Genomic DNA, 90416 nt, shown 5'->3' with positions numbered 1-90416 from the left:
AAAACGCGCCGGACCCTCGCGGGTGCCGGCGCTTTTTCTTGCTGGCAAACGATTACGGCTGGTCCGCCACGCCTCTGGGCACGTGGCAGTCCGGTAGGTCGAATTAGCGCAGCGACGCTGCGCGTAATCCGACGCCGCCACGGTCAACAATGGTGTCGGATTACGCCTGGTAAGCTGTTTCCGGCTGGCCCGCCACGTCCACGCGCACGGACAGTACGTGGCCCGTCAACGGGTAGTCGGCGATCTCGGCGTTTGACCTGTTGTGGCTGGCGCTGGTGATGTACAGGGTGCGCAGGTCGGGGCCGCCAAACGTCACCATGGTGGGGCAGCGCACGGGCACGGTAATTTCGCCCAGCAAATGGCCATCGGGGGCGAAGCGCAAGATCTTGCCGCCTTCAAACATGGCCGACCAGTAATTGCCTTCGCTGTCGACGGCCGCGCCATCGGGGCGCCCGCCGTAATCAAACGCTTTCTTGTCCGTGGAAAAACGCTGGAACGGTTGCGGCGCGGAAATGGCACCCGTGGCCGCATCGAAATCGAAGCGGTCGATGCGGTGCGTGGTGGTGTCCGAGTGGTACATGGTGCGCTTGTCCGGGCTGAAGCCCAGGCCGTTCGACACTGTCATCCCGCCCGACCAGACCTTGCGTACTTGTCCCTTTTCCAGCACGAACATCTCTGCAGCGTCAGCGTTGCGCGGCTCGAAAATCGTGCCGACCCAGAAGCGGCCGGCCGGGTCGACCTTGCCATCGTTGAAGCGCGTGGTGCTCATGTCGAACGGCGCCGGAGCGATTTCCGCCAGGCTGCCCGTCTTCGTGTCGAGGTGGGCAAAGCCGCTGCGCAAGGCCACGATCAGGCCGCCGCCGGCGTTGATCGCCAGCGCCGACGGTTCCGTCGGCATGCTCCATTGCTCATGCTTGCCGCTGGCCGGATGCAAGCGGTGCACGGCGCGGCCATCGATGTCGACCCAGTACAGGGCCGCTTCCTTGCCATGCCATAGCGGGCATTCGCCCACTTGCATGGGCTTGTCGCTCACTACTTTGATTTCGTAAATATTCATCTATTTCTTTTTAATATGCGGCTTTTGCAGCTTTCGCCAAGGCAATCAAGCCATTGGTCGAGCTGTCATGGTGGTCGGGACGGGCTTCGCCCGTCAGTTCGGCCTGGATTTTCTTGGCCAGCACCTTGCCCAGTTCCACGCCCCACTGGTCGAAACTGTTGACGTTCCACAAGACGCCCTGCACGAAGGTCTTGTGTTCGTACAGCGCGATCAGGGCGCCCAGGGTGGTCGGGGTCAGCTGGTCCATCAGGATGGTGTTGCTGGGGCGGTTGCCTGGGAAGGTCTTGTGCGGCACCAGCGCCTCGATCTCGTTTTCCGGCAATCCTTGCGCCTGCAAATCAAGGCGTACCTCATCGCCCGTCTTGCCTGTCATGAAGGCTTCCGACTGGGCAAAGCAGTTCGCCAGCAGGGCGTCGTGGTGGCCAGGTAGATCGTGCGTGGCGCGCAGGGCGGCGATGAAGTCGATGGGCGTGATGTCCGTGCCCTGGTGCAGCAGCTGGAAATATGCGTGTTGCGCATTCGTGCCGCAATCGCCCCAGATGACGGGACCGGTGGGTACGTCGACGGGCACGCCATCCTTGGTGACGCGCTTGCCGTTGCTTTCCATGTCCAGCTGTTGCAAATAGGCGGCAAAGCGGCTCAAGTCTTGGTGATACGGCGCGATGGAAACGGAGCCGCAGTCGAGGAACTGGCGGTTCCAGAAGCCGACCATGGCCAGCACGACGGGCATGTTCTGTTCCAGCGGCGCCTGGCGGAAATGCTGGTCCATCGCATGCGCGCCCGCGAGGAAATCGCTGAAGTATTCAAAGCCGACGGACAGCGCCACGGCCAGGCCGATCGACGACCAGACGGAATAGCGGCCGCCGACCCAGTCCCAGAACGGGAACATATTGTCCGGCGAAATGCCGAAGTCGACGATGGCTTGCGTGTTGGTCGAAACGGCCACAAAATGCTGGGCCAGGTCCTTTTCTTCGCCTTCGAGCAGGAACCAGGCGCGCGCCGTGTTGGCGTTGAGCATGGTTTCCGCGGTAACGAAAGTTTTCGATGCCACGATGAACAGGGTCGTTTCCGGATCGACCTTGGACAGGGTCGCTTCCATGTCGTGGCCGTCGACGTTGGAAACAAAGTGCATTTCCAGGCCCGGGTTGGCGTACGAGCGCAGCGCCAGGCACGCCATTTTCGGGCCCAGGTCCGAGCCGCCGATGCCGATGTTGACGATGTCGCAAATCGGCTTGCCCGTGTAGCCGAGCCAGCTGCCATTGCGCACCTTGTCCGTAAACGCTTTCACGCGTTGCAGCACATCTTGCACGTCGGCATCGATATCCTGGCCATCGACGACCAGCTTCGTGCCGCGTGGCGCGCGCAAAGCCGTATGCAGAACGGCCCGATGTTCGGTAAGATTGATTTTCTCGCCAGTGAACATGGCTTCGCGCTGCGCTTCCACGCCGCGCTCGCGGGCCAGGTCCATCAGCAGGCCCATGGCGGTGGCGTCGACACGGTTTTTCGAGTAATCGAGCAGCAGGCCGGCCGCATCGACGGTCATGCTGGAAAAGCGGGCGGGGTCGGCCGCGAACAGCTGGCGCAGATGCACTTCGCGCAGGCTGGCGCTATGCGCTTGCAGGGACTGGAAACTGGCGGTGGCGGTGATGGCGGGAGTAGGTGCTGGCTGGCGCATGGCGGTCGGCTTGGGTGCTTGTCTCGGTTGAAAGGAGCGCGGCGCGTTCGTCGTGGCGAACAGCGGATCCGGCATTGGTATGAGAATAATACATCAGAAAAACGTAATTTCACTACAGTTTGTGACGCGAAGCGGATTTTGTTGTGCTTTTTTTAGCGATTGCGCGAGTGACATATAAGAGCCATGTTGGCAGGCACCGATACGCGATATTGGCCGGATTTGCCTTGATATGCCGCAATCCGTCGCTTATTTGTGTTGCGGGCCCATGCAAGAGTGCTTCTTCTTCACGGTTTTGTAGTAAAATTTCACGAAATACTCATTTTTAAGGAAATCCATATGGCGCTGCATCCAGTAGTCGAATCCGTAACAGCGCGCATCATCGCGCGCAGCCGGCCATCGCGCGGCGCCTACCTGGCGCATCTGGATGCGGCCCGCATCCAGGGCGTGCAGCGCGGCGCCCTGTCGTGCACCAACCTGGCGCACGGCTTTGCCGCCTTTCCCGCCAACGACAAGCTGTCGCTGAAGGAATACAAGAAGCCGTCCGTGGCCATCGTGTCCTCGTATAACGACATGCTGTCGGCGCACCAGCCGTTTGAAGGCTTCCCGCAGATCATCAAGCAAGCCGTGCGCGAAGTGGGCGCCGTCGCCCAGTTCGCCGGCGGCGTGCCCGCCATGTGCGATGGCGTGACGCAAGGCCAGCCGGGCATGGAACTGTCGCTGTTTTCGCGCGACACCATCGCCATGTCGACGGCCGTGGCGCTGTCGCACAATATGTTCGACTCGGCCCTGTACCTGGGCGTGTGCGACAAGATCGTGCCGGGCCTGTTGATCGGCGCGCTGCACTTCGGCCACCTGCCAGCCGTCTTCGTGCCGGCCGGTCCGATGACGTCGGGCCTGTCGAACCAGGAAAAAGCCAAGGTGCGCCAGCTGTATGCGCAGGGCAAGGCCACGCGTGAAGACTTGCTCGAAGGCGAGTCGAAAGCCTACCACGGCGCCGGCACCTGTACTTTCTACGGTACCGCCAACAGCAACCAGATGCTGATGGAAGTGATGGGCCTGCACCTGCCGGGCGCCGCCTTCATCACGCCGAACACGCCGCTGCGCGATGCCCTGACCGCCGCCGCCGCCCAGCGCGCCGCCGTCATCACGGCGCAAAGCGGCAGCTACTTGCCGGTCGGTCATATCGTCGACGAGAAATGTATCGTCAACGCCGTCGTGGGCTTGCTGGCCACGGGCGGTTCGACCAACCACACCCTGCACCTGGTGGCGATCGCCAAGGCGGCCGGCATCGTCATCGACTGGAACGATTTCAATGAACTGTCGGCCATCGTGCCGATGCTCACGCGCATCTACCCGAACGGCGACGCCGACGTGAACCATTTCCACGCGGCCGGCGGCACCGGTTATCTGATCCGCGAATTGCTCGATGCTGGCTTGCTGCACGAAGACGTCAACACCATCCTGGGCCACGGCTTGCGCGCGCACTGCATGGAACCGTTCCTCGGCGAAGACGGCAAGGTCTTCTGGAGAGAGGCACCGGCCGCCAGCGCCGACGACAGTGTGCTGCGCCCCGCTTCGAACCCGTTCGCGCCGGACGGCGGCATGGTCCTGGTCGCCGGCAACCTGGGCCGCGCCGTGATGAAGGTCTCGGCCGTCAAGCCGCAGCACCGCACGGTGGAAGCGCCGGCCCTGGTGTTCAATTCGCAGGAAGAATTCATGGCCGCCTACAAGGCGGGCACCCTGGACCGCGACTTCGTTGCCGTGCTGCGTTTCCAGGGCCCGCGCGCCAACGGCATGCCGGAACTGCATGCGCTGACGCCGGCGCTGGCCAACCTGCAGGATGCGGGCCGCCACGTGGCGCTCGTTACCGATGGCCGCATGTCGGGCGCGTCGGGCAAGGTGCCGGCCGCCATCCACGTATCGCCTGAAATTCTCGCCGGCGGCCCGCTGGGCCTCGTGCGCGACGGCGACATCATCCGTCTCGACGCCTTCACCGGCGTACTGGAAGCGCTGGTGCCGGCCGACGTCTGGCATGCGCGTTCGCTGGTCACGGCTGACCTGTCGCCGAACCACATCGGCATGGGCCGCGAGCTGTTTTCCATGTTCCGTTCCACCGTCAGCGCGGCGGAAGAGGGTGCCACCACCTTCGGCCTGCCGTCGCCGATTCCCACCACCATCGCCTTGCACGACGCCGACAATGTCGGTGACACCGTACCGGGTTCCGATGAAGACTTTTTGGCTAGGAAATAAGAGATGACCATGACACTACTGGAAATTATGCGCACCTCGAGCGTGATCCCCGTGATTGCGATCGACGATCCTGAACACGCCGTACCGCTGGCGCGCGCGCTGGTGGCGGGCGGCATCCGCGTGCTGGAAGTAACCCTGCGCACCAAGCACGGCCTGGAAGCGATCCGCGCCATGTCGGAAGTACCGGGCGCCATCGTCGGCGTGGGTACCTTGACCCGTCCCGAGGAATTCGCGCAGGCACGCGATGCGGGCGCCGTCTTCGGCGTCTCGCCAGGCTTGACGTCGGCCCTGGTGGCGGCGGCGAAAAGCAGCGGCCTGCCATTGCTGCCAGGCGTGATGACGCCAGGCGAAGTGATGGCGGCGCGTGAAAACGGCTTCCAGCAGCTGAAACTGTTCCCGGCCGTGCCGGCCGGCGGCATCGGCATGCTCAACGCGATCTACGGCCCGCTGCCGGACGTGACGTTCTGCCCGACAGGCGGCATCTCGCAAGAGACGGCGTCGCAGTTCCTGGCGCTGAAAAACGTCGCCTGCGTGGGCGGCTCGTGGCTGACGCCGAAAGACGCGATCGCGGCCGGCAACTGGGACCGCATCACGGAAATCGCGAAAGCGGCCAGCGGTTTACGCTCCGCCTAGTCGTACCTGACATAAGCTACTGCGCGTCGCGCTTTGCGGCCTGCGATGCTCACCGTACTGGAGTACGGTTGCGCTTCTTAGCCACAAATCGCTGCCGCTCGCTACGCTTCTGTCAGGTACTTGCAGTTATAGTACTCGGCAAGCTCTCATGCTTGCCGCTTCTTTCTTCTGACGGAGTGCCATGCGCGTCTTGCGCCGCCCCCTCACCATCGGCGAAACCGCCATGGCCCGCAGCGTCTTCCAGGGCGCCATCGACTACGCGCGCGTGCGCGTCGTGCGCGGCTCCTTTCTACCGTTCGGCTTGCAGGATCAGAACACGGCGATGACGCCGCGCGGCAGCCTGCACTTCATGCCGGCCCAGTACCGCGAGGATTTCTCGCGCGAAGGCAACAGCGGCAAGCTGTTCTTCATCCACGAGATGGTGCACGTGTGGCAATACCAGCTTGGTTACAGCGTGCTGCTGCATGGCGTGCTGCTGGCGCTGCGCGGCGGCTATATCCGGCAGCGCGCCTACCGTTACGATGCGCAGGCGGGCGGCGTCCTGTCCGACTTCAACATGGAGCAGCAAGGCGACATCATCGCCCACTACTTCGGCGCGCGCCAGCTGGGCATTCCCGCCTACGTGGCCAAGCTGCCGCAGCTGCAGGAGATACTGCAAGGCTTCCTGATCAATCCCGCCGACCGGCACCTGCTGCCGCGCTGATTGCACCGTTACTGCGCCAGGTTCGACGCCAGGCGCACGTCCGGCGCGCGCGGGCTGGCCGGCGCATCCTTGCCCAGCAATAAACGCAGATCGGCGCCCGCGCCCACACCGCTGTCGTCCGCCGCCTGCAACTGCGGCATGCCGCCCAAGGCGAGGGCCAGGGCGGCGGCCGCCTGCGCATGACCAGGCCGGTAGACGATGCTGCTGGCCTGGACGCCGTACGGCCGCTGGTTGCCCAGCCGCAGCACGCTGATGCCGATGCCGCCCAGCATGCCGCGCATGCGCGCCGCCATCCCCGTTACGCCATTGCCGTTGATGACTTCCAGTCGTGGCAGGGTTGCCACCGGTGCCACCGGCTTTGCCGGGGCTGGCAAGGCGGCGTGCGCCACTACGGGAGCGTCGCGCCAGCTCAGCGTGAAGATATTCGGCTGCGACTGCGTCAGCTGCAAGCGGCTGGCGGGCGCCGCTGGCGCAGGCGCCAGGTCGGGCGCGATGGCTTCCGCTGCGGTGTCGACCGCATCGACTGTTCCTACGCTGCGCGCCAGCGCCGCGATGGCGAGATCCAGGTTGGCGCGCGCCGGCTGCTGGCTGTTGTCGAGCTGCAGCGACCGGCGCAGCACGCTGGCCGCCTGCGCGTATTCGCCCTGCAGGTACAGCACGTAGCCGAGATTGTTGTAAGTCCTGGCCGTCGGCGTCTCTTGCGCCAGCGCCTGCAGCATGCTGCGCGCCGTTTCCAGCTGGCCCAGTTGCGCGTGCAGCACGGCGGCGCCATTGCGCGCATCGGCCGAACCGGGCGTCAATAGCAGGGCTTCGCTGTACGCCGCCATCGCCGCGCGCGGATCGCCCAGTTCCTGCATGCGCTTGCCCAGCTTGCAGAAAGCGGCCGTGCGGGTGGCGGGGCTGTCATCGATGCGCGCCTGCGGTGGCGCAACATGAGTGCCCTGACTGGCCGGGCCGGGCAGGTGGCCGCAGGCGGGCAGCAGGCCGGCGCAGGCGAGCATGAGCATCAGGGTGGTGTGCTGTGACATGGCGGTTCTCCGGTCAGCTGCCGCTGCCCATGCTGGGCAGGAGCACGCGGTAGATTTGCAGGAAGGCTGGTCCCATCAGGACGACCAGCAGCGAAGGGAAGATGAAAAAGATCAGCGGGAACAGCAGCTTGAGAGCGATCTTCGCCGCTTCTTCCTCGGCCAGCTGGCGGCGTTTGGTGCGCAGCTGGTCCGACTGCACGCGCAGCGAGGACGCGATGCTGGTGCCGAAGCGCTCGGCCTGGATCAGCATGGCCACCAGCGCATCGACATCCTCTACGCCCGTGCGCAGGGCCAGGTTGCGCAGCGCCCGCTCCTTGGTATTGCCGGCGCGCAGTTCCAGCATCACCAGGTGCAATTCCTCGGCCAGCACGGCGCTTTTCAGGGCGATCTCGGCCGCCACCCTGGCCAGCGCCGCATCCATGGCCAAGCCCGCTTCCACGCACACCGTCATCAAGTCCAGCGCATCGGGAAAGCTTTCGAAGATATCGCGCTGGCGCCGCTTGATCATTTGCGCCAGGACGATATTGGGCAGGTAGTAGCCGATGGCGGCCACGATCAGCAGCCAGAACAAGAGAGCTTTACCCGCCATCTGGCTGCCTGACGCGCTCAGTCCCAGGAACAGCAGCAGCGGCAGGCCGATGGCCAGCATGGTCTTGGCGGAAAAGAACAGGATGGGCGCCGATGCCTGGCGCAGGCCGGCATTCATGAAGCGCCGGCGCATCACGGAGCCTTCCCAGCCCTGGTCGGGCAGCGACAGCTTGGCCAGCGGGCCGCTCAGGCGCACCATGCGTGCCAGCCAGGGGCTGGGCGCGGAGGCGCCAGGCGCCGCCGCGCTCTTGCCGGTGGCGTTGTCCATGCGCTGGCGCAAGGGATCGGGGGCAAAGCTGCGCATGGCCACCAGCACGGTGCCGAAGACGGCAATGAAGAGCAGGGCGAGAAAGGCGAAATGGACGGGATTCATGAGGATTCTCCTTGCGGGCTCAGACACGGATGCGGATGATATTGCGCATGACCAGGATGCCGCACACCATCATCACCAGGGCGCCGACGAGCATCTTGCGTCCGCCCGGATCGACGAACAGCATTTCCAGGAATTGCGGATTGGTCAGCTGGATCATGGCCGCCGCGCCGAAGGGCAGCAGCGACAGGATCCAGGCCGACAGCTTGCCTTCGGCCGACAGCACGCGCACCTGTCCCAGCAGCTTGATGCGCTCGCGGATGATGCGGCTGATGCTGTCGAGCAGTTCGGCCAGGTTGCCGCCCGTTTCGCGCTGGATCAGCACGGCGATGACGAAATAGCGCAAGTCCGTGCTGGGCACGCGCGTGGCCAGGTTCATCAGCGCATCCTGCATGGCGATGCCGAAATTGACTTCGTCGAAAGTGGCGCGAAATTCCACGGCCAGCGGCGCGTTCATTTCATCGCCGACCATTTTCAGGGCGGTGGGGAAGGCGTGGCCGGCACGCAGGGCGCGCGCCATCAGGTCGAGCGCATCGGGCAATTGCTGCTCGATGCGCTGCAGGCGCTTGGCCTTGGCGCGCAAGACCACCAGCAGCGGCAGCAGGGCCGCGCCGGCCACCAGTGGCAGGAGCAGCAGCCACGGCACGCTGAAGTAGCTGAGCAGCAAAAACGCGGCGCCGGCCGAAGCCAGCATCACGCCGGCGAAGCTGGCCACGCTCCAGGTCAGGCCCGACTGCTCCAGCAGGCGGTCGAGCGCATGCACGCGGGGCACGCTGAGCAGCACGCGCTGCAGGGACGGGGTATCGCTCAGCAGGCGTTTCTTGATCATCGAGCTGCCCGTGTCGCCATGCGCGCCGGCCGACATGATGCGCAGGCGGCGCGCGACCCTTTCCGCTTCCGGGCCGCGCGAGGTGTTCCACGCCAGGTACACGCCCTCGATCAGCAGTACCACGGCGATGAAGGTAAGGATGGCGAATACGTAATAGAGATAGTCCATGATGCTCCCCTTAATGGTACTGGCGGGCGGGATCGAACAGGGTTTCCGGCAGGCTGATGCCGAAGGCGCGCAGGCGTTCCAGGAAGCGCGGCCGCACGCCGCTGGCATGGAAATGCCCCTGCACCGTGCCGTCCTCGCCGATGCCTGTCTGGCGGAAGGTGAAGATTTCCTGCATGGTGATCATCTCGCCTTCCATGCCCGTGATTTCCTGGATCGACGTGACCTTGCGCTTGCCGTCCGTCAGGCGCGACACCTGCACCACCACGCTGATGGCCGAACTGATCTGCTGGCGCATGGCTTTCACGGGCAGGGCCGCGGAAGCCATGCTGATCATGTTTTCCAGCCGCGTCAGCGCGTCGCGCGGAGTGTTCGCGTGAATGGTGGCCATCGAGCCTTCATGGCCCGTGTTCATGGCGCCGAGCATGTCGAGCGCCTCGGCGCCGCGCACCTCGCCCAGGATGATGCGGTCGGGACGCATGCGCAGCGCATTGCGCACCAGCGCCCGCTGCGTCACTTCGCCCTTGCCCTCGATATTCGGCGGGCGCGTTTCCAGGCGCACCACGTGCGGTTGCTGCATCTGCAGTTCGGCCGCGTCCTCGATGGTGACGATGCGCTCGGCCGTGCTGATGAAGCCGGAAATCGCATTGAGCATCGTGGTCTTGCCGCTGCCCGTGCCGCCCGAGATCAGGATGTTGACCTTGGCCTTGCCCAGCGCCTGCAAGGTGGTGCTCATTTCTTCCGTGAGGCTGTGCTTGAGCAGCAGGTCGGCCAGGCGCAGGGGCTGGGCCGAGAAGCGGCGGATCGACATCACGGGGCCGTCGATGGCCAGCGGCGGGATGATGGCGTTCACGCGCGAACCGTCGGGCAGGCGCGCATCGACCATGGGGCTCGACTCGTCGATGCGCCGGCCCACGCGCGAGACGATCTTGTCGATGATTTTCATCAAATGTGCATCGTCGGTGAAGCAGACGTCGCTCAGCTCCAGGCGGCCATGGCGCTCGACATACACCTGGCGGTAGGTGTTGACGAGGATGTCGGACACGCCGGGATCGGCCAGCAGCGGTTCGAGCGGGCCGAAGCCGAGCACCTCGTCCTGGATGTCGCGGATCAGCGAGCGCCGTTCCAGCTCGTTGATCACCACATTGTCTTCCGTGAGCACGTCGCTGACGAGGATTTTCAGCTCTTCGCGGATCTGTTCGCGCGACAGGCGCTGCATGCCTTCCAGGTCGACCCGGTCGAGCAGCGCCTGGTGGGTGCGGTGCTTGAGCTGCTGGTAGCTGTGACTGGCTACGCCCTGGTGCGCGGCGTCGTCATTCAGGCTGGCGTCATCCTGGGCATAGCCCAGACGGTCCCGCAGGGTGAGTTTTTCGGCAGTCATGGTCGGTCTCCGGTAAGTGTAGGGATCAGGCGCGCTGTAGGGAATCAAGCGCGCGCCAGCAGCCGCGAAACCCAGCCTTGCGCGGCGGGCGGGGTTTCGCCGGCCAGGCTGGCGGCCAGTTCCTGCAGGGCGCGCGAGACGGCGTTGTGCGGCGTCAGCTTGAGGATGGGCACGCCCTGGCTGACGGAGGCCGCCACCGCTTCGTAGTGGTTGGGGATGGATTTGTAGACGTGCTTGCCATACGCCGCTTCCAGGTCGGCCACGCGGATGCTGTCGCTGCTGGCATAGCGGTTCAGGATCAGGCGGATCTTGTCTTCGCGGTAGCCGAGGCCGCGGAACACGTCGAGCAGGCGCTTGCCGTCGCGTACATACGGCAAGGTTGCCTGCAGCACGGGGAAGATCAGGTCGGCCCGGTCCAGCGCGCGCACGCTGACGGGGTCGAGGCCGCGTCCCACGTCGAGCAGGATGTAGTCGTACTGGCTGCGCGCCAGGGTCAGCAGGCGGTCGATATGGTCGGCTTCGACGTCGGCCGCGTGGGCCGGATCGTCGGCGGCGGCCAGCACGCTGTAGGCGGGCGTGATCTGGATCATGCTGGCGCTCAGCAGCGAGGCGTCGAGGCGCACGATCTGCTGCGACAGCTGCGACAGGGTGGTGGCCGGCTTGTGGTCGGAGACGAACAGGGCGGCGTCGCCGAACTGCAGGTTCAGGTCGAACAGCGCCACCTTGCGCTGCTCGCCGGCGGCCAGCGCGTAGCCGAGGTTGGCGGCGATGAAGGTGGCGCCGCTGCCGCCCTTGCACGAGACGAAGGCCAGCACCTGGCCCTTGCGCGTGACCTGCTTCTGCAGTTTTTCCTCGATGCGGCGCAAGGCGGCGCACAGGGCCGCGTCGTCGTCCGGCTGCAGCACTTCGCGCACGCCGGCGCGCATCGAGCGCAGCAGGAATTGCGGACTTTGCTGCGGACATTGCACGATGATGGCCAGGTTCGGATGGCGCCCGCCCAGCAGCTCGAGCTGTTCCAGCTCCGCCTCGCCCGTCAGCTCCTGCTCCAGCAGCAGCAAGTCCGGCGTGACGCCGTTGTCGAATACATCCGGTATGCTTGCCAGCAGGGTGACGCGGTCGGTCGCGCTGCGTTCGCGCAGCAAGCGGGTAAGCCGCTTGAGCTGGACTTCATTCTTCGAGACGATGACGATATTCACTTGGTACTCCCCGGTAAAGGTGTTCGGCAAGGTGTTCAGTTGATCTGGAAGCCCAGGCTTTCGGCGTGCATGACCACCACCGAGGCTGGCACGGCAATATTGAGAAAACCGAACAGGCTGACCATCGGCGTGTAGCTGACGTTGTCGATCGACACGCGCACGCTGTCGATGCAGCTGGCCGTGCGCGTGATGTCGCCGCAGGCCGACAGGTTGTCGCCCGGATCGAGTGGCGGCAAGGTCACTTCGGCGCCGCTCTTGTTCAGGTAGCGGATGGTGATGTTGGCGGCCGTCAGTTCCGGCGCGGCCGGCAGCGCCGTGCCGCCGAACAGGGCCAGGGTCTTGATGGCGTCGGTCTGGTCGATCCAGCGCACCACCGCTTCGCGCGCGGCGCGGCGGCTCACTTCCTGCACCGTGTTGTACAGGTACAGCATGCGGCCGAATTCGAGGATGCCGAACAGCAAGGTGAAAAACAGCAGCGACACCAGGGCGAATTCGACGGCGGCGGCGCCGCGCTGGCGGCCGGCTGGAGGAGACGATGAAAGGCGTTGGCGCATGGCGTTCTCCTTACAGCATGTAGCGCATGGTGGTGCGCGGCGAGAGCGGCGTGGCATAGCTGCTGGCCGCGCCGATCACGAACGGCAGGTACTGGCCTACCGACAGCGTGTAGTTGACGACTTCGACGCGGATGCCGCCCGGCGCCGTGCCATCGGTGCAGTTGCTGTCGTTGAACGCCGCGTCCAGGCAGGTGACCGTTACGTTGGCCGTGACGAAGTCGCTGATGCCGGCGCTGATGGCCGCGTCGACCACCGTCTGTCTGGCGGCCGGCACGCCCTGCGAAGCAATGCCGGCCTTGGCCTTGACGGACATGTTGCGCGCCGCGTCGCGCGTGGCCTTGGTCAGCGCGTCGTAATACCAGAAGGCGCGGCCGAAGCCGAAGATGCCGGCCAGCAAGGTGATCAGCAGGGCCAGCACGATGCCGAATTCGACGGCGGCGCCGCCGCGCTGCCTGAGGGGGGAATGGTGGATGCGCATGGCCGCCTCACTTGTAGAGTTTGATTTCGGAATTCGGCACGGGCTCGATCAGGCCCGCGAATTCGACGTCGAGGCGCTTGGTGCCGCCGCTGAAATCGGCCTTCATCGTCATGAAGAATTTGCCGATGCCCACCGCGTTCATGGTGCCGCACGAAGCCGGCCCCACGGGCGCCGTGCGACAGTCGACCAGCACCACGTTGAGGATGCGGCGGTTGCGCTGGCCCGGATGGGCCGCCGACGGCGCCTGGAACGTGGGGCCGCTGGTCTGGTTGTACGGCGAAGGCGGGGTACTGGCAGGAAATCCCGCGCCGGGGCTGACGGGGTAGCTGGCCGTGTCGAAGTAGTTCGCCTTGGCCGTGCTGTACATGGGGTTGGCGTTGCCGTCCGCGACGCTGTATGCCGTGCCGGCCTTGGCCGGTGTGGCGCCATTGCTTTGGTAGGCAGGGCCGTAGGACCACAGCACGCCATAGTCGGCGAATTGGGCGAACGTGGCCGAGGGCGCGGGGACGCTGCCGGCGGACGGCAACTGGTAATTCGGCTTGTTGCCGGCCAGGCTGACCGGCTGCTGGCTGGGCAGGGTGCTGGCGCCCGGCTGCATCCAGCCCGTGGGCGGCGAGTTGGCGGCAGCGGCGACGCAGGGCGACGCGGCGCCCACGCAAGGATACTCCTTGATGTTGGTGTCGGGCGGCGCCGTTGCGGGGTCGCACACGGACGGTCCGCCGTAATCGTCGAAGCGCGAATTGAGCGAGGCGGCCAGCGAGGCCGTCAGCCCCGTGTTCGTGTACACCTGGCCCGTGCCGCTGGTGATGACGGCGCTGCTGCCCGTACACATGAATGGCGCAGTCGAGGCGGCGCTCGAATGCGAGGCGCTGCAGCTGCCGGGTGGCGCGTCGACGGGGTTGATCAGATAGGGATCAGACGGGCCGCCCAGCGGATTGAGGCCGAACAGGTTGTAGGTTACGCCGCGGCGGAAACCGAATTCCAGCAGTTCCGTCAGGCCCGTGCCGGCCGGCGCGGCCGGATACGTGTATTGCGCCGTCTTGTTGGCCGGATCGACGGCGCACACGCCGATCGGCGTGACGTCGTTGACGAAGCGGCCCGCCACGGCCACGCCCGAGGTGCTGGTGCTGGCGATGCCGGCGATGCCCATCAGGTAGGTGGCGAAGGTCTTGCTGCCCGTGTCGACGCGGATGAAAGTTTGCCCCTGGGGGCTGGTGCGGGCGCTGGCGCCGGACGACCAGGGGCCGTCGGGGCTGGGGCCGAACTCGATGTTGGCGGCAGTGATGGTCAGCGCGGTGGAAAAATCGTAGCGGTTCTTTTGCGCGATGGCGATGGCCTTGGCCTGCGCATTGTCGATGCCCGTGGCGCTTTGATTGAGTTCCACGGCGCCGGCCAGGGCGGCGCTGTCGGCGCCGTTCTGCAGCTCCGTCTTGGCGATGTACAGGTGGCCCAGGTCCAGCACCAGGCCGCCCATGGCAAACAGCACCACCAGGGTCAGCCCCAGCACGATGGCGATCGCGCCCTGCTGCTTGTCGTGCCTGCGAAATGCGGTGTTCATGGCTGTCTCCTGGGTGGCCTGGGGTGGGGGCATCGCGGGACTGGCGCCTACTGGCGTCCGCCCACGCCGATGGTGAAGACATTCGGTTGCGGTTCCGGCGCGGCAAACGATTTCTGGTAGCGCTGGTAGGCGCTGACGCCGGCCTTGCCGTCGATGCCGCTGACCGGGTTGGCATTGCGGTAGGCGTCCGGATACATGATCTGCTGCGCCTTGAGCAGGGCCACCGATTCGCCGAAGTGCGAATCGAGCACGGGTGTGGTGGTGGCGGCGCAACCGGCCAGCAGGACCAACAGAGACAGCAGGGTGGCGCAAGGCAGGCTATGTGCGGTTTTCATGGTGTTCTCCTATTTGAGGTCGAAGCCGGCGGCAGGCTGTGGCGCGGCCGCTTGCGGCTGCATGGGCGCTGGTGCCGCTGCGGGGGCCGCTGCGCTGCCTTCCATTTTTCCCTGCATGAACATGTCGCCGCGCGTCGGCTGGATGTAGCCGTCGGTGGGCAGCTTGTAGTCGGGCGGCAGCGGCTTGACCAGGTGCGGCGTGATAATGAAGACCAGTTCCGAGCGGTCCGTCTGGAAGTCCGTGCTGCGGAACAGGGCGCCCAGCACGGGCACTTCGCCCAGGCCTGGCAGGGCCTTGATATTGCTGGTCACGTTGTTCTTGATCAGGCCGCCGATGGCGAAGCTCTGGCCGTCGAACAGCTGCACCGTGGTGGTGGCGCGCCGCGTCGTAAACGAAGGCAGGATGGCCGTGGCCGAGATGCCGGTGGCGGTGATGCCGATGCCGTCCTTGTTCAGGTCCGACACTTCCGGCGCCACCTTCAGGTTGATGCGTCCCCCTTCGAGCACGGTGGGCGTGAATTTCACGGCCACGCCGAACTCCTTCTCTTCCAGCGTGATGGTGGGCACGCCGTTATTGTTGGTCTGGCTGACGGGGATGAAGATTTTGCCGCCGGCCAGGAAGCTGGCCTCCTGGCCGCTGATGGCCATGATGTTCGGTTCGGCCAGCACCTTGATCAGGCCATCGCGTTTTTGCGCGTCGAGGTTGAAGAAGTTGTTCTTGCTGGCGCCGCTCAAGCCGCTGGGATTGTTGCTGAGCAGGCTGGACAGCAGCGAGTACGACCAGCTGCCGATGGTCTTGTTGATGCCCAGGCTGGCGCCCAGCTGGTCGACCAGCACCTTCGACACTTCGGCCACCTTCACTTCCAGCATCACCTGTTGCGGCGCGGCGATCGACAGCAGGTTGATCACGCGCGGCATGTTCGCATCGGGCGCGGCGGCGGGAGCGGCAGCGGCGGCGCCTGCTGCTGGCGCTGCACCGGAGGCGGCGCTGCCGCTGCGGCTGCTGCGCTGGACATAGGCGTTGGCCAGCGACAGGGCCTGGTCGGCCTTGACGACATCGCTGACCATGCCCGACAGGATCAGGGTGTCGCCCGCCACCGTGACATTGATCTTTTCGTTCGGCAGCAGTTCGGCCATGCGCGCCTGCAGGCTGCTGCTGTCGATGCCGACGGCCAGGTCGATGATGGTGGCGTCATTGCTCTTGTTCCACAGGATCAGGTTGGTGGTGCCGACGGAGCGGCCCAGCAGGTAGACCTCGTTGGGATTGAGCAGGATGACGTCGGCGATGCGCGGGTCGCCGACGGACATGCGGCTGGCGGCGAACGGCAGGCGCATCAGGGTCGACTTGCCTTCGGCCAGGCTCATTTGCGGCGCCATTTCGGTGCGCCCGGCGCGCGATTCGCTTTGCGGCGGCGTGGCCTTGGGGCGGGCCGTGGCACGGCTGCTGCGGGTGGCGCCGGTGTCGGCGGCAGCGGTGGCGGCAACGGGTTCGCTGCGTGCCTGGGGCGCCAGGGCGCCGATCATGGCGAGGGCAAGCGCCAGGCTGAGTACCCGGCTTCCGCTTGCTGTGCAATATGTGCTCATGGCGTGACTCCTCTGGTGCAGGTTAGAATTGTTGGGAGCTGCGTTCCAGCCCCTTGATGACATCGACCCGTGGGCCGGCCTGTGGCGCGGGTGCGGCGGCGGGACGGCGGCGTGGCAGCGGCTTGGCTTGCACCATGGCGGCGGGGGCTGCCATGGCGACCTTTTCATCGAGCAGGCTGGACTTGGTGGCGCCTTCCGTGTTGACGGGCTTGTCCTCGATCTGGTTGCGCAGCACCAGCGACAGGGTGCCCACACTGCGTGCCAAGTCGAGTTTTTCCGCCTGGTCGGGCGTCAGCTCCAGGGTCACGGCGTTGACCACCTTGGGCTTGGTGTCGTCGCGGCTCGATTCCTGGGCGATGGCCAGCACGAGGATGCGTTCGAGCACGATCTTGGAAATGTTCGGATCGCGGTCCGGCGTCTTGCGGGCCCCTTCGCCCTGGGTGTTGACGAGGATGTCGACGAAGTTGCCGGGCAGGGCGAAGCCGGCCACGCCCACCACGTCGTTGACGCGCACGGTCATGGCGCGCTTGCCTTCGGCGACGACGGCCGACAGGCCGCCTTGCGTGCCGGGAGGCGCCAGTTTGCCTTCCATGATCGGTTCGCCGTGCTGGATGCTGGTGCGCGTGACGCGCGTTTCCAGCAGTTTCGGATCGTTGATGGCGCCCGGCGGCAGTGCGTTCGATGGCCAGTCCACCATGCGCACCATGTCGGGCGTGAGGCGCGCCCCCAGGCTGATGTCGACCTGGGCCACGGCCACCTTGTTGATGTTGCCCGAGGCTTGGGCATTGATCCAGCGCGCGGCCACGATGACCGCGGCGAACGCCAGGATGACCGCAATGGCCATCATCGTCAGAGCGCGTGCGTTTCTCATTTTGCTTCCCCTTTGTGCTGGACCGCTGCCGGTCCGTTATGTGTGCTTGCAAGGTCGTCATCGCTGCCGAAATAGTTTTTCCATGCCCAGAACAGCACTTCCGGCGACAGCTGTGCCGCGTGGTCTTCATAGCGCGCCTGGTCGCAGATCTGCGCCAGGATGTCGCGCGGATAGCAGGCCAGCAAGGGCCGTCCGTACTGGCTGTGCAGGTGCAGCAGGTAGGTGTAGGAGGCTTCGTCGAAATTGATGCCCAGCTGGGCGCAGGTGCTGCGGAACACGGCCAGGTAGTGGTAGGCGCTCAGGGGGCCGACGTGGATCTTGTAGCCGATGCGGCGCAGGAAGGAGTCGTCGGCCAGGTGCTGCGGCGCCAGGTTCGACGAGAACACGACGATGACGTCGAAGGGCACGGGGAACTTGTAGCCCGTGTGCAGCGACAGGTAATCGATGTGGCGCGCCATCGGCACGATCCAGCGGTTCATCAGTTCGACGGGCGAGCAGCGCTGGCGGCCCAGGTCGTCGATGATGAAGATGCCGTTGTTGGCCTTCAGGTGCGGCGGCGCCTGGTACAAACGCGTGCCCTGGTCGAATTGCAGGTCCAGCATGTCGAGCGTCAGCTCGCCGCCCGTCAGCACGGCGGGGCGCTCGGCGCGCACCCAGCGGGGGTCGGACGGCACCAGGCCGCCGCGCGACACGGTGTGCAGCATGGGGTCGAGGAAGGGCAGCACTTCGCCGTCGACCATCACGGCATGGGGCAGGGCGATGGCGCCGCTGAGCAGGCCGTTCAGGCGCTCGGCCAGGTAGCTCTTGCCGCTGCCGGCGGGACCGTGGAAGAACAGGGCGCGTCCGGAATTCATGGCCGCGCCCAGCTGGTCGAGCACGGCCGAACTGGCCACCACGTCGCGGAACTCGCGCTGCACGTCGTCGCGGGTGACATGCATGTCCGCCACGCTTTGCGCCAGCACCTGGTTGCTGTAGTCGGCCAGGGTGACGGGGGCGGGGCCGCTGTAGGCGTTGCGGCGCATGTACTCGGCGGCGCGCAGGCGGCCCTGGTCGCCCAGCAGGTAAGACAGGTCGGCGTCGGTGCCGCTGCCGCCGTTGCGGCGCGCTTCGCACAGCTTTTCGGCGCGCATGAAGGTGAGCAGCGGTTCGAGCACGCCGGCGCCCAGTTTCACGTGCGTCGACAGGGCGGGCAGGCCGATCTGGCCGCGCAGGAAGAGTATCTTGACCAGCAGTTCGACGAGGAACAGGAATGGCAATCCCGTTTCCTCGACCGTGCGGGGCGCGCGCTTGGCCGCCGGTTCGACGCCGCCGCCGTCGCTGCGTTCTGGATAGGTGTCAGGCATGATGGGTGCTCCTCTTGCTCGGGTGGCCGGATATCAGAAGATGAAGGGCAGCAGGCGGTACTTCACCTGGCGCATGTAGACGCGATAGCGCACGTCGGTGGACAGGAAACGCTCCTCGCGCAGCAGGCGCATCACCATCATCGTCATCGTCGCAACATAGATGACGGTGTTGGCGAACGAGGTGTTGGCCAGCAGGTAGCCGCTCAGGGAAATCAGGTAGCTGGCATACAGCGGATGGCGTATCACGCGATAGACGCCGCCCGTCTTGATGTCGCGCTGCGCCGCCACCAGGCCGAAGCTGCGGTTCAGCGACAGCAGGCCGGCGATCTGCAGCAGGCTGCCGACGGCCAGCAGGTAGCGCGCGCCGGGCCAGATGGCCATGTCGGCAGGCGAGAGGAGGAAGGGCGCGAAGGTTGCGCCGATGGCCAGCAGCCAGTCGCCCGCATCGGTGGAAACGCTGACGGGGGCCGTGCGCACGATGAAGAACAGGGCGGCCAGGGTTTCGGCGGCGCAGAACAGCAGATAGCTCCAGTCGCCGCTGTGCAGATAGCCCACCACGTGCGCGCTGGCGAAGAACGTCCACAGGCAAGCCATGGCGATGCTGGTGAACAGGCTGGCGTGGCGCGAGTGGCAGAGGGTGGCGAGGGTATCCATGGTCAGGTCCTGTCGTGGTTGGTGGTTGGCGCGGCGCGTTTCAGCGCAGGCTCCACAGGTGGGTGTAGTGCAGGAAGACCTGCAGCAGGGTGCCGCTGGCAATGGCGAAGGCGTAGGCCAGCTTGCCGGTGGCAGGCGGCGGTTCGGCGATCGTGGCGGCGCCGCCGGCCAGGCTGTGCAGCAGCGCGCCCAGCATCATGTGGTAGGTGTTTTTCAGCACCTGGCGCAGGCGCTGGCCGGCCAGCGCGGCGGCCAGGGCCAGCACGCCGCCGCACAGGAAGGTCAGCAGGGCCGCTTCGAGCACGGCGTCGGGACCGAGGAAGGCGCCGCACATGGCCATCAGCTTGACGTCGCCGGCGCCCAGGGCGCGCAGCAGATACATGGGCAGCAGCAGGGCCAGTCCGGCGGCGGCGCCGGCCAGCGCCTGCAGCAGTCCCAGGCCGCCGAAGGAGGCGTCGAACAGGCCGGCGCCGGATGGCACGAAGCTGTTGATGATCAGCCCCGCCAAGGTGCCCCACAGCACCAGCCGGTTCGGGATGCGGCGTGTGCGCAGGTCGTGCCACAGGGCGGCAGCGAGCAGGGCGGCCAGCACGGCCAGGCACAGCAGCATGGGCAGGTGGGCGTTCATGACGTCAATCCTTCCTTGCCCATGCAGGGCGCCGTGGCCACGTGCATGGCCGGTGCCGCGGCCTGGCTGCCCAGCAGCCGTCCTACCAGGCGCCATACGAGCGCCGCGCCGGCCGCGCCCACATAGCCGTCGAGCGCGTAGTGCCAGCCCAGGTGGATGGAGCCGAGCAGTATCAGCACGGCGAAGGCGGACAGGGCGATCCCGGCGGCGCGGTTGACGTTCCAGCCCACGATGGCCATCAGCACGGCCGTGGCCACATGCATGCTGGGCATGGCGGAGATGCCCAGTTCGCCGTGCGCGCCCTTGCTTTGATAACCTTGCCACAGCATTTCCTGCACCTGCAGGGCCCAGACGGGAACGTGCCCGTTGGCCTCATGCAGGTAGGCCATCAGCGGCGCATACGGGTCGCTGGCGTGCAGGTGGCCGTAGTAGCAGGGGCCGGCCGAGGCAAACAGCACGGCCAGGATGCTGCCCAGGGCGATCCAGGTCAGCGCAAAGCTGAGCAGGAACTGCATGCGCAGCAGCGGACGGCGCGTGTCGAGGATGAGCCAGTACAGGATGGCGTAGAACAGGAAGAACCAGAAGTGGTAGCTGAAGTTGAGCAAGCCCGTGACGAGCGGGTGGCCCAGCAGCGGCTGCAGCCTTTCCCACGGGGCCTTGCCGCCATGCAGCGCGATGTCCCAGGCGGACAGGGTGGCATCCCAGGTGTAGGGATGCAGGCGCGGGATGGCGCCCTTGATGACGGTGAAGCTGGACGCGAAGACGGGGATCAGCAGCATGGCCGGCAGCGCGTGCAGCAGGCGCTCGTTGCTCAGGTAGCGGCGCAGATCGTGGTACAGATAATGGCACAGGCGGTGCGGGCGTTTCATCACCATGACGTGGATGGTGTAGCCGCACAGGATGAAGACGGGACCGGTGAGGATGGCCACGAGGAAGCCGGCCAGCACGTTGAGGGTGTCCGATGCGCTGGGCAGGCCGCCGGCCAGCAAGGTCGCCACGGCGGCGTACGCCAGCACGATCAGCAGCAGGGCGCGGTGGGTGCGCAGCGAGGCGAGCAGGGTGTTCATGACAGGGCCAGGACCACTTGGTCCTTGACGTAGACAAACAGCAGCTTGACCTGGTCGCCAAGCAAGGTGATCGTGACCACCAGCACTGCCGCGATCAGGCCCGCCAGCAGCGCGTATTCGATCGCTGTGACGGCGGACTCGTCGGATAAACGGCTGAAGAGAGATTTCACGATGGGCCTCGCTATGCGTTCGTCAAGGTGGGCGTGCCGGGAATGGGGGGAAGCGTAGTCCGGGCTGGCGCTGGGCCGGCCCGGACAGCACCGCGTCAGGCATTGGCGGTGGTCAGCTTGGTGCCGATGGTGCTGAAGGTTTTTTTCAGCTGCGTGCCGACGATGGTGATGGCGGCGATGATCACGACGGCAATCAGGGCAGCGATCAGGCCGTACTCGATTGCGGTGACGCCATCTTCTTCGCGGATAAAGTTCTTGATGAGGTTCATGACAACTCCTGGTGTGGTTAAGGTACGGCGGTGGGTAAAACGGCATGACAGTGTTGCTTTCTGCTGCTACGACCTGGCGTGCTCATGGGCTTTCGCCCAGTGCCAGCAGTCCGATGATGCACACCACCGCCATGAGGGCCGCCACCAGGGCATAGCGGTAGAACGCAGCCTTTTCCTTGCCCTGCAAATAGGTGATCAGGGCGGTCGGAAGAAACTTGTCAAGGCGCATGCTGTGCTCCGTGTCGTGGTGGGCCGTGCGGTGATTTGCACTCCGGTAAATCCACTATAGAAGTTGGCACCTTGATCTACATCAGAAGAACATCCTTTTATTGCAAGGAGGAACTGCTTGTTTTTTTCGTGACAATTGTCATGGTCGAGTCTGGCGCGCAGGCGGGCGCAGGGGCGCAGGCCGTTTCGAAGGCCGGCGCAGGGGAGGCGGGAAGAGTGTGCGCGGCCGTGGCCGCGCGGGGGACGGCGGACTCAGGCGCCGGGCGGCAACTGGCCCAGCTGGTGCTTGGTGGCGTAGGCGTACAGTTCCAGGCGGTTGTACACGCCCAGCTTGCGGTAGATCGACGTCAGGTGATTGCGCAAGGTGTGCTCGGAGATGAACAGCTGGTCCGCCAGCAGCTTGGCCGGCGTGCCGCTGCCGTGTACCAGCGCGGCGATGATCTTTCGTTCCTTGAGGGTCAGGCTGGCGACGGCGATCGCTTGCGCCGAGCCGCCGCCGGGCTGGGTCAGCTGCGTCAGCATGCGTCCCAGCATCGCGTGTTCCAGCCACAGCTCGCCCTGGTACACCTTTTCGATGGCCTTCAGGACCATCTCCGCCGGCGCATCCTTGCTGACGATGCCGCGCGCGCCCTTGAGTACCGTCTGGTCCAGGACGGCCTGGTCGTGGCTGGCCGTCAGCACCAGCACGCGTGTGCCGCCGCACTGCGCCAGCGCGGGCAGGATGGCCAGCGAACTGATGCCGCCCAGGTCCAGGTCCAGCACGATCACATCCGGCTGCAGCGCCTTCGCCTGCTCCAGCGCCTCGCTGCTGTCGGACGCCGTGGCGACCACGCGCATGCCCGAGTGCTCGCCGCCGATCAGCCGCTCCAGGCCCCACAGCATGGTCTTGTGGTCATCCACCAGCATGACGCTGATGACATGGCTGGCCGGCGGCATGTGGCGTAAGTCATTCATATCGGGATCTCGATCTGCACGGAGGTGTTGCCCAGCATGCCATGCGTGACGCGGGCCGTGCCGCCGAGGGCGGCGGCGCGCTCGGCCAGCGAGTCGGGCAGGAAATCGGGGACGTGCGCGGCGGCGCATTCGTTGTCGATGCTGATGTGCAGGGCGCCCTGCACGCAGGTCAGCTTGACGGCGCCGTGGCGCGCCGACGTATGCTTGCGGATATTGCTCATGCCCTCGTTGACGATCTGGAACACCTCGGCCGCCAGGCGGTCATTGATGTGCAGGTCGCCTTCGATCTGCAGGGCGATGTCGATGCCATAGAATTCGCGGATTTGCGTGGCCTGGCGGCGCAGCGCGACCAGCAGTTCCGGCTCGCTTTGCACCTGCCCGTTCTTGAACGTGCGCGCGTAGCTGCGCAGGTCGGCGATCACCTGGCCCGACATGATGATCAGTTTTTCCAGTTCCGGCAGCAGCGGGTTGCCCGGCGTGGCTTCGTTGCGCAGGGCGGCCAGGCCGTGGCGCAAGCCGATATACGGCTGCACGGCCGTGTCATGCAGGTCGCGCGCGATCTTTTCGCGCTCGCGCGAGGCCGCCTGCGACGCCAGGCGGTCGAGCAGGTTGATGTTTTCAATGACGGGAAACGCCTGCGCGCCGATATGGCTGAGGAACAGGGCGTCCGTCTTGCTCATGCTGGTGGCGGAGACGATAAAGATGCGGCCTTTGCCATTGCGCAAGGGCAGCGGCGCGCTGATGAAGGCGTGCGCTTCGAGCAGCTCGGCCAGGCGGGCGCCCGCCGCGTCGTCATGCCGCAGCCAGCGTCCGCTGTCGGGCTCGAGCATGCGCGCGCCGCCTATCCACGGCAGCCACGGGCCGACGGGCTGGTTGTACAGGGCGATTTTATCGTGCGGGAAAGCGAGCAGGGGACTGGCCGCGTCGTCGCTGAGGAGCGAACTGGTGTGCACGACGCCCGTTGCCGTTTGCAGCACGCTGCGCAGCGACCAGACGCGCGTGCCCTTGTCCTGCATGATCAGCAGGCAACTGCGGCCGTTGAAATAACTGCGGGTTTTTTCCAGCACCGAGGTAATGGTCTGGTCGACGCCGAAGCGCGGATTGGACAGCTGGCTGACATCGCGCAGCAGCGCCAGGTGGCTGCGCTGCGTGATGGCCGAACCGCCCCAGTAGGCGATCATGTAGCCGAGCGCCAGCAGGAAGGTGGTGCGCAACAGCAGGCGCGACAGTTCCGCATCCGTTTCGCCGAACAGGGCCGTGGCGGCGAACAGGCCGGCCGAGGCCAGGGTGACGCGCGCGCCTTCCTCGAAGCCGCGCTGGAACGACGAGGTCAGGATGGCAAAGAAAAAAAACAGGAAGAATAAATTGTTGTGGCTGCTGGTGGAAAACACGATCAGCGCATACCAGGCCACGTCCAGCCAGTACAGCAAGATGTCCTGGGGCAGGCTGAGGCCCATCACGGCCAGCACGTAGAGCAGCAGGCTGTGCATGGTGTAGGCGGAAAAGATCAGCCAGGTGATCTTGGTGAGCTTGCCGGCGCTTTCGGGATCGACAAACAGGGTCAGCAAGGTGGCGCTCGACAGCAGCAGGCGCATGCCGTTGACCATGGTCGTATCCATGCCGGCACCCGGCAAGCCGGATCTGAGGGGAGGATCGAGATTCACAAGCGCTCCTGGCCATGTCCCGCATGGGGCGGCCATGCGCAGGGATAGATACCACAGATAAATTCTTGTTATTGTTGCTGCAATCAATGACGAGTCTACGCACCCGCCGTAAAGATGTCTACAGGAATCCTTTGTCCGGCGTTGCTTTTTTTACAGCGGCTGCACCATCACGCGGTTGCGCCCGGCGCGCTTGGCCAGGTACAGGGCGCGGTCGGCGGCGCCGATCAGGGCGGAGATGGTCGGCTGCTGCTGCGGATGCGGGGTGGCGATGCCGATGCTGACCGTGATGTGCTTGACGTCATTGCCCGTCTTGGCGTGCGGAATGCGCAGCCCGGCCGCATGCTCGCGGATCGCCTCGGCCATGCGCAGCGCCTGCGCCGCGTCCGTGTCGGGCAGGATGGCGGCAAATTCCTCGCCGCCATAGCGCGCCAGCAAGTCGGTGGGGCGCTGCAGCATGGCGGCCAGTTCGGCCGCCACTCTTATCAGGCAATCATCGCCTTGCTGGTGGCCGTAATGGTCGTTGTAATCCTTGAAATGGTCGATGTCGATCATCAGCAGCGACAGGGGACTGCCCGTGCGCATGGCGCGCCGCATTTCCTTCTCGATCGCCACGTCGAAGTGGCGGCGGTTGGCGATGCCCGTCAAGCCGTCGGCAAAGGTTTGCGAACGCAACACCATGGTCTGTTCGCGCAGCAGCTTTTCGCGGCCCACGGCGATGGTGACATCATTGATCTGGATCAGGCAGTGGCGCGGCGAAGCGGGCAAATTGATCGGCGTGACGGCGATCGCCTGCTGCATGCGCTCCCGGCCTTCGGCCGCGCCATGCGTGTACAGGGGAAACGGCGCCTTGTGCAGGGTTTGCGACAGCAGCGACTGGAAATTGTCGCGCAGGGCCTGGGTGATGGCCGAAGCTATGCGCTTGTGGCGCAGTTCCGGATAGACGGCGAAGAAATCCTGGCCCAGCACGGCATCGGCCCGGCATGCCGAGTGGCGCGCCATCCAGTGGTTCCACAGCACGATGCGGTGCTGCTCGTCGAGCACGATGGCGCCCAGGTTGACGGCACCGAGTATGCTCTCGAGCAGGGCGAGACGGTGCAATGCATCCGGCATGATCGTCACGCCTGTCCCAGGACCTTGGCCAGATAGCGGCTGACCTGCTGCTTCAGGTCGTGCAAGGCGGACAGGTCGAGCACGAATGCCACATAACCGTGGATCTGGTGCTTGGACAGCACGAAGTCGATATGCAGCATCAGCACGACGGCGTCGTCATCGTCGCCGCCGAACGAGGAGAGGATTTCCGCGCTGGTGCCCACGTGGTACAGGGGCAGCGAGCCATGCAGTTCGCTGTCGAACAGGTTGGCCAGGGTCCCGACGCAGGAATTGAGGATGATGTTGCCGATTTCGCTCATCGCCTCCTGTTCCATCTCCGTCAGTTCCTGCAGCGGCATGGCGTCGCCCACCATCAGGCGCACGATTTCCAGGCTCTTGTCTTCAGGGAACATCAAGATGGCTTCGGTGGCGAAGGCGCCATCGTAATGCTGGCTGACGCCGCAGATGCGTTCGCCATCTTTCTTGCTGCCGAGCAAAGCAGCCGCGTCGGCACGGTTCAGGAAGGTGATCGACGGCACCGACATGGTGACTTCTTCATTGACGATCTCGCTCATCGCGGCCGCCGCATGGCCCACCCCGATGTTGAATATCTCCACGAGGGCATCGTTTTCGAGTTCGGAGAGATTGACCATGCTCACAGTCCCAGTGACACGATCAGCTGGTGGATGCGGGTTTCCGTGATCGGTTTTTCCATGAAGCCGACGCCGAGTTCGCTGGCGCGGTTGCGGATGGCGTTTTGCACATTCGCCGTGACGAGAACGATGTGCGTTTGCGGGCACAGCGCGCGCAATTGTTCCGCCGCCGCCACGCCGCCCATGCCGGGCATGTTGACATCCAGTAATATCAGCACCGGGCTGACGGTCTTGACTTTTTCCAGGGCTTCTTCACCCGTCGCCGCCTCAATCACTTGCCAGTCGGCATGTTTGCTGAGGATGAATTGATGCGACATCAAACGTGAAACCCGGCTGTCATCGACAACAAGTACCTGTTTACTGTGATTCATGTGCTATTCCTGGGACGTCATATCGGGCTATCGTGCCATTTTCGCATATTTTAGGGGGCATAGAGAGTAATTGGCTGGGGAATTGCCCTGGGGCAAAGGTTTCCCGCTTGGCTGTTGTATCCCGTCGCATGGCCCGTCATCATGGCAGGCTGGCCAGGCTGGCAATCCGTTAAAATAGCGGTATTCCCCACTTTAGCCTTTTTTTGCCATGACCCAAGACGAATTGAAGCAAGCCGTAGCCCGCGCCGCCATAGACTATGTGGTGGCTGGTGAAATCATCGGTGTCGGCACCGGTTCCACCGCCAACTTTTTCATCGATGAACTGGCCAAGATCAAGGACACCATCAAGGGCACGGTCGCGTCGTCCGAAGCGACGGCCGCGCGCCTGGCAGGCCATGGCATTCCCGTCTTCGACTTGAACGACGTCGAGTCGATCGCCGTCTACATCGACGGCGCCGATGAAATCACGGCCAGCGGCGCCATGATCAAGGGCGGCGGCGCGGCATTGACGCGTGAAAAGATCGTCGCCTCCGTCGCGAAGCAGTTCGTCTGCATTGCCGACGGCTCCAAGCTCGTCGATACCCTGGGCGCCTTCCCGCTGCCCGTGGAAGTGGTGCCGATGGCGCGCGCCGCCGTGTCGCGCCAGCTGGCCGCGCTGGGCGGCACGCCCCGCTTGCGCCTGAAGGCCGGCAGCGATCAAGCGTTCATTACGGACAATGGCGGCGAAATCATCGACGTGCTGGGCTTGAAAATTGCCGACCCGGTGGCGCTGGAACAGCAGATCAACCAGATCGTCGGCGTCATCGCCGTCGGCCTGTTCGCCGTGCGCGGGGCGAATGTCTGCCTGCTGGGCATGCCGGAAGGCGTGCGTACTTTGGCATACTGATACGCAGCAGCAATCCGGGGTCAGTCACTGCGTGATCGGAATGCGCCTCACTGGGGCGCATTCCCCCGCCGGGTCTGACCCCAGCCTTCACTTTGCACAGCCCGGTACACGGCCATGGTGCGCAGCAAGCCGCCGAGGAAGATGCCGCTGAAGCAGCCATAGGCGAGGCAGACAGGCACAATGAAGCCGGGCGCATGGGCGTAGGCCGGGGCGATGGCCAGGGTCACGGCCACCGCATATTTCATGCAGAAAATACTCATCATCAGGATCAGCGGCACCCAGCTGCCGGGACGCTGCACGCTGGCCCGCCCGGGAATGGCGACGATCTTGCGCGCATCGGTCAGCGTCCACGCCAGCGCCGCACCGGCCAGGGCGCCGATGGTCCAGGCGAACGGCGCCACGCCATCGAAGCCGAAACTGCCACGCACGCCGCTCAGCGACAGGGCCAGCATCACCAGGGGAATGATGCACAGCTTGCGCAAGGTCACTTCGCGCGCCCGGCTGGCCAGTACGCCCCGGTACACGAGAAAGCCCAGGATGGCCCAGACGTAGAGGGGAGTGTGGCTGAAGATTTGCTGCAACATGGTGTCCGCCTTGGATTGAGGTTGTCGATGGACGTACTGTGCCAGCCGGCGGCGTGGGCGGCGAGCGGTGTGCGACGAAACGGGGAGGGATGGCCGCGAAACGGCGGGGGAGGGCGTGAAACGCAGGTGAAACTGCCCGTGACGTGGTCACGGGCATGCTTGAAATTTACTCGGTAGGGGGCACGTAACCCATGGCCGCATCGGCGCCGTCGCCGAAGAAATGCTTTTCCATCTGCGTGGCCAGGTATTTGCGGGCGCGCGCGTCGGCCAGGTTCAGCCGGTTTTCATTGACCAGCATGGTCTGGTGCTTGAGCCAGGCAGCCCATGCTTCCTTCGACACGGATTCGTAAATCTTCTTGCCCAGTTCGCCCGGGTACGGCGGGAAATCCAGTCCTTCGGCTTCCTTGTTGAGTTTGATGCAGTGGATCGTGCGGGCCATCTGTGCTCCTGAATCAGTGTAGAGATAAAGCGTGATTATAAGGCACTTTGCGCCTGCCCTCGCGGGGCCGTCGCGGCCTGGCGACACGCCGTTTGCCGCGCCCTTGCGCTGGATCAAATTTGATCTGCGCCGCCCCAGCTAGTAAGATGCCTTATCGCGCCAGCCGCTGGCAGCGCCTCTTCCAAGCAAGTAGTAACAATTAACCAATATGGAATCCCTATGACCTCAGTGAAAGTCCATGGTATCGACGTCAGCAATACCGGCAGCTTCGCGCTGTTTGGCGGCATCAACGTGCTCGAATCGCGCGATCTCGCCATGCGCGCCTGCGAAGAATATGTGCGCGTGACGCAAAAACTGGGTATTCCCTATGTGTTCAAGGCCAGCTTCGACAAGGCCAACCGTTCATCGATCCATTCCTATCGCGGCCCGGGCCTGGAAGAAGGCATGCGCATCTTCCAGGACGTCAAGGCGGCGTTCGGCGTGCCCGTGATTACCGACGTGCATGAGCCATGGCAGGCGCAGCAGGTGGCCGAAGTGGTCGATGTGCTGCAATTGCCAGCCTTCCTCGCGCGCCAGACGGACCTCGTCGTGGCCCTGGCGAAAACGGGCAAAGTCATCAACATCAAGAAGCCGCAATTCTTGAGCCCTGGCCAGATGGCCAATATCGTCGAGAAATTCAAGGAAGCGGGCAACGATCAATTGATCCTGTGCGACCGCGGCACTTGCCTCGGCTACGACAACCTGGTGGTCGACATGCTGGGCTTTGGCGTCATGAAAAAGACGTGCGACGACTTGCCCATCATCTTCGACGTCACGCATGCGCTGCAGCAGCGCGACCCCGGTGGCGCCGCATCGGGCGGCCGCCGCCAGCAAGTGGCGGATCTGGCCCGCGCCGGCCTGGCCGTCGGCATCGCCGGCCTGTTCCTGGAAGCCCATCCTGACCCCGACAACGCCCGTTGCGACGGCCCCAGCGCCTTGCCGCTGGACCAGCTGGAACCATTCCTGGCGCAACTGAAGGCGCTCGACGACCTGGTCAAATCGTTTGCGCCGTTGAATATCAAATAACGGTTCGAATGTAAAAAAAGCCCGGCATGCCGGGCTTTTTCTTTTTACAAGGTTTTGATGAGAACCTGCGATTTGCGCTGCCAGTTATACATGTGCTGGCGGTCCTTCGGCAAATCGTCGACGGTGGCCGGCACGAAACCGCGTTTCTTGAACCAGTGCGAGGTGCGCGTGGTCAGCACGAACAGTTTGTTCAGGCCGGCGGCGCGCGCGCGGTTTTCCATGTGCTTCAGGATGCGCTCGCCATCGCCCTGGGCTTGCACTTCCGGATTGACGGTCAGGCATGCCATTTCCGCCATCTTTTGCGCGGGGAACGGGTACAGGGCGGCGCAGCCGAAGATCACGCCGTCATGCTCGATGACGGAGAAATAATCGATTTCGCGTTCGATCAGCTCGCGGCCACGTTTCACCAAAGTGCCGTCCGCTTCCAGCGGTTCGATCAGTTTGATGATGCCGCCCACGTCTTCGATGGTGGCCTGGCGCAGGCTTTCCAGGTTTTCATGGCTGATCATGGTGCCCACGCCATCATGGGTAAACAATTCCAGCAGGGCCGAACCATCCATCGAGAACGGCACGATGTGCGAGCGCTCGACGCCGTTGTGGCAAGCCTTGACGCAATGTTTCAGGTAAAACGCCGTGGCGTCGGGCAGGAAGCCGGCCATCAGCACGGCTTCGGCCTGGTGCGACGACAGTTCGCGGATTTCCACGCCCGTCGCGTCTTCCATCATCGGCGTTTCGGTAATGAAAATCAGCTTGTCCGCGTGCAGGGCGATGGCGGCGCTGCAAGCCACGTCTTCCATGGTGAGGTTGAACGCTTCACCGGTAGGCGAGAAGCCCAGCGGCGAGAGCAGCACCAGGCCGTCCGAACCGAGGATGGAGTGGATGGTTTCGGCGTCGACCTTGCGCGTGATGCCCGTCAGTTCCAGGTCCACGCCATCGATCACGCCCAGCGGGCGCGCCGTGATGAAGTTGCCGGAAATGATACGGATGGCCGCATGCGACATGGGCGTGTTCGGCAAGCCTTGGCTGAACGCGGCCTCGATATCGAGGCGCAGCTCGCCAGCGGCTTCCTTCGCGCATTCCAGCGCGGCAATGTCCGTGATGCGCACGCCATTGTGGAAGCGGCCTTCGACGTTACGCAAGGCCAGCTGTTCCGCCACCTGCGGTCGCGAGCCGTAGACGACGGTGACATTGATGTCCAGCGCATGCAGCAGGGACAAATCATGGGCCAGCACCTGCAGCGCCCCGGCGCTGACGAGTTCACCGGGGAAGGCGACCACGAAGGTCTTGCCGCGAAAGGCGTGGATGTAGGGCGCGACGGAGCGCAGCCATTGGACGAATTGGGTAGGGTTTTCCATTAAGCGCATTATAATTCGCTGCGCGATGTGCGCGCTTAAAATACCTGTAAAAAAACAATGTCTTCAGCCAGCAATAAGTCTTCCCCTCCTTCCAACGTTGCAAATGTGCCCGCCAGCGGGGATGTTTCCGCGCCTGCCGCCACGCCAGCGCAGGGCCGCCAGCGCCCGCCCGTGAGCCAGCAAAGGCAGCAGCCGCCGCGCGCGGAACAACAGAAACAGCAACAGCAGCAGCGCGCGCCGCGCCCGCCGCGCGAGGGGCAGCAGCCGCGCAATGACCAGGCTAGCCGCGAAGAGCGCGAGAGCCGTGACGCAGCCCGCGCCGCGCGCGAAGCGGAAAAGGCTTTCCGCAATCCGCTGCCACCGATCACGTATCCGGAAGACTTGCCCGTCTCGGGCCGGCGCGCGGAAATCGCCAAGGCCTTGATGGAAAACCAGGTCATCATCGTCTCGGGCGAGACGGGTTCCGGCAAGACGACCCAATTGCCGAAGATTTGCCTGGAACTGGGACGGGGACAGAAGGGCATGATCGGCCACACGCAGCCGCGCCGCATCGCCGCCTCGTCGACGGCCAAGCGCATCGCGCAGGAGCTGGGCACGCCGCTGGGCGAAACGGTGGGTTTCAAGGTGCGCTTTACCGACACCCTGAGCCGTGGCGCGTCCGTCAAGCTGATGACGGATGGTATCTTGCTGGCCGAGACGCAGACCGACCCGTTGTTGAAAAACTACGACACCATCATCATCGATGAAGCGCACGAACGCAGCCTGAATATCGATTTCCTGCTCGGCTATCTGAAGCAATTGCTGCCGCGCCGGCCCGATCTGAAAATCATCATCACGTCGGCCACCATCGATGCGGAACGCTTCTCGCGCCATTTCGGCACGCCGGAAAAGCCGGCGCCCGTGATCGAAGTGTCGGGCCGTTTGTACCAGGTGGAAGTGCGCTACCGTCCCGTGGAACGCGAACAGGTGGCCATGCCCGGTGCCGCCAACCCCGACAAACCTGGCCAGCGGACGGCGAATGTACGTGTAGCTGCGCGCGAAAAGCGCGACCTGATGGATGCCGTCGTCGATGGCGTGGAAGAACTGTGCCGCATCGGTTCGGGCGATGTGCTGGTGTTCTTGCCGGGCGAGCGCGAAATCCGCGATTGCGCCGAAGCGCTGCGCAAGCACCACCCGCCGCATGTGGAAATCCTGCCCCTGTTCGCCCGCCTGTCGGCCGAGGAGCAGGAGCGCGTGTTTAAAACCAGCAATGCGCGCCGCATCGTGCTGGCCACCAACGTGGCGGAAACGTCGCTGACCGTGCCCGGCATCCGCTACGTGGTCGACGCGGGCCTGGCGCGCGTGAAACGCTACAGCTACCGCAATAAAGTGGAGCAATTGCAGGTCGAGCCGATCGCCCAGTCGGCCGCGAACCAGCGCGCCGGGCGTTGCGGCCGCGTGGCCGATGGCGTGTGTATTCGCCTATATGAAGAGCAGGATTATTTGCTGCGCCCGAAATTCACGGAGCCGGAAATCCTGCGCTCCTCGCTGGCGGCCGTCATCCTGCGCATGAAATCCCTGCACCTGACGGACGTGGAAACCTTCCCCTTTATCGAGCCGCCGCTGGCGCGCGCGATCGCCGACGGTTACCAGTTGCTGCAGGAACTGGGCGCCGTCGATGAAGTCAATAAACTCACGCCGCTGGGCAACAAGCTGGCCAAGCTGCCGCTGGACCCGCGCGTGGGCCGCATGATACTGGCCGCGCTCGATAACGCGTGTCTGAGCGAAGTGCTGATCGTCGCCTCGGCCCTGTCCGTGCAAGACCCGCGCGACCGCCCGATGGAACACCAGCAGGCGGCCGACGAGGCGCACAAGAAGTTTGCCGATGAAAAATCGGAATTCTTGAGCTACCTGAAAATCTGGCGCTGGTTCGAATCGGCCATCGAGCACAAGAAAACCAACCGCCAGCTGCAAGACAATTGCCGCACGAATTTCCTGTCGCAGATGCGCTTGCGCGAATGGCGCGACGTGCATTCGCAGCTGCTGACCATCGTCAAGGAGCAAGGCTGGCGCCTGAACGAAGCGCCGGCCACCTACGACAACCTGCACATGGCCTTACTGACCGGTTTGCTGGGCAATATCGGCTTCAAGGGGGAGGACGAGCCGGGCGCCGGGTATCTGGGCGCGCGCGGCATCAAGTTCCATATCTGGCCCGGTTCCTCGCTGCTGAAAAAGCCGGGCAAGTGGATCATGGCGGCCGAACTGGTCGACACGACGCGTTTGTATGCGCGCTGCGTGGCGCAGATCCAGCCCGAGTGGCTGGAAAAAGTCGGCGAGCATCTGCTGAAAAAATCGTGGGGCGAGCCGCGCTGGGAAAAACGCTCGGCGCAAGTGACGGCGTCCGAACGGGCGACCTTATATGGCCTGGTGGTGTACAGCCAGCGCCGCATCAATTACGGCAACTTCAACTTGCCGGAAGCGCGCGAAATCTTCATTCGCGACGCGCTCGTCGGCGGCGACTTCGACACGCGCGCACCGTTCTTTGCGTACAACCATAAACTGATCAAGGACATCGAAAACCTCGAGCACAAGTCGCGCCGCCTGGACGTGCTGGTCGACGATGAACTGATCGCCGCCTTCTACGACAAGCTGCTGCCGGCCGACGTGTGCAATGGCGCCGGTTTCGAGAAGTGGCACAAGGAAGCCACGCGCGACAACCCGAAGCTGCTGTATTTGAACCGCGAAGAGCTGATGCGCCACGAGGCGGCCGGCGTGACGACGGACCTGTTCCCGAAAACCATGTCCGTGACGGGGCTGGAAATGGGCCTGACGTACCACTTCGAGCCGGGCAGCGTGCGCGATGGCGTGACCTTGAGCGTGCCGCTGTATGCCTTGAACCAGTTGCCGCGCGAGCGTTGCGAATGGCTGGTGCCGGGCATGCTGAAGGAAAAAGTGCATCTGCTGCTCAAATCCCTGCCGCAAAAGCTGCGCCGCCACTGCGTGCCGCTGCCCGACTATGCGGCGAAATTCTGCGAGCGCGTGCATGCAGCGGGCGTGTTTGGCCGCGGTGACTTGATTGACGCCATCATTCTCGACATCCGCACGCAGATCACGATCAATGTGCTGACGACGGACTTCAAGCCGGAAACCCTGCCTGCCCATCACTTCATGAATTTCAAGGTGATCGACGAGCATGGCCGCCAGCTGGACATGGGCCGCAACCTGGCCACCCTGCAGGCGGAATTCGGCGGCCAGGCGCGCCAGAGTTTCCAGAAACTGGCCGAAGTGTCGGGCGTCTCCGGTACGGGCACGCCCGGTGCCAAGGTGGCGGGCGCGCAAGTGGCGTCGCGTCTGCAGGCGCAAGCGCAGGGTGTAGCCGCCAACGCGGCGGCAGGCAAGGGCGGCGCGCCCGTTAAGGGTGCAGCCGCTGCCGCGGCGCCGGCGTCAAGCAACGCCACCGTCTCGCAGCACATGGGCTTGACGGCCTGGACCTTCGGCGAATTGCCGGAGTTGCTCGAAATCGTGCAGGGCAAGCTGACCCTGATCGGCTTCCCTGCACTGGTCGACAAGGGCACGCATTGCGACCTGGAAGTGTTCGATGATCCGACCGTGGCCGCCCGCACGCACAAGATCGGTTTGCGCCGCCTGTTCGCGCTGCAAATGAAGGAGCAGATCAAGTACGTCGAGAAAAGCATTCCCGGTTTGCAGCAGATGGGTATGCAATTCATGGCCCTCGGTTCGCAGGAAGAGTTGCGCGAGCAAATCATCAACAAGGCGCTCGACATCGCCTGCCTGCAAGATCCGCTGCCGCTGGACGCCGTCTCGTTTGCCAAGCGCCAGACCGAGGGCAAGTCGCGCCTGGTGTTATTGGTTAATGAAATCGCCCGTTTGCTGTCGCAAGTGCTGACGGAATTCCACGGCTTGCCCAAGCGTCTGCAGAATATCCCCACAGCGGCGGCCACCGATATCCAGTCTCAGCTGCAAGGTCTCGTGCATAAACGCTTCCTGACGGAAAACGAGTACACGCAGCTGGCGCACTTCCCCCGCTATCTGAAGGCGATCAACGTGCGCCTGGAAAAGCTGCGCGCCGACCCCGCGCGCGACACCAAGCTCATGGCCGAATGGCAATCGGCCGCCGCGCCGTACTTGCGCCAGGCCAAGGATCGCCAGGCCGGCAAGAACACGGACCCGAAACTCGTCGACTTCCGCTGGATGCTGGAAGAGCTGCGCGTGTCGCTGTTTGCGCAGGAGTTGCGCACGCCGATGCCGGTGTCGGCCAAGCGCCTGCAAAAGGTATGGGAATCTATGCAGCGGTGATGGCGCCTCTATAAACCTACTGCGCAGCTCACTATCGCGTCGGCGTTGCTCACCGGCTCGGCGCCCCCGTACAGAGTACGGTTGCGCTACTCAACGCGATATTGAACTTGCTCGCTACGGTTTCTAGAGGCGCTTTGACGCTAACGATGGGCAGCAACATGGCCGGATTATGCTCCGCTAATCCATCCTACCCGACCTACGTTCCACCTGATCTCTCAAGTGCGCCTATTGAGATCATCATCATCGCTGAGCGAGGAGCGCGAGCCCAGATCGCCCAGGTCGCCCTGGCTGCTGCCCGTGCCGGCGCGGCTGCCGCTCATGGAGGTGCCGGTCAGGCTGCCTTCACTGCCCGACTGCAGGCTGGCGCCGCTGCGCAGGTCGCTGCCGGATGGCATGTGGCTGCCTGCCATGGCGCCGCCGCCGTAGCGTGTGCTGCTGCCATAGAACGCTTCCATCTGCTGGTTCCAGGCTTCGCTGCCCATGTCGGGCCAGTTGTCCTTGTCGAAGCCGGGAGCGTTTTTCAGCAAGTCTTTGTCGACGTTCAGCAGGAAGCGCTTGTTGACGGTGTCCAGGGTCAGGCGCTCCCAAGGCACAGCAAACAGCTTGTCGCCCATGCCCAGGACGCCGCCGAAGGACAGCACGGCATAGGCGATCTGGCCCGTGCGCATGTCGAGCATGATTTCCTTGATGTCGCCCAGCTCCTCGTCGTCGTGATTGTAGACATCGTCCCCGATCAGGGTATCGGCCCCCATCAGGGCCGGCCCCGGGCCGTCGTGGTTGCGGTACATGCCCAGGATATCGCGGTCCAGATAGCTCATGGTGTTCTCTCCTCGTGTGAAGTGCTGATCGAACATCCAGATTAAGCATACGTACTATGTCGCGTTTGATCTGCCTCAATGGTGCCAGCGGCACTTTTATCCGTGTGCAAACGTACGGTGCTGTCAGCTAATTGCGGTACTCTATGCGTTCCAAGGAGGAGGCCGCACATGCTGATGACGCAACGATGCAGTGGGATGAACTTGCGGTACGCTCCACAACGACACGCGCGCCGCGTGCCATGGTAAAGCCCGCCACCAAATGGCTGCGCGGGCTATTGAGCGCCGGTAAGGCGCAGCAGCGCACGGCGACCAAGCTGGCCAAGGTGCTGTTCGGACCCGTGCCAGCCAAGCCCACGGCCAAACCTCGCAGCAAGCCCGTGGCCAAGACCAAGGCCAAAACAATCGCCAAGCCGCGCGCCAGGCCCGCCAGCGACGCCTTGCCCTCGCTGGCGCCCTTTGCCACGCCCCTGTCGCCACCGCGCGTGCGCAAGCGAACGGCGCCCCCGCCGGGCAAGTGGCTGGCCGCCCACTATGCGCCGTTGCCGGAACTGGGACAGTTGCCGGGCCGGCGCCTGCCGTATTTTTTGTACTTGCCCGAGAAGGCGCCGAGCGCCGCCATGCGCAGCCGGGGCCGGCCGCTGCTGGTGATGCTGCACGGCTGCGAGCAGAGCGCCACACAGTTTGCCGACGGCACGCGCATGAACCGCCTGGCCGAGCGCAAGGGCTACGCCGTGCTGTATCCGCAGCAGTCGCTGCGCTCGCATGCGCGCCGCTGCTGGAAGTGGTACGACAAGCTGACGCAGGAGGGCGGCGGCGACGTGCGCCTGATCGTCGGCGCCATCGAGCAGGTGGCGGCCCGCTATGCGATCGACCGTGCGCGCATCTATATCTGCGGCATTTCCGCCGGCGCCGGCATGGCGCATATCGTGGCCCTGAATCATCCCCATCTGTTCGCGGCGCTGGGCCTGCATTCCGGGCCCGTGTTTGGCGCCGGGCATAACCTGATCGGCGCGCTGGGCGTGATGCAGCATGGCGCCGCCGCCCGCGCCGATGCGGCCATCGATGAAGTGCTGGCGCGCCAGCCTGCGTTTCCCCGCCTGCCCACCATCTTGCTGCAAGGGCTGGCCGACAAGGTGGTGCGGCCCATTAACCAGACGCAGCTGGTACGCCAGAGCGTGCGCGTCAACCGCTTGCCGTTCGATACCGCCGTGACGGCGCAGCGCCTGCCTGGCGGCACGGCGGGCGGGCGCAATCCGGCCCATGCGTATGCCCTGCACGATTATCAGGTGGGCAAGGATGTGCTGTTGCGCGTGGCGCAGGTCGAGCACCTCGAGCACGCATGGAGCGGCGGCGACGCCAGCCTGCCATTCAACGACAAGGCCAAGCCCGACGCCAGCAAGATGCTGCTCGATTTCTTCGCCAGCCACCGTCGCCGTTAAACCAGCGTGCCGCGCGCCGCAACGGTGCGCTGGCACTGGTACGCATCGTCTCCCTTTCCCCGCAGGGCCGCGGCCAGCGCGCCGGCACGCTGGCCGCGCCCTTTTTAGCCTGAATTCTAAATACCGCAGTACCATGGATTTCACTCAAGTGGTATTGCTGCGGTATTTAAAAATCACAAAAATAGGCGCTAAAAATACTAACTGGTATACAATTGGTACACGTTTTCAGTTTGAAACCGTGTCCGCCGTCCCATGCCCCGACGGCTGATACGCACTGACGGCAGCCACCCACGTTACGGAACGCGCCATGTCCATCAAGTCCAAGCAATTGTTATGGTTTTTTGCGTTTTTCCTCGTCTTTGAACTGAACATCTATCTGTCGAACGACATGATCATGCCGGCGATGCTGGGCATCGTCGAGGAGTTCCAGGCGGAGAAAAAGTTCGTTCCCCTGTCCCTGAGCCTGTATCTGCTGGGCGGCAGCTCGCTGCAGATTTTCCTGGGTCCCCTGGCCGACACCATCGGCAAGCGCAAGCTGGTGTTGACTGGCAATACCTTGTTCCTGCTGGCCACCTTGGCCGTGCCATTGACAGCCTCGATCGAGCAATTTCTCGCCGTGCGTTTCATCCAGGGCATGGGTTGCTGTTTCATCTTTGTCGGCTATGCCATGATCCATGAACTGTTCGACGACATGGCGGCCGTCAAGCTGAGCAGCATCCTGTCGAGCACCACCATCCTTGCGCCCCTGGCCGGCCCCATCCTCGGCAGCGCCATCATCAGCCGGCTGGACTGGCGCTACGTCTTTTTCCTCTCGGGCCTGCTGTCGCTGCTGTCCTTGCTGGGCCTGTTCAAGACCATGCCGCGCACTGCGCCGCCGGTCACGCGCCCGGACCTGGCCGCCATCGTGCGCAGCTATGCGGCCATTTTCAGCAATGGGCGCTTCATGTTCGGCATGTTCACGGCAGGGCTGGCCACCGTGCCCCTGACGGCCTGGATCGGTTTTTCGCCCATCTTCGTGCTGCAGGAAATGGGCGCGCCCTACGCCACGTATATCGCCCTGCAATGCGTGATCTTGTCTGGCTTTGTTCTCAGCAGCATTGCCATCCAGCGCCTGCGCCAGGATTTCCCGCTCGTTTCCCTACTGCGCCTGGGCGGGCTGATCGCGGCCGCCGGCATGCTGGGCGCCGGCGCGGGCCGCCATCACGTCGACGTGTTTGCCGCCTGCATGTTTGTCTATTCCATCGGCTTCGGCCTGTTCAACGGCGCCCTGATCCGCAGCGCGATCACGGCCAGCAAGGAATCGATGACGTTGACGACGGCCGCCATGAGCTTGCTGTACTGCATTTATCTGTCCGCCTGGCTGCAGTTGTACAACGTGCTGTGCCAGCGCTTCGGCTATGCGCTGGAAACGTATGCGCTGCTCAATATTCCCGTCATCGTGGTCATCACGGCCTGCCTGCTGCTGTTTACGCGGGGCATGGCGGGGCGCCAGGAAAGCGGGGTGCGGCTGGCCCGGCACTGATGGCGCAACGATGCGCTTGTTCTCGACCTTGTTTTACCCCTTGCGAAGTTTATTGACACTCTCCTGCGGAAAATGGTGCGCCCATGAAAATAGATGACCTGGCCTCGAAACACGATCAAGCAAAGATTTTCAACCTGGAATACGAGTTCCGCATCAACCGGCTGAAACTCGATTACATCACGCTGGCCGATGTCCGTCCGGCCGGCAGCGACCTGGAGCAACTGGCCGTGGAGCATCAGGCGGGCATCGCGGCCCTGCGCAGCTTCGTCGCCCTGAACTTCAACCATTTCAATGCGGCAAGCTGTTCCTCGCTCAGCTGCATCCCCACGCGCGCGCTCGGCGACGACGAGCGCTATCTGCACCGCATCTGGATGGGCGGACCGCTGCCGGCCATCGCCGCCGAAGCGATCCAGCAGTGGGGCGCGGCCTTGGAAGAGGTGCGGCATAACGGCGGCGCGCCGTACGTTTCCATCTTGTGGGTGTGGGATGCGCAGCAGCTGCGCAATGACGAGCGCTTCAGCCCCACGGGCGGCGCCGGGCGCTACACCATAGGCCGCTATGCCATCGGCGGCACGACCCTGCATATCAATTCGCTGCGCGCGCTGGCGCTCGATTTCGCGCCGGCCCGCTTCGGCATCCTCGATACCCTGCATACGCAGCGCTACTTCGCCACCTTGTCCGATTATTTCCGCATCCTCATCATGTGCGAATACGGCGGCATGTATATGGATGTCGATACGATCCCGCATAATCCGGCGACGATTTTCCTGATGAAGCCGGAAGTGCCCGATTATTTCCAGCGCAACGCTAATGACAGCGAAGAGCGCCGGCACGTCAGCTGGATGAATCTGTTTCTCGATGAAACGGGCATGCTGATCGCCAAGAAGAACGATGCGGCGCTGCGCGTGATCCAGCGCAATGTGAACCTTGCCTATGCGGGCATCGATGCGCAGATCCCCCGTTCCTGTCCGCAATTCGAGGCACAGCTGTTTGGCCAGTTCTATGCGGAATGGAAGAAGAACCTGGGCGTGACCGTGCTCAGCCATGCCGAGTTCTACCAGCGTTATTGCGTGCTGTATGACGGCGCGCGGGAAGCGGTGGTGGGCGGCATCCGCGGCATGCGTTTGCTGGACGATATCATTACCGACATGCACATTCCCCTGAGCGACGAGGAACGGCGCGCGTATGCGCGCTGCGTCGCCAGGCTCGACGACATCGACTGGCGGCTCGACGATCCTTTGAGCCTGCCCGATATCGTCGACGTGTTCGACATCGAGGAAGTGCCGCGCATGGCGTATGCGGCCCAGCTGCGGGCCGACATCGATCATTTCCATTATTACTCGGTGCTGTCGGACGACCCGCAGCTCGACCGCGTGAATAGCGTCTTTTGCCGCTACCTGCTGGCCCACCGTTCGCAGCATATTGCCGCCGGCAATTTCTGGCGTCCCACCGTGGGCCGCCACGGCAGCCGCATGCCGGCCGTCAGCGATGCCGCCCCATCCGGTGACGAGGCGCAGGCGGACTTGCTGTCGCATGCGCCGCTCACGCTGGTGCCGGGCGAACTGCTGGATGACGAGACGAAGAACCGCATGGCGAAGCTGCTGTTTGCTACCAGCTACCTCGAATACTGCTCGTTTGGAAATAAATTGAATTTGCAATTCGTCGAATTGCAGCGGCGGCAAAACATCGACCCGTATCTGGCGCACATCCACGGCCTGCATGACGAGGACGAGCGTTTCATCGGCTTTTTCACGGCCGCGACGATGGACGAGTTCCAGGCCTGCGGCGCCGTCTCATATTACCGCGACGACATGAAGGCGCTCGACGATGCCTATGACGCATTCGTGCTCGCGCATGCGCGCGCCGACGACTGTTTCGTCAGCAGCCTGGCCATCGACGAGAAATACCGGGGGCAGGGCCTGTTCCGGCAAATGTTCCATGAAATCCGCGACCTGGCCAGCCGCAAGGGCTGTGCGCGCATTACCCTGACCGTGTGGGAAAAAAGCGAAGCGCTGCAAGTGTATCTGCACAAGGGTTTTCGCAGCGTGGGCACGTTCGACTATGCCTACAGCCTGTTCTATGACCGGCTGCATTTCCTCGTGTATGAAGGCAACTGAGGAGGGAAACTGAAGGGAGCGGGGGCGGCCGGCAGCCGCCCCGTGAAGACTTACAGGGCCAGGAAGGCCACGGCAGACACGGCTGTCGGCAGCAGGGCGCCGGCCAGCAGGCCGACGGCGCCGATCGATTCATCCTTGAAGCCGCGGCGCAGCAGGGCCACCCCGGCCGGATTCGGCGCATTGGCGATGACGGTCAGGCCGCCACCGGCCACGGCGCCGGCCATCAGCATGTATTTCGCCTCGTCCGTCATGCCGACGATCAGCGAGCCGAGGTAAGTCAGGGCCGCATTGTCGGTAATGGCCGTCAAGCCCAGGGCGCCGAAAAACAGGGCCAGCGGTTTCAGGCTCGAGACGATGGGTTGCAGCCACCATTGCTGCATGCCGCCCAGTACCACCAGGCCGCCAAGGAAGAAGCCCACCAGCAAGCCTTCCTTCAGGATCAGCGGGCTTTGATAGCGTTCATACGCCTGCACGAAACCGAGGAAGAACAGGAACAGGCCGATGAACAGCACGGGATGGTGCGCCAGGGTGACCACGCCGGCCAGCACGATCATGTGCACGAGGCTGACGGCCAGCGGCACTTTTGGCGCTTCCACTTCGCCGGCCTTCGGCTTGATGTCGGAGGTGTTGCTGTGCAGGTATTTGCGCAGCAAAATGCTCACGCCCGTGGCGTTGACCAGCACGGCGATGGCGGCCTTCCAGCCGAAATGGCTGGCCATGAAGGCGCTGTCCCAGTTCCACGTGGTAGCCACCATCAGCACGGGCGGCGCCGCGTACGAGGTGAGGGTGCCGCCGATGGAAACGTTGACGAAGAGCACGCCCAGCGCGCCGTATTTCAACCATTCGGGGATGCCCGGGCGGAAGATTTGCGGCGCCAGCATCAGCGCGGCCAGGGTCATGGCGGCCGGTTCCGTGATCAATGAGCCCGTCAGGGGAACGAGCGCCAGTCCCAGCCAGACGAGGGCCAGTTCCGTGCGCAGCGGCATCACGCGCGCCACGCTTTTTAGCAGGCGCTGCACGGCGTCGAGCACGGGGCGCGAGGCGGCCACGACCATGACGACAAAGACGAACAGCGGCTCCGTGTAATGGCGCGACTCGGCATACTCGATGGCTGCATCGCTGCCCGAGACAAAGGCCATGATGATAATCAAAATGAAGGCCCAGAAGCCGAACACGACTTCCACTTCGCCCAGCAAGTGCAGCAGGCCCGCATGGCGGGGATGGCGCCGCGACAAGGTTTCAAACGACTTGGCGGCAAAGGTGTGGATGAGCGCGAGGCCGAAGACGATGGCGCTGATGATTTGGATGGTGGTCAAATGCGTTTCCTTATGGACGGAGGAAGCCGCCCGGTGCATTGCCGAGCGGTAAGGAGAGTGCTTATGGTACAGCAATCGATACTAAAAACGGGGTTTTTCGGACATGGCGGAGCGGCCCCGGCGCTGGCGACAGTCAGATAAACCTTGTCAAAAGCGGGTCCGGATAGTACTGTATATGCATACAGTATCAACCTCTCTATTCAATGATGCAACATTCTCAATTGATGGCCTCGCCGGAAGCCTTGCACCCGTCTTTATGGCGTGCATCGCAGCTGGGACAGGGTGCCACGCGCTGCCTGGACACGGGCTTTGCCGCCTTGTCCGCGCAGCTGCCCGGTGGCGGCTGGCCCAGCGGCAGCCTGATCGACCTGCTGGTGCAGCAGCCGGGCAGCGGCGAATTGCGTTTGCTGGCGCCCGCGCTGGCGCAACTGCAGGGCTTGCCCATCGTGCTGCTGCAGCCACCCCATCCGCCGCAGGCGCTGGCCCTGGTCGCGCAGGGGCTGGCGCCGTCGCAGCTGCTGTGGCTCAAAAGCGCCGGCAGCAAGGATGCCTTGTGGGCGGCGGAAAACATCTTGCGCAGCGGTACGTGCGGCGCCTTGCTGTTCTGGCAGCCGCACGTGCGCGCCGACAGCCTGCGCCGGCTGCACCTGGCCGCGCAAAGCGGCAATACCTTGTTCTGCATGCTGCGCCCGCTGCACGGCGCGCAGGATGCGTCGCCGGCGCCGCTGCGCCTGTCCGTGCGCCCGGCCGCCGGCGGCATCGAGATCGGCTTCATCAAGCGCCGGGGACCGCAGCGCGACGCGCCCCTGTTCCTGCCCCTGCAACCTCCTTCATTATTGCGACGCCATGCGACTCTGGATCGGCCTGTGCCTGCCCCGGCTCCCGCTCGAAGTATTTTGCCCGCGCTGGTCGGCTGACCACCTGGGCGTGGTACTGGAGCAGGAGCAAGTGATGGCCGTGTCGCCGCTGGCGCGGGCAGCCGGTATCCGGCCGGGCATGCGTCGCGCGGGCGCGCTGATGCTGGCGCCGCAGGCGCGCCTGCACGAGCGCTCGCTTGAACTGGAAGCGCAAGCCCTGCAAGCGGTGGCGCTGGCGCTGCTGCAATATTCTCCGCTGGTGGCGCAGGGCGAGGAAGCGACCCTGCTCGTCGATGCGGGTGCCAGCCTGCGGCTGTTCGGCGGCGTGCGCGCCCTGTGCCGGCACATCGCGGCCAGCTTGCGCGCGCTCGGTTACACGGCCCAGCTGTCGTGCGCGCCCACGGCGCGCGGCGCCTGGCTGCTGGCGCGCGCCGGTACGCGCCGGGGCCGCGTGCTGGGCATGGCCAGTCTCATGCGCCGCCTTGACGGCCTGCCGTGCGCCTTGCTGCCGCCTGCGCGCCCCTGGCTCGACTGGTTAGAGGGCATCGGCTGCCGCACCCTGGGGCAGCTGCGCCACTTGCCGCGGCCCGGCTTGCAGCGCCGTTGCGGCGCAGCCTTGATGGACATGCTCGACGATGCGCATGGCCACAGCACGGAATTGTTCGTGTGGCTCGAAGCGCCGCCCACGTTTCGCGCCAGCCTGGAATTGTTCGACCGCGTGGAGCACGCCGACGCGCTGCTGTTCGGCGCGCGCCGCCTGCTGCAGCAAATGACGGGCTGGCTGTGCGCGCGGCAATTCGCCGTCGAGCGCATTCAGCTGCTGCTGGCGCACGAGCGGGGCAGGGTGGCGCGCCCGCCCACCGTCATCGACCTGGCGCTGGGCGAGGCCGTGTGGCGCGACGAGCATCTGGTGCGCCTGCTCAAGGAGCGCCTGGCGCAGCTGGCGCTGGACGCGCCCGTGATCGGCCTGACCCTGGAAGCGCTGCAGGTGCAGCCGATGGCGCCGCCCAGCGACACTCTGTTCCCCGAGCCGGGCGGCACGCCGCAGGAGCGCCAGCGCTTGCTGGAATTGCTGGTGGCGCGCCTGGGCACGGACAATGTCTTGCAGGCCGCGCCGCGCGCCGATTACCGTCCCGAAGCGGCCAACCTGTGGCTGCCGCTGCCGGCCAAGGTCGGCACAAAAAACGCGCAGCCGGACTTGCCGCCCGGCTTGGCCGGCATGCCCCGTCCCGGCTGGCTGCTGGCCCAGCCCATCGCCCTGCTGATGCGCGAGCACCGGCCGTTTTATGGCTCGCCCTTGAAAATGGTGTCTGTTGCCGAACGCATCGAGGCGGGCTGGTGGGGCCAGTCGCAGGCGCGTGATTATTTCATCGCCGAAGGCCTCGACCACGCCCACTACTGGGTCTACCTTGAGCGCATCGCCGGCAGCGCAGAAGACGCCGCGCCGCGCTGGTTTTTGCATGGCTTGTTTGGCTGAATGGGCTGTCCTGCTGAAATTGCCGTGCTTGGCTATACTGGCTTCCCGGCGCCGCATCTTTCATTGAAACAAAGGATATCCATGACACAGCTTTCCGACTTCCCCATTACCCAAAAATGGCCTGCACTGCATCCCGAGCGCCTGCAGTTGTACTCGCTGCCCACGCCGAACGGCATCAAGGTTTCCATCCTGCTGGAAGAGCTGGGCCTGGCGTACGAGCCGCACCTGGTCAGCTTCGAGACAAACGACCAGACATCGCCCGAGTTCCTGTCCCTCAATCCCAACAACAAGATTCCCGCCATCCTCGACCCGAACGGTCCCGATGGCAAGCCGCTGGCCCTGTTCGAGTCGGGCGCCATCCTGCTGTACCTGGCTGAAAAGACGGGCAAGTTCATCCCCCAGGACGCGGGCCTGCGCTATGAAACGCTACAGTGGCTGATGTTCCAGATGGGCGGTATCGGCCCCATGTTTGGCCAGGTGGGCTTCTTCCACAAATTCGCCGGCAAGGAGTACGAGGACAAGCGTCCGCTCGAGCGCTATATCGGTGAAGCGAAGCGCTTGCTGGGCGTACTCGAGCAGCGCCTGCAGGGCCGCGACTGGATCATGGGTAGCCAGTACACGATTGCCGACATCGCCATCTTCCCCTGGGTGCGCTGCCTGGTGGGTTTTTACGGCGCGGGCGATCTCGTCGGTTTTAATAACTTCCCGAATGTGCAGCGCGTGCTGGATGCTTTCCTGGCCCGGCCTGCCGTTATCAAGGGGCTCGACATACCATCGCGTGGCTAAAACAGCCGTGGCCGGGCGGCGCTACAATGCGCCATCGGCCGCGCTGCGCGGCAGCTTTGATCTGAGACAATGAAATCCACCCGGCAAGATTTTCCCGGCGCGCACGGCCATGTGCTGGCGGCGCGCCTCGATGCACCCGACGGCGCCATCCGCGCCTATGCGCTGTTCGCCCACTGCTTTACCTGCGGCAAGGACGTGCTGGCCGCGCGGCGCATCGCGCAGGGCTTGACGGAGCACGGCATCGCCGTGCTGCGCTTCGACTTCACGGGACTGGGCGCCAGCGAGGGCGAGTTCGCCGCCACGAATTTTTCGTCGAACGTGGACGACCTGGTCGCCGCCGCCGATTTTTTGCGCGCCAGACACGCCGCGCCGCAATTGCTGATCGGCCACAGCCTGGGCGGCGCTGCCGTGCTGGCCGCTGCCGCGCAAGTGCCGGAAGCCACCGCCATCGCCACCCTGGCCGCCCCGAGCACGCCCGCCTACGTGACGCGCATGTTCAGCGACCACCTGGAAAAAATCGCAGCCGAAGGCGAGGCGCTGGTGCAGCTGGAAGGGCGGCCCTTCCGCATCCGCCAGCAATTCGTCGACGACGCGGGCCGCCACAGTTTAAAGGCACACATCGCCGGCCTGCGCCGCGCCCTGCTGGTGATGCACGCGCCGAACGACACGACGGTCAGCTTGTCGAATGCGATGGATATCTTTACGGCGGCCAAGCACCCGAAAAGCTTCGTTTCGCTCGACGACGCCGACCATCTGTTGACGGGGCGCGATGACGCGGCCTACGTCGCCAACGTCATCGCCGCGTGGAGCGCGCGCTATATCAGCTAAGTAACTAAATAAACGGTCGCCCATGAAAAACGCCGCGGCAGCAGAAGCTGGCGCGGCGCAGATGGTGTTGATAGATTGAAAGATCAGTCCTCGTCAAACTCGGCCGAAAGATCCTTCCAGCCTTTACTTACGGCAAAGGCCGAAAACTCTTCCGGCGCTTCCAGAACGATCAGTTTCTTGTCTTGCAAGCCCAGGTCGCCATGACCGAAGTCGGGGCCCACGTAGCCGAGGCTGCGCAGGCGGGCCAGGATGTGGCCGACCAGGGTCTTGTCCTTGTAGGCGCCCGCTTCGAGCGGGGCGGCGAAATCGACGTAGACGTCGATGATGCCGTAGCCTTCATCGAAGATGCGGATGGCCTTGATGTCGTGGGCACGGCCGGAGCCGTCGGTGGCCTTGACGGGGCCGCTGAGCTGGATGTCGGTGTCATTATTCATGCCGCCAGCATACACCAAAAGCCGGCGCCGCATAGGGGGCGCCATGCAAAATCCCCAAGGACGGGCTGTGTAAAAATTTCTTACAAATTGAGCGGCGTCTGGGGCGCTTTTCGCCAATTTCAAGGCCTTGAAAGGAGCTGGAGAGGCCGTATATCGGTAACAAGCGGATGCTCATCGTGAGGTCCGCCCCTCTTATCGCTTCATTTGAAAAGGATATTTATCATGCGTACTTTTGACCTTGCTCCCCTGTACCGTTCCGCCATTGGCTTTGACCGCTTGGCACAACTGCTCAACGAACAACGCGCCGATGCGCAACCGAGCTATCCACCGTACAACATCGAACTGGTGTCGGAAGACAAGTACCGCATCGTGATGGCATTGGCCGGTTTCTCGCGTGAAGAGATCGACATCATCACCGAACGCGACTCCCTGCATGTCACGGGCCGCAAGCAGAAAGATGGCGTCGAGCGCACGTTCTTGCACCGCGGCATCGCTGCCCGCGATTTCGAACAGCGTTTCCAGTTGGCCAACCATGTGAAGGTCACGGGCGCCACGTTTGAAAACGGCATGCTGACCATCGACCTGGTGCGTGAAGTGCCGGAAGCGCTGAAACCGCGCAAGATCGAGATCGGCGCCGGTACTGGCGCCACCGTCAGTACCCTGGAACAGCGTCAGGCAGCTTGAGCTGAGTTGATCTGATCCCGGCGCCACGCGCTGGCATTAACGGGAGGCAATATCGCCTCCCCATGCAGTAAAATACTGGCCGGTTGATCCGGCCAGTGTCACGTCCGGAGGCCGTTCGGGCTTCCATTGACCGCCACGCAACACGCCAGATTAAGCCATGCTTAAAGGCGCAAACGCCTGTTTCCAAATAGAAAAATGTTAAGCAGCGCCTAAGACTCGTGGCCCACTATTGCATACATCAAAATCTCATTGAATGAGGAGCAATTCATGGAACAGCAAACGAATACCGCATCCCTGAAAATCAAACGCACCGTAGCCGCGCTGGCCGCGATCGGTGTGCTGGGCGCCGGTGGCGCCATGGTGGTGCATCAAAACAATGCAGGCGCGAATGCCGCCGCTGGCTCGCCCGCCGCCCTCGTGGCCGCTGCCGTGGCGCCCGCCGCCAGCGCGCCGCTGGTGGCCTTGCCGGACTTTAGCCAGATCGCCGCGCGCAACAGCCCGGCCGTCGTCAATATCAGCGTCACGGGCAGCACCAAGGTGGCTTATGACCCATCGGCCCAGGCCGGCAATGACGACTTCGGCAACGACCCCTTCTTCGAATTCTTCCGCCGCTTCCAGGGGCCGCAAGGCGGCCAGCGCGGTGGCCGCGACGTGCCCACGCACGGCCTCGGTTCCGGCTTCATCGTCAGCCCGGACGGCGTCATCATGACAAATGCCCACGTGGTGCGCGATGCGCGCGAAGTGACCGTCAAGCTCAACGACCGCCGCGAATTCCGCGCCAAGGTGCTGGGCACGGATCCGAAGACGGATATCGCCGTGCTGAAGATTGATGCCAACAACCTGCCCGTCGTGCCGCTCGGCCATTCGAGCGACCTGAAAGTGGGCGAGTGGGTGCTGGCCATCGGTTCTCCTTATGGCTTCGACAGCACGGTGACGGCCGGCGTGGTCAGCGCCAAGGGCCGTTCCCTGCCGGACGACAGCAATGTGCCCTTCATCCAGACGGACGTGGCGGTGAACCCGGGCAACTCGGGCGGCCCCCTGTTCAACACGCGCGGCGAAGTGGTCGGTATCAATTCGCAGATCTACAGCCAGACGGGCGGCTTCCAGGGCCTGTCGTTCGCCATCCCGATCGACCTGGCGGGCCGCATCAAGGACCAGATCGTTGCCACCGGCAAGGCCAGCCATGCCAAGCTGGGCGTGACGGTGCAGGAAGTCAACCAGGGCTTTGCCGACTCGTTCAAGTTGGCCACGCCGGAAGGCGCCCTGGTCGCCAATGTGGAGCGGGGCAGCCCGGCCGACAAGGCGGGCCTGAAATCGGGCGACGTGGTGCGCAAGGTGAATGGCCAGCGCATTATCGGCTCGGCCGACTTGCCGGCGCTGGTGGGCACGTCCTTGCCAGGCGACAAGATCAGCATGGATGTCTGGCGTGACGGCAAGATCGTGAGCCTGACGGCAACCCTGGGCAATGCGGCCGACAAGGTGGCCGAAGTGGCGAAGAGCGACAGCGCCGCCGGCAAGGTAAAGCTGGGCCTGGCCCTGCGTCCGTTACAATCGGATGAAAAACGCGAGGCGGGCATCAGCGCCGGCCTGCTGGTGGAAGACGCTGGCGGTGCTGCGGCCAACGCCGGGGTGCAGCCGGGCGACGTGCTATTGTCGGTCAATGGCCGTCCCGTCAACACGGTCGAGCAGGTGCGCGACGTGGTGGAAAAATCCGCCAAGTCGGTCGCCTTGCTGATACAGCGCGGTCCCGACAAGATTTTTATTCCTGTGCGTTTAGGTTAATTAATGAGTACCGGGGTCAGTCACTTCGTGATCGGAATGTGTCACATTGGGACACATTCCCCCGTCGGGGCCGACCCCAGCTTTTCATCTTTTGGGGTGAAAGCAAGCATAACAAGATAGAGAGGCAAGCCATGCGCTTATTGCTGGTAGAAGACGATACGATGATCGGCGAAGTGGTGCTCGATTTGCTGCGCGCCGAGCATTACGCGGTGGACTGGGTCAAGGATGGCGACATGGCCGACACGGCCCTGCAGACGCAGACCTATGACCTGGTGCTGCTGGACCTGGGCTTGCCACGCAAGGATGGCCTCGACGTGCTGCGTTCGATGCGCTTGCGCAAGCTTGACACGCCCGTGCTGGTAGCCACGGCGCGCGACGCCATCGAGCAGCGCATCGCGGGCCTCGACGCGGGCGCCGACGATTACGTCTTGAAACCGTACGACCTCGACGAACTGCTGGCGCGCATCCGCGCCCTGCTGCGGCGCGCCTCGGGGCGGCCGGAGCCAGTCTTCGAACACCAGGGCGTGTCCATCAATCCGCTGACGCGCGAAGTCATCGCCGAAGGGCATCCCGTCAACCTGTCGGCGCGCGAATGGGCCGTGCTGGAAGCCTTGATCGCGCGCCCCGGCATCGTGCTGTCGCGCGCACAGCTGGAAGAAAAACTGTACAGCTGGAAGGATGAAGTCAACAGCAATGCCGTGGAAGTGTATATCCACGGCTTGCGCAAGAAGCTGGGCAGCGACTTGATCCAGAACGTGCGCGGCCTCGGCTACATGGTGCCCAAGGCATGAGGATGAAGGTCACGGTGACGCATTCGCTGCGCGGCCGCCTGCTGTGGTTTTTGCTGGCGGCCATCATCATGGCGGCCCTGGCGCAGGCGTCGATCGCCTACCGCAGCGCCCTGTACGACGCCGACCAGATTTTCGACTATCACATGCAGCAGATGGCCCTGTCGCTGCGCTCCGGTGCGCCGCTGGCCAACCACGCGCAAGCCTTGCCGGCCGACCCCGTCAACAACGATATGGTGGTGCAGGTGTGGACGCCGGACGGCGTGCAGGTCTTCCGCTCGATCACGCGCGCGGAACTGCCGCAGCGCGCCGTGCTGGGCTTTTCCAACGTGAAGGCCAACGGCACCACCTACCGCATCTTCTCCGTGCAAACCAGTTCCCAGACCGTGCAGATCGCCCAGGACATGGCCGTGCGCAAGCGCATGGCCGGCAGCCTGGCGTTGCGCACGGTCGGTCCCATCGCGCTGATGGCGCCGATATTGATGCTCGTCGTCTGGTGGGTCGTCAGCGGTTCGCTGGCGCCCGTCTCGCGCGTGCGCAAGCAGGTAGCGGCGCGCCAGGCGGACGATCTGTCGCCCGTCTCGGAAGCGGGTTTGCCCGACGAGGTGCGCCCGCTGGTGCATGAATTGAACCTGCTCTTCGGGCGCGTGAAAACGGCGTTCGACGCGCAGCAGCATTTTGTTGCCGACGCCGCGCATGAATTGCGCACGCCGCTGGCGGCATTGAAGTTGCAAGTATTGAGCCTGGAACGGGCCGAGTCGGAAGAAAAGCGCAGCCTGGCGATCTCCCGCGTGAGCGCCGGCATCGAGCGGGCCACGCGCCTGGTCGAGCAGTTGCTGGTGCTGGCGCGCCAGGAAGCCAGTGCCGCCAGCGGCGACCAGCTGCAGGCGGTGGACTTGAACGACGTCGTCAAGCGCGCGCTGGGCGACATGGCCGGCATCGCGCAGGCGCGCAAGATCGACCTGGGCCTGCATCACATGGACGCGGCCAAGGTGGCGGGCCAGGCCGATGCGCTCAACATCATGCTGCGCAACCTGGTCGATAACGCCATCAAATACACGCCGCAGGGCGGCACGGTCGACATCGACCTGCGCGCCAGCCCCGTCGGCGTGACGTTATCGGTGGAAGACAGCGGTCCCGGCATCCCGCCCGAAGAGCGCGAGCGCGTCTTCAGCCGCTTCTACCGCGTGCCCGGCACGGACGCCAACGGCAGCGGCCTGGGGCTGGCCATCATCAAGGCCATCGCCGAGCGCCACGGCGCGCGCCTGGTGCTGGACAAATCCGAACGCCTGGGCGGCCTGTGCGTGCGCGTGGAATTCCCGCAAGCCGTGAAAAAGTAACGTTTTGATCATGATCTTTGGCATGTTGCATTGACGCGCGCGCCGCTGGCATATATTGTCTGCGCAATAAGCAATCAAGCAAACGGAGCGCAGCATGCAGAAGATCGGCTTTTCAGGCACCCTCGACCCCATCACCAACGGCCACATGTGGGTGATCGGCGAAGCGCGTTCGCTCGCCGACGAGGTGATCGTGTTCCTGTCGCAAAACCCCGCCAAGCGCCCTCAATTTCCCGCCGAAGACCGCAAGCGCATCATCGAACAGAGCGCGCGCGAGTGCGGCTGGGACAATGTGCAGGTGGTCATCGTCAAGGGCGACTACACGGCGCGCGCGGCGAAAAAGCACGGCTGCGACTACCTGATCCGCGGCATCCGCACGACGGCCGATTTCGACTATGAAAACCTGATTCAGCAAACGAACGTCGATGTGCTGCAGGGCGCCAAGACGATTTTCGTGATGCCGCCGCGCGACCTCGGCTCCGTCAGTTCCAGCTTCGTCAAGGCGCTGGAAGGGCCCGTCGGCTGGAACTGGACCATGAAGAAATTCGTCCCCGGCCCGGCCTACCAGGCGTGGATACTCGACTGCCTGCGCAAGGAGTGGGAAGCGCTGTGGAATTACGCCAGCGCATCGCCAGCGGACATCGCGCTGGCGGACCACTGGTTCGCGCACCTGACGGGACCGCAGGCGTATGGCGGCGCGGACCGCCACTATCACAACCTCGACCATCTGGTGCACGGCCTGTCCGAGATCCGCGTGTGGGCAGACAATACCTTTGCGCCCAAGCGCGACAGCGCGCTGGTCAAGAAGGCGTTCTGGTTCCACGACGCCGTCTACAGCCACGACGATGATGCCCTGTACTCGAGCGAAGAGGCCAGTGCCCAGCTGTGGCTGGCCAGCGGCCTCGATGCGGGCGACAACCAGGATGTGGCGCAATTGATACGCGCCACCGACCATTTCCAGGGGCCCGGCATCAGCCACGCGCTGAAGGACGCCATGCTCAGCGCTGACCTGGCCATCCTGGGGCAGGATGAAGAGGTGTATCAAGCTTACACGCAAGCCATCGGAAGAGAATACGCGCACGTGGACCCCGTGCGCTTCAACGAGCAGCGGGGCCTGGCCCTGCAGCACCTGAGCGCCAAGGCGCAGGCGGGCCAGCTGTTTGGCGATGCGTATTTCGCCGACCAGTACAACGAGCGGGCGATAGCCAACATGCGGAAAGAGATCGCGGCGCTGGCCGATGCCTGATCCGATGCGCGCGTGTTTACCGCTGCCTGCCTCTATTGCATGGCTTGCTTCACCGCATGCTGTACCTGCAGCAGCATCCAGTCGCACTCGAAGCGCAGTTCCGCTGTCTTGCCGTTGATGGGCCCCCATAGGCGGCGCCTGAGCCGCAGCCCCAGGGCCGCCAGTTCGACGGCGAAGGCGGGGCAGGATTTGGATAGTTGCTGGAATGCCAGGCCATTCTTTTCCGAACCATGATTTTCCAGGTCGCCGGGCTTGCAATGCACGCCTTCCTGGAAGACCGATAGCAGTTCCGTGGAAGCGGCATACGAAGCGAATAGCTGCTGCATCATGGCAGAATGCCCGATCAGGTTATAGCTGGATTGGAACAGTCCCGCCTCCGCCGTGTCCGCCGCCGTATTGTCGGCATCCTTGTCGCGGCCTTCGCAATAGCGGCCTGAACTTTCGCGCATACCCAGGCCCGTCAGGAGGACATACAGATGCCGCAGGGTATCGGCGCCATCCTTGTCATTCTGCATGCCCAAGGCCGCGAATTGTCCGGCATACCAGTCCAGCGCATCGTTGTCGTCGTTGCCATGTGCGGCCGCCGCCATTGCCAAGGCAGTGGCATCGTTCTCTCGCCAGTTGTGGTACGCCTTGGCAAATGCCAGGGCCATGCCCTTGATATAGCCTGCCGGCGCGACGCCGCGGCCGGGCCAGTCGTAACGTGCCAGTTCGGAATGGGCCGCAATTTCCAGTATGGTTTCTTGCAGCCCGGCCGGTAATTGGGCCGGCAAATGCGCTGGCAGCGGCAGGGCCGATGCCGTCAGCGGGGTAGTGGCGAGGTCCGGACCGCTGGGACGCAGGAAATACTCGGTGGGCGTTTTGCCTTTGCCTGAGGCATGGCGTGTATGGGTGTGCGCCTGCTGGTTGTCGGCGACGCGCATGACATCGGCGTCGAGGCGTTCCGCCACGAGGTAGATGTGGTCGGCGCCAGGCGGACTCTTCAGGTCATACGTGACGCCGACATCGCCTGCCTGCTGCTCTCCTACGCCGATGCGTTGCCAGCGGCGCGATTGGATGCCGCTGCCGCCCAGGCGTTGCACCAGATGCCCTGCGCCCAAGGTGAGGGGAATCTCCACGCCGACGGAGATCAGCAGTGCGCTCAATGTTGCTGCGCAGCCGTTATGCAACGGCGGCTGCGCGTTTTCCAGTCCCAGCGCCACGGCCGCGCGCTGCTGGGCTGCGTGCAGCCGTGCATCGCTATTGGCCGCTGCGATGATCTGCTCGATCAGTTGCTTGTCCATGGGTATGCTCCGTTTCTCATTGCGATATGGTTTCTCATCGCAATCGGGGGAAAGTTCGCCGCTAGGGATTTATTCCGCCTTGGGTTTACCGATCAGGACGCAGGAGTCGATTTCAGCCAAGGCAAGTTCGCCCAAGGCCGCAATTTGGGCCAATTGAGCGATGCGAACGGCTTCACTCCTCTCGCTGGCCGCCGCCTCCATGGCACGCTGGGCTTCCACGCTCTGCTGTTTTACTCCCCCGGCCGGTATCTGATGCGACAGTTTCTGCTGGAGCAGGGCGGCCGAGAGATTATTTCCCGTAATGTCGAGTAAATTGCTGTTGCTGACATAGCGGTCGCGCAGATCGATAACTTGCTTGATGTTGACTTCTTGCGGCTTGAGCACTTGCAGCGATGCCCGCAGTTCTGCCAGTACCGAAAGCCAGGCGACATTGAGCGCAGAAGTGGTTTGCTGTTCGATGCTGTCGGGCCAGGAGATCACCTTTTCGACAGGGCGCTTGCGTTGTTCGTAGCTCGACAGGACGACGCTCAGGCAGGCCACCTTGTCGGCCGCTTTGGCATACAGCGTCGATTGCTGGTCCAGTGAATAGCGGGAAGCAACCAGGCCGGCGCCACCGCCGATGACGGCGCCGAGTGCCGCTGTCGGCAGCGATTTGAGCAGGCCGCCCGCGGTTCCCACGGCTCCGCCCGTCAAAGCCCAGTCGCTCTGGTTGTAGATGGCGCGCTGGCTATCCTCGGCCAGCTTCAAATACCATAATCTTTGCTTGAGCAATAACATCTTGCTGTCTGCCAGCGTGGCGGGAGCGCCAAACAAGGTGTCTTTCTCCACGCTCTCGGTCAGCGCATTGCCTTCTGCGCTGCTGGGCATGCGAAAGATCGGATAGGCGTTGGGTGGAGCAAAGCCGCATCCGCCCAATAGCAGCGCCAATAATGGCAGCGCAGGAAATGCTTTCATTTCGCTCCTCCTCGCATGGCATAAATGCAATTGTCGAAGGGAAATGTACGTGCAATCCCAAGCGACTACAAGTTAACTATTTTTTTTGCCACTACGTTATTTTTATGCGGGGAAGGTGTAGAAACGCGTGCGCTGGTTTATTGCTGAGGCTGCATCTTGCGCACGTCGTTCCTGAAAGCAGAGGTCAGGTTTCACATTGACAGTGACCGTACGCCCGCCGCATGCGCCAGCGCATCGTCGAGCCGGTCGTTGCCCCAGAATAATTCCCCGTTGCTGATGAAGCTGGGGGCGCCGAACAGGTTCAGCGCTTGTGCCTGCTCGGTCTGGCGGCGCAGCCGCAACTTGTTGTCTTGTGTCAAAGCCAGCGCCAGGACGGCGCGCGCATCGAGGCCCAGCTCCTCCAAGGCTTCGCTGACGGCCTCGACGTTGTCGATATCGCGGTCCGCAGCAAAATTCATCGCCATCATGCGGCGCGCAAAGGGCGCAATCCAGCCTTGGTCCGCACCGATCAAGGCCACACGCATGGGCAACAGGGCCGTGCGGGGGAAGGAACTTGGCTTCTGCCATGGCAACGCGTACTTTTCGCACTGGCGCGCCATGTCGCGCCACGTGTAGTCTCCCTTGAGTTTTTGCAAGATGAAGGGCGACGTCTCCCAGCCCAGCGCCTTGAAGACGACGCCCAGCAGGAAGGGTTTCCAGATCACGTGCACCTTCTTTTCACGCGCCAGCGCTTCGATGCGCATGGCGCTCAGGTAGCTGTAGTTGCTGCCGAAATCAAACCAGAATTCCAGTGTGGCCATGGCATCGCTTCCAGGTGGTGGTGCTAGCGGGCCGCCGCCTTGGCGCGCGCCGCGTGCAGTTTCTTGAAGCTGTCGATCAGGCGCTGGTGCCTGTCGAGGCCTTCCAGCTGCATGCTGGTCGGGGTCAGACCGAAGAAGCGCACGCTGCCGTCCACCGAGCCCAGCACCGCATCCATCCGTTCGTTGCCAAACATGCGGCGGAAATTGACGACGTAATCGTCCAGCTCCAGTTCGCCATCGAGTTCCACTTCCAGCACCACGTTCATGGCCTGGTAAAACAGTTTGCGCTCGAGCGTGTTGTCGTTGTACTGCAGGAAGGTTTCCACCAGCTCTTTCGCCTCTTCGAGCTGCTGCAAGGCGAGATGAATCAGCAGCTTCAATTCCAGGGTCGTCAACTGGCCCCACACCGTGTTTTCGTCAAATTCGATGCCGATCAGGGTGGCGATGTCGCCATACTCGTCGAGCTCGCTATTTTCCAGGCGGTCGAGCAAGTCTTCCAGGCTGGCATCGTCCAGGCTATGCAGGTTCAGAATGTCGGCGCGGAACAGCAGCGCCTTGTTGGTGTTGTCCCAAATCAGATCTTCGACCGGATACACTTCCGAATAACCGGGCACGAGGATCCTGCAGGCCGTGGCGCCCAGCTGGTCATACTCGGCCGTGTACACTTCCTTGCCCATGCTGGCCAGGATGCCGAACAGGGTGGCCGCTTCTTCGGCATTCGAGTTTTCGCCGTGGCCGGAAAAATCCCACTCGACGAAATCGTAATCGGCCTTGGCGCTGAAGAAGCGCCACGAGACGATGCCGCTGGAATCGATGAAGTGTTCGACGAAGTTGTTCGGCTCGGTAACGGCTTCACTGGCAAAGGTCGGCTGCGGCAAGTCGTTGAGGCCTTCAAAGCTGCGGCCCTGCAGCAATTCCGTCAGGCTGCGCTCGAGCGCCACTTCCAGGCTCGGGTGCGCGCCGAACGAGGCGAATACGCCGCCCGTGCGCGGGTTCATCAGGGTGACGCACATCACCGGGTACACGCCGCCCAGCGACGCATCCTTGACCAGCACGGGGAAACCCTGTTCTTCCAGTCCTTGGATGCCGGCCAGAATGCCCGGGTATTTCGCCAGCACTTCCTGCGGCACGTCGGGCAGGGCGATTTCGCCTTCGAGGATTTCGCGCTTGACGGCCCGCTCAAAAATTTCCGACAGACATTGCACCTGCGCCTCGACCAGGGTATTGCCGGCGCTCATGCCATTGCTGACATACAGGTTTTCGATCAGGTTCGACGGGAAATATACGACCTCGCCATCGGAGTGGCGCACATACGGCAGCGAGCAGATGCCGCGCTCGGCATTGCCGGAGTTGGTATCGATCAGGTGCGAGCCGCGCAGCTCGCCATCGGGGTTGTAGATGTCCAGGCAATACTCATCGAGTATCTCTTTCGGCAACGCATCCTTGCGGCCCGGCTTGAACCAGCGCTCGTTCGGGTAGTGGACGAATGGCGCGTTGGCGATGTCCTCGCCCCAGAATGAACCGGCGTAGAAATGGTTGTTGCTGAGGCGCTCGATATATTCGCCCAGGGCCGACGCCAGCGCGCTTTCCTTGGTAGCACCCTTGCCGTTGGTGAAACACATGGGCGAATGCGCGTCGCGGATATGCAGCGACCATACATTCGGAATGATGTTGCGCCACGAGGCGATTTCAATCTTGATGCCCAGACCCGCCAGCAGGCCCGACATATTGGCGATGGTCTGTTCCAGCGGCAAATCCTTGCCCACGATATAGGTATTCGCGCCAGGGGCCGGATTCAAGGCCAGCAAGGCCTGGGCGTCGGCGTCCAGGTTCTCGACCTCTTCAATCACGAACTCGGGGCCTGTTTGCACCACTTTTTTGACTGTGCAACGGTCGATCGAACGCAGGATGCCTTGGCGGTCCTTGGCCGAGATATCTGCCGGCAGCTCGACCTGGATCTTGAAGATTTGCTGATAACGGTTTTCCGGATCAACGATATTGTTTTGCGACAGGCGGATGTTTTCGGTGGAAATATTGCGCGTATCGCAATACAACTTCACGAAGTAGGCCGCGCACAGTGCCGATGATGCCAAAAAATAATCGAACGGGCCAGGCGCCGAACCATCGCCCTTGTAGCGGATGGGCTGGTCAGCGATGACCGTAAAATCGTCGAACTTGGCTTCGAGACGCAGCTTGTCGAGAAAGTTGACCTTAATTTCCATGGGGAATCCAATATATGCATAAGTAAGTTAGGCGCTATTATCCGTGCTTTCCGCCGCAGGGCAAAGATTGTTCACTGCGGCTGTGCTGGCCGGGAGCCGTCGGAGCAATGAGGCAGACTGATAAATGAGCGAGGCGACGTAACTGAACATGCGAATAACATTGATGCGTCACGGCGAGCCGCAACTCGCCAAGGGGCGCTGGATAGCGCCCATGCAAATGGGACAGTGGATTGATCTCTACAATCAATCGCTGATCAAGGAGGGGGGCATCCCTGCGGAGTGCCCCGTGGCAGCACTTGCCGCGTCGACCATCGTGGCCAGCACGGCGCCCAGGGCATGTTCGACGGCCAGGGCGCTGGGTGATTTGCCATTCACGCAAGAGGCGATTTTCACGGAAGCGGAGCTTCCCTTTGCGCTCTGGAAAGCGCCCTGGTTGCCACCTCAAGCGTGGGCGGCGATTTTTCGGATGCTCTGGCTTTGCGGTTATGCGCGCGGGTCGGACTCGCTGACGCTCACCCGGCAGCGTGCCAGGGCCGCCGCCGAGCGGCTTGTTGCGCTTGCCGCCAAGGGGCCTGTGCTGCTGGTCGGACATGGCATCATGAATCGCCTGATCGGCAAGGAACTGCAGGCATTGGGTTGGCTTGCCCGCAACAGGCAAGGCAGCCGCTACTGGAGCATGGGCGTGTATGAGTTGTGAAACTGGTGGGTGTGGATCGATACAATAGATGGTAATGTTATCGAAACGCTCAAGCTTTCCCGTTGCGAAGGTCAGCGTCATCCATAAAAAGGCCGTGCCGATGCAAATTTCCATGAATGATGTGATCACCGAGCAAGAAGTGATAGCCCTCTACAAGGCCAACCACTGGTCGTCCGCGGAAAAACCCAAAGAACTGATGGCCGCGCTGCGCAATTCCCACAGCCTGGTGACGGCCCGCGCCGATGGCAAATTGATTGGCATCGGCAATGCCATTTCCGATGGCTATCTGGTTGTCTACTTTCCCCACATGCTCGTCGATCCGATGGCGCAAGGCCAGGGCGTCGGCAGAAAGATGATGGCGGCCATGCTGGAAAAATATGCGGGGTTTCACCAGCAAATGCTGACGGCGGACGGCAAGGCCATCGCGTTCTACGAATCCGTGGGTTTCGTGCGCGCAGGGAAAACAGAGCCCATGTGGATCTATGCGGGCGATGAGCATTGAGTGGTGATGCCGACATAAAAACAGCGGCTGCCCATGCTGGCACAGCCGCTGTTTTCTTACGCAGGCAAGGTGATCAGAACTTCACCCACAGCCGTCCGAAATACGAGGCGCCGTTCAGGCCGAATTGCACGCTGTCGTATTTGAAGCCGTTATCCGTCTCGTCCGCGTTTTGCGTGGTGGGCTTGACGTTGAAGATGTTGTTGCCGCCAAAGGTCAGCTTGGTATTTTTGTTGATACTGTAGGTGAAGCTCAGGTCGGCGGACGTCTTGGCCTTGTAACGGGCGTTCGGTACGCCTTCAGCCGTGCCGCTGAAGGTACCCAGGGTTTGCGGGCCAAAATAGATGATGCGCAAGTCCGATTCCAGCTTGCCCGTGATGTAGTCGAAGCCCAGCGTGGCTTTCGCACGCGGGCCGCCCTGTTCGATGAACAGGCGTTCACGCTCGGACAGCAAGACATCCTCGAAGCCCGTCAGCGAGGCGGGCGTCTTGACTTTCGTCACTTCCGTTTTGCTCAAGTTCAAGGCCAGGAAGGTGTTCAGGCGGTTGCCGGCCAGCTCGCCCTTGTGCGAGGCGGTCAGGTCCAGCCCGCGCGTGCGCGTGTCGATGGAGTTGACGAAGAATTGCGCCTCGCCCACGCCCAGCAGGGCCAGGCGCGCGGCCAGGTCCGGATAGTTGTCGGCATTGAAGCGGCCCGACAGCACGATGCGGTCCTTGATCTTGATGTTGTACAGGTCGGCCGTGACGGAGATGGCTTGCGTCGGCGTCCAGGTGGTGCCCAGTGTAAAACTGGTGGATTTTTCCTCTTTCAACTTCGGGATCCCGGCCGCGTTGGCGACGGTGCCGCCGTTCGGCGCCAGCACCACGTCGGTGGGCACGCCGCCGATGAAGTCGGTGAAGGTGGACGAGAAATACACTTGCTGCAACGATGGCGCGCGGAAACCCGTGCTGGCCGAACCGCGCAGCAGCACGTTCGGCGCCAGCTTGTAGCTGCCGGCCAGTTTGCCTGTGACGGTGGAGCCGAAATCGCTGAATTTTTCATAGCGCAGGGCGGCCTGGGTTTTCAGGCGTTCCGTCCATTCCAGTTCCACGTCGCCATACGCGGCGATGCTGTGGCGCTTGGCCTTCGTGGCGTCGCCGGGCTGGAAGCCGGGGAAGCCCTGGCTGCCCGCATTGCCGCCCACGCCCACGCCGTCCGCGTCGTTGTAGGAGCCCGGTTCGCCAGCCATGATCTTGTATTCCTCACTGCGGTACTCGGCGCCGAAGGCCACGTTCATGCCGCGCATCACCGTGTCGTAGTAACGGCTGAAATCGGCGTTGCTGGTCAGTTGCTGGAACGAGAAGCCGCCCGCGTCGTAGTTGCTGGCGCTGACGCCCTTGCCGCCGTTCATCAGGTCGAGGTTGGCGATCGATGCGTTCAGCGTATTGCTGATGTCGTAGCGCATCTTGTTGTAGCCATAGGTCTGCGAAAAGTCCGCATGCCATTCGCCGATCTGGCTGCGGTGGCCGATGGTGGCGTACTGGTCGTCGATCTTGCCGTTAATGAAGGGCACGAAACCGTCCGGGTACATGGCGGCCGAATTGCGCGATGGAATATCGTCGCTGCCGATGCCGCCCCGGCCAAACGCGGCGCTCGAGGCGTCGCGCGTCTGTGCGCCGGCCGTGAAGTACAGCTTGCCCGTGCCGCTGGTGGCGTAGTCGCCATTGATGTACAGGGTTTTGTTCTTGGATTTGGTGTCGCCGATGATGCGCATGCTGTCGGAATCGGCGCGGTTCGAGCGGCCCCGGTCCAGGTATTCGCCCGTGATGGCAAGCGTGCCCTTGTCGCCCAGCGCGATGCCGCAGTAGGCGGAGGTCATGTAATTCTTGCCGTCGCCTTCGGAATACTGGCTGTAGCCGGCCACCGCTTCGCAGCCCAGGCTTTTCTTCAGTTCGATGTCGATCACGCCGGCAATGGCATCCGAGCCGTACTGGGCGGCGGCGCCGTCGCGCAGCACCTGCACGTTCTTGATGGCCAGCAAAGGAATCGCATTCATGTCCGTGCCCGTGTTGCCGCGGTTGCGGGCGCCGAAAAGGTTGACCAGGGCCGTCGTGTGGCGCCGCTTGCCGTTGACCAGCACGAGGGTCTGGTCGGAACCGAGGCCGCGCAGGGCGGCCGAGTCGATCAGGTCGGCCCCGTCGGCGCCTGTCTGGCGTGTGGAATTGAACGAGGGCGAGATGTATTGCAGCGATTGCGCCAGGTCGAACTGGCCGCCTTGCTCGGCCACCTTGGAAATCGGAATGATATCGACCGGCACCATGGTATCGGTAGAGGAACTGGCGACCCGGCGCGAGCCGACCACGCTGACCGTTTGCACGGGACCTTCTGTGGCCGCAGGGTCGTTGCTCTGCGCCATGGCGGCGGGACTGAAGGCGGCCATGGCGGCGCTGCCGTACAGGCTGATGAGGACTGCTTTATGCAAGGTGGTGAGGGTCGGCACGCAGTATCTCCAAGTGGTATTGTGACTTGATTCTAGTGCCATCATTTCAGCATTCACCAGCGATACTTTGTTTTGTTATTACAAATTTGCTGTAACTGTTGTTTCCTGGTTGATTATCTTTTCGCCGCTGCCCGGCTTGCCTTGTACTGGTGCGGCATGCCCCGTTCAGGTGCTGCGTTGCACCATGCCGCCCACCCAGATTGCCTGCGCGCTGTATTGCACCTCGATCAAACATGGCTGCTGCGTCACGTGGCCCTGATGCAGGCGCAGCGACTGCTGCAAATGGGCAGACAGCGCGCCCGCCGCCACGCCCGTGGCGCTGTCTTCCAGCGCCGGATCGAGGTGGTTGAAGTTGCGTCCCTCATATGTGTTCTCGCCCGTGCGGCAATATGCATAGCAGCCGTTGACCTGATGCAAGGCGCTCCAGTCGGCGATCAGTTCCAGGTTCGGCCGCAGCGCGCGCAGGGTGGTAAGGTCGGCCACTTCCAGCAGCAACTTCGGACTGCCGACCGAGGCGACCACGGGCGGCGACAGCAAATGCATGTGCTGGCCCATCAGTTCCGATGGCACATAATTTTCCACCATGAGGGCCGGCGCCGGCTGCTGCGCCAAACCAATAAATAAATTTTCTGCACGGCGCACCAGCTGCAAGGCTTGCCCGCGCATGGCCGTGGTGACTGTCAAGGCTGCCGGGGCGCCAGGCGCCGTCAGCAGCACATGTGCGGCTGCCAGGGTAGCGTGCAGGCACAGGGGACTGCGCGTGTGCGGATAAAAATAGTCGAGCACGATGCCGCCGTCCGCTTGTCGGTCGAGGAAGACGCAGGCGCTGACCTGGCGTTCACGGGCAAATTGTTGGTGCGCCGTTTCGCTGCTGTCGTCGTTTTCCACGACCAGCGCCGCATTGCCGCCACCGGGTGCTGCGCCGAAACATTTCAATAAGTGGACGATCATGGTGGACGAGACGTAAGGTAAAACACCAGCATAACCGAGAAGCCGTATTCCAGATGCGTATAATATACTGTGTTTATATACAGTATTGAGGTAGATCATGTGGGGCGCCGTCTTACCCGAGTATGCTGAGTTGTACTGCCTGAGCAATTTCAGCTTCCTGCATGGGGCCTCGCATGCGGAAGAGCTGGTGGCGCGCGCCGTCCAGCTCGGATACAAGGGGCTGGCCATTACGGACGAGTGCTCGCTGGCGGGCGTCGTGCGCGCGCATGCGGCGGCCAAGCGGGCCGGTTTTCCGCTGATCATCGGCGCGCATTTTCATTTGACGCAGGCCGACGGCAGTCCGGCCCTGTCCTTGCTGGCGCTGGTGCGGGACATCGACGGTTACGGCAATTTGTCTGAACTGATTACCATGGCGCGTACGCGGGCGGCCAAGGGGCGCTATTTGCTGACGCCTGACGATTTTGCCGCGCCTTCGGCGGAGTTTGCGCATTTGCGGGGGCTGCCCGGTTGCCTGATGATCTTGCTGCCCAGCTACCCGGCCCAGCCGGAAACCGTGCGCGGGCAGGGAGAGTGGATGGCGGCCACCTTTGGCGGCGAGCGCAGCTGGATCGGCCTGAACCTGCTGCAGCGGGCGCAGGATGACGCGCACCGCGGCGCCGTGCAGGCGGCCGCGCAGGCGCAGGGTTTACCCGTGGTGGCCATCGGCCACGTGTGCATGCACGTGCGTTCGCGCAAGCCCCTGCTCGACACCTTGTGCGCGATCCGCGTGGGCAAGCCCGTGAGCGAGTGCGGTTATGCGCTGGCGCAAAATGCGGAGCAGCATTTGCGCGCGCGCCTGCGCCTGGCCAATGTGTATCCGCCGCAGGCGCTGGCGGAAACCTTGCGCATCGCGGACCTGTGCAAATTCTCGCTCGACAGCCTGTGCTATGACTATCCCGACGAACTGGTGCCGGGCGGCCACACGCCGGCGACGTATCTGCGCGAGGAAACGTATGCGGGCGCGCGCCTTCGCTTTCCGCTGGGTATTCCAGCCAACGTGCAGGAGCAGATCGAGCAGGAGCTGGAGCTGATCGCCGAGCTGTCGTATGAAGCCTACTTTTTGACCGTGTACGATATCGTGCGCTTTGCCCGCTCGCAAAACATCCTGTGCCAGGGCAGGGGCTCGGCCGCCAATTCGGCCGTCTGCTATTGCCTGCACATCACGGAAGTGGACCCGGCACGCGGCAATTCGCTGGTCGGGCGTTTCATGTCGCGCGAGCGCAACGAGCCGCCCGACATCGACGTCGACTTCGAGCACCAGCGGCGCGAAGAGGTGATTCAATATATCTACGGCAAATATGGGCGCGAGCGGGCCGCGCTGGCCGCCGTGGTGATCAGCTACCGGCCGAAAAGTGCCTTGCGCGACAGCGGCCGGGCGCTGGGAATCGACCTGGCCATCGTGGAAAAAGTGGCCAAGGCGCACCGCTGGTTCGACGGCAAGCGCGATCTGCTGGAGCGCCTGGCCGAATGCGGGCTCGACCCGGAGGCGGCATTGTCGCAGCAGTGGGCCGGCCTGGCGCAGCAGCTGCTGGGCTTTCCCCGCCATCTGTCGCAGCATCCGGGTGGCTTCGTCATTGCGCATGGAAAGTTGTCGCGCCTGGTGCCGATTGAAAACGCCACCATGGCTGAGCGCACCGTCATCGAGTGGGACAAGAACGACCTCGAGGAGCTGGGCTTGATGAAGGTCGACGTGCTGGCGCTGGGCATGCTGTCGGCTCTGCGTCGCGCCCTGGAACTGGTCGGTGCGCGGCGCGGCGAGGAGTTCCGCCTGCAGGATATTCCCCGCGAAGACCCTGCCACCTACGACATGATGTGCGAGGCCGACACCATCGGCGTGTTCCAGATCGAGTCGCGCGCGCAGATGAGCATGCTGCCCCGGCTGCGTCCCCGTGAATTCTACGACCTCGTCATCGAGGTGGCGCTCGTGCGACCCGGCCCCATCCAGGGCGGCATGGTGCATCCGTATCTGCAGCGCCGCCAGCAGAAAGAACCGGTCGAGTATCCGAAGGGGCTGGAAAAGGCGCTGGGGCGTACTCTCGGCATTCCCATTTTCCAGGAACAGGTGATGCAGGTGGCCATCATCGCCGCCGATTTCACGCCCGGCGAAGCTGACCAGTTGCGGCGCGCCATGGCGGCCTGGAAACGCAAGGGTGGCATGAACAATTACCATGACCGCATCGTCAATGCCATGGTGGACAATGGCTATGAGAAAAAGTTTGCCGAGGCCATCTTCAGCCAGATCGAGGGCTTTGGCGAATACGGCTTTCCGGAGTCGCACGCGGCCAGTTTCGCGCTGCTGACGTACGCCAGTTCCTGGCTGAAATGCCACGAGCCAGCCGCCTTTCTGTGCGCCTTGCTCAACAGTCAGCCCATGGGCTTTTACAGCCCCTCGCAACTGCTGCAGGATGGTCGCCGGCATGGCGTGCAAGTGTTGCCCGTCGATGTGGCCGTCAGCGGCTGGGAAGCGACGTTGGAAGAGACTGCGGAAGGGGCCGCGCCCGCCGTGCGCCTGGGCTTGAACAGCCTGTTCGGCATGCGCGCCGAGGCGGCTCAGCGCATTGAGGATGCGCGCGCCATCGCCGATTTTATCGACGTGGCCGACCTGGCGCGGCGTGGCGGCCTGGATCGTCATGATTTGCAGGTGCTGGCCGCCGGCAATGCGCTGCACGCGCTGGCGGGCCACCGACGCGCGGCGCTGTGGCAGGCAGCCGGGGCCGTGCCTGACAAGGATTTGCTGCGCGCCACCACGCAAGAGGAAGACTTGCCCGTGCTGGCCGCCCCGACGGAAGGCGAGAGCATCGTCAGCGACTACCGCGCGCAAGGCCTGACCCTGGGCCGCCACCCGCTGGCGCTGCTGCGCAAGCAACTGCTGGAACAGCGTTTCATGCCGGCGTCCGCGCTGGCCAGCTACACGGATGGTCAGCTGGCGCGCGCCTGCGGCATCGTCACCGTGCGCCAGCGCCCGGGCACGGCCAAGGGCGTGATCTTCATGACACTGGAAGACGAGACGGGCACGGTCAACGTCATCGTCTGGCCAGACTTGGTGGAAAGCCAGCGGCGCGAAGTGCTGAGCGCGCCGTTGCTGGGCGTGTACGGCATATGGCAGCGCGAGGGCATCGTGCGCAACTTGGTGGCCAAGCGCCTGGTCGACATGTCGCATTTGTTGGGACGCTTGCGCACCAGCAGCCGGGATTTCTGTTGAGAGTTGCAGGCGGGGAGGAGGGCATGGCATTATTTGAATATGACAACATTACCCGAACCGACACTGCGTCCCGCCCTCGTCGCCGACGCGCCCGCCATCGTTGCCCTGATCGACGACTTGATGCCCTTTTTGACCCTGCATCCCGATGGTGCGGGGGCGGAAAAGTTCATCGAAAACTGCCGCCAGCCGGCCATCGAAAATTACCTGTCGCTGCCGAACTATCATTACCAGCTCGCGCATATCGGCGGCGAACTGGCCGGCGTCGTGGCCATGCGCGACAACACGCACCTGTTCCACATGTTCGTGCCGCGCGCCCTGCACCGGCGCGGCATGGCGCGCCGTTTATGGCAGGCCGCCCGCGATGCATCGCTGGCCCAGGGCGGCGTGACGGCCTTTACCGTCAACTCCTCGGCCTATGCCTTGCCCCTGTACCAAAGCCTGGGCTTTGTCGCAACGGGGCCGAAGGTAGAGACAGGCGGGATTGCCTTCGTGCCGATGCGCATGGAATTGACGGCCTGATTACCAGCGCACGATCTTGCCCGGATTCATGATGTTCTTCGGATCGAGTGCGTGCTTGATGGCGCGCATGGTGTCGATGGCGCCTACACCATGTTCTTCCACGAGGAAAGCCATCTTGTGCATGCCCACGCCATGTTCGCCCGTGCACGTGCCGTCCATGCCGATGGCGCGCGTGACCATGTCGCTGTTGACCTTTTCCGCGCGCGCGATGTCGGCCGGGTCGTCGGGGTCGACCAGCATCTGCACGTGGAAATTGCCGTCGCCCACGTGGCCGATGATGGCGTAGACGAGGCCCTGCGCCTCGCAATCGGCCTTGGTGGCGAGAATGCATTCGGCCAGGCGCGAAATCGGCACGCAGCAATCGGTGGAAATGGCGCGGCTGCCGGGGCGCATCTGCAGCAGGGCGAAATACGCATTGTGGCGCGCGGCCCACAGGCGCGAGCGCTCTTCGGGGCGACTGGCCCACTCGAAATCGCTGGCGCCATGTTCGGCCGTGATGGCTTGCACCAGCTGCGCCTGCTCGGCTACGCTGGCCGGCGTGCCGTGGAATTCAAACAGCAGCAGCGGTTTTTGCGGCAAGGCCATCTTGTCATAGGCATTGATGGCTTTGACGCCATTTTCATCGAGAAACTCGACCCGCGCCACAGGAATACCCATCTGGATGGTCTGGATCACGGCGCTGACGGCTTCGCCCGTGCCGGGAAATGAACAGACGGCCGCCGAGATCGCTTCCGGCAGCGGATACAGTTTGACCGTCACTTCCGTGATGATGCCCAACGTCCCTTCGCTGCCGACGAACAAGCGCGTCAGGTCGTAGCCGGCCGACGATTTTTTCGCCCTGGTTCCCGTCTTGATGATGCGGCCATCGGCCGTCACCACTGTCAGGGCCAGCACGTTTTCGCGCATGGTGCCGTAGCGCACGGCGTTCGTGCCCGAGGCGCGCGTGGCCGCCATGCCACCCAGCGACGCATTGGCGCCCGGGTCGATGGGGAAGAACAGGCCCGTGTCGCGGATTTCTTCATTGAGCTGCTTGCGCGTCACGCCCGCCTGCACGGTGGCCGTCAAGTCTTCACCATGCACGGCCACCATCTGCTTCATTTGCGACAGATCAATCGTCACGCCGCCATGCAGGGCCAGCACATGGCCTTCGAGCGAAGTGCCGCTGCCGTAGGCGATGATGGGCACGTCGTGCGCGCTGCACAGTTTGACGGCGGCCGCCACTTCCTCGGTGGAATGGGCGAAGATGACGGCGTCCGGCAGCATGGGGGGATAGCTCGACTCGTCGCGTCCATGGTGTTCGCGCATGGCTTGCGTCATGGAAAAGCGGTCGGCAAAGATCAGGGAAAGTACGGCAGCAAGGGATTCTGGCAGCGGTTTTTTCAGTACCGTCAACTGGTCAGTTTGATTCACGCAAGTCCTCCGTTTTTTTTATTCTACCCCGCACCTGGAGATTTCACCGAAGCACCATTTTTGCCAGTTGTAAAAAAATCCGCATGGTGTGCCGTGCATTGGTTGTAAATGAGAATCATTTCTATTAAAATGCCCGCCAGTAGTTATTTTGCAATGCGTGCTTCAACCCGAAAGGCCATGCCCATGAGATTTCCCCTGTCCTTCGCCGCCGTCCTGCCCGCCTGCGTACTGGCCCTGAGCGCCTGCAGCAGCGTCGCACCCGTCACCGGTGCCGGCGCCACCGCCGTTGCGCCTGCCGCGGCGCAAGACGTGCGCCAGCTGGGCCAGATCGTCGACCTGCGCAGCGGCCAGCGCGTGACTGCCGAGCAATTGCTGGCCCAGCTGGCCGCCGCACCGCGTGTCATCGTGGGCGAGCAGCATGACCAGCTCAGCCATCACCAGATCGAGCAATGGCTGCTGCAGCAGTTGCAGGGCCAGCGTCCGCAAGGCAGCGTGCTGCTGGAAATGCTGAACCCGGACCAGCAAGCCAAGGTGGACAAGGTCAAGCCGTGGCTGCAGACGGACCCCGTCGTGCGCCCCGAACACGTGGCCGAGCTGCTGGCCTGGCAGCCGAACTGGAAGTGGGCGCAATATGGCGACCTGGTGATGACCGCGATGCGCGCGCCGTATCCCGTCTGGTCCGCCAACCTGGACCGCAGCGAGATCAAGCAAATGTTCATCGACAAGCCGGCCGTGCAGGGCAAGCATTCGAACCTGGCCAACGATGGCAAGGTGCATGACAAATTGAAAGACATCATCCGCGTCATGCATGACAACCAGATCGACGAACCGCGCCTGGCCGCCATGCTGTCGGTGCAGCAGCAGCGCGACCGCCGCATGGCCGAGCGCCTGCTGGCCGCGCCCGCGCCTGCCGTGCTGATCGCCGGCGCCTACCATGCGCACAAGGACCTGGGCGTGCCGCTGCACGTGCAGGACTTGACGGGCGGCCCCGCGCCGCTGGTGCTGGTTCTGGTGCAGCAGGGCGCGACGGTGCTGGCGCCGCAGGCCGATTTCGTCTGGTTCACGCCGGTTGTGGCGCCCGCCGTCGCTAGCGCCAAGTAAACCGTTTTACCTCCGCCGGGCGTTCAGCCCGGCATTCTCTCCCAGCAAGCTTCTTCGCAGCAGCCAGGTAGTCCGTCCGATTTTTTTGCATGCGCGTGCGCGCCGTTGGCGCAGCCATGCCTGTTACCTGTTGAAGCTCCCATGCGTATCTCCTGTCTGAAAAACGCTACCTGCGGCGTATTGCTGTCCCTGTTGCATGCCACGGCGCAAGCGTCCGCCTTGCCGCACGATATGTCGCCGTTGGGCATGTTTTTCGCTGCTGACCAGGTCGTCAAAAGCGTGCTTATCGGCTTGCTGGTCGCCGCGCTGGCCACCTGGGTGGTCTTGCTGGTGAAGGGCGCCAGTTTGCTGCAGGCCCGGCGCGCGGCGGCGCAAGCCGTCGCCGTTCTGAAGACGGCCACCTCCTTGCCGGACGCGGCAGCAAAGAGCGGGGCATCCGTGCTGGCGCAACAGCTGCTCGGCGACGTGCAGCAGGAACTGACTCTGTCGCACTCCAGCGCGCCGGCGGCGGCCCTGAAGGAGCGGGCCGGCTTTCGCCAGGAACAGTTCATTGCGCAGCAGGTACGCGCCATGACGCAAGGCATCGGCCTGCTCGCCAGCATCGGCGCCGTGGCGCCGTTTGTCGGCCTGTTCGGCACCGTGTGGGGCATCATGAACAGCTTTATCGGCATCGCCGCCAGCCAGAGCACGAACCTGGCGACCGTCGCGCCCGGCATCGCGGAAGCTTTGCTGGCCACCGCCCTGGGCCTGGTGGCGGCGATTCCCGCCGTTGTCATCTACAACGTCTTGAGCCGCGGCATCAACCAGTACAAAGCGCAACTGCGCGCCGCTTCCGCGCAAGTGCTGTTGATGCTCAGTCGCGACCTCGACACGCGCAAGCAGGCCTGAGCCATGGCTTCCCTGTTTCCTTCGTCGGACGACGACACTGCCGACATGCCGGAGCTCTGCGAGATCAATGTCACGCCCTTCATCGACGTGATGCTGGTGCTCCTGATCATCTTCATGGTGGTCTCGCCGCTGGCCACCGTCGACCTGAAAATCGACTTGCCGGCCGCCACGGCCAAGCCTGAACCGCGTCCCGAGAAACCCCTGTTCGTTTCCCTGAAAGCGGACCGCAGCCTGTACCTGGGCGAAGCGCCCGTGGCGCGCGAGCAGCTGGGCAGCCTGCTCGACGCGCAGACGGGCGGCGACCGCCAGCGCACCCTGTTTTTCCAGGCCGACAAGCAAGCCGCGTATGAAGACGTGCTGGGCGTGATGGATACCCTGCGCCAGGCCGGTTATCTGAAAGTGGGCCTGGTCGGCCGGGAGGGCGGGTGAATCCGCGTCCGATATTGAGCTGGGGCATTGCCACGTCGCTGGTGGCGGCCGCCGCGCTGGCGCTGCTGCTGTGGGCGGGCTGGCAGCCCGCCACCGTCGTGCGCACGCAGCCGCCCGCCAGCGTGATGGTGGTATTTGCCGCGCAAGCGATGTCGCCGGAAACACGGCAAGCGGCAACGGCAGGGGCGCGCCAGTCGGCAGCGTCCAGTGCCGCCCGGCCGCCAAAGAGTGCAGTCCGGGAAGAGGCGACGCCCGTGCTGGCGCGTGCCGCCGCACCGGAGATTGTCGTTGCGGAAAAAGAGGAAAAAGCGGCGGCCAGTCCATCTGACGAGCCTGGCAAGGATGCCGTCAAGGAAGAATCCATACCCGCGCAGGCCAGCATCAGCGCCACGCCGGCGCCCGCGGCCGTGCGCGGTCTGCAGGCGGCGCCGTTCGATAGCGATACGCCGTCGACCAATGCGGCGCCCGCCAGCTGGCAAAGCCGGGTGCTGGGCCACCTGGCCCACTTCAAGCGCTATCCGGGCGATGCGCGCCAGCGCAAGCGGGCCGGCGCCGCCTGGGTGCGCTTCCAGGTGGACCGCGACGGCAAGCTGCTGGCCAGCGAGCTGGTCACTTCATCGGGCACGGTGCTGCTCGACCGCGAAGCGCTGCAAGTGCTTGAGCGCGCGCAACCGCTGCCGGCGCCGCCCGACAACGTCCTGCGCCAGGGCACGGTGACGGTGACCTTGCCCGTGTCGTTCAAGCTCGACGCCGGGAGCGGTCACGGCGCCAGCTGAATTTTCAATCACATAAGAAATCGAGGGTGTATGCATATCAAGACAATGACGCAGGCCGTGGGCATCTGCATGGCCTTGCTCGCGCAGCAGGGATGGGCGCAACAGGCACAAGAGAGTGGCAAGGTCGAATTTTCGCCGCTGAATGTCTCGGGTGAAACGGTTTCCGTGGAACAGCAGGCGCTGGAAAAACCGGGCGCCGTCAGCGCGCGCGGCGCCGATACGCGCTTGCAGCCGGTAGACCAGATACTGCGCGGCATGCCGGGCACGTTTACCCAGATCGATCCGGCGCAGGGCGCCGTCAGCGTGAACATCCGCGGCCTGTCCGGCTTTGGCCGGGTCAACACCATGGTCGATGGCGTGACGCAGAATTACTATGGCAGCGCACCGTCGGAAGTGGCGCATGGTAGCGTGCCCAGCAGCCAGTTCGGCGCCCTGATCGACCCGAATTTCATCATCGGCGTGGACGTGTCGCGCGGTAATGCCGTTGGCGGCGACGGCGTCAATGCGCTGGGCGGCAGCGCCAACTTCCGCACCATCGGCGTCGATGACGTGGTGTTTGCGGGCGAAAAGGTGGGCGCGCGCACGAAGATGTCTGCTGGCAATAACGGCGTGGGACGCAGCGCCATGCTGGCCGTGGCCATGAAAAATTCCGCCTTCGATGGCGGCAGCGTGGGCTTCATGGCCGCCACGAGCGCGAGTGTGATCGGCAACAACTACAAGAATGGCAAGGGCACGGACAGCGAGCAATTCGGCTTCGGCTACAACCGTTTCTATCAACAAAAGCCGAAGTCGCAATTGCTCAAACTGGACGTCAAACTGAGCGACTTCCATGCGCTGGAACTGTCGGCGCGCGATTATCGCAATACGTTCACGCGCCGCGATATCCGGAGTGATGATTACTATGTGAAATATCACTACACGCCGTTTTCGGAATTGATCGACCTCAACGTGATGGCCAGCAGCAGCCGCGGCAAGCAGAAATACATGCCGGAAGCCTTGATCAATTTCGTCAACACGAGCACGGCCAACCGCGCCGACGCCTTCGACATCAACAACACGAGCAGCTTCAAGCTGGCGGGCGGCGATGCGCTGGTGACCGTGGGCGGCAAGCTGATGCGCAATCAATACAGCAAGCACGTGGAAAGCCTCGTCGACGATCCCGACAATCCGGACGCGAACCGGCAATCGATTGAAAACAATACCTTTGGCCCGGCCGGCAAGCAAAAGATCGACAGCCTGTATGCGGGCCTGCAATACAACCGCGATATCTATCAGATCAATGCCGGGCTGAACGCCACGCGTTTCGAATTGACAGGCTACAAGCCGGCCTGCGACGAGCGCGTGAAATGTTTCCCGCAAGGGGAGGCGTATATCGCGCTGAAGGAACACGGCATCAATCCTTCGCTGCTCGTTTCCGCACAGGTGACGCCATGGTTCCAGCCGTTTGCCAGCGCCGAGCGCACCATGCGCGGGCCGAATCCGCAGGAAGTGTTTTTCTCGAACGATGGCGGGGCGTCGATGAACCCTTTCCTGAAGGGAGAAAAGGCGACGACCTATCAGCTGGGTTTCAATTCCAGCCTGCACGGTTTGCTGAGCGCGAACGATGCGCTGAACTTCAAGGCCCTGTATTTCAAGAGCAAGATCGACGGCTATATCACCAGCCAGTCCTTCCTCGTCTGCGATAACGGGCGCAAGTGCAATATGTCGGAAGTGATCGCCACGGACTGGGAGACGGTCGATGAATATGTGACGAATATGTATATCTACATCAACTCGGCCACGCCCGTGCGCACGCGCGGCTGGGAGCTGGAAGCGCAGTACCAGTTGGGCCCGGCTTTTGCGCGCCTGTCGTACACGCGTGAGAAGACCAGTCAGCCCACCTCGATCGCCAGCGCGTGGTTTGGCGCGTCCGACATCAGCGAGCTGCCCAGCACCTACTACAACCTCGACGTGGGCACGCGCCTGCTGGACAATAAAATGGAAATCGGCGCCATCATCAAGCACACGGGTGCGAACCGCCGCCTGTCGCCGGACAATGAAGCCGATGAGGCGACGGGCGAAGTACTCAAGGCAGACAATCCGAAGATCCCGGCCGTGATCGATTTGTATGCGAGCTGGCAGGTGACGAAAAACCTGTTCCTGCGGCTGTCCGTGCAGAACGCCATGGACAAGAATTATTCGGAAGCGCTGAACCGCTTGAACTCGATGCCGTCGCAGTCGAACGACAATACGCCGATGAGTACGGCGCGGGGGAGGACGTATGTGACAGGGCTGGAGTACCGGTTTTAAGGTAGACCCCAGCCCTGCGCTATGGCTTAATTAGTACTCGCGCGGCGTCGTTCCATAATAGCTGTGGATCGACGTGGCCCAGGCTTGGTCCGCCATGTTCGGCCAGTTATCCGTGTCGAAGCCGGGCGCGTTTTCGATGCGCTCCTTGTCGACGTTGAGGGTGAAGCGCTTGTTGACGGTGTCGAGCAGTAGCGCTTCCCACGGCACGGCGAACAGCTTTTCGCCGATGGTGAAGACACCGCCGTGCGACATGACGGCGTAGGCGATTTTGCCGCTGCGCATGTCGATCATGATTTCCTTGATTTCGCCCAGATGTTCATCCTTGGCGTTGTGCACATGGTCGCCGATCAGGGTGTCGGCACCCATCAGTTCCGGGCCGGGACCTTTGTGGCCGCGGTTGACATACATGCCGTAGGCGTCGCGTTCTTCGTAGCTCATGATGGACCTCCTGTTGAAAATGCCAGTCTGCCGCCAGGGTGCGGCAGGGTCTGTTCGCTCGCCCACACAAAGTATGGAATTGGAAATATTTCAATTATTGCCAGCTTGCAATTTTGTTGTGCGTAGACAGCAGGAGGGCGACGGATAGTCGGTATTTGGCGCAAATTTCCGCGCGCGGGGGGCGACGCAGGCGGGCTTTAGTGTATAATTTCAATTTCCCGCACGTGCCGTTCGGCACCATCTGCAATGACCAAATTTGTCTTCGTCACTGGTGGCGTTGTGTCTTCCCTTGGAAAAGGGATTGCCGCCGCCTCCCTCGCCGCGATCCTCGAATCGCGCGGCCTTAAAGTCACCATGCTCAAGCTCGACCCGTATATCAACGTCGATCCTGGCACGATGAGCCCTATGCAACACGGTGAAGTATTCGTCACCGATGACGGGGCCGAAACCGACCTCGACCTCGGTCACTATGAGCGCTTCATTTCCACCCGCATGAAAAAGGTGAATAACTTCACCACCGGCCAGATCTATGAATCGGTGATCCGCAAGGAACGCCGGGGCGAATATCTGGGCAAGACCGTGCAGGTGATTCCGCATATCACCAATGAAATCCAGGATTACATCCGCCGTGGCGCCGAAGGCTACGACGTGGCCCTGTGCGAAATCGGCGGCACCGTCGGCGATATCGAATCGTTGCCATTCCTGGAAGCGGCACGTCAGCTGAGCCTGCGCGCCGGCCGCAAGAACACGGCTTTCGTCCACCTGACCCTGGTGCCTTATATCGCCTCGGCCGGTGAACTGAAGACCAAGCCAACCCAGCACTCGGTGCAAAAGCTGCGCGAAATCGGCATCTTGCCAAACGCCTTGCTGTGCCGCGCCGACCGCGCCATCCCGGAAGACGAACGCGCGAAAATCTCGCTGTTCTCGAACATCGAGGAAGACGCCGTCATTTCCGTGTGGGACGTCGACACCATCTACAAAGTGCCGCAAATGCTGCACGACCAGGGCCTCGACAAGATCATCTGCGATGCGCTGGACCTCGATCCCGCACCGGCCGACCTGTCGATCTGGAGCAAGCTGATCTACACGATGGAACACCCGAAGGCGGAAGTGACCGTCGGCATGGTCGGCAAGTATGTCGAGCTGACCGAGTCGTACAAGTCGCTGATCGAAGCGCTGCGCCACGCCGGCATCCACACGGAAAGCCGCGTCAACATCGAGTACATCGATTCGGAAGAAATCGAAACGACCGGCTGCGACAACCTGGGCAAGTACGACGCCATCCTGGTACCGGGCGGCTTCGGCAAGCGCGGCGTGGAAGGCAAGATCAAGGCGGCCCAGTTCGCCCGTGAAAACAAGATCCCTTACCTGGGCATCTGCCTGGGCATGCAAGTGGCCCTGATCGAATACGCGCGCAACATGGCAGGCATGCCGAACGCGAATTCGACCGAGTTCGACCTTGATACGGATCAACCTGTCGTTGCACTGATCAATGAGTGGCAAAACCACGATGGTAAAGTCGAGTTGCGCGATGAAAACTCGGACCTGGGCGGTACCATGCGCCTGGGCGCGCAGACCTGCGCCGTCAATCCGGGCACCCTCGCCGCCGAGATCTACGGCAGCGTGGTGACCGAGCGTCACCGTCATCGCTACGAAGCCAATAATCACTACCTGGCCCGTGTCGAAGCGGCTGGCCTGACCGTTTCGGCCCGTACGCCAAGCGAAGATTTGTGCGAAATCATGGAATTGCCACGCACGGGTGAGAATGCCCACCCATGGTATATGGGCGTGCAATACCATCCTGAGTTCAAGTCGACGCCACGCACCGGCCATCCGTTGTTTACCTCGTTCATCAAGGCAGCGCTGGCGCACAAAGAAGCCAACGCCGTCGCTGAATAACGCCGGTCGATAGCACAGTATTACCCGTAAGACAGCTCCCGGCCTGATAGTCTCCGCCGGGAGTTTCTTTGCCCCCTTTGTGCAATTGCGCATCAGAACGCAGTGTGCAGCCCCTGTTACGCTTAACTTTGGAGAATGACATGAGTGCTATTGTTGATATTATCGGTCGCGAAATCCTGGACTCGCGCGGTAACCCGACCGTCGAATGCGATGTGTTGCTGGAATCGGGCGTGATGGGCCGTGCGGCCGTACCGTCGGGTGCCTCGACCGGTTCGCGCGAAGCCGTGGAATTGCGCGATGGCGACGCCAAGCGCTACTTCGGCAAGGGCGTGCTGCAAGCATGCGAAAACATCAATACCGAAATCTCCGAAGCCATCATGGGCCTGGACGCCAATGAACAGGCTTTCCTGGACCGTACCCTGATCGACCTGGACGGCACGGAAAACAAATCGCGCCTGGGCGCCAACGCCATCCTGGCCGTCTCGATGGCTGTCGCCAAGGCTGCCGCTGAAGAAGCGGGCTTGCCGCTGTACCGCTATTTCGGCGGTTCGGGCGCCATGCAGATGCCAGTGCCGATGATGAACGTCATCAACGGCGGCGCGCACGCCGACAACAACCTGGACATCCAGGAATTCATGATCATTCCCGTGGGCGCCCCGTCGTTCAAGGAAGCCGTCCGCTACGGCGCGGAAGTATTCCACACGCTGAAAAAGATCCTGCACAAGAAGGGCCTGAACACCAACGTGGGTGATGAAGGCGGTTTCGCGCCATCCCTGGCCAATCATGAAGAAGCCATCAAGCTGATCATCCAGGCCATCGAAGAAGCCGGCTACGAGCCAGGCACGCAGATCGCCATCGGCCTCGATTGCGCCGCGTCCGAGTTCTACAAGAACGGCAAGTACGAAATGGAAGGCGAAGGCCTGAGCCTGACCGCCACCGAGTTCACCAACCTGCTGGCGACCTGGTGCGACAAGTACCCGATCATCTCGATCGAAGACGCGATGCATGAAGGCGACTGGGACGGCTGGGCGATCCTGACGGCGGAACTGGGCAAGAAAGTGCAGCTGGTCGGCGACGACCTGTATGTCACCAACACCAAGATCCTGAAAGAAGGCATCTCGAAAGGCATCGCCAACTCGATCCTGATCAAGATCAACCAGATCGGTACCCTGACGGAAACGTTCGCCGCCATCGAAATGGCCAAGCGCGCCGGTTACACGGCCGTCATTTCGCACCGCTCGGGCGAAACGGAAGACTCGACCATCGCCGATATCGCCGTTGCCACGAACGCCCTGCAGATCAAGACCGGCTCGATGTCGCGCTCGGACCGCATGGCCAAGTACAATCAGTTGCTGCGTATCGAGGAAGACCTGGGCGACATCGCCAGCTACCCTGGCCGCGATGCGTTCTATAATCTGAAGTAAGCTGATGTAAAACCCACTGGCCGGCCGGAGATATCCGGCCGGTTTGTTAACCGACTACCCCATGCGCCTGATTACGCTCGCCCTGGCAGCCCTGCTGCTGCTGATCCAATTTCCCCTCTGGCTGGGTAAAGGCGGCTGGCTGCGCGTTGCCGACATGGAAGCCCAAGTGGCGGTGGCCAATAAAAAGAATGTGGAATTGAAGGCGCGAAACGCCAAGCTCGAATCCGAAGTGCGCGACCTGAAAGATGGTACGGGCGCCGTCGAGGAGCGTGCCCGCTATGAGCTGGGCATGGTCAAACAGAATGAGATTTTCGTGCAGATCGTGCGCAAGGGACAAACCCCGCCACTGCTGGAAACGCCGGTGGACGCTGCTGCGCCGCACTGAGTATTGACTATCTATTACTTCCCGCTTGCCAGCCTGGACCGATTGCCAGGCTGACATATCACCGCTTGATTACTACCTGGTACTTATTACTTTCTACTGCTATACACGACTGCCTTGCTGCTTGCTGATCAGAAACGGGCCTTGCCGGTCGAGATCAGGTAGAAATGGATGCCGGTAACGACGACGGCTACGGCGATCAGTGCGGTTTCGAGAAACATCATAAAATTTCCTTTTAAATTAGTCGTGATTTTTTAACCGCGCGAGGCCAGAAAGCGCAACTCGGCCGCGAGGTTAGGCATCAGTTTTTCGTAGCGGTTCGCTTCCGAGTTCAGCAGGGCGAAATCGCGCTTGCTTGGGCGCACATAGCGTTCGTCGTCAGCGCTGGTCGTCGCGGTGGCGATGACTTCCTTCTGGGCCAGTTCGCTGTACGGCTTGGAAGCGAGCAGGGCGCCCAGGAAGGCGCGCGTGGCGCGGCCCAGGTTGCTGAAGTAGTTGTCGTTGTCGTTGCTGTAGGTGTTGGTAAAAGTGGACATATGCCCTCCATGAATGGTCTGTTGTTGCATTGCACAATAATGGAGTTCGCGATATATGTCTAATTCCAAATTCCAATTTCAGAAATTCAAGAAACGAATAATAAGGGCGTAGCCACCGGCCACGCCCTGAAAAAGAATTTGTTACGAAATGTTTATCCGGCGGCGATGCGTCCCAGACCCGGATCGTCGCTGAAAAAACCGTCCAATCCCGTTTCTATATAGCGCCGCATTTCCGCCACGGATCCCGCTTCGTTGCGTGCGTTTTCGCCATTGCCATCGCGGAAGTCGGCCGCCAGGAAACGGTTTTCCGGACGGAAGGTCCACGTGTGCAGCAGCAAGCCCGCCTGGTGCGCATCGTCGACGATGGCAGTGGGCTTGGCCAGGCGCTGATCGGTGCCCAGCGGGATAACGCCGCGCGTTGGCGGCGCAACCACGTCCGCGTAGGCGGCGATGTCGCGCAGGCCGGCCGGCGTCGTCATCTGCCCGAACGTCAGCTTGCCGCCCGCCTTGGCCACGTCCATCGGTCGGATATCGCCGCCCACGACCAGCTGCATCAGACGCACGTTGGCGCGCCGTCCCAGCTTCTCGCGCAAGTATTTCAAATTTGCCACTTCGAAGGACTGGATTTCGATCGGTGCGCGGCGCGTGTATTCGTGCGCCAGCATGGTCGACAGGAAACGGTCTTCCAGCGCCAGGCCCGCATCGCGGAAGTAGGTCGAGCTTTTCAGCTCGGGCACGAGGCCGATGATGCGGCCGCTGGCGGCCGATTGCGCTGCAACAAAATCGATGATTTCTTCCCACGTGGGGATCTGGAATTGTCCATCGTACAAGGTATTGCCGGTACGTACTTTCGGCAGCCGTTCGATGGCGCGCAGGGTTTTCAATTCCGCCAGCGTAAAGTCATCGACGAACCAGCCTTCGTGCCATTCGCCGTCGACCATCTTCTTGCCGCGCCGGCTGGAAAATTCAGGACGGCGCGCCACGTCGGTGGTGTCGATCAGATTGCTTTCATGACGCGCCACGAGGATGCCGTCGCGCGTGGCGACCAGGTCCGGCTCCACGTAGTCGGCGCCGTCGAGGATGGCCTTGGCGTACGACGCCAAGGTATGCTCGGGACGCAGGGCGCTGGCGCCCCGGTGGGCGAACACGAGCGGACGGGCAGGTGGCGTGGCCAGCAGGCCGGCCGCAAAACCTGGCGCGGCGGCCAGCGCCAGGCCGCCGGCGGCCGCCCGGACGAAGCTGCGGCGCGAAAAATGCCGTTGCGGCAAGATTGGAGTGCGCATCAGAAGTCCGCCGTCAAGGTCAGGAATCCCTGGCGCGGGGCGATCGGGAAGGTGTTGTACGTCTTGTCGGCCGCACCGACCACCACGTTCAGCGAGCCTTCACGGTTGGCCAGATTGCTGACGTTCACTCTCCAGCGCGGATTTTTCAGCCAGCTGGCCATGGCCGGCAGCTTGCCCGACACGCCCAGGCCCATCAGGAAATAGCTGGGCACGGACAAATCGTTGGTGTATGTCGCGTAGCGCTTGCCCACGTAATCTCCCGTCAGCTGTACTTCGATATCGCCAAACGTTGCCGAGGCAACAAACTTGTTCAGCCACTCGGGCGAACCCGGCACGTTCTTGCCAGCAGTCAAGACCAGCGCGGTGCCATTGTTGTAATTGTCCGCGTACTGCGAACGGTTGTATGACAGGGCATTGTAGAACGAAAAATTGTTGCCGAAGTGAACGGTGCCGGCGATGTCGATGCCGTCCGTGCGCACGCTGCCCACGTTGGCCAGCACGGGGTTGCCGCCGATGATGGAGGAAATCACGGGGGTCGGGCTGATCTGCAGCAAGCGGTTGCTGAAGTCGACGTGGTAGACGTTGACTTGCCCATCGATGGCCGTGATGGTGCCCAGGTTCAATGGATGGCTGCCGCGCACGCCCACTTCATAGGTGAGGGCCGTTTCCGGCTTGGCGTCGCGCTTGAACAAATCAAAAGCGGCCTGGCTCGACAAGCTCCACGGCGAGGCGCCGCCACCGCCATAGGTGACGAACTGGCGCATGTTTTTCTGGATATTGAAATACAGCTGGTCTTGCGGCGTGACATCCCAGCGCGCACCCACTTGCGGCAAAAACCATTTTTTCGTGTTGATGGTGCCGACCGGCAAGGCCGTCGAACCGCCGGCAATGGCGCCCTTGGCCGGCTGCACGGGGAATTGGCCGTCGGCAAACTGCAGGCTGGACTTGAAGCCGGCCTGCAAGGCGATATCGGGGCGGATGCGCCATTCATCCTGCAAGTGCAGCTGCACCACCTTGTTGTCGATCTCGCTGCCGTATTGCGTGATCAAAGGATTGCTGGGGCGGTCATACGGCGACGTCGGGTTGTTGACGTCGAGCGCATACCAGCGGCGATAGGCGGACGAGCGGTTCTGTTCCAGCCACAGGCCCGCTTCCAGCTGATGCTCGCCGATTTCCTTGCGCAAAGTGGAAATGAAGCCGCCACGCTTGATGTCGTATTCCGTCGTGCGCACGGCATAGCCCGAGTTGCCGAAGACTTCCTTCAAATTCTGTTTCGGGTAGTACACGCTGAACAGGCCCGGCAAACCGGCCACGCCGATGGGACCGGCCACCACGCCCGCGCCGTCATCCTTGTGGTAATACACCTGGTTCGACCAGGTCATGCCTTCGGACAAGTTGGCGTCGAACTTGGCGTAGGCCAGGTAATCGGTGCGCTGCGCATCGCTGTAGTAATTGCGGTAATTGTTGCCGTCCGCGGCGGGCGTCGCACCCGTTGGCGACAAATAATTGAGGGCCGCCTTGAAGTCCGGATACAGGAAAGGGCGCGTGTACGGCGCGCTCGTTTCGCCGGCCACGTGCACGGTGCTGTCTTCGTTCGGCTCGATCTTGTCCGAGTAATTGAAGAACAGGGTCAGCTTGCCCGCTTCGCTGCGGTTGACAAACTTGGCGTTGAACTGGTCGCCGCCCTGGCGCGCATCGAAGTCCCAGGCGCGCGCTTCGTGGTGCAGGATGGAAAAATAGGCGCTGCTGCCGTCGCCGAAGGCGCCCGTGTCGTAGCGGGCGAACGTGCGCGAGGTGCGGTGGCTGCCCACCGTTTGCTGCACGCTGGCGCCCTGCGTGGCCAGCGGGTCGCTGGAATAGGTTTCGATGGTGCCGCCCAGATTGCTGGTCGAGGCCGTGGCCAGGTCGCCCGCGCCCGACGACAGCACGACGCTGCGAACGTTTTCGCTGATCACGGCGCGCTGCGGCGACAGGCCGTTGTAGTTGCCGTACTGCTGGTCGCCCAGCGGCACGCCATCCATGGTGTAGCCCAGTTGCTGGCCAGAAAAGCCATGCACGAAGAGCGACAGGTTTTGCTCGTTGTTGCCCCATGGATCGGCCGTCTGGAAGCTGACGCCTGGCAAGGTTTGCAGGGCTTTCAGGGGATTCGTGCCGGGCAGGATTTTCTGGATTTCATTCTTGCTCAGGGCGACGGAAGAACGCGTCTTGCGCGAGGAAATCTCTACGGTGGCCATCGGTGCGCCGTCATCGGCGGCAGTGGCGGGCGCGGCCATCTCGGTGGCGGCGGAGGCCACGGCGGCGGCCACGGCCGTTTGCGCCAAGGCAGGCAAACTCAAGCCTGCGGCGCAGGCGCCCAGCAAAACATGGAAGGAATGGCGGCGCAGGGCCAGCGTCAAGTGGGTGGTCATCATCAGCCTGTGGAAATTAGTGTGGGTAATACAAGCTGCGCAGCGTAACGGCGGCGCGTGACGGGCTGATGACGAACTGATGACGGGAATATGACAGTAGAAACAAAGACGCCGCCCTAGGGGCGGCGCAGAGGGATTATGGCGAAACTGTAATAATCAGTTGATGCTTGCAGCTGGCGGAATGAGCACTTCGGCTGGCGCATCCGTGATGAACAGCTGCGCGCAATCGACCTTGTCGAATTCGTAGTGCTGGCCGCAGAAATCGCAGTTCACGCCCACCTGGCCCACTTCTTCCAGGGTGCTGTTGACTTCTTCCTCGCCCAGCATCTTGAGCATGTTGCCGACTTTTTCGCGCGTGCAGCTGCAATGGAAGCTCGGGTGCAGCGGGTCGAAGACGCGGATCGTTTCTTCCCAAAACAAACGCTGCATCAGGGTGTCGATGTCCGTCGACAGGATTTCTGTCTCTTTCAGAGTCGACGCCAGCATCACGGCGCGGTTCCACGTGTCGAGCGCATCTTCTTCCGACACAGGCGTCGCTTCGGCCTTGCCGCCATGGTGGGGCAGCTTTTGCAGCAGCAGGCCGCGCGAGACGCTGTCGTCCGTGGCCAGCCACAGACGCGTGTCGAGCTGTTCCGAGCGCAACATGTAGTTTTCGATCACGGTCGCCATGTCGTCGCCGTCCAGCGGCACGATGCCTTGGTACGGCTGCTGGCCTGGCACCTTGTCGGCCGGGTCCAGGGTGATGATGAAGCGGCCCTTGCCCGTGGCATTGAGCAGTTGCGGCACGGTGGCCACGTCGGGGATGATGGCGTCCGGGTCGAGCTTGGCCGTGGCGCGCAGGCGCAGGTCGGAGTCGCACTCGACCACCATCAGGCGCACGGGACCGTCACCGTGGATTTGCATGATGATGGAGCCGTTGAATTTCAGGTTGGCCGACAGCAGGGCGGCGGCAGCCACCATTTCGCCCAGCACTTTTTTCACGGCCGTCGGGTAGGCGTGGCGCGACACCACTTCCTGCCAGGTGTGGGACACGTCGATGAACTGGCCGCGCACGGCGGCGTTGTCGAAAATAAATTTTTGCAGGGTATCCTGGCCGGTAGCGGCTGCGCTGACGGCGCCCGTGGTTTCAGTCGTCATTCTTTTATCCAATCTTCTTGAGTTGCGTATTAAATAGCTGGCCGCGCTGCACATAGTTCACGGCGTTGCCTTGTAGCCTGGTGATATCGTCTGCCGTCAGGGCTCGCACGGCTTTCGCCGGTGAGCCGATGATCAGCATATTGTCGGGAAATTCCTTGCCTTCCGTGACCAGGGCGCCCGCGCCGACCAGGCAATTCTTGCCGATCTTCGCGCCGTTCAGGATCACGGCCTGGATGCCGATCAGGGCGCCATCGCCGATCGTGCAGCCATGCAACATTGCCTGGTGGCCGATGGTTACGTTCTCGCCGATGTCCAGCGGGTAGCCCGGGTCCGTGTGCAGCACGGCGCCTTCCTGCACATTGCTGTTGGCGCCCACGGTAATGCGTTCGTTGTCGCCGCGAATCGTGGCGCCGAACCATACGGACGTATTCGCTTCCAGGGTCACCTTGCCGATCACGTTGGCCGTGTCGGCAACAAAAGCGGAAGCATCAATCTGCGGCGCATCTGCGCCCAATTGGTAGAGTGTCATCGTTAGCCTGTGGCGGTGGTGGAAGCGCCGGGCGCGGCCGGACGCGGAAGTTTTGCGCTATTTTACGCTGTTGCAGGGCAAGTCCGAGCGCCGACCGTCAATCCGGTATAATTATCGAACGGTCGTACTTTTATGCCCGTCATATCTACAGACACAGCATGTGGCGCCATCCGCGCTACTTTCAAGGCAGGCAATGAGATGAAACCCATGAAACTTTCCCGTTCCGAATTCATCAACATCCGCGGCGCCCGTACGCATGTGCGCCACTGGGGCCGTGTAGGGGCGCCCATCCTGTTCATGGTGCACGGTTGGATGGACGTGGCCGCCTCGTTCCAGTTCGTCGTCGACGAGTTGCAAGGCGACTGGCACGTGATCGCGCCCGATTGGCGCGGCTTTGGCCTGAGCGACTACACGCAATCGGACACCTACTGGTTCCCCGACTACTTGGCCGACCTGGACGCCATGCTGCTGCATTACTCGCCGGACGCTCCCGTCAGCCTGCTGGGTCACAGCATGGGCGCCAACGTGGCCGGCCTGTACGCGGGCGTGCGGCCCGAGCGCATCGGCCGCTTCATCAACCTGGAAGGCTTCGGCATGATGGCAAGCAAGCCGGAGCAGGCGCCGGGCCGCTATGCCAAGTGGCTAGCCGAATTGCGCGAGCCGCCCGCCATGCGCAGCTATCCCACGCAAAAAGCCGTGGCCGAACGCCTGCAAAAGACCAATCCGCGCCTGCCGGACGAGCGCGCGGCCTTCCTCGCCGAGCACTGGTCGGCGCAGAACGAGGCGGGCGAGTGGGACATCATGGGCGACCCGCAGCACAAGCGGGTCAATCCCATCCTGTATCAGGTGGAAGAAGTGATGGCGTGCTGGCGCCGCATCACGGCACCCGTGCTGTGGGTGGAAGCCGATGACACAAATATGTGGCAATGGATGGGGCCGAAGGAGCAGGCGCGCATCGAGATCGACCGGCGTTTGGCCTGCATCAAGGATGTGCGCTGCGAGATGATGGCGGATGCGGGCCACATGCTGCATCATGATCAACCGGCGGCACTGGCGCGTCTCGTGGAAGCCTTTTTGGCCTGATGTGTGTCGGGAACGCCGCAGCGCGATTTGATAAGCAGCGTACAATGAAAACTTCTTCCATGCTGAGCCCGTGCAGGGTATTGTTTTCACATGCTTAAAGTCGACCTGCATTGTCATTCGAATATCTCCGACGGCGTGCTGTCACCGGCCGCTGTGGCGGCGCACGCACGCAAGGCCGGCGTCGACGTGTGGGCGCTGACGGACCACGATGAAGTGTCGGGCGTGGCCGCCGCGCGCGCGGCCGCCTTGGATCTGGGCATGCGCTTCGTGGCCGGCGTGGAAATTTCCATTACGTGGGCCGGCGAAACCGTGCACATCGTAGGCTTGCAAGTCGATGAAAACAATCCTGGTCTCGTGCAGGGCTTGCACCAGACGCGTTCCGGGCGCGACGCGCGCGGCCGCGAGATTGCCCGCCAGCTGGACTTGGCCGGTATTCCCGACGCCTATGAAGGGGCCTTGAAATTCGTTGGCAACCCGGACCTGATGTCGCGCACGCACTTCGCCCGCTACATCGTGGAAATGGGGAAATGCGCGAACATCCCCGACGTGTTCAAGAAATACCTGTCGGAAGGCAAGCCTGGCTACGTCGAGCACCGCTGGGCGACCCTGGCCGAGGCGGTGGGCTGGATACGCGGCGCGGGCGGCGTGGCCGTCATCGCCCATCCGGGCCGCTACCGTTTCAGCGACATGGCGCAAGGCGTGCTGTTCGATGAATTCAAGCAACTCGGTGGCGTGGCCATCGAAGTCGTCACGGGCAGCCATAGCCCGGACCAGTATCCCGAATATGCGCAACTGGCCAACGCCTACGGCTTCCTCGCCTCGCGCGGCACGGATTTCCATGCGCCGGGCGAGTCGCGCGTGGATTTCGCCAAGTTGCCGCCACTGCCATCAAACGTGACCCCGATCTGGCACGACTGGTTCTAGGGCGCGGCTGGCCTGCGCCTGCCGCGCGGGCTTGAAAAGTCGCGGCTGCACACTTATCTTTTAGCTATTCTTGTTTTTCCGGAGCCAACGCCCATGAAACGTATCGTCCTGTTTATTGCAACCAATCTGGCCGTGATGCTGGTGCTGTCGCTCGTGCTCAGTTTGCTGGGCGTGGGCAATCCGGCGCGTGGCAGCACCCTGAACCTGGGCAGCCTGCTGGTGTTTTCGCTGGTGGTCGGTTTCACGGGATCAATCTTTTCCCTGTTGATCAGCAAACCGATGGCCAAGTGGAGCACGGGTGCGCGCGTCATCGACAATCCGACGTCGTCGACGGAATTGTGGCTGGTCAATACCGTGCGCGCGCTGTCCGAGCGGGCCGGCATCGGCATGCCGGAAGTGGCCGTGTACGAGGGCGACGCGAATGCGTTCGCCACGGGTGCTTTTAAAAATTCGGCGCTGGTGGCTGTCTCGACCGGCTTGTTGCAAAGCATGAACCGCGATGAAGTCGAAGCCGTGCTGGGTCACGAGATCGCTCACGTCGCGAATGGCGACATGGTGACTTTGACCCTGATCCAGGGCGTGGTGAATACCTTCGTCGTCTTCATGGCCCGTGTGGTGGGTTTCTTTGTCGACAATGTGCTGCTGAAAAATAACAACCGCGAAGGCGGCGGACGCGGCATCGGCTATTTCGTCACCGTGATGGTGTGCGAAGTGATCTTCGGCTTGCTCGCTTCCATCATCGTGGCCTGGTTCTCGCGCCAGCGCGAATTCCGCGCCGATGCCGGTTCTGCCAAGCTGCTGGGCAGCCCCACGCCGATGATGCATGCGCTGGCCCGCCTGGGCGGCGTGCATCCGGGCGAGCTGCCGCAATCGATGCAGGCGCTGGGCATCAGCGGCGGCAATGGCGGATGGGGCGCGCTGTTCGCCACCCATCCGCCGATCGAACAACGCATCGCCGCGCTGCGCGGCGTACAATAATGCTAACTTAACAAGCTGGTTCGCCAGAACGCTTACACATGAGTCAATTTTTCCAGATTCACCCCGACAATCCGCAATTGCGCCTGATCAAGCAGGCCGCGCAGATCATCCAGTCCGGCGGCGTCGTGGCCTTGCCCACGGATTCCTGCTATGCACTCGTATGCCAGCTCGACGACAAGGGCGCCGTCGAGCGCCTGCGCCGCATCCGTGGCGTGGATGAAAAGCACCATCTCACCTTGCTGTGCCGCGACTTGAGCGAGCTGGGCGTGTACGCCCGCGTGGACAATCGCCAGTTCCGCCTGCTCAAGGCGGCCACGCCGGGCGCCTACACCTTCATCCTCGAAGCGACGAAGGAAGTGCCGCGCCGCCTCAGCCATCCCTCGCGCAAGACCATCGGCCTGCGCGTGCCGCAGCACCGCATCGTGCAATGTCTGCTGGAAGAGCTGGGCCAGCCGCTGCTGGGCGCGACCTTGACCCTGCCCGGCGATGAAGAGAGCCTGACGGACGCCGACACCATCCGCGAGCGCCTTGAAAAACTGGTCGACCTGATCATCGATGGCGGCGTCTGCGCGCATGGCCCCAGCACCGTGATCGACCTGACGGGACCGGAGCCGGAAGTGGTGCGCGTGGGGCGCGGTGACCCGGCCGTGCTGGGCTTGTAGAGGAGGATGGCGCGCACGTTCTGGCGCCGCTCTTCACCTGTTCTTAATGACAACATAAGAAAGAGGCTGTGGCGCCTCTGGTAGAATCGCGGTCATGAGCGATTTCAATACGATAGTCCAGACCATTGCGGTGTACCTGGTACCGGTGCTGTTTGCCATTTCCCTGCATGAGGCGGCGCACGGCTACGTCGCCCGCTATTTCGGTGACCCCACGGCTTCGAACGAGGGCAGGCTGAGCCTCAATCCCATCCGGCACATCGATCCTTTCGGCACGATCTTGCTGCCCTTGATGCTGTATTTCGCAATCCAGGTACCGTTCGGCTATGCCAAGCCGGTACCCGTCGATTTCAGCCGCCTGCGCAATCCGAAGAAGCAGATGGCCTGGGTGGCGTTTGCCGGGCCTGGCGCCAATTTCGTGATGGGCCTGGGCTGGATGATCGCCTTTGTCGTGCTCAGCGTTATGCCGCCGACGGAAATGGGCATGTTTTTCCGCAAGATGGCGGGCGCCGGCGTCAGCGTGAATGCTGCCATGTTCGTGTTTAACCTGATCCCCGTGCCGCCGCTCGATGGCGGACGCATCATGACAGGCTTGCTGCCGATGCAGCTGGCGCGCCCTTACGCCAGCATCGAGCGCTACAGCCTGTATGTGTTTGGTGCCCTGGTGCTGCTGATGTACACGGGCGTACTGAACCGCGCCTTGCTGGCGGCAATCGAATTTGTCATAGGCATTTTTGTCACCATGGTCACGCCCCTGACGGCCCTGTTGACGTGATACAAGCAACCGGATGGTCGCAAATAATTGATGGAAGTACCGATGCAAGCAATTGAACCAACAGTAGAAACCGAAGCGATTTCCGGCTGGCTGCGCCGCTGGGCGCCGCTGATTCCGGGCGGTGAAGTGCTGGACCTGGCCTGCGGCGCAGGCCGCCATGCGCGCCACCTGGTGAGCCTGGGCCACCCCGTGATCGCGCTCGACCATGATCTGGAAATGCTGGAAAAAGCGGCCGGCACGGGCATCACCACCTCGCTGGTGGACCTGGAAGCGCCGGGCGCCGTATGGCCCTTCGCGCCCGGCCGTTTTGCCGGCATCGTCGTCACGAATTATCTGCACCGGCCGCTACTGGACACCATGATTGCCAGCCTGGCGCCCGATGGCGTGCTGCTGTACGAAACGTTTGCCGAAGGCAATGAGCAGTTCGGCAAGCCGTCGAATCCGAAATTCCTGCTGAAGGAAGGCGAAATGCTGACCTGGGCGGTGCAGCAGGGCTTGCGTGTGGTAGCGTATGAGGATGGAAGAGTGGAGCAGCCAAAAGCTGCTCTGGTGCAACGAATTTGTGCCGTCCGGCCGGATTTTCCACGGTTGGCAGCCCTGCTGCCGACGTTTTGAGCGGCCATACTATGTCAGAATGCACCACAGGCGCGGGCTATCCGCTACAATCGTTGTTTTATTTATCGGCGCTATAAACTTACTATGATCAAGGGCAGCATTGTAGCAATCGTCACCCCGATGCACGCAGACGGCAGTCTGGACTTTCCAGGTCTGCGCAAGCTGATCGACTGGCATATCGCCGAGGGTACGGACGGCATCGTCATCGTTGGCACAACGGGCGAATCGGCAACAGTCAGCGTGGAAGAACACTGCGAACTGATCCAGTTGACCGTCGAACATGCCAAGGGACGCATTCCTATCATCGCCGGCGCCGGAGGCAACTCCACGGCCGAGGCGATCAAACTGACGCGCTACGCGAAAGAAGCGGGCGCCGATGCTGTCTTGCAAGTGGTGCCGTACTACAACCGTCCTACCCAGGAAGGCATGTACCAGCACTTCAAGGCCATCGCCGAAGCCGTCGACATCCCCGTCATCCTGTACAACGTGCCGGGCCGCACGGTTGCCGACATGAGCAACGAGACCATCGTGCGCCTGTCCGCCATCCCGAATATCGTCGGCGTGAAAGATGCGACCGGCAATATCGGCCGTGGCATCGACCTGCTGCGCCTCGTGCCGGCCGACTTCGCCGTGTACTCGGGCGACGATCCGACGGCCATGGCGCTGATGTTCTGCGGCGGCCACGGCAACATTTCCGTGACGGCCAACGTCGCGCCGCGCGCCATGCACGAACTGTGCGTCGCGGCCATGGCGGGCGAGCGCGCCATGGCAATTGCCATCAATAACAAAGTTTTTCCTCTGCACCAGAAGTTGTTTGTCGAGCCCAACCCGGTGCCCGTCAAATGGGCGATGGCCGAAATGGGCCTGATGCCTGCCGGCATACGCTTGCCACTGGTGCCGCTGGCTGAAAATTGCCACGCCACCGTGCGCGATGCCTTGCGCGACGCCGGTATCCTGTCTTAAGGCCGAACTTCAAGCCCGGACTCGACCAGTCCGGACCTTCCCTGATTCCAGCTGCTACTTAGCTTCTTATCCAGTTACGACATGACTAATTGCAAGAAAAACCAATCGGCGCCTGCCACCATCGCCGTCCGCGGCATCGTCATCGGCGCCATCGCAGCCAGCCTCGCGGGTTGCGGCATGATCAGTTCGGTAGTCGGCGGCGACAAGGTCGACTACAAGTCGGTCAAGAAAGCCGGCACCCTGGACGTGCCGCCTGACCTGACGCAATTGCAGCAGGACAACCGTTACTCCTTGCCGGATGCGAAAAACGGCGTGGCCACGGCTTCCGGCTACAACGCGCAGCGCAACGCCACGGCCGGTACGCCCGTCGTCGTGGGCGCCGACGGCGTGGTCGGTGTCGTGCCTGTCACGGCAGGCGGCGTGAAGGTCGAGCGCGCGGGCAACCAACGCTGGCTGGTCGTCAAGCAGTCGCCTGAGGTGCTGTGGCCGCAACTCAAGCAGTTCTGGGAAGATTCGGGCTTCACCATTGCCGTGGACCAGCCGACGGCTGGCATCATGGAAACCGAGTGGAACGAAAACCGTGCCAAGGTGCCGCAAGACTTTATCCGCAGCACCATCGGCAAGGCTTTCGATTCGCTGTACTCGACCGGTGAAAAAGACAAGTTCCGTACCCGCATGGAGCGCCTGGCCGATGGATCGACCGAGATCTACATCAGCCACCGCGGCGTGGAAGAGGTGGTCACGGGCCGCGACAAGGAAACCACCACCTGGACCGCCCGCCCGAACGATCCGGGCCTGGAGGCGCAATTCCTGGCCAAGCTGATGACGCGCCTGGGCGCGGCCAGCGACGATGCGCAAGCGAAGACGGCTGTCGATGCCGCCATCGTGCAGCCGCAGCACGCCAAGCTGGTCGGCGACGCCGCCACGCCGTCGCGCGGCATTGAGGTCGATGAAGGTTTCGACCGCGCCTGGCGCCGTGTCGGCCTGGCGCTGGACCGTGTCGGCTTCACCGTGGAAGACCGCGACCGCACGCAAGGCACGTATTTCGTGCGTTACGTCGATCCGGACGCGGTCAAGAAAGATGGTTTCTTCTCGAAACTGTTCAGCTGGGGCTCGTCGTCCGACAAGGACAAGGAAGCGCAGCGCTACCGCGTTCTCGTCAAGGCCGGTACGGGCTCGACCAGCCTGGTCAGCATCCTCAGCAACGAAGGCCAGCCTGATGTCTCGCCAGTGGCAGAGAAGATCCTGGGCCTGCTGAACGACCAGTTGAAATAAGTGGTATGACAGCGGCAGGTTTGAAAACCTGCCACGCATTAAAAAGGCTGGCCCGGTGCAAACCGGGTCAGCCTTTTTTATTGCCTGCGTCCGGCGTCATATCTTGCGGACAAAACGCCGGACGTAAAAAAGCCGGCCCGAAGGCCGGCTTTCTTTACTGCGGGGTGCT

82 protein-coding genes are annotated in these 90416 nt (G+C 63.1%); 38 read left to right on the top strand and 44 right to left on the bottom strand.

The window, feature by feature from the left end; genetic code table 11:
* Positions 1-160: 160 nt before the first annotated feature.
* Both ASN89_RS13500 and pgi read right to left on the bottom strand, forming a co-directional pair.
* Positions 161-1057, bottom strand: coding sequence for an SMP-30/gluconolactonase/LRE family protein (locus ASN89_RS13500; RefSeq protein WP_046685897.1), 897 nt, complete (start codon positions 1055-1057; stop codon positions 161-163).
* 10 nt (positions 1058-1067) lie between these two features.
* Complete coding sequence (gene pgi / locus ASN89_RS13495; protein ID WP_058049615.1) at positions 1068-2732, bottom strand: glucose-6-phosphate isomerase; 1665 nt, start codon at positions 2730-2732, stop codon at positions 1068-1070.
* Positions 2733-3068: 336 nt separating this feature from the next.
* On the opposite strand from pgi, the gene edd reads away from it, so the two are divergent.
* The 3 genes from edd to ASN89_RS13480 all read left to right on the top strand — a co-directional run bounded on the left by edd (position 3069) and on the right by ASN89_RS13480 (position 6318).
* Complete coding sequence (gene edd / locus ASN89_RS13490) at positions 3069-4982, top strand: phosphogluconate dehydratase (protein WP_058049606.1); 1914 nt, start codon at positions 3069-3071, stop codon at positions 4980-4982.
* A 3-nt stretch (positions 4983-4985) separates the two neighbouring features.
* Positions 4986-5615, top strand: a complete 630-nt coding sequence (locus tag ASN89_RS13485; RefSeq protein WP_046685894.1) for a bifunctional 4-hydroxy-2-oxoglutarate aldolase/2-dehydro-3-deoxy-phosphogluconate aldolase — start codon at positions 4986-4988, stop codon at positions 5613-5615.
* A gap of 181 nt (positions 5616-5796) precedes the next feature.
* Positions 5797-6318 (top strand): hypothetical protein, encoded by a 522-nt coding sequence (locus ASN89_RS13480; RefSeq protein WP_058049605.1) that lies wholly within the window; start codon positions 5797-5799, stop codon positions 6316-6318.
* 8 nt (positions 6319-6326) lie between these two features.
* On the opposite strand, the gene ASN89_RS13475 is transcribed toward ASN89_RS13480, so the two are convergent.
* From ASN89_RS13475 to ASN89_RS13380, 23 genes are all read right to left on the bottom strand, one after another.
* Positions 6327-7346 (bottom strand): LytR C-terminal domain-containing protein, encoded by a 1020-nt coding sequence (locus ASN89_RS13475; protein ID WP_058049604.1) that lies wholly within the window; start codon positions 7344-7346, stop codon positions 6327-6329.
* 13 nt (positions 7347-7359) lie between these two features.
* The gene (locus tag ASN89_RS13470) at positions 7360-8307 is read right to left on the bottom strand and encodes a type II secretion system F family protein (protein WP_046685891.1); all 948 of its coding nucleotides are present in this window, start codon (positions 8305-8307) and stop codon (positions 7360-7362) included.
* 19 nt (positions 8308-8326) lie between these two features.
* Positions 8327-9301 carry a type II secretion system F family protein gene (locus ASN89_RS13465; RefSeq protein ID WP_058049603.1) on the bottom strand — a complete coding sequence of 325 codons (975 nt, stop codon included), beginning with the start codon at positions 9299-9301 and terminating at the stop codon, positions 8327-8329.
* Between the two features lie 10 nt (positions 9302-9311).
* Positions 9312-10679: a CpaF family protein gene (locus ASN89_RS13460; protein ID WP_058049602.1), complete on the bottom strand. Its 1368-nt coding sequence runs from the start codon at positions 10677-10679 to the stop codon at positions 9312-9314.
* Positions 10680-10723: 44 nt separating this feature from the next.
* Positions 10724-11875, bottom strand: a complete 1152-nt coding sequence (locus ASN89_RS13455; RefSeq protein WP_058049614.1) for an AAA family ATPase — start codon at positions 11873-11875, stop codon at positions 10724-10726.
* A 35-nt stretch (positions 11876-11910) separates the two neighbouring features.
* Positions 11911-12429: a TadE/TadG family type IV pilus assembly protein gene (locus ASN89_RS13450; protein WP_058049601.1), complete on the bottom strand. Its 519-nt coding sequence runs from the start codon at positions 12427-12429 to the stop codon at positions 11911-11913.
* Between the two features lie 10 nt (positions 12430-12439).
* Positions 12440-12907: a TadE/TadG family type IV pilus assembly protein gene (locus ASN89_RS13445; RefSeq protein ID WP_046685887.1), complete on the bottom strand. Its 468-nt coding sequence runs from the start codon at positions 12905-12907 to the stop codon at positions 12440-12442.
* 7 nt (positions 12908-12914) lie between these two features.
* Positions 12915-14465: a Tad domain-containing protein gene (locus tag ASN89_RS13440; RefSeq protein ID WP_058049600.1), complete on the bottom strand. Its 1551-nt coding sequence runs from the start codon at positions 14463-14465 to the stop codon at positions 12915-12917.
* A 47-nt stretch (positions 14466-14512) separates the two neighbouring features.
* The gene (locus ASN89_RS13435; protein ID WP_046685885.1) at positions 14513-14800 is read right to left on the bottom strand and encodes a hypothetical protein; all 288 of its coding nucleotides are present in this window, start codon (positions 14798-14800) and stop codon (positions 14513-14515) included.
* Between the two features lie 9 nt (positions 14801-14809).
* Entirely contained in the window at positions 14810-16384 is a 1575-nt protein-coding gene (locus tag ASN89_RS13430) for a type II and III secretion system protein family protein (RefSeq protein WP_058049599.1), read from the bottom strand.
* A gap of 22 nt (positions 16385-16406) precedes the next feature.
* On the bottom strand, positions 16407-17255 hold the full coding sequence (cpaB, locus tag ASN89_RS13425) for a Flp pilus assembly protein CpaB (RefSeq protein ID WP_058049598.1): 849 nt from the start codon (positions 17253-17255) through the stop codon (positions 16407-16409).
* Complete coding sequence (locus tag ASN89_RS13420) at positions 17252-18598, bottom strand: ATP-binding protein (protein ID WP_200899271.1); 1347 nt, start codon at positions 18596-18598, stop codon at positions 17252-17254. Before ASN89_RS13420 ends, cpaB begins: the two co-directional genes overlap by 4 nt.
* Before the next feature lie 33 nt (positions 18599-18631).
* Positions 18632-19252 (bottom strand): methyltransferase family protein, encoded by a 621-nt coding sequence (locus tag ASN89_RS13415; protein ID WP_046685882.1) that lies wholly within the window; start codon positions 19250-19252, stop codon positions 18632-18634.
* 40 nt (positions 19253-19292) lie between these two features.
* Complete coding sequence (locus tag ASN89_RS13410; RefSeq protein ID WP_058049597.1) at positions 19293-19880, bottom strand: prepilin peptidase; 588 nt, start codon at positions 19878-19880, stop codon at positions 19293-19295.
* A complete protein-coding gene (locus ASN89_RS13405) occupies positions 19877-20947 on the bottom strand; it encodes a phosphatase PAP2 family protein (protein ID WP_058049596.1) in 1071 nt (356 codons plus the stop codon). Before ASN89_RS13405 ends, ASN89_RS13410 begins: the two co-directional genes overlap by 4 nt.
* The gene (locus ASN89_RS28190; RefSeq protein ID WP_082127904.1) at positions 20944-21117 is read right to left on the bottom strand and encodes a Flp family type IVb pilin; all 174 of its coding nucleotides are present in this window, start codon (positions 21115-21117) and stop codon (positions 20944-20946) included. Before ASN89_RS28190 ends, ASN89_RS13405 begins: the two co-directional genes overlap by 4 nt.
* Before the next feature lie 95 nt (positions 21118-21212).
* Positions 21213-21386, bottom strand: coding sequence for a Flp family type IVb pilin (locus tag ASN89_RS28185; RefSeq protein ID WP_070222439.1), 174 nt, complete (start codon positions 21384-21386; stop codon positions 21213-21215).
* Between the two features lie 82 nt (positions 21387-21468).
* Complete coding sequence (locus tag ASN89_RS29005; RefSeq protein ID WP_157814672.1) at positions 21469-21615, bottom strand: hypothetical protein; 147 nt, start codon at positions 21613-21615, stop codon at positions 21469-21471.
* Between the two features lie 251 nt (positions 21616-21866).
* On the bottom strand, positions 21867-22568 hold the full coding sequence (locus tag ASN89_RS13400) for a response regulator (protein WP_235433016.1): 702 nt from the start codon (positions 22566-22568) through the stop codon (positions 21867-21869).
* A complete protein-coding gene (locus ASN89_RS13395; RefSeq protein ID WP_161911769.1) occupies positions 22565-24232 on the bottom strand; it encodes a sensor histidine kinase in 1668 nt (555 codons plus the stop codon). Before ASN89_RS13395 ends, ASN89_RS13400 begins: the two co-directional genes overlap by 4 nt.
* Before the next feature lie 150 nt (positions 24233-24382).
* Complete coding sequence (locus ASN89_RS13390) at positions 24383-25342, bottom strand: sensor domain-containing diguanylate cyclase (protein ID WP_058049594.1); 960 nt, start codon at positions 25340-25342, stop codon at positions 24383-24385.
* Positions 25343-25347: 5 nt separating this feature from the next.
* Positions 25348-25974, bottom strand: a complete 627-nt coding sequence (locus tag ASN89_RS13385; protein WP_034750807.1) for a chemotaxis protein CheC — start codon at positions 25972-25974, stop codon at positions 25348-25350.
* Positions 25975-25976: 2 nt separating this feature from the next.
* Entirely contained in the window at positions 25977-26345 is a 369-nt protein-coding gene (locus tag ASN89_RS13380; RefSeq protein ID WP_058049593.1) for a response regulator, read from the bottom strand.
* Between the two features lie 208 nt (positions 26346-26553).
* Between ASN89_RS13380 and rpiA the strand changes: the two genes are divergently transcribed.
* Positions 26554-27231, top strand: a complete 678-nt coding sequence (gene rpiA, locus ASN89_RS13375; RefSeq protein ID WP_058049592.1) for a ribose-5-phosphate isomerase RpiA — start codon at positions 26554-26556, stop codon at positions 27229-27231.
* A 47-nt stretch (positions 27232-27278) separates the two neighbouring features.
* On the opposite strand, the gene ASN89_RS13370 is transcribed toward rpiA, so the two are convergent.
* Positions 27279-27815, bottom strand: coding sequence for a DUF6622 family protein (locus ASN89_RS13370; protein ID WP_058049591.1), 537 nt, complete (start codon positions 27813-27815; stop codon positions 27279-27281).
* A gap of 166 nt (positions 27816-27981) precedes the next feature.
* On the bottom strand, positions 27982-28254 hold the full coding sequence (locus ASN89_RS13365) for an oxidative damage protection protein (protein ID WP_034750797.1): 273 nt from the start codon (positions 28252-28254) through the stop codon (positions 27982-27984).
* Positions 28255-28473: 219 nt separating this feature from the next.
* Here ASN89_RS13365 and kdsA point away from each other — a divergent pair, with 219 nt between their 5' ends.
* Positions 28474-29319 carry a 3-deoxy-8-phosphooctulonate synthase gene (gene kdsA, locus ASN89_RS13360; protein ID WP_034750794.1) on the top strand — a complete coding sequence of 282 codons (846 nt, stop codon included), beginning with the start codon at positions 28474-28476 and terminating at the stop codon, positions 29317-29319.
* Positions 29320-29363: 44 nt separating this feature from the next.
* Here kdsA and argA read toward each other — a convergent pair whose 3' ends face one another.
* Positions 29364-30674, bottom strand: coding sequence for an amino-acid N-acetyltransferase (gene argA / locus ASN89_RS13355; protein WP_046685875.1), 1311 nt, complete (start codon positions 30672-30674; stop codon positions 29364-29366).
* 171 nt (positions 30675-30845) lie between these two features.
* Between argA and hrpA the strand changes: the two genes are divergently transcribed.
* The gene (hrpA, locus tag ASN89_RS13350) at positions 30846-34970 is read left to right on the top strand and encodes an ATP-dependent RNA helicase HrpA (RefSeq protein WP_414842515.1); all 4125 of its coding nucleotides are present in this window, start codon (positions 30846-30848) and stop codon (positions 34968-34970) included.
* Positions 34971-35185: 215 nt separating this feature from the next.
* Here hrpA and ASN89_RS13345 read toward each other — a convergent pair whose 3' ends face one another.
* Positions 35186-35788, bottom strand: coding sequence for a PRC-barrel domain-containing protein (locus tag ASN89_RS13345; RefSeq protein WP_058049589.1), 603 nt, complete (start codon positions 35786-35788; stop codon positions 35186-35188).
* Positions 35789-36027: 239 nt separating this feature from the next.
* Between ASN89_RS13345 and ASN89_RS13340 the strand changes: the two genes are divergently transcribed.
* The 3 genes from ASN89_RS13340 to ASN89_RS13330 all read left to right on the top strand — a co-directional run bounded on the left by ASN89_RS13340 (position 36028) and on the right by ASN89_RS13330 (position 40866).
* Entirely contained in the window at positions 36028-37227 is a 1200-nt protein-coding gene (locus ASN89_RS13340; protein WP_058049588.1) for an alpha/beta hydrolase family esterase, read from the top strand.
* 307 nt (positions 37228-37534) lie between these two features.
* Positions 37535-38749: an MFS transporter gene (locus ASN89_RS13335; RefSeq protein WP_058049587.1), complete on the top strand. Its 1215-nt coding sequence runs from the start codon at positions 37535-37537 to the stop codon at positions 38747-38749.
* Positions 38750-38832: 83 nt separating this feature from the next.
* Positions 38833-40866 (top strand): GNAT family N-acetyltransferase, encoded by a 2034-nt coding sequence (locus tag ASN89_RS13330; RefSeq protein ID WP_058049586.1) that lies wholly within the window; start codon positions 38833-38835, stop codon positions 40864-40866.
* Between the two features lie 50 nt (positions 40867-40916).
* Here ASN89_RS13330 and ASN89_RS13325 read toward each other — a convergent pair whose 3' ends face one another.
* Positions 40917-42182 (bottom strand): putative Na+/H+ antiporter, encoded by a 1266-nt coding sequence (locus ASN89_RS13325; RefSeq protein ID WP_046685869.1) that lies wholly within the window; start codon positions 42180-42182, stop codon positions 40917-40919.
* Positions 42183-42388: 206 nt separating this feature from the next.
* On the opposite strand from ASN89_RS13325, the gene imuA reads away from it, so the two are divergent.
* From imuA to ASN89_RS13305, 4 genes are all read left to right on the top strand, one after another.
* Complete coding sequence (gene imuA / locus ASN89_RS13320) at positions 42389-43099, top strand: translesion DNA synthesis-associated protein ImuA (RefSeq protein ID WP_058049613.1); 711 nt, start codon at positions 42389-42391, stop codon at positions 43097-43099.
* Positions 43029-44516 carry a Y-family DNA polymerase gene (locus tag ASN89_RS13315; protein WP_082654556.1) on the top strand — a complete coding sequence of 496 codons (1488 nt, stop codon included), beginning with the start codon at positions 43029-43031 and terminating at the stop codon, positions 44514-44516. Before imuA ends, ASN89_RS13315 begins: the two co-directional genes overlap by 71 nt.
* A gap of 81 nt (positions 44517-44597) precedes the next feature.
* The gene (locus tag ASN89_RS13310) at positions 44598-45302 is read left to right on the top strand and encodes a glutathione S-transferase N-terminal domain-containing protein (RefSeq protein ID WP_058049584.1); all 705 of its coding nucleotides are present in this window, start codon (positions 44598-44600) and stop codon (positions 45300-45302) included.
* 69 nt (positions 45303-45371) lie between these two features.
* Positions 45372-46130 carry an alpha/beta hydrolase family protein gene (locus ASN89_RS13305; protein WP_058049583.1) on the top strand — a complete coding sequence of 253 codons (759 nt, stop codon included), beginning with the start codon at positions 45372-45374 and terminating at the stop codon, positions 46128-46130.
* Between the two features lie 83 nt (positions 46131-46213).
* Here the strand turns inward: ASN89_RS13305 and ASN89_RS13300 are convergent, their stop codons facing one another.
* Complete coding sequence (locus tag ASN89_RS13300; protein ID WP_058049612.1) at positions 46214-46564, bottom strand: hypothetical protein; 351 nt, start codon at positions 46562-46564, stop codon at positions 46214-46216.
* 222 nt (positions 46565-46786) lie between these two features.
* On the opposite strand from ASN89_RS13300, the gene ASN89_RS13295 reads away from it, so the two are divergent.
* The 5 genes from ASN89_RS13295 (at position 46787) to coaD (ending at position 52401) form a co-directional block, all read left to right on the top strand.
* On the top strand, positions 46787-47248 hold the full coding sequence (locus ASN89_RS13295) for an Hsp20 family protein (RefSeq protein ID WP_058049582.1): 462 nt from the start codon (positions 46787-46789) through the stop codon (positions 47246-47248).
* A gap of 267 nt (positions 47249-47515) precedes the next feature.
* The gene (locus tag ASN89_RS13290) at positions 47516-49030 is read left to right on the top strand and encodes a Do family serine endopeptidase (RefSeq protein ID WP_058049611.1); all 1515 of its coding nucleotides are present in this window, start codon (positions 47516-47518) and stop codon (positions 49028-49030) included.
* 131 nt (positions 49031-49161) lie between these two features.
* The gene (locus tag ASN89_RS13285; RefSeq protein WP_034750756.1) at positions 49162-49821 is read left to right on the top strand and encodes a response regulator transcription factor; all 660 of its coding nucleotides are present in this window, start codon (positions 49162-49164) and stop codon (positions 49819-49821) included.
* A 2-nt stretch (positions 49822-49823) separates the two neighbouring features.
* Positions 49824-51158, top strand: coding sequence for an ATP-binding protein (locus ASN89_RS13280; RefSeq protein WP_046685864.1), 1335 nt, complete (start codon positions 49824-49826; stop codon positions 51156-51158).
* Between the two features lie 94 nt (positions 51159-51252).
* Complete coding sequence (gene coaD / locus ASN89_RS13275) at positions 51253-52401, top strand: pantetheine-phosphate adenylyltransferase (protein WP_058049581.1); 1149 nt, start codon at positions 51253-51255, stop codon at positions 52399-52401.
* A gap of 32 nt (positions 52402-52433) precedes the next feature.
* Here the strand turns inward: coaD and ASN89_RS13270 are convergent, their stop codons facing one another.
* The 4 genes from ASN89_RS13270 to ASN89_RS13255 form a co-directional block, all read right to left on the bottom strand.
* Positions 52434-53684 carry a hypothetical protein gene (locus ASN89_RS13270; RefSeq protein WP_058049580.1) on the bottom strand — a complete coding sequence of 417 codons (1251 nt, stop codon included), beginning with the start codon at positions 53682-53684 and terminating at the stop codon, positions 52434-52436.
* Between the two features lie 69 nt (positions 53685-53753).
* Positions 53754-54638: a hypothetical protein gene (locus ASN89_RS13265; RefSeq protein WP_058049579.1), complete on the bottom strand. Its 885-nt coding sequence runs from the start codon at positions 54636-54638 to the stop codon at positions 53754-53756.
* A gap of 191 nt (positions 54639-54829) precedes the next feature.
* Positions 54830-55438, bottom strand: a complete 609-nt coding sequence (locus ASN89_RS13260; protein ID WP_058049578.1) for a 2-hydroxychromene-2-carboxylate isomerase — start codon at positions 55436-55438, stop codon at positions 54830-54832.
* 23 nt (positions 55439-55461) lie between these two features.
* Positions 55462-57660 carry an OsmC domain/YcaO domain-containing protein gene (locus tag ASN89_RS13255; RefSeq protein ID WP_058049577.1) on the bottom strand — a complete coding sequence of 733 codons (2199 nt, stop codon included), beginning with the start codon at positions 57658-57660 and terminating at the stop codon, positions 55462-55464.
* Positions 57661-57808: 148 nt separating this feature from the next.
* On the opposite strand from ASN89_RS13255, the gene ASN89_RS13250 reads away from it, so the two are divergent.
* The gene (locus tag ASN89_RS13250) at positions 57809-58357 is read left to right on the top strand and encodes a histidine phosphatase family protein (RefSeq protein ID WP_058049576.1); all 549 of its coding nucleotides are present in this window, start codon (positions 57809-57811) and stop codon (positions 58355-58357) included.
* A gap of 112 nt (positions 58358-58469) precedes the next feature.
* Positions 58470-58859, top strand: coding sequence for a GNAT family N-acetyltransferase (locus tag ASN89_RS13245; RefSeq protein WP_200969032.1), 390 nt, complete (start codon positions 58470-58472; stop codon positions 58857-58859).
* A 73-nt stretch (positions 58860-58932) separates the two neighbouring features.
* On the opposite strand, the gene ASN89_RS13240 is transcribed toward ASN89_RS13245, so the two are convergent.
* On the bottom strand, positions 58933-61335 hold the full coding sequence (locus ASN89_RS13240; protein WP_082654555.1) for a TonB-dependent receptor: 2403 nt from the start codon (positions 61333-61335) through the stop codon (positions 58933-58935).
* Between the two features lie 165 nt (positions 61336-61500).
* Entirely contained in the window at positions 61501-62286 is a 786-nt protein-coding gene (locus ASN89_RS13235) for a PhzF family phenazine biosynthesis protein (protein WP_058049575.1), read from the bottom strand.
* A 97-nt stretch (positions 62287-62383) separates the two neighbouring features.
* On the opposite strand from ASN89_RS13235, the gene ASN89_RS13230 reads away from it, so the two are divergent.
* Both ASN89_RS13230 and ASN89_RS13225 read left to right on the top strand, forming a co-directional pair.
* Positions 62384-65527, top strand: coding sequence for an error-prone DNA polymerase (locus ASN89_RS13230; RefSeq protein ID WP_058049574.1), 3144 nt, complete (start codon positions 62384-62386; stop codon positions 65525-65527).
* Between the two features lie 39 nt (positions 65528-65566).
* On the top strand, positions 65567-66046 hold the full coding sequence (locus ASN89_RS13225) for a GNAT family N-acetyltransferase (protein ID WP_235501963.1): 480 nt from the start codon (positions 65567-65569) through the stop codon (positions 66044-66046).
* On the opposite strand, the gene ASN89_RS13220 is transcribed toward ASN89_RS13225, so the two are convergent.
* Positions 66047-67456: an FAD-binding oxidoreductase gene (locus tag ASN89_RS13220; RefSeq protein ID WP_058049573.1), complete on the bottom strand. Its 1410-nt coding sequence runs from the start codon at positions 67454-67456 to the stop codon at positions 66047-66049. It lies immediately after the preceding gene.
* A gap of 183 nt (positions 67457-67639) precedes the next feature.
* On the opposite strand from ASN89_RS13220, the gene ASN89_RS13215 reads away from it, so the two are divergent.
* From ASN89_RS13215 to ASN89_RS13195, 5 genes are all read left to right on the top strand, one after another.
* Entirely contained in the window at positions 67640-68557 is a 918-nt protein-coding gene (locus ASN89_RS13215) for a ChaN family lipoprotein (RefSeq protein ID WP_058049572.1), read from the top strand.
* 141 nt (positions 68558-68698) lie between these two features.
* A complete protein-coding gene (gene exbB, locus ASN89_RS13210) occupies positions 68699-69445 on the top strand; it encodes a tonB-system energizer ExbB (protein ID WP_058049571.1) in 747 nt (248 codons plus the stop codon).
* 3 nt (positions 69446-69448) lie between these two features.
* Positions 69449-69874: a TonB system transport protein ExbD gene (gene exbD, locus ASN89_RS13205; RefSeq protein ID WP_058049570.1), complete on the top strand. Its 426-nt coding sequence runs from the start codon at positions 69449-69451 to the stop codon at positions 69872-69874.
* A complete protein-coding gene (locus ASN89_RS13200; RefSeq protein ID WP_058049569.1) occupies positions 69871-70650 on the top strand; it encodes an energy transducer TonB in 780 nt (259 codons plus the stop codon). Before exbD ends, ASN89_RS13200 begins: the two co-directional genes overlap by 4 nt.
* A 30-nt stretch (positions 70651-70680) precedes the next feature.
* Positions 70681-72939 carry a TonB-dependent receptor domain-containing protein gene (locus ASN89_RS13195; RefSeq protein ID WP_058049568.1) on the top strand — a complete coding sequence of 753 codons (2259 nt, stop codon included), beginning with the start codon at positions 70681-70683 and terminating at the stop codon, positions 72937-72939.
* 30 nt (positions 72940-72969) lie between these two features.
* Here the strand turns inward: ASN89_RS13195 and ASN89_RS13190 are convergent, their stop codons facing one another.
* Positions 72970-73377, bottom strand: a complete 408-nt coding sequence (locus ASN89_RS13190) for a PRC-barrel domain-containing protein (RefSeq protein ID WP_034750714.1) — start codon at positions 73375-73377, stop codon at positions 72970-72972.
* Positions 73378-73623: 246 nt separating this feature from the next.
* On the opposite strand from ASN89_RS13190, the gene ASN89_RS13185 reads away from it, so the two are divergent.
* The 3 genes from ASN89_RS13185 to ftsB all read left to right on the top strand — a co-directional run bounded on the left by ASN89_RS13185 (position 73624) and on the right by ftsB (position 77085).
* Positions 73624-75276 carry a CTP synthase gene (locus ASN89_RS13185; RefSeq protein WP_046685850.1) on the top strand — a complete coding sequence of 551 codons (1653 nt, stop codon included), beginning with the start codon at positions 73624-73626 and terminating at the stop codon, positions 75274-75276.
* Between the two features lie 140 nt (positions 75277-75416).
* Entirely contained in the window at positions 75417-76700 is a 1284-nt protein-coding gene (eno, locus tag ASN89_RS13180) for a phosphopyruvate hydratase (RefSeq protein WP_034750709.1), read from the top strand.
* Positions 76701-76761: 61 nt separating this feature from the next.
* Positions 76762-77085 carry a cell division protein FtsB gene (gene ftsB, locus ASN89_RS13175; RefSeq protein WP_010400534.1) on the top strand — a complete coding sequence of 108 codons (324 nt, stop codon included), beginning with the start codon at positions 76762-76764 and terminating at the stop codon, positions 77083-77085.
* Positions 77086-77336: 251 nt separating this feature from the next.
* Here the strand turns inward: ftsB and ASN89_RS13170 are convergent, their stop codons facing one another.
* The 5 genes from ASN89_RS13170 to ASN89_RS13150 form a co-directional block, all read right to left on the bottom strand.
* Complete coding sequence (locus ASN89_RS13170) at positions 77337-77618, bottom strand: hypothetical protein (protein WP_058049567.1); 282 nt, start codon at positions 77616-77618, stop codon at positions 77337-77339.
* A gap of 152 nt (positions 77619-77770) precedes the next feature.
* Positions 77771-78901, bottom strand: coding sequence for a glycerophosphodiester phosphodiesterase (locus tag ASN89_RS13165; protein ID WP_058049566.1), 1131 nt, complete (start codon positions 78899-78901; stop codon positions 77771-77773).
* Entirely contained in the window at positions 78901-81312 is a 2412-nt protein-coding gene (locus tag ASN89_RS13160; protein WP_235501962.1) for a TonB-dependent receptor, read from the bottom strand. The genes ASN89_RS13165 and ASN89_RS13160 overlap by 1 nt, the downstream gene beginning before the upstream one ends.
* 153 nt (positions 81313-81465) lie before the next feature.
* Positions 81466-82446 carry an Hsp33 family molecular chaperone HslO gene (gene hslO, locus ASN89_RS13155; RefSeq protein WP_058049565.1) on the bottom strand — a complete coding sequence of 327 codons (981 nt, stop codon included), beginning with the start codon at positions 82444-82446 and terminating at the stop codon, positions 81466-81468.
* A 4-nt stretch (positions 82447-82450) separates the two neighbouring features.
* On the bottom strand, positions 82451-82975 hold the full coding sequence (locus ASN89_RS13150; RefSeq protein ID WP_058049564.1) for a gamma carbonic anhydrase family protein: 525 nt from the start codon (positions 82973-82975) through the stop codon (positions 82451-82453).
* A gap of 207 nt (positions 82976-83182) precedes the next feature.
* Here ASN89_RS13150 and ASN89_RS13145 point away from each other — a divergent pair, with 207 nt between their 5' ends.
* The 8 genes from ASN89_RS13145 to bamC all read left to right on the top strand — a co-directional run bounded on the left by ASN89_RS13145 (position 83183) and on the right by bamC (position 90247).
* Positions 83183-84058 (top strand): alpha/beta fold hydrolase, encoded by an 876-nt coding sequence (locus ASN89_RS13145; RefSeq protein WP_058049563.1) that lies wholly within the window; start codon positions 83183-83185, stop codon positions 84056-84058.
* A gap of 90 nt (positions 84059-84148) precedes the next feature.
* A complete protein-coding gene (locus ASN89_RS13140) occupies positions 84149-84982 on the top strand; it encodes a 3',5'-nucleoside bisphosphate phosphatase (RefSeq protein ID WP_046685845.1) in 834 nt (277 codons plus the stop codon).
* Between the two features lie 93 nt (positions 84983-85075).
* The gene (gene htpX / locus ASN89_RS13135) at positions 85076-85960 is read left to right on the top strand and encodes a protease HtpX (RefSeq protein ID WP_034750690.1); all 885 of its coding nucleotides are present in this window, start codon (positions 85076-85078) and stop codon (positions 85958-85960) included.
* A gap of 38 nt (positions 85961-85998) precedes the next feature.
* The gene (locus ASN89_RS13130; protein WP_046685844.1) at positions 85999-86622 is read left to right on the top strand and encodes an L-threonylcarbamoyladenylate synthase; all 624 of its coding nucleotides are present in this window, start codon (positions 85999-86001) and stop codon (positions 86620-86622) included.
* Positions 86623-86716: 94 nt separating this feature from the next.
* Positions 86717-87394, top strand: coding sequence for a site-2 protease family protein (locus ASN89_RS13125; protein ID WP_034750684.1), 678 nt, complete (start codon positions 86717-86719; stop codon positions 87392-87394).
* A 42-nt stretch (positions 87395-87436) separates the two neighbouring features.
* Positions 87437-88009 carry a class I SAM-dependent methyltransferase gene (locus ASN89_RS13120; RefSeq protein WP_058049562.1) on the top strand — a complete coding sequence of 191 codons (573 nt, stop codon included), beginning with the start codon at positions 87437-87439 and terminating at the stop codon, positions 88007-88009.
* 84 nt (positions 88010-88093) lie between these two features.
* Positions 88094-88972 (top strand): 4-hydroxy-tetrahydrodipicolinate synthase, encoded by an 879-nt coding sequence (gene dapA / locus ASN89_RS13115; RefSeq protein ID WP_058049561.1) that lies wholly within the window; start codon positions 88094-88096, stop codon positions 88970-88972.
* An 81-nt stretch (positions 88973-89053) separates the two neighbouring features.
* Complete coding sequence (bamC, locus tag ASN89_RS13110; protein WP_046685841.1) at positions 89054-90247, top strand: outer membrane protein assembly factor BamC; 1194 nt, start codon at positions 89054-89056, stop codon at positions 90245-90247.
* Positions 90248-90416 lie beyond the last annotated feature (169 nt).

The sequence above is a fragment of the Janthinobacterium sp. Ant5-2-1 genome (assembly GCF_001445815.1).
GTDB classification, from domain to species: domain Bacteria; phylum Pseudomonadota; class Gammaproteobacteria; order Burkholderiales; family Burkholderiaceae_D; genus Janthinobacterium; species Janthinobacterium lividum_E.
This window is presented reverse-complemented; position numbering and strand designations above follow the sequence as displayed.

Bases quoted from the DNA above. Each gene is read 5' to 3' on its own strand.
- ASN89_RS13150 (WP_058049564.1), bottom strand. From the start codon at position 82,975: ATGACACTCTACCAATTGGGCGCAGATGCGCCGCAGATTGATGCTTCC.
- ASN89_RS13340 (WP_058049588.1), top strand. From the start codon at position 36,028: ATGGTAAAGCCCGCCACCAAATGGCTGCGCGGGCTATTGAGCGCCGGT.
- exbB (WP_058049571.1), top strand. From the start codon at position 68,699: ATGCGTATCTCCTGTCTGAAAAACGCTACCTGCGGCGTATTGCTGTCC.
- ASN89_RS13405 (WP_058049596.1), bottom strand. From the start codon at position 20,947: ATGAACACCCTGCTCGCCTCGCTGCGCACCCACCGCGCCCTGCTGCTG.
- ASN89_RS13470 (WP_046685891.1), bottom strand. From the start codon at position 8,307: ATGAATCCCGTCCATTTCGCCTTTCTCGCCCTGCTCTTCATTGCCGTC.
- hslO (WP_058049565.1), bottom strand. From the start codon at position 82,446: ATGACGACTGAAACCACGGGCGCCGTCAGCGCAGCCGCTACCGGCCAG.
- coaD (WP_058049581.1), top strand. From the start codon at position 51,253: ATGCAGAAGATCGGCTTTTCAGGCACCCTCGACCCCATCACCAACGGC.
- ASN89_RS13485 (WP_046685894.1), top strand. From the start codon at position 4,986: ATGACCATGACACTACTGGAAATTATGCGCACCTCGAGCGTGATCCCC.
- ASN89_RS13380 (WP_058049593.1), bottom strand. From the start codon at position 26,345: ATGAATCACAGTAAACAGGTACTTGTTGTCGATGACAGCCGGGTTTCA.
- ASN89_RS13315 (WP_082654556.1), top strand. From the start codon at position 43,029: ATGCGACTCTGGATCGGCCTGTGCCTGCCCCGGCTCCCGCTCGAAGTA.
- ASN89_RS13225 (WP_235501963.1), top strand. From the start codon at position 65,567: ATGACAACATTACCCGAACCGACACTGCGTCCCGCCCTCGTCGCCGAC.
- ASN89_RS13390 (WP_058049594.1), bottom strand. From the start codon at position 25,342: ATGCCGGATGCATTGCACCGTCTCGCCCTGCTCGAGAGCATACTCGGT.
- ASN89_RS13440 (WP_058049600.1), bottom strand. From the start codon at position 14,465: ATGAACACCGCATTTCGCAGGCACGACAAGCAGCAGGGCGCGATCGCC.
- ASN89_RS13265 (WP_058049579.1), bottom strand. From the start codon at position 54,638: ATGAAAGCATTTCCTGCGCTGCCATTATTGGCGCTGCTATTGGGCGGA.
- ASN89_RS13400 (WP_235433016.1), bottom strand. From the start codon at position 22,568: ATGAATGACTTACGCCACATGCCGCCGGCCAGCCATGTCATCAGCGTC.
- ASN89_RS13195 (WP_058049568.1), top strand. From the start codon at position 70,681: ATGCATATCAAGACAATGACGCAGGCCGTGGGCATCTGCATGGCCTTG.
- ASN89_RS13130 (WP_046685844.1), top strand. From the start codon at position 85,999: ATGAGTCAATTTTTCCAGATTCACCCCGACAATCCGCAATTGCGCCTG.
- ASN89_RS13230 (WP_058049574.1), top strand. From the start codon at position 62,384: ATGTGGGGCGCCGTCTTACCCGAGTATGCTGAGTTGTACTGCCTGAGC.
- ASN89_RS13145 (WP_058049563.1), top strand. From the start codon at position 83,183: ATGAAACTTTCCCGTTCCGAATTCATCAACATCCGCGGCGCCCGTACG.
- ASN89_RS13365 (WP_034750797.1), bottom strand. From the start codon at position 28,254: ATGGCCCGCACGATCCACTGCATCAAACTCAACAAGGAAGCCGAAGGA.
- ASN89_RS13310 (WP_058049584.1), top strand. From the start codon at position 44,598: ATGACACAGCTTTCCGACTTCCCCATTACCCAAAAATGGCCTGCACTG.
- ASN89_RS13415 (WP_046685882.1), bottom strand. From the start codon at position 19,252: ATGGATACCCTCGCCACCCTCTGCCACTCGCGCCACGCCAGCCTGTTC.
- ASN89_RS13270 (WP_058049580.1), bottom strand. From the start codon at position 53,684: ATGGACAAGCAACTGATCGAGCAGATCATCGCAGCGGCCAATAGCGAT.
- ASN89_RS13305 (WP_058049583.1), top strand. From the start codon at position 45,372: ATGAAATCCACCCGGCAAGATTTTCCCGGCGCGCACGGCCATGTGCTG.
- imuA (WP_058049613.1), top strand. From the start codon at position 42,389: ATGCAACATTCTCAATTGATGGCCTCGCCGGAAGCCTTGCACCCGTCT.
- kdsA (WP_034750794.1), top strand. From the start codon at position 28,474: ATGACCTCAGTGAAAGTCCATGGTATCGACGTCAGCAATACCGGCAGC.
- ASN89_RS13465 (WP_058049603.1), bottom strand. From the start codon at position 9,301: ATGGACTATCTCTATTACGTATTCGCCATCCTTACCTTCATCGCCGTG.
- pgi (WP_058049615.1), bottom strand. From the start codon at position 2,732: ATGCGCCAGCCAGCACCTACTCCCGCCATCACCGCCACCGCCAGTTTC.
- ASN89_RS13480 (WP_058049605.1), top strand. From the start codon at position 5,797: ATGCGCGTCTTGCGCCGCCCCCTCACCATCGGCGAAACCGCCATGGCC.
- ASN89_RS13410 (WP_058049597.1), bottom strand. From the start codon at position 19,880: ATGAACGCCCACCTGCCCATGCTGCTGTGCCTGGCCGTGCTGGCCGCC.
- ASN89_RS13170 (WP_058049567.1), bottom strand. From the start codon at position 77,618: ATGTCCACTTTTACCAACACCTACAGCAACGACAACGACAACTACTTC.
- ASN89_RS13430 (WP_058049599.1), bottom strand. From the start codon at position 16,384: ATGAGCACATATTGCACAGCAAGCGGAAGCCGGGTACTCAGCCTGGCG.
- ASN89_RS13140 (WP_046685845.1), top strand. From the start codon at position 84,149: ATGCTTAAAGTCGACCTGCATTGTCATTCGAATATCTCCGACGGCGTG.
- ASN89_RS13280 (WP_046685864.1), top strand. From the start codon at position 49,824: ATGAAGGTCACGGTGACGCATTCGCTGCGCGGCCGCCTGCTGTGGTTT.
- ASN89_RS13370 (WP_058049591.1), bottom strand. From the start codon at position 27,815: ATGTTGCAGCAAATCTTCAGCCACACTCCCCTCTACGTCTGGGCCATC.
- cpaB (WP_058049598.1), bottom strand. From the start codon at position 17,255: ATGAGAAACGCACGCGCTCTGACGATGATGGCCATTGCGGTCATCCTG.
- ASN89_RS13120 (WP_058049562.1), top strand. From the start codon at position 87,437: ATGCAAGCAATTGAACCAACAGTAGAAACCGAAGCGATTTCCGGCTGG.
- ftsB (WP_010400534.1), top strand. From the start codon at position 76,762: ATGCGCCTGATTACGCTCGCCCTGGCAGCCCTGCTGCTGCTGATCCAA.
- ASN89_RS13330 (WP_058049586.1), top strand. From the start codon at position 38,833: ATGAAAATAGATGACCTGGCCTCGAAACACGATCAAGCAAAGATTTTC.
- ASN89_RS28185 (WP_070222439.1), bottom strand. From the start codon at position 21,386: ATGAACCTCATCAAGAACTTTATCCGCGAAGAAGATGGCGTCACCGCA.
- bamC (WP_046685841.1), top strand. From the start codon at position 89,054: ATGACTAATTGCAAGAAAAACCAATCGGCGCCTGCCACCATCGCCGTC.
- ASN89_RS13160 (WP_235501962.1), bottom strand. From the start codon at position 81,312: ATGATGACCACCCACTTGACGCTGGCCCTGCGCCGCCATTCCTTCCAT.
- ASN89_RS13445 (WP_046685887.1), bottom strand. From the start codon at position 12,907: ATGCGCATCCACCATTCCCCCCTCAGGCAGCGCGGCGGCGCCGCCGTC.
- rpiA (WP_058049592.1), top strand. From the start codon at position 26,554: ATGACCCAAGACGAATTGAAGCAAGCCGTAGCCCGCGCCGCCATAGAC.
- ASN89_RS13435 (WP_046685885.1), bottom strand. From the start codon at position 14,800: ATGAAAACCGCACATAGCCTGCCTTGCGCCACCCTGCTGTCTCTGTTG.
- ASN89_RS13450 (WP_058049601.1), bottom strand. From the start codon at position 12,429: ATGCGCCAACGCCTTTCATCGTCTCCTCCAGCCGGCCGCCAGCGCGGC.
- ASN89_RS13290 (WP_058049611.1), top strand. From the start codon at position 47,516: ATGGAACAGCAAACGAATACCGCATCCCTGAAAATCAAACGCACCGTA.
- ASN89_RS13335 (WP_058049587.1), top strand. From the start codon at position 37,535: ATGTCCATCAAGTCCAAGCAATTGTTATGGTTTTTTGCGTTTTTCCTC.
- ASN89_RS13285 (WP_034750756.1), top strand. From the start codon at position 49,162: ATGCGCTTATTGCTGGTAGAAGACGATACGATGATCGGCGAAGTGGTG.
- argA (WP_046685875.1), bottom strand. From the start codon at position 30,674: ATGGAAAACCCTACCCAATTCGTCCAATGGCTGCGCTCCGTCGCGCCC.
- htpX (WP_034750690.1), top strand. From the start codon at position 85,076: ATGAAACGTATCGTCCTGTTTATTGCAACCAATCTGGCCGTGATGCTG.
- ASN89_RS13245 (WP_200969032.1), top strand. From the start codon at position 58,470: ATGAATGATGTGATCACCGAGCAAGAAGTGATAGCCCTCTACAAGGCC.
- dapA (WP_058049561.1), top strand. From the start codon at position 88,094: ATGATCAAGGGCAGCATTGTAGCAATCGTCACCCCGATGCACGCAGAC.
- ASN89_RS13500 (WP_046685897.1), bottom strand. From the start codon at position 1,057: ATGAATATTTACGAAATCAAAGTAGTGAGCGACAAGCCCATGCAAGTG.
- ASN89_RS13295 (WP_058049582.1), top strand. From the start codon at position 46,787: ATGCGTACTTTTGACCTTGCTCCCCTGTACCGTTCCGCCATTGGCTTT.
- ASN89_RS13420 (WP_200899271.1), bottom strand. From the start codon at position 18,598: ATGCCTGACACCTATCCAGAACGCAGCGACGGCGGCGGCGTCGAACCG.
- ASN89_RS13215 (WP_058049572.1), top strand. From the start codon at position 67,640: ATGAGATTTCCCCTGTCCTTCGCCGCCGTCCTGCCCGCCTGCGTACTG.
- ASN89_RS13235 (WP_058049575.1), bottom strand. From the start codon at position 62,286: ATGATCGTCCACTTATTGAAATGTTTCGGCGCAGCACCCGGTGGCGGC.
- ASN89_RS13260 (WP_058049578.1), bottom strand. From the start codon at position 55,438: ATGGCCACACTGGAATTCTGGTTTGATTTCGGCAGCAACTACAGCTAC.
- ASN89_RS13385 (WP_034750807.1), bottom strand. From the start codon at position 25,974: ATGGTCAATCTCTCCGAACTCGAAAACGATGCCCTCGTGGAGATATTC.
- ASN89_RS13165 (WP_058049566.1), bottom strand. From the start codon at position 78,901: ATGCGCACTCCAATCTTGCCGCAACGGCATTTTTCGCGCCGCAGCTTC.
- ASN89_RS13460 (WP_058049602.1), bottom strand. From the start codon at position 10,679: ATGACTGCCGAAAAACTCACCCTGCGGGACCGTCTGGGCTATGCCCAG.
- ASN89_RS13300 (WP_058049612.1), bottom strand. From the start codon at position 46,564: ATGAATAATGACACCGACATCCAGCTCAGCGGCCCCGTCAAGGCCACC.
- ASN89_RS13255 (WP_058049577.1), bottom strand. From the start codon at position 57,660: ATGGAAATTAAGGTCAACTTTCTCGACAAGCTGCGTCTCGAAGCCAAG.
- ASN89_RS29005 (WP_157814672.1), bottom strand. From the start codon at position 21,615: ATGCGCCTTGACAAGTTTCTTCCGACCGCCCTGATCACCTATTTGCAG.
- exbD (WP_058049570.1), top strand. From the start codon at position 69,449: ATGGCTTCCCTGTTTCCTTCGTCGGACGACGACACTGCCGACATGCCG.
- ASN89_RS13475 (WP_058049604.1), bottom strand. From the start codon at position 7,346: ATGTCACAGCACACCACCCTGATGCTCATGCTCGCCTGCGCCGGCCTG.
- ASN89_RS13190 (WP_034750714.1), bottom strand. From the start codon at position 73,377: ATGAGCTACGAAGAACGCGACGCCTACGGCATGTATGTCAACCGCGGC.
- eno (WP_034750709.1), top strand. From the start codon at position 75,417: ATGAGTGCTATTGTTGATATTATCGGTCGCGAAATCCTGGACTCGCGC.
- edd (WP_058049606.1), top strand. From the start codon at position 3,069: ATGGCGCTGCATCCAGTAGTCGAATCCGTAACAGCGCGCATCATCGCG.
- ASN89_RS13345 (WP_058049589.1), bottom strand. From the start codon at position 35,788: ATGAGCTATCTGGACCGCGATATCCTGGGCATGTACCGCAACCACGAC.
- ASN89_RS13185 (WP_046685850.1), top strand. From the start codon at position 73,624: ATGACCAAATTTGTCTTCGTCACTGGTGGCGTTGTGTCTTCCCTTGGA.
- ASN89_RS13125 (WP_034750684.1), top strand. From the start codon at position 86,717: ATGAGCGATTTCAATACGATAGTCCAGACCATTGCGGTGTACCTGGTA.
- ASN89_RS13250 (WP_058049576.1), top strand. From the start codon at position 57,809: ATGCGAATAACATTGATGCGTCACGGCGAGCCGCAACTCGCCAAGGGG.